Below are 86,580 nucleotides of genomic sequence, written 5' to 3'. Positions count from 1 at the left end.
GCGTCCTTGGGGTTGCCCCACTCCTCGAACTCGCCGACGGTGAGCGGGATGGTCTCGTCGAGCATGGTGGTCACCACATCGACGAAGGGCACGAGGGCGAGCACGCCTGCGAACAGGTCGGGGCGGTCGTTGATCACGGCACCCATGAGCAGCCCGCCGGCGCTGCCCCCCATGGCGACGAGACGATCGGCCGAGGTGCAGCCGGAGGCGATGAGCTCCTCGGCGCAGGCGATGAAGTCGGTGAAGGTGTTGCGCTTGGCCAGGAACTTGCCGTCGTCGTACCAGCGTCTTCCCATCTCGCCGCCCCCGCGGATGTGGGCGATGGCGTAGACGAAGCCCCGGTCGAGCAGCGACAGCCGCAACGACGAGAAGCGGGGCTCCACGCTGATCTCGTAGGAGCCGTAGCCGTAGAGCAGGGTGGGCGCCGGCGTTGTCACGTCGCGGCGGGCGACCAGTGAGATCGGCACCTGCACGCCGTCGGGGGCGGTGGCCCACAGCCGGCGGGTCTCGTACTGGGCGGGGTCGTAGCCGCCGAGCACGGGCTGCTGCTTGCGCAGCACCCGGGTGCGTGCCTGCACGTCGTAGTCGTAGACCGACCGGGGCGTGACGAGCGACTCGTAGCCAAACCGGTAGGTGTCGGTGTCGAACTCGGCGTTGGCGTCGGGGCCGACGGTGTAGACGGGCTCGGGCATCTCGATGACGTGCTGGTCGCCCTCGGCCACCCGCAACACCCGGAGTTGGCGCAGGCCCGCCTCGCGCTCGACGAGCACCACGTGGCGGGCGAACACGTCGACCCCGTCGAGCTTGACCCGCTCGCGATGGGGAACGACGTCGACCCAGTTCTCCTTGCCGGGAGCGTCGACCGGCGCTTCCACCAGCTTGAAGTTCTCGGCGCCGTCCGCGTTGGTGACGATGAGGAAGCGGTCGCCTTGGTGGTCGACGTGGTACTCCACGCCCTGCTCCCGGGGGGCGACGATCCGGAACTCGCCGACGGGTTCGCCCGCGGGCAGCACCCACACCTCGGTGGTGACCTTGCTCTCCAGGGTCAGCACCACGTAGCCCTCGCTGCGGGTGAGGCCGACGTCGAGGAAGAAGCGGTCGTCGTCCTCTTGGAAGACGAGCGTGTCGTCGTCGGCCTTGCTGCCGACCCGGTGGCGCCACAGTTGGAAGGGCCGCATGGCCTCGTCGACCTTGGTGTAGAAGACGTGGGCGTTGTCGGTGGTCCAGGCCAGCCCGTAGTACGTGTCCTCCACCAGGTCAGCGAGGTCGTCGTCGGTGGCCAGGTCGCGGAAGCGCAGGCCGTAGCGCTCGCCGCCGTCGGTGTCGACGGCGTAGGCCAGCAGGTTGTGGTCGGGGCTCACGGCGTCGTTGGCGACGGCCAGGAAGTCGTGCCCCTCGGCCAGTTCGTTCTCGTCGAGCAGCACCTGCTCGGGCCCGTCCTCGGCGCCTCGACGGCGACAGGCGATGGGGTACTGCAGGCCTTCGACCGTGCGGCTGTAGTACCAGTAGTCGCCTTTGCGCACCGGCACCGACAGGTCGGTCTCCTGGATGCGGGCCACGATCTCGTCGAAGAGCTCCTGCTGCAACGGCTCGGTGGAGGCCAGCATCGCCTTGGTGTGGGCGTTCTCCGCCTCCAAATGGGCGAGCACGGCGGGGTCCTCGCGGTCGCGCAGCCAGTACCAATCGTCGGTCCGCTGGTCGCCGTGCGCCTCGATGACGTGCGGCCGCCGTTCTGCTGTGGGCGGCTGGGGCTGCGAGTCGTGCATGACACGTAGCCTGGCATCCCATGCCTGTGTACGCGCTCGGCGACCGAGTTCCCGACATCCACCCCGACGCGTTCGTCCATCCCGATGCCGTGGTCATCGGCGACGTGCGCATCGACTCGGAGGCGACCGTGTGGCCCGGCGCCGTGCTCCGGGGCGACTACGGACGGATAGAGGTCGGCGCCCGCACGTCGGTGCAGGACGGCACCGTGGTGCACGCCACCGCTGAGCTGCCGACCATCATCGGCAGCGACTGCGTCATCGGCCACCTCGTGCATCTCGAGGGCTGCACCATCGAGCCCGGCTCGCTAGTGGGCTCGTCGTCGGTGGTGCTCCACCGGGCTGTGGTGCGCTCGCACGCCTTGGTAGGGGCCAATGCCCTGGTGGCCCCCGACACCGACGTGCCGTCGTTCGCCATGGCACTCGGCATCCCGGCCAAGCTGCGGGAGGCCGTGATGACGGAAGGCTTCACTGCGCAGGCCGTGAAGATCTACGTGGAGAACGGGCGTCGCTACCGCAGCGAACTGCGCCGTATCGACGCATGACCCGGGCCGACACCACCCCGGAGGAATGGCGGCGGCGGGCGGCGGCGGCACCGTCGGGCGTGGTCGACGGCGACCTGCGCTCGGCGTGGGCCGGGCTGGTGGCGCTCGACTCGCCGGTGGCCGCCGAAGCTGCCCGAGTGTGCCGCGAGGTCGTCTGGTCACAGCCCGACGACGTGGCCGGCGTGGTGGCGGGGCCGTCGTTGACGGTGGCCGCGCACGCCGGGCCGCAGCCGTTCTCGGTGCTGGGCGTGGCCGTGGGGTTCCTGGCCCGCCGCTTCGAGACCGACGGCGACGACGCCGACCTCGATGCCGCCGTCGAGCTCCACGACCTCACTGTTGCCTTGGGCGATGCGGTGTGGGTCGGCCCCGAGTCGTGGCGGGTCGGGTGGGGGGCGGCCTTGCTCTACGGCGTCACCGGCGACGAAGCCTTCCTGGCCACCGCCGAGCGGGTGGCCGACGGCATGTGTGAGACCCAGGCGCCCGACGGCTGGTGGGGCAGCGCCGCGGCCACGGCCGAAGCGGCCGAGGTGTTGGCCGAGATCGCCGAGGCCGTCGAGTCGCGGGCGGGCGTGGAGTGACGGCCGAACGGCTTTCGCGCGTGAGGCCGGTGCTGGTGGTCGGGGTCGATGCCGAGCAGGTGGCCGACCGGGTCACCGAGCTACGAGCGAGCGGGCGGCGGGCGTCTGGGTTCGTGGGCGACGACCTGTTGGTGGCCGAAACCATGGCGGCCGAGTTGTTCGCCGGCGAGGCCGACGTCGAGCAGCTTCAGTCGCGTTCGTAGCGCTCCCGCGACAGCATGAAGCGGCTGCCGGTGGGCGTGTGCTCGCACGTCATGCCCGACTCGTCGCTGCGGCAGCGGACGTCGCCCCGCGCCACCACGCCGCCGTAGGGCAGGGGCGGCGCCTTGTCGTCCTCCACGGAGTCGCCCGCGCAGACGAACACCGCGCCGCCGGCGGTGACAGCCATCGAGTTGCCCCAGTCGAGGTCGCAGTCGGCGGGCTTAGCAGGCGGCTGCCACGACTTCTCTCGGATGTCACAGCGCGCCCCCTCGCTGTCGATGGTGCAGAAGATGTTGTCGGACGGCGACTTGAACGAGAAGTCGCCGCTGCCGGTGTCGCCCTGGGCCCGTGCCGGTGCCGCCGTGCTGGTGGTGGCCCCTCCGCCGCCGCTCGACGTGGACGTCGACGTCACCGACGTACTGGTCGCCACCGTCGGGTCGTCGTCGTCACCGGAGCAACCGCCGACCACCAAGGCCGCCAGCAGGAGCAGCAGAACTCGCGTCCGCGTCATGGCGCATACCCTCCCCAACCGGGACAAAGCGGAACCGACTGTGGCACGCTGCGGACATGCCGAGCTTCGCGGGGGTGTCGCACGTCGACCTGACGGTACGCGACGTGCAGGCCAGTGCCGAGTGGTACCGCACGGTGTTCGGGATGCAGACCCTGTTCGAGACCACAGAAGACGTGCGGTCCGCCGTCGTGCTGTTCGACCCCGACAGCAAGGTCGCCATCTGCGTGGGCAGCCACGTCGCCAACCAAGGCGAGCCCTTCGACGAGGCCCGCACTGGCCTTGACCACCTGTCGCTGCGGGTGCGCACGCGGGACGAGCTGGAGGAGTGGGCGGCGCACCTCGATGCCTTGGGCGTGGAGCACTCGCCCATCGCCGATGCCGACTACGGCTCGGTGCTCGTGTTCCGCGACCCCGACAACATCCAACTGGAGCTGTTCGTCAACCCTTGACGAGGAGCTCGGCCACCGTCTCGGCGATGCGCCGGGCCAGCAGGCTGGGCACGGCGTTGCCGATCTGGCGGGCGATGGCCACCTTGCTGCCGCACCACAGGTAGTCATCGGGGAAGGTCTGCAGCCGCGCCGCTTCCAGGTGGGTGATGGGGCGGTGCTCGGCGGGGTGGAGGTAGCGGCCCTTCTCGGGCTTGAAGAACTCGGTGCGGATGGTGACCGACGGATCGTCCCACCACAGCCTGCCCATGACGTCGGTGGTGCCCGTCGGCTTGTTGCGCCAGCACGGCGGCAGCAGGTCGGGACGCTCCCGGGCCAGGTCGAAACGGTTGCCGCCTTCGGGGATGGCCCGATAGCGCTCGGCCGATGTGGGCGTGGGCCGCCGCCCCACGTGGATCTCCGCCGATTTGAACGAGCCCGGCACCAGGCGGCCGAAGAACAGGTCACGGCTAGCAGGCAGGTCGGCACCCAATGGCTCGGCCGGCACCCGGCGCAACGCCTTGCGCACGGGGACCCACTCACGAGGCCGGTGGGTGACCGGCGGCAGCGACGGTTGGCCGATGCGGCTGCCGACGACGATCGTGCGCAGCCGCCGTTGGGGCACGCCGTAGTCGGCGGCGTTCACCACGGCATGGGCCAGGCGGTAGTCGCGCAATGCCCCGCCGGCCACCTCGGCCTCCAGCAGGGAGAACTCGTGCGAGGAGTGGAAGCGGGCCACGTTCTCGATGACGAACACGGCAGGACGGGCCCGGCTCACCACCCGCACGTACTCCCGCCACAGCCGGTTGCGGGGGTCGCGGGGGTTGCGGCTGCCCAGGTTGGAAAAACCCTGGCACGGCGGGCCGCCGATGACCACGTCGGCCTCGGGGATTCGATCTTCCGGGAGGTCGGCGATGTCGCCCCAGAAGACGTGCTCCTCGCCGTAGTTGGCGGCGTAGGTGGCAGCCGCGGGCAACTCCCACTCGACCGCCAGCACCGGTTCGAAGCCCGCCGCCACGAACCCCGCGGTCATGCCTCCGCACCCGGCGAAGAGGTCGATCATGCGCGGCGGCTGCATGGTCGAAGCGTACGGGCCGGTCATGCCACGGTGATGTATCCCGGTACCCGGTGGTGCGGGGTGTCGAGGTACACCTTGGCTTCGGGGGGATTGCCGAACTTGCCGTGGCTCCAGCGGATCTCGACGTGGCCCGCCACCGCCAGCACCTCGTCGGTGGCCCGGTCGCGCACCGACGCCTCCCAGCGCACGACGGGTTGGCCCGCCTCGTCGCCGGAGACGTCGAAGCGCTTGAGGTCGTAGGCCTGGCGCCAGTCCCACGGCGTGGCGATGCGGAGCCGAAGCGTGCCCTGGCTCGACGTGCCCAGCACGAAGTACGGGGCCGATCCGATGCGCAACAGGCGCCACAGCAGCGCCTCCTGTTCGGCTTTGCTGCCGAGGGCGGCCCGCCATCGAGCGGCGCTGGCCCGAGCCACCTCGCACGACCATGCCTTGGCTGTGGGCAGGGCGTCGACCGGCCACTGCCGCTCGGGCAGCACCGCTTTCAGCGTCACCCGGTGGGCAGGCGTGAGGTCGGCCACGAACGGCGGCAGCCCGAGGTCGCCCGGCATGGCGGCCCGAACGGCGGCGTAGACCTCCTGGTAGGCGTCGGGCGCCACCTCGGCGTACCAGTCGCCCCGGTTGGAGCGGGGGCCGCCGCGCAACAGGTCGGTGAACAGGCGGGCGGGCGAGACGTTGTGGAGGATGTCGGAGAGGTACTTGCAACTGACGAGGTAGACGTGGTCGACCCGCAGGTCGGCGGGCACCACCTCGTCGCCCGGCGCCAACTGGTTGCCCTTCCACTCGACGCGTATCGGTGGTCGCCCCCGGAGGCCGTCGGAGGCGCGCAGGAAGGCGCCGCCGTTGGCCCACGCCGCGTAGACGTGCTGGCGGTGGGCGGCGGCCCCGACCGACTCCGCCAGCCGTTCCCACACGTCGTCGGCGACGTTGACGACCTCAGGCGGCCGGGCTTGTACCGCCGCGACGGGGTCGTCGAAGCGCCCGAGCATGCCCAGCCCGGTCACCAGCTCGGTCACCTCCGTGCGGGCCGCGGGCACAGGTTGCTACCGAGGTGTGCTGCCGCGAGCGAAGTCGCAGAGCCGCTCGTGGCATTCCGACGACAACATCTCGAAGGCGGCCCGGTACAACGTGCCTTCCGTGGCCCGCAGCGCCTGCTCGCCCACCGAGCCCTTGGCCGGGAGGTCGGTGGTGAGCAGCACGATGCGGTCGGCGGGGATGTCGCGCTCGCGCAGCACGGCCAGCCGCCCCAGCGCTCGGTAGACGGTCTCGGTGCGCCGCAGCCCGGGCCGCGAACTGCTGTACGCACCGCACACGTCGAAGTACCACCGCGAGCCGTCGGCGGCGACCGCGGCCAGGCTCAGCTCGGCCCCGCCGCCGAGCTTCACGTTCTTGCGGATGGCGGTGAACCCGCACTCCTCCAGCAGGGTCTCCGCCACCTCACGGGCCGCCCGCCCCTCGCGGATCGCCTGCTGTTGGAAGCCCTCGTCGGCACCCGCCTGAACGGTCACCGGCACCCGGGCGCTCGCCGGCGCCACTTCCGCCCGCGCCTCGGCCACCCGTGCCTCGGCCCGCGCCACGTAGTCGGGGTCGGTGTCGTAGCCCACGAAGTGGCGGCCCGCCTGCACGGCCGCCACCGCGGTGGTGCCCGAGCCCATGAACGGGTCGAGCACCAGGTCGCTTTCGAAGGTGTAGAGGTGGATCAGCCGCGACGGCAGCTCCACCGGGAACGGCGCGGGGTGGTTGACCCGGGCCGCACTCTCAGGCGCCAGCTCCCACACGTCGAGCGTGGCTTCCATGAACTCGTCCTTGCTCATGGTGACCACCGACGGCAGGCCCTGCGTCTCCCGTTCCGCCCGGGAGATGGCCCGGTTGAAGCGGTGCTTGCCGGCGATGACCACCCGTTCGGTCACGTCGCGCAGCACCGGGTTGGAGGCGTTCTGGAACGAGCCCCAGGCACACGAGCCGGTAGCCCCCCGGCCCTTCTGCCACACCACTTCCCCTCGCAGCAGCAGGCCCAGGCGGTCCTGCAGGATGGTGGTGACGTCGGCGGCCAGCGACCGGTAGGGCTTGCGTCCCAGGTTGGCCACGTTGACGGCGATGCGTCCCCCTGACTCCAGCTTGCGGACGCACTCGGCGAAGACGTCCTCGAGCATCTTGAGGTAGTCGAGGTAGGAGGCAGGCACCGAACCGGAGCCGAGGGCGGTCTCGTACTCCTTGCCTGCGAAATACGGCGGGGAAGTGACGACCAAGGCCACCGAGCCGTCGGCCACGTCGTCCATGGAGCGGGCGTCTCCGCAGACGATGCGGTCGAGCGAGGCGGGGTCGGGCGGGCTGACGATCTCGGCTTTGGAGACCACGGGCGGCGAGAAGCGCGCGTAGAACCCGCTGGCATCGTGGTTCTCCCGCTTGCTCACCCCGAAGGCGGAGGTGGCAGTCGCTCGGCGTCGCCCGGTCACGAGGATCAGCGTACGCGGGGGGTGTGACAGTTACGCGGGATGCGCGCCCCGCCCAGGCGTCAGTGGGAGACGGGGGAGGTGCTGGGGTGGAGCTTGAGGTAGGCCTCGAGCTCGTCGAGGAACTCGATCAGTTCCGCACCCGAGAACAGGTCGCGGGAGATCGACAACGTCAGCCACTGCTCGACCAGGCGGGCGGCAGGGGTGTCCTGCAGGCCGCCCCAGAGGGTGAACAGCCGGTCCTGCGCTCGGGAGGGGCTGATGTAGGTCTCGCCTCGCAGAGATTCCCGCCAGGCCTCGATCTCGCTGAACGTGTGTTCCATGTCTCCCACTCCAACGCCTGCTTGCCGATCGGTGTTCCCGGGCGGCTGGGACGTCAACCCCAGTGTGGCACTACCCACACCCCATGCATCGGCACGCCCGGTCGGGATGATGAGCCACTTAGGGATTGTTACTATCTACGTAGGAGAAATTCCGCCACCGGGGCCTGCGCCTCACCAGGGAGTTGAATCACCGATGACCACGACGGACCTCGACCTCGGTCGCTACAAGCTCGGCTGGAGCGATGTCGAGGACTACGTGTTCAAGCCCAAGCGCGGGCTCAACATCGACATCGTCAAGGAGATGTCGTGGATGAAGGGCGAGCCCGACTGGATGCGGGAGAAGCGCCTCAAGGCCCTGCGCCACTTCGAGCTGCGGCCCATGCCCAACTGGGGCGGCGACATGTCGGAGATCTTCTTCGACGACATCTACTACTACATCAAGCCCACCGAGAAGCAGGTCAGCTCGTGGGACCAGCTCCCCGACTCGGTCAAGGAGACCTACGAGAAGCTGGGCATTCCCGAGGCCGAGCGGAAGTACCTCGCCGGCGTCACCGCCCAGTACGAGTCCGAGGTCGTCTACCACAAGAACCGTGAGGACCTCGAGGAGCAGGGCGTCATCTTCACCGACATGGACACCGCCCTCCGCGAGCACCCGGAGATCGTGCGGGCCTACTTCGGCAGCGTCATCCCGTCGAACGACAACAAGTTCTCCGCCCTCAACACCGCGGTGTGGTCGGGCGGCTCGTTCATCTACGTGCCCCCGGGCGTGAAGGTGGAGATGCCGCTGCAGGCCTACTTCCGCATCAACGCCGAGAACATGGGCCAGTTCGAGCGGACCCTGATCATCGTCGACCAGGGCGCCCAGGTTCACTACATCGAGGGTTGCTCGGCGCCGGTCTACACCTCCGACTCGCTGCACTCGGCCGTGGTCGAGATCATCGTGAAGGAAGGCGGGCGCTGCACCTACACGACGATCCAGAACTGGTCGAACAACGTCTTCAACCTGGTCACCAAGCGGGCCCGGGTCGAGGCCGAGGGCCACATGGAGTGGATCGACGGCAACATCGGCTCCCGGCTGACGATGAAGTACCCGGCCGTCTACCTCATGGGGCCGAAGGCCTCGGGCGAGGTGCTGTCGGTGGCCTACGCAGGCGCAGGCCAACACCAGGACGCCGGGGCCAAGATGGTCCACGCCGCTCCCGAAACCACCTCCACCATCGTGTCGAAGTCGATCTCCAAGGACGGCGGGCGCACGTCGTACCGCGGCCTGGTCAAGGTCGAGGAGGGCGCCCAGAACTGCAAGAGCTTCGTGCGCTGCGACGCCTTGCTGCTCGACCAGGACAGCCGCTCCGACACCTACCCCTACATGGAGATCGAGTCGAAGGACGCCCAGATCGGCCATGAGGCCACGGTCTCGAAGGTCGGTGACGACCAACTCTTCTACCTGATGTCGCGTGGCCTGTCGGAGCAGCAGGCCATGAGCATGATCGTCAACGGCTTCATCGAGCCGGTGACCCGCACCCTGCCCATGGAGTACGCCGTGGAGTGGAGCCGGCTCATCGAGCTGCAGATGGAGGGTTCGGTCGGCTGACGCAAGGCGTGATCGCGCCCCAGTTTGTCGAGCCGATCGGTCCGTTCCACGAGCCTTCTGCGCACGAAATGTTCGTCCGCCAGTTGACGCGCCAGTAGTGCCACGTGCACACCACCTTGATCCCGGGTCGCTGGTTGTCCCATTCGAGATGGCCGACGCGCCCCCACGGTGGCGATCCGCACACGGCTCGCGCTGCTGTCATCGCCCCCGGCTGGGCACCGGCAGGCGGACGTGCTTCCGGGAGCGCAGCGTCGAGGAGGAACGGAGTGGCCACAAGGGCGGCGCACGCTGCGACCACGACGGCTCGGCGACGGTTCACCGCCCCAGCGTGCGCCGCAGTGCGCGGAGAAGTCCCCGTCGTCGTGCGGAGGTTTAGCGTGCGCCCATGCCGACGACCCTGCGAACCGAGACCGATGCCGGCGTTCGATCGATCGTCCTGACCCGGGCAGCCGAGTACAACACCATCACGCCCGCCCTGCGTGACGAGTTGGCGGCAGCGATCGACGAGGCCGACGCCGACGACGAGGTGCGGGTCATCCTGCTGCGCGCCGAAGGACCGGCCTTCTGCGCCGGCTACGGGCTCGACTGGTCGACCGAGGCCCAGGCGGGCGAGCAGCACTGGGACTCGGTGCGCGACTACCGGATGATCGGGCGCTTCGTCGACACCTACATGAAGCTCTGGTACTGCTCGAAGCCGACCATCGCCGCCGTGCAGGGCTGGTGCATCGCGGGCGGCACCGACATGGTGCTGTGCGCCGACATCGTGATCGCAGGCGAGGGCGCCTCCTTCGGCTACCCGCCGTCGCGGGTGTGGGGCACGCCGACCACGGCCATGTGGGTGTACCGGCTGGGGTTGGAGAAGGCCAAGCGCTACCTGCTCACCGGCGACGAGATCCCCGCCCCCGAGGCTGCGGCGGCCGGGCTGATCCTCGAGACGGTGCCCGACGACCAGTTGCAGGACCACGCCATGGCCTTCGCCCGGCGCATGGCGCAGGTGCCCACCACGCAGCTCGTGATGCTCAAGCTGCTGTGTAACCAGACGGCGGAGAACATGGGCATGGCGTCGAGCCGCATGATCGGCACCTTGTTCGACGGCATCGCCCGCCACACCAAAGAGGGGCTCGATTTCGTGGCCAAGGCGCAGGAAGTCGGGTTTCGCGAAGCGGTGCGCGAACGCGACGATCCTTTTGGAGATTACGGATCGCGTCGGCCGTAGCATGGGGGTCGTGCCCATGCGCCACGACTGCCGGCATTACGAGACGCGGACGTACAAGTCCGGAGACACCGTGCACATGTGCCGGCTCGACTTGGCACCGGAAGCACCGTGGCGCTGCCCGGCGGAATGCCCCAAGTTCGAACGGCGGGGCTTCGACGCCGGATGGACGCAGGGCAGCCTGGCCCGCAAGGCCGCGCCGGCCGACCCTCCCCGGCTCGACGAGCAGACCGCCGCGCTGCTCGACCAGGCCGAGGAGATCATCAACGCCGTCGGCCCCTCCATCCTCGAAGAGGAGCTGCAACGTCGTGAGGCGGCGATGCACCGGCCGCCCATCTGGCGCCGCATCTTCCGCAAGCCCCGGCTCCGCCGCCGACGCCGCGACTGACCCGAAGTTGCGTACGGAACGGCGCGGTTTTCGGCGCGATTCCTACGCAACTTCGGCGGGGGCCGCCGCCGCGGCATTACTCGCCGGTGAAGGTGGGGGGGCGCTTCTCCATGAAGGCGGTGAGGGCTTCCATCAGGTCGTTCGACTGGAGGAGGGCGGCGTTCCACACGCCGACGTAGTCGAGCCCTTCTTCGACCGTGCGTCCCTCGGTGGCGCGCAGCACCTGCTTGGTCCCTTGCACGACCAGCGGTGAGTTGGCGGCGATCTCGGCGGCCATGTCGTACGCCGCCTTGTGCAGCGACTCGGCGTCGGGCAGCACGTCGTTGACCAACCCGATGCGCAGCGCACGGTCGGCGTCAACGTCCTTGCCGGTGTAGGCGAGCTCGGCCACATGTCCTTTGGAAATCACCCGGGGCAGGCGCTGCAGGGTGCCGAGGTCGGCCACGATGGCGATCTTCGTCTCCCGTACCGAGAACTTGGCATCCGCCGAGCACAGCCGGATGTCGGCGGCGGTGATGAGGTCGACCCCGCCGCCGATGCACCACCCGTGCACGGCGGCGATGGTGGGCTTGGGGCAGTCGGCCACTGCGCTGATGGCGCCCTGCAGCCGCTTGACGTTGCCCAGGAACCGCTTGGCGCCTGCGGCCTGCGACCCACCATCGCCTCCCCCGACCACGGCCGAGCCCATGGTCTTGAGGTCGAGGCCCACGGTGAAGGCCGGCCCCTTGGCCGCGATGACCACGGCGCGCACGTCGTCGTCGTCGGACAACTCGTCCATGACCACGGGGAGCTCGTCCCAGAATGCGGGCCCCATGGCGTTGCGTTTGTCGGGGTTGTCGAGCCAAAGCGTGGCGACGTGCGCATCACGCTCGACGGAAAAGACCTCGGCCATAGGCGGATGGTACGGCCTACGTTCTGCTTGTGCGCTATCGGATCGTCGACGTGTTCTCCGACCGCCCGCTGGCCGGCAATGCCCTTTGCGTGGTCCTCGACCCGTGCCCGCCCGAGACCATGCAGGCAATCGCCCGAGAAGTGCACCTGAGCGAGACCACCTTCGTGACCGCCAGGTCCGACGACGGCTACGAGGCGCGCATCTTCACGCCCGCCGGTGAGTTGCCGTTTGCAGGCCACCCCTCGGTAGGCACGGCGTGGACGATGGGCCCTGGCCGGTGGACGCAAGCCACCTCGGGGGCAACCGTGGTGATCGAGGCCGACGAGCACGGCGCCGTCATGTCGCAACCCGACCCCGACTTCGAGGAACTCGACCCCACCCCGGCGATTGTCGCGCTGCGCCTTCCCGATGCCGTGGGCGCCTGGCAGGGCACCGCGGGCGGCACCACCCACCTCTACGTGGCCACCGACAAGGCCATCGACGCAGTGGTGCCCGACATGGCGGCGATCGGCAACGTGGCGGGTGGGGTCGGCGCCTCCACGCTCACCGTCTTCCGTCGCCTCGACGACCGCTCCGTGCACGTGCGGGCCTTCGGTCCTCACATCGGCATCCCCGAGGACCCGGGCACGGGCTCGGCCGCGGGCCCCGTCGGCGTGCTGGCTCGACGCCACTTCGGCACCGATGTCGACATCACCATCCGACAAGGCGACGAGATCGGGAGGCCGTGCCGCATCGAAGTGCATGCGGTCGACGGCGACGTGCGGGTCGGAGGCCGGGTCACCGCATGTGCCGAAGGACGGTTCACCCTTTAGAATCAAGGCCGCGGGGGCCGCGAGCCGGCCCTCGTTCCGCGAGGAGAAGACCCTGAACCGCTTCACCGCCGATACTGCTTCCGCCCTGCCCGGCCCCGACTGGCTGCGGGCGCGACGGGTCGCGGCAGCGCAGCGGTTCGAGGAGCTGGGCCTGCCCAGCCCTTCGGAAGAGGTGTGGCGCTACAGCCGCATCGGCGAGCTCGACCTCGACGAGTTCGCCCCGGTCGACGGGCCGGTGGCGGCGGGCGACATCCCCGATGCGCTGCGCCCGCTGGTCGACGCCGTAGGCGAGCGAGCGGGCCTGTTGGTGTCGGTGAACGGGCGGGTGGTGCATGTCGACGCCCCCACCACCCGGGGCGTGACGCTCGGCCCCCTCGCCGACGACGACGTGCTGGAGCGGGTGGCCACGCCCCGCGATGCCTTCGGCTACCTCAACTCCGGCTTCGTGGCCGACACCGCCTTCGTGCGGGTGGCGGCGGGTGTGGCGGTGCGGGAACCGATCGTGGTGATCCACTGGATCGACGCCGAGGCCGGTGCCGTGTTCCCCCGCACCTTCGTCGAAGCGGGCGAAGCCTCCGAGGTCACGGTGGTCGAACTGGTGGCCTCGGCCGACGTGCGCGCCCTCGTCGTCCCCGTGGTGGAGCTCGACGCCCACCCCGCCGCCAACCTGCGCTACCTCAACGTGCAGCGCCTCGGCACCCGCGTGTGGCAGTTGGGCTACCAGGGCAGCCGGGTCGACCGCGACGCCACGTTGCAGTCGTCGATCGTGGCCCTGGGCGGCGACTACGCCCGGGTGCGGGCCGACTCCAAGCTCGTCGGCATCGGGGCCACCAGCAACCTGCTGGCCGTCTACTTCGGCGACGCCAACCAGATGCACGACTTCCGCACCATGCAGGACCACGACGCCCCCAAGACGACCAGCGACCTGTTGTTCAAGGGCGCCGTCGAGGACACCGCCGAGTCGGTCTACACCGGGCTCATCCGGGTCAAGAAGGGGGCGGCCGGCACTAAGGCGTACCAGACCAACCGCAACCTGGTGTTGTCGGAAGGGGCGGCGGCCAACTCGGTCCCCAACCTGGAGATCGAGGAGAACGACGTCACCTGCAGCCATGCCTCGGCCGTCGGTCCCATCGACGAGGAGCAGCGGTACTACCTCGAAGCCCGCGGCATCCCCACCGACGTGGCCGAGCGCTTGATCGTGCTCGGCTTCTTCGACGACGTGTTGGAGCGGGTGCCCGTGCCGGGCCTGCGGGCGCCGTTGCGCGAGGCCGTCGCGGCGAAGCTCAGGTGACGACAGTGCGCTTGTGCGGCGTGGCCGACGTGGAACCCGGTTCGGCGCGGCGCTTCGACATCGACGGGCACCGCATCGCCTTGGTGCGCATCGGCGACGACTTCTACGCCATCGGCGACCGCTGCAGCCACGCCGATGTGTCGCTGTCGGAAGGTGACGTGCTCGGCGCCGACTACGAGATCGAGTGCTGGAAGCACGGCAGCACGTTCGACCTGCGCACCGGCGAGCCGCAGTCGCTGCCCGCCACCAAGCCGGTGCCGGTCTACGAGGTCGCCGTCGACGGCGACGACGTGAAGGTGGTCCTTCCTTGAGCACACTGCGCATCACCGACCTGCACGCCCGCATCGTCGGCCGCGAGATCCTCCGGGGCATCTCCCTCGAGGTGAACAGCGGCGAGGTCCACGCCGTGATGGGGCCGAACGGCTCGGGCAAGAGCACCCTGTCGCACGTCCTCATGGGCCACCCCGAGTACGAGGTGACGGCGGGCAGCGTGACCATCGACGGCACTGAGCTGCTGGGCTTGCCCACGTGGCAGCGGGCCCAAGCCGGGCTGTTCCTGGCCATGCAGTACCCGGTCGAGGTGCCCGGCGTGAGCCTGCAAGACGCGCTGGAGGAGTCGTTCGCCGCCGCAGGCCGGTCGCGCGACGAGGTGCGCGACCGCGTGCTGGTCGAGGCCGGGCGCATCGGCTTCGACGAGCGCTTCCTCACCCGGCCTCTGAACGTCGACCTGTCGGGCGGCGAGAAGAAGCGCAACGAGACGCTGCAGCTCGGCGTGCTGCGCCCCCGCTTCGCCGTGCTCGACGAGATCGACTCGGGCCTCGACGTCGACGCCCTGCGGGCCGTGAGCCGGCGCATCGAGGCCGCCACCTCCGAGGACGGCCTCGGCGTGCTCGCCATCACCCACTACAACCGCCTGCTCCACGAACTGAAACCCGACGTGGTGCACGTGCTGTCGCGAGGCCGCATCGCCGCCACAGGTGGCCCGGAGTTGGCGTTGGAGCTGGAGACGACGGGCTACGCGGGGTACGTCGAGGCCGACGAGCCGCCTGCCGCCGCCGACCCCTTCACCGACCCGCTGCTGTAACTTTCCTACTGCAGCAGCGATTGAACGGCAGACGCGAATTCACCCAATTCGGGGCATCCGCCAGCGAGTGACCCCCAATTAGTCAGCGACTTCTCAATCAGGCGTACGCGGCCTCGGCCAGGCGTGCGCTGATCGGCGGAGGTGACGAGTGGCTCGAAAAACCTCTCCTTGGGGTGACGCTCAGCTCGAACGTCTTTCCACTCAACGCCGAGTTGAGCTCGAGAGCCCCAGAGGGCCCACACTTCGACTTCTTGAATAGCAGCGACCACGAAAGCGCGCTCGGAATATTTCTCGCATTTCTGAACGAGACGTTGGAGTAACTCTTGACGGTTCCCCATACCTCCAGTCCCGTCGAGTCCGTCCGCATCGACAACGAAAACAACAATGTCCGCCACGGCACCGTAGCGCTTCAGTACCTCGCAGGCACGTCGCTTTAGGTCGTCTATACCTTTCAGGCGAGGGTCCATCACCACTGTTACCGTCGCATGCGGCTTTCCCGCTGTAGAGAGAAGGCGCTGAAGTACGGGCCGCACAATATACTGATCATGCGTATGGTCTTCGCATACTGCTGCCACTCGCAGACTCAACGCCGTTCACCTATTTGCGGCAAATTGCAACCATCCTTCCGCCTGAAGCGCACCCAACGTGGTTTCTTTAACAGCTTCAGATAGACGCGGTATGTCCGAGAGGCGTAGTGGATACGAGCACTTATTCTGAGCGTCCCACCCAATAATTATTGAAGCGGCAGTGGTCGATTTAGAGGCGAAATCAAGCAGCCCTGGCGAATGCGTCGAGGCGATCACTTGCAAATTATCGAAACTGTCTACGGTCTGTTCGAGCATCTTAATGAGTATTGCCAAGCGCGCAGGGTTGATTCCATTCTCGATCTCTTCAATTACTAGCGTCTGTCGTCCCCGGACGCCAAGGGCCGCAAATACAAGTGCTGCGAACCGAAGCGTCCCATCGGAGAGGGAGCGAGCGGTAATCGGTTTCTCGTGACCCTCCTCGGTTAGAGCGAAGATCACTTCGCCCGTCGGGGCTTGTTCTACGGTAATGTCCTCAATCCGGCGTGGGGTCAATTCCGAGAGCCACGCCTTTATCGCATTGAGCCGGTCACCCGGCTCTGCCAGTTCTTCCTCGTTATATAACTCCGGTTCCCAATTTTCATCAGCACGCTGCGCCCGGTCGTTGGTGAGTGAAAGGGCTAGCTGACGTTCCCGTTGCTCCCGGCGCCGTTTCAAATAGACGAGGCGCGCATGTCCAGTTTCAACTTCGCGAAGAAGTTGCCACGCAACTGCGGCAAAGTTCTCGCCATGTTCTCCAAGTTCGGAACGACCTAGCGGCGAATACTGCCGTAACACTTCAGGCCGTAACTCGAGTGGCCGGATGGAGGCAAGTTCTGCCCTTACTGCTTCGGCGACCGCCTCATTGACACGGCTCTCGGCCCTTCGCTGACGGAATTGGGAGAGTATGAACTCATAAGGAGAAAACTCCCGCCGCGGGTTCAGCCCTGGCGTCTCCTTGTGGAAGCGTGCCACGATGGCAGGTGAGTCAATTCTCTGCTCCAGAGGTCCCGTATCGGGATGAGTACTAAAAACGTATGAGCCCGGGTGTCGACGCGACCGTAGTTCCTCCGCTACGACCCGATAGGTCGAAGCATCGACTCGAACGGCGTAAGCGATGTCGTCGCCATCAGCGGTGATCGACACCTTCAGCTCGAACTCTGATGAGTCTGATCCAAACGACGGGATGCCGCTCGCACCTCCCCGAATCCCCGGGACAGTAGGCGCCGTAGGACTCGACGTGGCATGACCTTCGATTGCATCCCGGATTGACTGGCCATCGCCAACAGATTTCAGAAATCGAAACGCGTCGAATAGGTTCGACTTCCCCACGCCGTTTGATCCGAGCACGAGAGTGAGTGGTGAAACCTTCACGCTGGCGTTTCGAAACGTCTTGAAGTTCGTGAGTTCGAGGCTGCGAAGCATGCACCCGTCAGCCTATCGTTCGGCAGTCGGCGCTACCCGGGCACCGCTGAGCGCTGCGGCGCTGACGGTCCTCTGCGCTGGTGCTCGTCAAAATCGGGAGCGGGGTTTTACTTCCGCCCGCGTGGAGGTTCCCCGACGCCTACGGCGACGGGATCGTCGTCGAGGTGGTCGACGTCGTGCTGCTGCTGGTGGTCGTCGTCGGCTTCACCGTCGTGGTGGTCGTGGTCGACGAGGGAGCCTCGCCCGGCGCCTTCTCGTCGAAGGGCACCGGCGCAGTGCGCCCGCCCAGCACGTACACGGCGGTGCCGGTGGACACTGTGTCGTGGAACCAGCCGGATGTGGCCATGGGGATGCGCACGCAGCCGTGCGACGCCGGCCCGGCAGGCACCGAAGGTGCCCCGTGGATGGCGATGCCGCCGTTGAAGTACAGCGGGTTGTAGAGCTTGCCCAGGCGGCTGACCCGCAGCCCCTTGATCTTGCGAGTGACCCGGAACGAGCCGCCAGGGGTCACCGCCGTGGCGCAGTCGCCGTCGACGCAATACCGCTTCCCGTTGCCGGTCGACACCGGCAGGATGCGGAGCAGCGCGCCCCCTTGGTACAGGAACAGGACTTGCCGCTTGAGGTCGACCTCGACCCGGTTGGCGCCGCCGGTGGGCATCATCGGCTCGGGCGCCCCCGCCGTCTGCAAGGCCTTGACCACGTCGTCGGTGGCCCGGCCCGTGCGGGGCAGCCCGTGCACCTTTTGGAAGGCCATCACCGCGAAGGCGGTGGTGGCGTCGAAGGTGCCGTCGATCTTGCCGGTGTCGTACTTGAGGGTGGCCAGCCGCTCTTCGAGCCGCTTGACGTCCTCGCCCTTCGAGCCCTTGCCCAGGCCCGCGGGGATCGGCTTGGCCGTGGTCGTCGTCGTGGTGGGCGCCACCGTGGTGGTGGTCGTGGCCTCGACGGTGGTCGTGGTGGAACTGACGCTCGCCGCCGTCCCCGACCCGTCCGCGTCGGTACACGCGACGGTCCCCGTTGCGACCAGAAAAGCGGCCGCAACGCCCCCAAAGGTGCGCGCCGTCCTGTGCATGGTGTCCTTGGTGGTGGGGAAGTGGCGCATGTTCACGCCGGTTTGACGCATAAGTATGGAACAACGTTCCAGAGAAGACGTAACTTGACCGCTCAGTCAGTTCGGAGGGGGATCGGCAATGCGAGCTTTCAGCTTCCATCTCATGCCGTACCCGGCCTTGCCGCCGGACTACGACGGCCCCGCCTGGGTGACCGTGCCCAACCGCCTGTACGACCCCGCGGTCGGCACCCAGGTGTACAACCGCTACCTCGACGAACTGGTCTATGCCGAGGAACTGGGCTTCGACGGCGTGTGCGTGAACGAGCACCATCAGAACGCCTACGGGATCATGCCCAGCCCCAACCTGATGGCCTCGATCCTGGCCCGTGAGACCACACGGGTGAAGATCGCCGTGGTCGGCAACGCCCTGCCGCTGTACGACCCGCCGACCCGGGTGGCAGAGGAGTTCGCCATGATCGACAACATCAGCGGCGGGCGCCTGATCGCGGGCTTCGTGGTGGGTGGCGGACCCGAGTACTACTCGTTCTCCATCAACCCGGCCCATGCCCGGGAGCGCTTCGCCGAGGCCCACGAGATCGTCATGAAGGCGTGGACCGAGGACGGGCCGTGGGAGTACATCGGCAAGCACTACCGGCTGCGCTTCGGCAACACGTGGCCCAAGCCGGTGCAGCAGCCGCACCCCGAAGTGTGGGTGCCGGGCGCGGGCTCGTTGGAGACCCTCGATTTCGTGGCCCGCCACCGCTACGCCTACATGGGCATCCCGTACTTCCACATCGACGTCTTCGAGCGGCAGTTCCGCTTGTTCCGAGAGGCGTGCGAGCGGGAGGGCTACACCTACGACCCGCTGCAGGCGGGCTGGCTCACACCGATCTACATCGCCGATACCGACGCCGAGGCCCGGGCCCAGTTCGAAGAGCACTGGTGGTACTTCGTGCGCCGCCTGCTGCCGGGCATCGAGATCACCCCGCCCGGCTACACCTCGGTGCGCTCGGTGGAGAACATGCTCAAGGGCATGGGCACGTTCGCCTCTCGCCTGGAGACGTGGGAGCAGGTGGTCGAGGGGCAGTACGCCATCGTGGGCTCGCCCGACACCGTCTACGAGTTGCTGGTCGAGAACATGGGCCGCCTGGGCACGGGGAACCTGCTCGGGCTGTTCCAGTTGGGCACGCTGCCCGCGGATGCGACCCGCCGCAACCTCGAACTGTTCGCCGCCGAGGTGCTGCCTCGACTGCGCCAACGGTTCCCCGAGGGCGAGAAGGTGCTGGCGGCGTGATCGAGACCCACGTCGGCCAGATCGAGCTGCGCCGCATGGGCGCGGGCAGCAACGTCGTCTACCTGCACTCGGCCATGGGGGAGGGCGAGGGGCTGCTGTTGCTCGACGAGCTGGCCTCCACGTTCGAGGTCTTTGCTCCCATGTTCCCCGGCTTCGGGGCATCGGAGGGCATCGAGCAGATCGACGACATGGAGGACGTGGCCTTCCACCTCCTCGACCTCTTCGACCGGTTGCACCTCGAACAGCCCACCGTCGTCGGCTTGTCGTTGGGCGGATGGATCGCGGCGGAACTGGCCGTGCGGTACCCCGAGCGGCTGGGCGGGCTGGTGCTGGTGAACCCGGTGGGCCTCTACATCAAGGGGGCCGAGGTCAAGGACATCTTCGGGCGCAAGCTCGACGAGCTGGCCGACGACTTCTTCGCCGACCAGTCGCACCCCATGGCGCAGATGATGCGGATGCTGCACGACGCCGACCCGGCGTCGTTGCCCTTCGACTTGGTGCGCCCGGTGGTGCAGACGATGGCGGCCACGGCCCGCCTGGGGTGGGACCCGTACCTCCACAACCCCAAGCTGCACAAGCGTTTGTGGCGCATCACGGTGCCCACGCTGGTCGTGCGCGGGGTGCACGACACGTTGGTGCCGCGGGCACATGCCGAGGCCTACGTCGAGGCCATCGACGGCGCCCGCTTGGTGGAGGTGGAGGGCGCCGCCCACCTGTTGGCGCTGGAGAAGCCCGCCGAACTGGCCGCCCTCATCCGCGACTTCGCCCGCTGACGCTGGTTCTGGTCCGTACATCCGGCGCTGGAGCGCCGGATGTACGGACCAGAACGGGTCAGACGGTGCGGACCTCGGGGGCGACGGCGACGTCCTCGGCCACGGCGGCGGCGTCGATGCCCACCTCGGGACGGGGCGGGTCATTGAGGGCGTGCAGGAGGTGGGGCCGAGTCGTCCAGATGAAGGCGAGCACGACGAGCATGGCGGCCGCGAAGGCCACCACCGTTGTGGCCAGCCCGACCCGGTCGGCCAGCGCGCCCTGCAACAGCCCGCCGATGGGGTAGATGCTGCCGAGGCCCATGAAGTACAGGCTGAGGATGCGACCCCGGAACTCGGCGGGCGCCCGTAGCTGCACCACCGTGTTCATGCCCGAGAGGATGCCGATGTAGCTGCCACCGACCACCACCAAGGCGGCGGCGGCCAAGGGCACCGACGGCATCACGCCGTAGACGGCGATGGCTAGCGAGCTCACCACGATGAACCCGGCGATCAGGCGACGCCGCCCGAACCGGTCGGCCAGCGGGGCGATGAGCAAGGCCCCCACCACGGCGCCGATGCCTTGGGCGGTGGTGAGCACCCCGGTGGCCGCGGCGGTGTCCTTGAGGCCGCCGCCCACCAGTTCGTGGGCCTTGGCCGGGATGAGGGCGATGAACGGCGCCAGCAGGAACGCCACCACGGCGATGAGGATGAGCGGCGTGCGGCAACCCGGCTCGGCCCACGCCGCACGTGCGCCGGCGCGTACGCGGGCCACGATGCCGAGGCCGTCGGCGGGCGCCCGCGTGTCGGGCAGGCGAATCAAGAGGAGCGCGGCGATAACGGCGAAGAACGACACCGTGTTGACCGCGAACGCCCACGAGTACGAGGTGGCCGCCACCAGCACGGCGGCCAGGGCGGGGCCGAGGACCCGGCCCAGGTTGTACTGGGCGGAGCCGAGGGCGGCGGCGCCCAACAGGTCGTCCTTGCTCACCAGGTCGGGGATCATGGCCTGGTAGAAGGGCAACACGATCGCCGCGATGCAGCCGTTGGCGAATACCACCGCGGTGACGGCACCGGGCGAGGCCCGGCCGGTGGCCGAGAGCACGGTGAGGAGCGCAGCCAGCAGCGCTTCGACGGCAACGCCGGCGGCCATCCACTTTCGCCGGTCGAGGCGGTCGGCCAGCGCCCCGCCCACGGGCGTGAGCAGGCCGATGGGGAGGAAGGCGGCCACTGCCACCAAGGCGGTCCATCGGGCCTGGCCCGTCTCCTGGGTGACGTAGGCGCCCACGGCCACGGCCTGCATCCACGTGCCGATGCTGGAGAACGCGCTGGCCGACCACAGCAACCGGAAGTCCCGGTGGCGGAACGGTCGCAGCGAGGAGGGCGGCACCCGGACGAGGTTACGGCGCCCCCGAAGTTATGCCGAGGTGGTTTCCGTCTCGTCGAGGCCCTGGGCCAGCGTGTTCCACGACAAGGTGGCGCACTTGATGCGCACCGGGAACTTGACCACGCCTTGCAGCGCTTCCAGGTCGCCCAGCTTCACCTCGGCAGCCTCGGCCGGCTCGGGCTCGGCGGCGCCGTCGCCGTCGAGGCGCTGCTCGTGGATCGACATCATCCCCTTGAAGGCCCGGATCAGCGCCCGGGCCTCCTCGACACTCTTGCCCTTCACCGCGGACGACATCATCGAGGCCGACGACTGGCTGATCGAACAGCCCTGCCCGCCGATCTTGAGGTCGGTGACCGTGCCGTCGGCGACGTCGAGGTAGAGGACGATCTCGTCGCCGCACAGCGGGTTGAACCCCTCGACCCGGTGGGCGGGCGGGGTGGGCAGGTCGCCCCGGTTCCGGGGGCTGCGGTAGTGGTCGAGGATGATCTCGCGGTAGAGGTCTTCCAGTCCGGGCATGCGGCTGACTCCTAGAGGAACAGGTCGGAGGCGGAGTCGAGGGCCTCGGTGAGGGCGTCGACGTCGGACTCGTCGTTGTAGACGTAGAACGAAGCTCGGGCGGTGGCGCCGATGCCCAGCCGTCGCATCAGCGGCTTGGCGCAGTGGTGGCCCGCCCGCACGCACACGCCGCGCTGGTCGAGCACCTGCGAGATGTCGTGCGGGTGGATGCCCTTGAAGCCGAAGCTCAGCACGCCGCCGCGCCCTGCGGGCTCCGACGGGCCGTAGATGACGATGTCGTCGCCGTAACGCCCCTTGAGTGAACGCATGGCGTAGGCGGTCAGCTCGATCTCGTGCTCACGCACCGCCTGCATGCCCAAGGTGTTGAGGTAGTCGACGGCCGCGCCGAGGCCGATGACCTCGGCGATGGGCGGGGTGCCCGCTTCGAACTTCCACGGGATGTCGTTGGGGGTGAACCCGTCGAGGCGCACGTCGCGGATCATGTCGCCGCCGCCCAGGAACGGGGGCATGGCTTCGAGCAGTTCCTCGCGCGCCCACAACACGCCGATGCCGGTGGGGCCGAGCATCTTGTGGCCGGTGAAGGCGAAGAAGTCGGCGCCCAACTCGTGCACGTCGGTGGCCATGTGGGGCACGTACTGGCTGCCGTCCATGCACACCAAGGCGCCGACGGCGTGGGCGGCATCGGCGATGCGCCGCACCGGCGGGATGGTGCCGAGCACGTTCGACAGCGCGGTGATGCTGACCAGCTTCACGCCGTCGACCAGGCGGGCGAGGTCGGTCAGGTCGAGGTTGCCGTCGTCGGCCATGGGCAGGTAGCGCAGCTCGATGCCGCGCTCTTCCTTGAGCATGAGCCAGGGCACCAGGTTGGCGTGGTGCTCGATCTCGCTGAGCAGGACGGCGTCGCCCTCGCGCAGGTTGGCCCGGCCCCACGAGTGCGCCACCAGGTTGATGGCCTCGGTGGCGTTCTTGGTGAAGATGATCTCGCGCTCGTTCGTCGCCCCCACGAAGCGGGCGATCTTGCGGCGATTGCCCTCGTAGGCCTGGGTCGCTTCCTCGGCCATGGTGTAGACGCCGCGGTGCACGTTGGCGTGCGTCGTCTCGTAGTAGCGGTGCATGGCGTCGAGCACCGACGAGGGCTTCTGCGACGAGGCGGCCGAGTCGAGGAAGACGACGCGGTGTCCGTGGACCTGACGGTCGAGGATCGGGAAGTCCTTCTTGACCAGTTCGGTGTCGATCACCGCCATGCGTCGTACCCCTCTTCCTCCAGCTTGCGGGCGAGCTCGGGGCCGCCGCTGTCGACGATGCGGCCGTCGACGAGGATGTGCACCCGGTCGGGAGTCAGCTCGTCGAGGATCCGTTGATAGTGGGTGATGAGCAGCACGCCCAAGTCGGGACGCTCGCTGCGCACCTGCTGCACGCCGCGGGCCACGATGCGCAGGGCGTCGATGTCGAGGCCGGAGTCGGTCTCGTCGAGCACGGCCATGTCGGGTTCGAGGATGGCCATCTGCAGGATCTCGTTGCGCTTTTTCTCGCCGCCCGAGAAGCCCTCGTTGAGGTAGCGGTCGCCGAAGCTGGGGTCCATCTCCAGCTTCTTCATCCACTCCATGATCGCCATGCGGGTCTCGAGCACCGACAGGTCGTCCATGCCCTTGCGGGCGCCCAGCGCTTGGCGCAGGAACTGCACCACAGGCACGCCGGGGATCTCCTCGGGGTACTGGAAGGCGAGGAAAAGGCCTGCCTTGCCCCGCACGTCGGGAGGCCAGTCGGTGATGTCCTCGCCCTTGAACAGGATGCGCCCGGCGGTGACTTCGTAGTCGCCGTTGCCGAGGATGGTGTTGGCCAGGGTCGACTTGCCCGACCCGTTGGGGCCCATGAGCGCGTGCACCTCGCCGGGCAGCACGGTCAGGTCGACGCCCTTGAGGATCTCGGTGCCCTCCACCTGCACGCGGAGGCCGTCGATCTGGAACACAGGCGTCGTCACGAGTTCATTGTATTTCCCCTACGGCCGTAGGAGAAATCTCTGGACGAGAAAGCCGCCCGTGGCCAGCAGCACCAGCGGCAGCAGCGCCAGGTGGACGATCACCCACATGCAGTACAGGGCGGTGCTGATCTCGGCCCCGCCGATGATGACGAAACGAACGGTCTCGTCGAACGGGTGTAGGACGCCGGCCATTGGTCGGCCCACGGTGACCGCCCACAGGCCCAGTTGGTCCCAGGGCAGCAGGTAGCCCGTGAACGACGCCGCCACCAAGCCGGCGAAGAACGCCACGGCCACGACGATGCCGACGCCTCGCTTGCGCACCACCACCGCCGCGGGCACCAGCAACCCCACGGGGACCACGGCGAATGCGGCGAGGCGGTGGGCGGTGCGGAGCGGCTCGGACACGCCGGGCCGGTAGTTGAACGTCAGCCACACCCCGGTGAGAAGGAGCACGGCGAGCAGCATGGCCACCAACGCAAAGGCCACCCGGATGGTGATGTCGACCCCGTCCTCCACCTCCCGCATCCCCGCATCCTTGCCCACCCCGCGTCCCGAGTACATAGCGTGCCGGAGCCGCACGCTATGTACTCGGGACAGGGCAGTAAGGTTCCGCGGCAGTGGCGGATCCGTGGACGTTCGCAGGGGAGAGCGCACCGCTGGGGCAGCCCGGCGGCACGGTCACGTTGGTGGAGGGCTCGGCCTTCGCCATCTCCGGCCGCTCGGGCGACATCGTGCCCGGCTCGCCGCAAGGGCTGTTCTTCCGCGACACCCGCTTCCTGTCGCAACTGGAACTGCGCATCAACGGCCAGCCGCCCGAGCCCCTGGCCGCAGAGACGCCCGAACCGTTCTCGGCCGTCTTCGTGTCGCGCACCCGCCCTCGCCCGGGGCAAGCCGACAGCACGCTGATGGTCTTCCGCTACCGCTACATCGGCCGGGGCATGCGCGAGGACGTCGTGCTGCGCAACTTCGGCGACGAGCCCGCCTTCTGCCTTGTCGAGCTCGTCGTGCAGGCCGACTTCGCCGGGCTGTTCGAGGTCAAGGAAGGCAGGCCCCAAGCCGTCGGCGCCCGCACCACCGAACTGGCCGACGGGCAGTTCGTCTTCGCCCACCGCTACGGCTCCTCGCGCCGGGGGGCGCGGGTGCAGTTCAGCCAGCCCGCGCAACTGAGCGGCGACCTCGCGGTGTTCGAGATCATCGTCCCGCCCAAGGGCCAGTGGTCGACGTGCGTCCAGCTCACCCCGTCGATCGACGGCGAAGAGATCGAGCCCCGCTACCGCTGCGGCGAACCGGTGGAACGGGCCACCCCCGTCGAGCGCTTGGCCAAGTGGCGCCGCCAGATCCCGTTGGTCGACACCGACCACGACGGCCTGCGCACCGTCACCGCCCGCAGCGCCGAGGACCTCGGCGCCCTGCGCATCTTCGACCCCGACTACCCCGAGCGCGCCGTGATCGCCGCAGGCGCGCCGTGGTTCATGACGCTCTTCGGGCGCGACTCGCTCATCACGTCGTGGATGGCGCTGCTCGTCGATCCCGAGCTCGCCCTCGGCGTGCTGCAGACGCTCGCCCGTTTCCAGGGCGAAGACGTCGACCCCCGCAACGACGAAGAGCCCGGCCGCATCCTCCACGAGATGCGCTTCGGCGACGCCGCCTCGCTGTCGTTGGGCGGCGGCCGCGTCTACTACGGCACCGCGGATGCCACGCCGCTGTTCGTCATGCTGCTGGGCGAGCTGCGGCGCTGGGGCTTGGCCGCCGAGGTGGTCGACCAACTGCTGCCGCACGCCGATCGGGCCATGGCCTGGATCGAGGAGTTCGGCGACCGCGACGGCGACGGGTACGTCGAGTACCAGCGGGCCACCGACCGCGGCCTGGTCAACCAAGGGTGGAAGGACTCCTGGGACGGCGTGCGCTTCGCCAACGGCGACCTGGCTCGCACCCCGCTCGCCCTGTGCGAGGTGCAGGGCTACGTGTACGGCGCCTACCTGGCCCGGGCCCACTTCGCCGCCGAGGCAGGCGACCCCGCCACGGCCGAGCGCTTCCGCACCAAGGCGGCGGAGTTGAAGCGGGCCTTCAACCGCGACTTCTGGTTGGAGGACAAGGGCTGGTTCGCCCTCGGGCTCGACGCCGACAAGCGGCCCGTCGACTCGTTGGCGTCGAACATGGGCCACTGCCTCTGGACGGGCATCGTCGACGAGGACAAGGCACCGATGGTGGCCGAGCGCTTGCTGAGCCGCGACATGTTCAGCGGGTGGGGCATCCGCACGCTCGGGGCGTCGATGCACGGCTACAACCCGATCAGTTACCACTGCGGGTCGGTGTGGCCCCACGACAACGCCATCATCGCCTCGGGCCTCATGCGTTACGGCTTCGTGGAAGAGGCCCAGCGCGTCATCACCGCCATGCTCGATGCCGCGCTGAGCCAAGGCGGTCGGCTGCCCGAGTTGTTCAGCGGCCTCGACCGCGACGAGTTCCCCTCGGTCGTCAGCTATCCGACCTCGTGCTCCCCGCAAGCGTGGGCGGCCGCCTCGCCGTTGCTGTTCCTGCGCACGCTGCTGCGCCTCGACCCGTGGGTGCCCCACGGCAAGGTGTGGCTGTCGCCCGTCCTGCCCGAGGGCATCGAGTACCTGCGCGTCGACCGCATCCCGCTGGCCGGCCGGCGCGTGACCGTCGAAGTCTCCGACACGAATGTGAAGGTGGAAGGCTTGCCTCCTGAACTCGAACTCATCTCCGTGCCCCGCGACCCCATGACCGCGGCATGAGCGCCACCGACGTCGCCTGGGACCTCTCCGACCTGCTCGACGGAGGCGGCGAGGACGCCGTCGACCGCTTCCTCGACGAAGCCGACGCCCGCGCCGAGGCCATGGCCTCGCAGCGCGGCGCCCTTGCGGGCATGGACGCCGAGGCCTTCGTGGCCTTCGTCGACGACTTGGCCGCGGTGCACGAGTTGCTGGAGCGGGCGGGCTCGTACGCCTACCTGCGCTTCGCCGCCGACACCACCGATCCGGCCAACGGCGCCCGCATGCAGCACGTGCAGGAACGGGGCACGGCGGTGACGACCAAGCTCATCTTCTTCGACATCGAGTGGGCGGCGCTGTCCGACGAACAGGCCGGCGCGTTGCTGGAGTCGCCGGGGCTTGAGTTCGCCCGCCACCACTTGGAGAACGCCCGCCGCTACCGCGAGCACCTGCTGTCGGAGCCCGAGGAGCGAGTGCTCAGCGAGAAGTCGGTCAGCGGGGCCAGCGCCTGGGCCCGCTTGTTCGGCGAGCTTCTCTCGTCGCTGGAGATCCCCGTCGACGGCGAGGTAATCGGCCTCGAAGAAGCGCTGAGCCGGCTGACGTCGAACGACCGCTCGGTGCGCAAGGCGGCCGCCGAGGGCGTGACCGCCGGGCTGGCACCGGGCCTGCGCACCCGGGCCTTCATCTTCAACACGCTGCTGCTCGACAAGGCCGTCGACGACCGCCTGCGCCACTACGGCCACTGGTTGGCGTCGCGGAACCTGGCCAACGAAGCGTCCGACGAGTCGGTCGAGGCGCTGGTGTCGTCGGTGCGCAACCGCTACGACCTGCCCCAGCGCTGGTACCGGTTGAAGGCCCGCTTGCTCGGGCTCGACCGGCTGGCCGACTACGACCGTTCCGCGTCGGTGGTGGGCGAGGACGAGCGGGTGGAGTGGGACGACGCCCGCCGCATCGTGCTCGATTCGTATGCCTCGTTCTCGCCTGAGTTGGCGTCGGTGGCGAGCGACTTTTTCGACCGCCGGTGGATCGACGCCCCGCCCCGCCCGGGCAAGCAGCCCGGTGCGTTCTGCATGTACACGGTGCCGTCGGTGCATCCCTACGTGCTGTTGAACTACACGGCCCGGCGCTCCGACGTCCTGGTGCTGGCCCACGAGTTGGGCCACGGGCTGCACGCCTACCTGTCGCGGCCGCAGGGGGTGTTCCACCAGGGCACCCCGCTGACGCTGGCCGAGACGGCGTCGGTCTTCGGCGAGACGGTGACGTTCGGCCGCCTGCTGGAAGCGGCGTCGACGCCGGAGTCGCGGCTGGGGCTGTTGGCCCAGAGCATCGAAGGCGCCATCGCCACGGTGTTCCGCCAGACGGCCATGAACCGCTTCGAGCACTTGGCCCACAACGCCCGGCGCACCGAGGGTGAGCTGTCGGTGGAGCGCATCGGCGAGCTGTGGGCGGACAGCCAGCGCGAGCTGTTCGGCGACGCCGTGGAGGTGACCGAGGGCTACAAGTCGTGGTGGTCGTACATCCCGCACTTCGTCAACACGCCCGGCTACGTCTACGCCTATTCCTACGGGCAGTTGCTGGCGCTGTCGGTCTACCGCCAGTACGAGGAGCAGGGGTCCGACTTCGTGCCCCGATACCTCCACCTGCTGTCGAGCGGCGGGTCGATGGCGCCCGAGGACCTCGGCAAGATCGTGGGCTGCGACCTGGCCGACCCCGGTTTCTGGGACGGTGGACTGGCGATTATCGAGCAGCAGGTCGACGCGGCGGAGACGGCGGCCTTCGAAGCTGGGAGGCTGTAGGCATGCCCGACGACGACTGGGAGTTGGAGAACAACCCGAACTCGCCCGCAGGCGAGGTCGAGGGGTTCGGGCGCTTCGCCACCGGTGTCAACCGTCGGCGCCGCCGAGGGCAAGGCGGCCTGGCCCGGGTGGTGGCCATCGTCATCGTCCTGGCCTTGGTCGTGCCCGTCGTCCTCGGCATGGTCGTGGCGCTCGTCGGCTAGGGCTACGGCGAGTCGCGCAGGCCTTCCTTCCATGTGCGGAAGGACTGGTCCTCGAACGGGAACTCCCGCACGTTGCCGAGGTCGTCGGCGTGGAAGGCGTAGTAGTGGGTGTCGTCGCCCTTGGGCGGTCCGGTGCGCCACAGCAGCCACGAGCCGATGCGGCGGCGGTAGAGCGCATCGGGCGGCAGCCGGTCGGGCCGTTCGTCCCAGTCGGTCGCCAGGATGACCCCGTCGCGCACCGGCGTGGCGGGCAGGTCGGCGGTGTTCACCAACCTCGCTCGACCCACGCTTGCAGGTGGGGGCGCTCGGTGCCGATGGTGGTGTCGTCGCCGTGGCCCGGCATCACGACGGTGTCGGGCGCCAGGGTGAACAGGCGGCGGTCGATGGAGGCGATGATCTGGTCGAAGTCGCCGCCGGGGAACTTGGTGGCGCCGGGGCCGCCAGGGAACAACGTGTCGCCGCTGAGCAGCACGGGCGAGCCTTCCAGCAGGAAGCACATCGAGCCCGGGGTGTGGCCCGGCGTGGCGATGGTGCGCAGGCGCAGGCGGCCCACTTCGATGACGGTGTCGTCCTCCAGCACGAAGTCGTAGGAGGGCAGCATCTCGCTGTCGGCCCCGGTGACGCCCACCTCGTAGCCCGCGTCGCGCACGGCGGGCACGGCCTGGATGTGGTCCCAGTGCCCGTGGGTTTCCAGCACCCGACGCACCCCGAGGCGCCGGCACAGTTCGAGCAGCTTCTCGTGCTCGTTGGCCGCGTCGATCAGCACCGCGTCGCCCGTCTGCTTGCAGCGGACCACGAAGACGTTGTTGTCGACCGGCCCTACGACGAGCTTGTGGATCTCCGCCTGCGTGTCCGCGAAATGCATCTTGACCGCCCGGTCTAGTAAAACTGGCTTCGCCGCTGTCGCCCGATTCAAAGGGGAACCTAGCCGTGAACTTCGCCTTCAGCGAGGAGCAGGAAGAGCTTCGCCGCTCCGTCCGCCGCTTCCTCGACGACAAGTCTCCGAGCACCGAAGTCCGCCGTCTCATGGAGACCACCGAGGGCTACGACCCCGCTGTGTGGGACCAGATGGCCAACCAGCTCGGCCTGCAGGGCCTGGCCATCCCCGAGGAGTACGGCGGCTCGGGCTACGGCTACGTCGAACTGACCGTCATCCTCGAGGAGATGGGCCGGGCGCTGCTGGCCGCCCCGTACTTCTCGACGGTGGCGCTGGCCGCCAACGCCCTGCTGGCGTCGGGCGACGCCGCCGCCAAGAAGGAGTTCCTGCCGGGCATCGCCTCGGGCGAGACCATCGCCACCGTGGCCATCACCGAGGACAACGGCCGGTGGGACGAGGGCGGCATCACCCTGGCGGCGACCAAGTCGGGCGACGGCTGGACGCTGGAGGGCACAAAGTCGTTCGTGCTCGACGGCCACATCGCCTCGCTGGTCCTGGTCGCAGCCCGTGCCGGTGACGGCATCAGCCTGTTCGCCGTGGACGGCTCGGCGTCGGGGCTCACCCGCACTGCGCTGTCGACCATGGACCAGACCCGCAAGCAGGCCCGGCTGGAGTTCGCCGGCGTGCCCGCTCGGCTGGTGGGCAGCGAGGGCGACGGCTCCCGCGTGCTGACCAAGACGCTTGACCTGGCTGCCATCGCCTTGGCGGCCGAGCAGGTCGGTGGGGCGCAGAAGTGCCTGGAGATGGCCGTGCAGTACGCCAAGGACCGGGTGCAGTTCGGCCGGCCCATCGGCTCGTTCCAGGCCATCAAGCACAAGTGCGCCGACATGCTGCTCGAGGTCGAGTCGGCCAAGTCGGCGGCGTACTACGCAGGCTGGGCGGCGTCCGAGGACAACGACGAGGTGCCCGTGGTGGCCTCGCTGGCCAAGGCCTACTGCTCCGATGCGTACTTCCACGCTGCGGCCGAGAACATCCAGATCCACGGCGGCATCGGCTTCACCTGGGAGCACGACGCCCACCTGTACTTCAAGCGGGCCAAGTCGTCCGAGCTGCTCTTCGGCGACCCCTCGTACCACCGCGAGCTCCTCGCCCAGCGCATCGGCCTCTAACCGCTGTCCCGAGTACATAGCCGGCGGAAATCGCCGGCTATGTACTCGCGACGAACGGGGGTTGCCGTGAACGGCGCAGTGCGGAGGGGTCGCCGGCGAAGCGTCGTCGGTGGTGCTGTCGTGGCACTTCCCTCGGCATCGGCTCTTGTGTTCGACATGTCCGACGAGGCGGTCGACCTCCTGGGCGTCGGCGGCCTCGTCGCGTTGCTGGCTTTCTGCGTGGCGTGCCAGATCGGTGCCGGAATGACGGCCCGTCGAGCCGACTCCCGCATCTTCACAGCGGTTGCCGGAACGACGCTCGGTTGTCTTGGCGGCGCCTCTGTCGTGCTGGCGATCGCCGCCGCCGTCGGGGCGGCGCAGTTCCTGCCTGATCTCGACGTATCGGCGGGTGTGATCGTCGGCGGGCTGGGCTTGCTCTGGCTCGTCGGAGCCGCGTCCGGCGTGATCGTCGCCGTGGTGGCCTGGGCATCGAGACGCCTCGGCTGAGGCGATCGGCTCAGCGGGTGGCGCGATAGGTGACGCCGGGGAGGCCGTCGAAGCCTCGGGCGTCGGCCGTCACGACGATCCGCCGCCGGGCCAGTGCGGTGGCGGCGATCACGAGGTCGTGGGCACCTCGCGGCCGGCCCGCTCGCCGCACGTGGGCAAGCAACTCGCTATGGCGACGGGCGACGTTGAGGTCGTAGTCCTCGATCGGCAGCGTGTCGATGATGGCGTCGACGAGCTTCTGCCTCGCCGCCCGGCGCTTCCCCTCGGCCAACTCCACTCCGACCAGCAGCTCGGCAACGGTGATGGCGGCGATGGCGACGTCGTCGTCATCGGCCACGATCCGGGCGAGTGCCGCGCCCTGCCGTTCGGCATCGACGAGCACCGACGTGTCGAGGATCAGGCCGGCCAGGACCGCTCCTCGACGACGAGCGAATCGCGCATCTCGGTGAGCTCCTTGAGCCACGCCTTGTCGGGCTTGTGTGTGGCGAGCAGGGTTTTCAGCGCTTTGCCGTCCACCGTGGCGACGGGCTCAAGCCTCGCCACCGGTCGGCCCCCGCGGATGACGACGAACGATTGGTGCCGGTGCTCGACGGCGTCGAGCACATCGGAGAACCCCCGTGCCGCTTCCGTGGCCGAGATCTCCTTCATGCGATCAGATTATCAGAGAACGCGGGTCACGACCCGGCGCTTTCCTCGCGTTCGATCTCGGCCACCTGGGCCAGGCGGGCCACGTGGCGGTCGCCTTCGAACGGGGTGGCCAGGAAGGCGTCGACCACGGCCAGCGCCACCGTCTCGCCCAACACCCGCCCTCCCAGCGACAGGACGTTGGCGTCGTTGTGCTGACGGGCCAGGCGGGCCATGAGCTCGTCCTGGCACAGCGCCGCCCGCGCCCCGTGCACCTTGTTGGCGGCGATCTGCTCACCTTGGCCGCTGCCGCCCAGCACGATGGCGAAGTCGGCCTCGCCTCGCACCGCCGCCCGGGCCGCCGCCGCGCAGAACGCCGGGTAGTCGACCGGCGCCTCGCTGTCGGTGCCGAGGTCGGTGACCTCGTGGCCGCTGGCCTGCAGGTGGGCGATGACCGCCGTCTTCATGCGGAATCCGGCGTGGTCGGAGGCAATGGCGATCCGCATGGGCGGCGAGGGTAGCCTCGGGCTCGCCATGGCCGTCGTCTGGATCGCCCTCGCCGTCGGGATCGTCTTCGCCATCGCCGCGGTGGTGATCGGCCGAGAGGCCCGCCGCCTCGACGCCGTTCCGCCCCGCCCCGTCTTCGACCTCGACGAAGCGGTCGAGTGGGTGGCGGAGCACCTGCCGTTCGAGGTCAGCGCCGTGCTCAGCCACGACGACGTGCGCCGCATCATCGACTGGAACCTCGAGTTCTTCCGCATCAAGTCGACCTCGGGCAACGGCCACGCCGTGCCCTCGGGCAGCCCCGTGGTGGTGGGCGGCGCCGAGACCGTCGACTACGTGCTGCGCAAGGCGGCCACGGTGGGCCAGGACTACACGGCGCCGCAGGTGCACGCCGTGCTCGACGCCCAGATGAGCTACCTCGAAGCCATCGGCGCCATCGGCCCCGAGGTGCCTCCGGACCAGGCGTGAACACCGCCTCGTAAATGTTCGAATTACGAACGGGGCCGTTGTACCATCGCCGGTACCAGAGAAAGGAGGTGGTCCAACTGAGTTCGTCTGATAGTTGCGGGACCCTGGAGGTGGCTGGCCGCTAGGCGGCAAGCTGGACCACCTGGTGAGTCCAAGCCAGGCACCGCTCGAACCGCCCAGTCGGAACCGGTCCCATCCGACGCAGCACGGCAGATCGAGACCTTTCAGCACAATCTTGGCGAAGGGGCGCTTCGGCGCCCCTTCGTCGCGTCCGCGTACAGTTCCAGCCATGTCTCGACCCATTCGCTTCGAGCACTTCCGCTGGCTGGGCGACAAGCGCAGCACGGTCGTGCACGACCTCGACAACATCACCGACGACTGCGCCCTCGACGACCTGTTGGCGTCGGAGCAGTTCGCCACCTTCGGCCCCGACGTCCTGGTGGAGGCCCGCAACCGCAACTACAAGCCCTGCCGCCACTGCGTCAACGAGGTCGAGCTCAGCGCGTGAAGGCCATCGACCTGCACGTCCACCTGGCCACGCACGAGTGGCTGAACGCCTCCCTCGGCCCCATGCGGGAGGCCACCGAGCGCCACTTCCGCATGGTCATCGAGGAACGCACGGTCGACGAGATGGCCGACGAGTTCCGGGCCGACGACGTGCTCGCCGTGCTGTTGGCATGGGACGCCGAGACGGCGACGGGCCTGCCGCCGGTCACCAACGACTTCGTGGCCGACTGCGTGCGCCGCCACCCCGACGCCTTCGTGGGCTTCGCCTCGGTCGACCCGTGGAAGGGCCGCAAGGCCATCGACGAAGCCCGCCGGGCCGTGGAGGAGCTGGGCCTGAAGGGCCTCAAGTTCCACCCCGGCTGCCAGCGCTTCGCCCCCAACGACACCCGCTTCTACCCCCTCTACGAGACGGCGGTGTCGCTCGGCATACCCGCCTTGTTCCACACCGGCACGACCGGGCTCGGTGCGGGCATGCCCGGCGGCGGCGGGATCAAGCTCGGCTACTGCCGGCCGATCCTGCTCGACGACGTGGCCGCCGACTTCCCCGACCTGCAGATCATCGCCGCGCATCCCTCGTGGCCCTGGCAGGACGAGATGCTGGCCGTGGCCCAGCACAAGGCCAACGTGTGGCTGGAGCTGTCGGGGTGGTCGCCTCGCAAGTGGTCGCCGGAGCTGACGAAGGCGGTGCTCGGCCCGATGCAGGACCGGGCCCTCTACGGCAGCGACTACCCGTTCATCCGCTTCACCAAGTGGCTCGACGCCTTCGCCACATACGACCCGCCCGCCGAGGTGCAGGAGAAGCTGCTGGTGGGTAACGCGCGCCGGTTGCTCGGCCTCTGACCGGTACCGTGGGGAGCGCTGTGGAAACCGAGATCCAATCCGGGGGGCTGCGCCTGCGTGGCTACCTGGCCTCGCCCCCTCCGACGTCGGGCGGACCTGGCCACTTCCAGCACGGCCTGGTGCTGTGCCACGGGTTTCCGCCGGGCACCAAGGGCGCTCGCACAGCGGGGCAGACCTATCCGCAGCTGGCCGAACGGCTGGCCGCCGATGCCGGGTGGGCGGTGCTGACGTTCAACTTCCGGGGCGCCGGCGGGTCGCCCGGCGACTTCTCCCTGGGCGGGTGGCTGGAGGACGTGCGAGCCGCTATCGACCACTTGCCGACGGTGGCCGACGTCGACGGCGTGTGGCTTGCCGGCTTCTCCACCGGCGGCTCGCTGGCGCTGTGCGCGGCAGGCGAGGACGAACGGGTCAAGGGCGTGGCCGCCTTCGCTGCTCCGGCCGACTTCGACGACTGGGCCAGCGACCACAAGAAGTTCCTCGAGCACTCCCGAGAGATCGGGGTCGTCGGCAGCAAGGGCTTTCCCGCCGACGTAGAGGCGTGGGGCCGAGAGCTGCGGGAGATCCGCCCGCTCAACCTCATCGGCAAGATCCCGCCCCGCCCTGTGCTGTTGGTGCACGGGGGCGACGACGAGACGGTGCCGCTGATGGACGCCCGCGCTCTGGCCGACGCCGCCGACGGCGAGGTCGAACTACGGGTGGTGACGGGTGCCGGGCACCGGTTGCGCCACGACCCCCGGGCCGTCGCCGTGCTGCTCGGCTGGCTCGACCGCCAGCACCTCTAGCGCGCCGTCGAGTGCGGCCCGCAGCGCTCGCGCCGCGGGCTCCGGTTCTGCTGCCTCGGTCAACCAGCGCACCACCACCACGTGGCGAGCACCCGCTTCGACCACCGCGCTCACCGTCTCAGGGGTGACACCGCCGGTCACGTAGAACGGGCGGGTGGCGTTGTGCGCTGCGTATGTCACGTACTCCAGGCCAGTGCCCGGGCGCCCCGGCTTGGTGGGCGTCGGCGTCACCGGCCCGGCGGAGATGTAGTCGACGGGTTCGCCTGCGGCGTCGTCGAGTTCGGCGGGTGCGTGCGTCGACAGCCCCACGATGGCGTCGGGGCCGAGGAGGCGGCGGGCCAGCGAGGGCGGCGCGTCGTCCTGGCCCACGTGCACCCCGTCGGCCTCGACCTCCAGCGCCAGGTCGGGGCGGTCGTTGAGGATGAACGGCACGCCGTGGTCTCGGCACACGTCGCGCACGACGCGGGCCCGATCGAGGAGCGGCCGGGCGTCGAGGTGCTTGTCGCGCAACTGCACCAGGTCGACGCCGCCCCGGATGCACGCGGCCACGAACTGCGCCAGGTCGGGCCGGTCGGGGGTGCAGAGGTACAGCCGCCGCTCAGCCACCGGCCACCGCCCGCACCAACTCCAACCGGTCCCCTTCGGCCAACGCCGTCGTCGCCAACTCCGCCCGCTTCACCGGCTCTCCGTTGCGCTCGACCAACACCCACTTGCCGCCGAGCCCCATCGACGCCAGCAGGTCGGCGACGGTGGCGTCGTCGGGGAGCTTGACGGCCGAGCCGTTGGCGATGACCTCCACGGCGCCGATGCTAGAAGGACGCCGAGAAGATCGATTCGAGGGCGTCCGCCCCGGGTCTCATCCCTTGGCTGCTGCCTTCTTGGCCTGCTTGTACTCCCGCACCTTGGCCAACGTCTCCGGCCCGGTGATGTCGGCTACCGACATGTGCGTGCCGGGCTTGCCGAACTCGCCCGCCGCTTCCTGCCAGCCCTCGGGCTGCACCGCCAGTTGCTTGGCCAAGAGGGCGATGAAGATGCGGGCCTTCTGCTCGCCGAAACCCGGCAGCGCCTTGATGTTGCGGAACAGTTCGTCGCCCGACTTGGCCGACTTCCACACCCGGGCCGCTTTGCCGCCGTACTCGTCGACCACGATGCGACACAGCTCTTGCACCCGCTTGGCGTTGGCACCAGGGAAGCGGTGCAGCGCCGGTGTCTGCGAGAAGACCTCGACCAGCCGGTCGGGGTCGATGGCGGCGATCTCGGCGGCATCGAGTCGCCCGCCCAACCGCTCCTTGAGGCGCAGCGGGGCGGCGAAGGCCCACTCCAACGGGACCTGCTGGTCGAGGACCATGCCGATCAACAGGGCCAGCGGGTCCTTGGAGAGCAGCTTGTCGGCGGCCGGGTCACCGGAGAGGGCGAGCGTCGAAGGCATCGCTGGGCATTATCCCAGGGCGAAGAACAGCCGGCCTTCGCAGGTCGTGGCGCCCTCGACCGAGGCTCGCGCCTGGCACCAGCCGCCGCGGGCGCTGAGGCGCTCGATGTCGACCTGCAAACGCAACTCGTCGCCGGGCCGGACGATGCGCCGGAACCGCACCTTCTCGACCCCGCCGAACAGCGGCAGTTTCCCGGCGTAGCGCTCGTCGGACAGCACGGCGATGGCCCCTGCCTGAGCCAACGCCTCCAACTGGATCACGCCAGGGAACACGGGGTTGCCGGGGAAGTGCCCGGCCAAGAACGCCTCTTCGCCCGTGACCCGGTAGCGCGCCGTCACCGACTCGGCGGGCACCACGGCATCGACGGCGTCGACAAAGCGGAACGGCGGGCGGTGCGGCAACAACGAGACGTAGTCCATGTCTCAGGCCGGCTTGGCCAGGTTGAGGCGGCGGGCGACGTCCTTGCGCAGGGCCGCCCGCTCCGCCCGCGTCCCGTGCTGGTCGAGTTCCTCTTGGAGGGCGTCGAGCAGGGTGCGCTGGAAGTTGTAGCTGATGAGCTCGGAGGCAGCCTGCAGGGTGAGGCGGAAGGCCGCCACCAACCGGTCGGCCTCCACCTTGCTCGGCATGCCCGCGGCGAGCATCGGCTCGCGCACGTAGCGCAGAAAGAGTTCGACGGCGCCTTGGGCCACCGCGTCGGCCGCCTCCAACTGCACGCGGGCCACCCGCATGAACTCCTCCATGGGCACCCCGCTGCCCACCAGGCTGAGGAGCATCTTCACCGCCCGCACGTCGGCCGGGGTGTAGCGCCGTTCCTCGCCCGTTCGGTACGGCCGGAGCACGCCCGACCCCTCCAGCGAGCGCAGCATGGCCGGTGGCACCCGGGTGCGCTCCGCCAGTTCGCTGAGCGTGAGCGTCTCGTTCTCGGAAGCCAGCACGGCCGCGGCAATGGGCTGGGGGGTGGCCGCGGCGCCGTTGTCGAGCATCGAGGCGATGGCCCGCAGCGAATGGCCCCGTGTCTTCAGGTCGCGGATGAGCTTGAGCCGGTCGAGGTGTGTGTCGTCGTAGTAGGCGACGCGGCCTGTGTGGCGGGGCGGCGGTACGAGTCCCTTGGACTGGTACGACCTGAGCACTTCCACGCTGATCCCTGCTGCGGAGGCCAGCTCGTCGACTCGGTACTCGATCATTGCTACCGAATAGTAATACGGATTTCTCGAACCGTTCGAGATTTCTGTGTAACTATTGAGGGGAGCGATTGGTCGGAGTCTCCGATCACCAGCTGGGAAAGGTCGCATCGTATGGCTGTGGGGATCCTCTTCCCCGGACAAGGCGCGCAGGCTTCGGACATGGGCGCCCCCTGGCGAGCCCATCCGGCTTGGGACGCAGTGGTCGGCCGAGCTGAAGACGTGGTGGGCGCCTCGCTGGAGTCGCTGCTCGTGGGCCCCGCGCCCGCACGAACCCGTGAGGCACAGCTGAGCGTCCTACTGGCGTCGCTGTTGGCGTGGGAGGTCGTGCGCCCCGAGGTCGACGAGGTCGCCTGCTTCGCCGGCCATTCGCTGGGCCAGGTCACTGCGTTGATCGCCGCCGGTGCGCTTTCCTTCGAAGACGGCATCCGCTTCGCCCTCCAGCGGGCCGACGCCACCCAGGCCGCTGCCGACGCCCGCCCCGGCCGGATGGCGGCCCTGCTGGGCGCCACCGACGAGCAGGTCGCCATCGCATGCGCCGCCGCCCCCGACGCCTGCTGGACGGCCAACGACAACGCCCCCGGGCAAGTGGTGATCGCAGGCACGCCCGCCGGCCTCGAGCTGGCCGTCGAAGCGGCCCGGGCCGCAGGTGTGCGCAAGGTGCTGCCCCTCAACGTGGGCGGTGCTTTCCACACCCCGCTCATGGACGACGCCCGCGAGGCGCTTGTGCCGGTGCTGGTCGCCCTCTCGTTCGCCTCCGGCACCGCGCCTGTGGTGTCCAACGGCGACGCCACCCCGTATGCGGACGGCGAGGGTTGGCGCAGCCGCCTCGCCGACCACTTGGTGCAGCCGGTCCGCTGGCGCGCCTGCCTGGAGACGATCGCCGCACTCGGCGTCGCCTCACTGATCGAAGTGGGCCCCGGTGCGGCCCTGGCCGGCATGGCCAAGCGCACCGTGCCCGATGTTCCTGTTCGCAATGTCTCGACGCCCGAGACCATGGAGGTTGGACGATGACTGTTCTGCTCGCACCTGGTGAGGAGCTCCTGGTTCCTGAGCGTGTGATTGTGGCCCCGGCCCTTGGTGTCTTCCAGCCGTTGGCCCCCGAAGTGGTGACCACCGAAGGCGAGATCGTGGAAGCGGGCCAGTCGATCGGGACGGTGACGGTCGGCGGCGAACCCGTCCACATCAGGTCGCCCTTCCGTGGGTTCCTGATGGGGATGCTGGCTGTGTCGGGGGAGCGGGTGCGCGAAAGCCAGCCCGTCGCCTGGCTCCGCACCCTGTGACGGCAGCGCGCGCCGTTGTCACCGGGCTGGGGAGTGCGGTGCCCGAGGGGCGATTGACCAACGCCGACCTCGAAGCCCGCGTCGACACCAACGACCAGTGGATCGTGGACCGGACCGGCATCAGGGAACGGCGGGTCGCCGGGCCTGACGACAGCACCGCCTCGCTGGCCGCTGCCGCCGGCGCGGCGGCTGTCAAGGACGCCGGCCTCACGCCCGACGACATAGGCCTGCTGGTGCTGGCAACCACAACGCCCGACCAGAAGCTGCCTGCCACGTCGTCGGCCGTGCAGGACCTGCTGGGCCTCCGGTGCGGCGCCTTCGACCTTACGGCCGCGTGCTCGGGCTGGGTCTACGGCCTCGGGGTGGCTGCCTCGCTGGTCGAGACGGGACGCGCTGACAACGTGCTCGTGGTCGGAGCCGAGGTGCTCTCGCGCATCGTCGACCCCGCCGACCGGGGGACCTCGATCCTCTTCGGTGACGGGGCGGGCGCGGGTGTCGTCGCTCGCCGCGAGGGCGAAGCGGGCCTGCTCTCGTGGGATACCGGGTGCGACGGCTCCTTGGCCTCGATCCTCGAAGTGCCACTCGGCGAACAGCACATGCACATGGACGGCCCCGAAGTTTTCCGCCGGGCCGTGCGTGCCCTGGTGGACTCGGCCAACAAGGCGCTCGCCCAAGCCGGCGTGACGGCCGCCGACATCGACGTGTTCGTGCCCCACCAGGCCAACACCCGGATCATCTCGGCCGCCGCCGACCGCCTGGGCATCCCCATGGACCGCGCCGTGTTGAACATCGAGCGCTACGGCAACACCTCGGCGGCGTCGATCCCCCTGGCCTTGGCCGAAGCGGACCTCGCCGACGGCGACCTCGTCCTGTTGAGCGGCTTTGGCGCAGGCATGACGTGGGCCAGTGCCGTGTTGCGGTGGAGGGCGTCGTGAGCGAGCGCCGCGTCGCCTTCGTCACCGGCGCCTCGCGCGGCATCGGCCGCGCCTGTGCGGTGGCCCTGGCCCAGCAAGGCCACGACGTCGCCGTGGGCTGGTCGCACGACGACGAGGGCGCGGCCAAGACCGTCGCCGCCGTCGAGGAAGCGGGCGGGCGCGGCCTGCCCGTGCAGCTCGACGTCAGCCGCCCCGGGTCGGTCGACGCCGCCTTCGGGTCCGTCGAGCTGTCGCTCGGCAAGGTCACCGTCCTCGTCAACAACGCGGGGGTGACGCGCGACGGCTTGCTGCTCCGCATGACCGACGAGCAGTGGAGCGAAGTGCTCCGTACCAATCTCGACGGCGCCTTCTACGCCGTCCGCCGGGCCACGCCCGGGATGATGAAGGCCCGCTACGGCCGGATCGTGAACGTGGGGTCGGTTGTCGGCTCCACGGGCTCGGCCGGGCAGGTCAACTACGCAGCCGCCAAGGCCGGCCTCATCGGCCTGACGCGGTCCGTCGCCCGCGAGCTCGCCTCGCGTGGCGTCACCTGCAACCTGGTGGCGCCCGGGCCGATCGCAACCGCCATGCTCGACGCGCTATCCCCCCAGCGCATCGAGCAACTGGCCGCTGAGGTCGTGCTCGGGCGCCTCGGAACGCCGGAGGAAGTGGCGGCTGTCGTCGCCTTCCTCTGCTCCGAGGCATCTGGCTACGTGACCGGAGCCGTCGTCCCCGTGGACGGCGGCCTCGGCATGGGCCACTGAGTTTCGCAACACCGTTCGCAACACCGTTCGCAACGTTCGTAACAAGGAGAAGCAACATGAACCGTGAAGACATCCTCTCGACCCTGCGTGACGTGGCCGTCGAGGTACTCGGCGTGGAAGCCGACGCCGTGACCGAGCAGGCCAGCTTCAAGGACGACCTCGACGCCGACAGCCTCGACCTGGTCGAGGTCGTCATGGCGCTGGAGGAGAAGCTCGACATCGCCATCCCCGAAGAAGAGCTGGCCGACATCAAGACCGTGGGCCAAGCCATCGACGTGGTCGTGTCGAAGGTGGCGGCGCGGGCGTGACGTCGCATCGCGTCGCCGTCACCGGCCTGGGCGTGAAGACGCCCGCAGGCAACGACCTCGACACCTTCTGGGCGTCGCTGCTGCGGGGCGTTTCCACCGCCGCGCCGATCAGCCGGTTCGACGGCTCCGAGCTGCCGGTCGGCTTCGCGTGCGAGGTGAAGGACTTCGACCCGGTTGCCTACCTCGGGCCGAAAGAGTCGCGCCGCGCCGATCGCGCCGCGCAACTCGGCTTCGCTGCGGCCGTCGACGCTATGGCGGACGCGGGCGCCATCGACGTGGACCCATCGCGCTGCGGCGTGGTGGCAGGCACGGGCGTCGGCGGCCTCAGCACCCAGGAGGAAGAGGAGAAGGTCATGTTCGAGCGGGGTCCGACCCGCGTGAGCCCCTTCCTCGTCCCCATGATGATGGCCAACGCCACCGCGGCGTTGGTCGGCATGAAGCACGGGTGGACCGGCCCGAACATCTGCATCGCCACCGCCTGCGCGGCGGGCACCCACGCGTTGGGTGAAGGGTTCCGCATGGTGCGCGACGGCTCGGCCGACGTGGTGCTGGCGGGCGGCAGCGAAGCGGCCATCACCCCGGTGGCGCTGGCTGCGTTCGCCCGCATGGGCGCGCTGAGCACGCGGCGCGATGCCCCGGAGCTGGCGTCGCGCCCGTTCGACGCGGCCCGTGACGGCTTCGTGATGGGCGAGGGCGCGGCGTTCCTCGTCCTCGAGCGGTGGGACGCTGCGGTGGCCCGGGGCGCCCGCATCTACGGCGAGGTCCTCGGCTATGGGCGGAACTCCGACGCCTACCACATCACCGCGCCGGCCCCCGGTGGTGGCGGCGCGGTGGCGTGCATGGAGCTGGCATTGGCCGACGCGGGCCTGCAGCCCGCGGACATCGGGCACGTGAACGCCCACGGCACCTCGACGCCCCTCAACGACGCGGCCGAGGCCGAGGCCATGCTCAAGGTGTTCGGCGGCACGCCGCCGCCGGTGACGTCGACCAAGGGCGTGACCGGGCACCTCATCGGCGCCGCAGGCGCCACCGAGGCCGTGGCGTCGCTGCTCGCCATCGGCAACGGCCTGGTGCCGCCCACGGCCAACCACGAGCAGACCGACCCCGACATCAGCCTCGACGTGGTGGTCGGTTCGCCGCGCCAGGTGGGCGCCAAGCCCGTCATCTCCAACTCGTTCGGCTTCGGCGGCCACAACGCCTCGATCATCGTGGGGCCTGCGTCCTGAGCCGTCTGCTTGCCGTCGCAGCCTGCCGCCAAGGTGCGGCCGAGGCCGACATTCGAGAGTTCGACGGGCGCACGGTCGGTTGGTTCCGCCTCGACGGCGGCGCCCACCGCGGCGCCATCGGGACGGTCGAAGGCGAGACCATCGAGCGCTTGGTGCGCACGGCGGTCGATGTCGGCGTGCCCATCGTGGGGGTGCTGGCTACCAGTGGTGCCGACGTCACCGAGGGGGTGGCGTCGCTTCATGCCTGGGGGCGCGTGGCCCGGGCGCTGTCGCAGGCGTCGGGCTCAGTGCCCATCGTGCTGGCCGTGGTGGGCCCGTGCGTATCGGGGCCCGCGTTGCTGCTGGGCATGGCCGACATCGTGGTGATGACGGCGGAGGCGACTGCCTACGTCAGCGGCCCGGCCGTGGTCGAGCAATTGACCGGGGTGCGGGTTACCCATTCGGTCCTCGGCGGCGCGGCCGTGCACGCGGCGCGCAGCGGCGTGGCCTCGTTGGTGGCCGACGACGAAGAAGCGGCCTTGCACGCGGTCGCCGACGTGCTCGCCTACCTGCCGTCCAACTACATGGAAGAACCGCCGCTGCATTGGACCGACGACGCAGCTGACCGGACCTCCGACGTGGCCGCTCGCACCGTGCCCGAGTCCGCCACGTCGTCGTACGACGTGCGGGTGGTGGTGCGCGACGTGGTCGACGAGGGGTCGGTGTTCGAGGTGCGGGCGCTGCACGCGGGCAACGTCGTCACCGCCTTTGCCACGGTGGAGGGACGGCCGGTCGGGGTCATCGCCAACCAGCCGTGCCAGTTGGCGGGCACCCTCGACATCGAGGCGTCGAAGAAGGCCGCTCGCTTCGTGCAGCTGTGCGACTCGTTCAACCTGCCGCTGCTCACCTTCGTCGACACGCCGGGGTTCCAGCCGGGCAAGGACATCGAGTGGCGGGGGATGATCCGCCACGGGGCCGAACTGGTGCACGCGTACGCGGCGGCGACGGTGCCGCGCATCTGCGTAGTGCTGCGCAAGGCCTACGGCGGTGCGTTCATCGTCATGGACTCCAAGGGCATGGGCAACGACGCCTGCTTCGCCTGGCCCAAGGCCGAACTCGCCGTCATGGGTGCGCCCGGTGCTGTGCAGATCCTGCACGGCAAGCGGCTGACCGAACCGGCCGAGCGGGCCAAGCTGGAGGCCGACTACGCGGCCCGCTACTGCTCGCCCGACATGGCGGCCAAGCGGGGCTACGTCGACGAGGTCATCCCGCCGGAGGAGACGCGGCGGGCGGTGGTCGGCGCCCTGCGCGCCTTGAAGAACAAGCGTGAGCGGCTGCCGCAACGGCGCCACTCAAACAGCCCGCTCTAGGAGGCGACATGTTGCTCGACGGCAAGCGAGTGCTGGTGACCGGTGTGCTCACGGATTCTTCGATCGCCTTCTCGGTGGCGCGGCTGGCCCAGGAGCAGGGGGCCGAGGTGCTGCTGACCTCGTTCGGACGGGCCATGTCGCTGACGCGGCGTGCGTCCCGTCGGTTGCCGACGGAGGCCGACGTGCTCGAGGTCGACGTCACCAACCCCGAGCACCTGGGCGGGCTCACGGCCGAATTGGAGCAGCGGTGGGGGCGGGTCGACGGGGTGCTCCACGCCATTGGGTTCGCGCCGGAATCGTGCCTTGGTGGCGACTTCCTCAAGGCGCAGTGGGAGGACGTGTCGACGGCGTTGCACGTGTCGGCCTACTCGTTGAAGTCGTTGACCGAGGCGTGCCTGCCGCTGCTCAAGGCGGCGGGCGGCGGCTCGGTCGTCGGGCTCGACTTCGACGCCACCGTGGCGTGGCCCATCTACGACTGGATGGGCGTGGCCAAGGCGGCGCTGGAGTCGACGTCGCGGTACTTGGCTCGCGACCTCGGCCCGCTCAACGTGCGGGTCAACCTGGTGGCGGCCGGGCCGTTGCGCACTGTGGCCGCCCGCGGCATCCCCGGGTTCTCGCAGATGGAGGACCTATGGCAGACCCGGGCGCCGCTGGGGTGGGACGTCGCCGACACCGAACCCGCCGCCAAGGCGTGCATCGCCCTGCTGTCGGACTGGTTCCCCGCCACCACCGGCGAGCTGGTGCACGTCGACGGCGGCTTCCACGCCACCGGCGCCTAACCCCCGCCGCCCCCCACTGCAAAGTGTGCGGGGTTGGGGATCACAACGATCCCGACATCCGCACACTTCGCGGGGTGGACGGGGTTCTTCGCAGTTCGGTGTTGAGCATGGTGACGATCGTTTCCGGCCGGCGGCGGATGTCGTCGAGCGTGACGCGGCGCATGCCCCAGCCCCGGTCGCGGATGGCGTTGTCGCGGGCGCGATCCCGGTAAAAAGCCTCGCGTCCACCGTGGGCGTCGAAACCGTCGACCTCCACGGCGAAGCGGGCCTCGGGCCAGGCGAAGTCGACCGTCGCCACCTCCCCGTGGGCGAGCGCGATGCGGTGTTGGCGCTTCGGCCTCGGCAGGCCGGCGAGGCGCACGAGGCGGAGGAACGCCACCTCCGCCGCACTGCCGGCGGCGCGCTCGCCCTCGCGCTGGACGAGCAGCGTGCGCAGCTTCCGCACGCCCTTGCGCCCCTGGCGGCTGCCCTCCTCCAGGAACCGGCGCAACTTCGAATGCGTGGTGAGCCCTTTGCGGATGGCGCTCTCAAGGGCAACCTCGACCACCCGCCACGACCGGTCGCGGCACAGGTCGAGGATGGTGCGCTCCACGACGGTGACGGGTTGGCCGTTGTGCACGGTCACGTCGCGCGGGTCGAGGCGCCGCGTGCGGTGGACGATGACGCCTGTCGGCACCGGCCCACATGTGATCGGCACCAGTATCTCGAGCGGGGCCGAACGGAAGCCGTCGAGGCCCCACAGCACGGCCGCCGCCCGGTGCGACGCCACCGCTCTCGGTCCCGCCGCCAGGGTGGCGCCCCGGAGCTGCTGCCACCAGGTGGGCGGCGCCGAGCCGGTCAGGTAGACGCCCCGCTGCAGCCGTTGCCAGGTGCAGTTGGCGACCCGTCGCTTCGGGACCATGGCACTGGCGTGGATGTCGGATCTTGCGAGGAGGCCGGCCTGCGATGCGCCGACCACGCTCAGATTGCGGTCGATGTTCCCCATGCCCCCCATTCAACCGACGGGGTGTGACAGTAAAACCTCCGAAGTGTGCGGGGGTCGGGGAGATCGGGGTTGAGGTCGTAGCGGGCGATGGCGTCGGCCACGTCTTCGGCCTTGCCCTCGCCGGTGTCGGCCAGCGCCTTGAGCACGGCCACGATCAGGTGTTCGGCGTCGGTCTCGAAATGGCGGCGCAGGGCGGCGCGGGTGTCGGAGCGGCCGTAGCCGTCGGTGCCCAGCACGCTGAAGTGGTGGGGCACCCAGCGGGCGACCTGGTCGGGCACCATCTTCATGAAGTCGGTGACGGCGACCACCGGGCCGTCCGCACCGCTCAACGTCTCGGTCACGAACGGCACCCGTGCGGGCTCGCCGGGGTGCAGCCGGTTCCACCGCTCCGTCGACAGCGCCTCCTCGCGCAACTGCTTGTAGTTGGTGACGCTGTAAAGCGACACGGCCACGTCGTGGTCCTCGGCCAAGCGCCGCTGCGCCTCTGTGGCCGCTCCGTAGGCGGTGCCGCTGAACAGGACGGTGGCCCGCCGCGACGGCCCGTCGGGCGCGGGTGAGAACCGGTAGATGCCGCGGATGATGCCGTCCTCGGTGCCCTCAGCCATGGGCGGCATCTCGTAGTTCTCGTTGTAGAGGGTCAGGTAGTAGAAGACGTCCTGGGGTGTGTCGCCGTACATGCGGGCCATGCCGTCTCGCACGATGACCGCCACCTCGTAGGCGAAGGCGGGGTCGTAGGCGGCGATGTTGGGCACCGTCGACGCCAGCACCAGCGAGTGGCCGTCTTCGTGCTGCAACCCTTCGCCGTTCAACGTGGTGCGGCCCGCGGTGGCGCCCAGCAGGAAGCCGCGGCCCCGCATGTCGCCGAAGGCCCAGATGAGGTCGCCCACCCGCTGGAACCCGAACATCGAATAGAAGATGTAGAACGGGATCATCGGCTCGGACCACGTGGCGTATGCCGTGCCCGCGGCGGTGAACGACGCCATGGAACCGGCTTCGGTGATGCCCTCTTCGAGGATCTGGCCCTGCTGGCTCTCGGCGTAGCTCAACAACAGGTTGGCATCGACGGGCTCGTAGCGCTGGCCCCCCGACGCGTAGATCTTCACTTCCTTGAACAGGGCGTCGAGGCCGAAGGTGCGCCCCTCGTCGGGGATGATCGGCACCACGCGACGGCCGATCGACTCGTCGCGCAACAGGTTGCGCAGCAGGCGGGCGAAGCCCATGGTCGTCGACACCGCCTGGCCCTTGGAGCCGACCAGCAACTCCCCGAAGACGGGCTCGGCGGGGGCGGGCAGCGCCTTGGCCCGGTACGTGCGCCGGGGTATCGACCCGTCAAGGGCGCGGCGGCGGTCGACGAGGTACCGGTACTCCACCGAGTCCTCCGCGGGCCGGAAGTACGGCGGCATGTCGGTGTCGAGCGCCTCGTCGGGGATCTCGTCCTGCAGGTACAGCCGGTCGCGCAACAACTGCAGCTGCGCCTTGTTGAGCTTCTTGATCTGGTGGGTGGCGTTGCGGGCCTCGACCTCAGGGCCGAGCGTCCAGCCCTTGACGGTCTTGGCCAGGATGACGGTCGGCGCCCCTGTGTGCTCGACGGCGGCCAGGTAGGCGGCGTAGAGCTTGCGGTAGTCGTGGCCGCCACGGGGCAGGTTGCGCAGGTCGTCGTCGCTCAGGTGGTCGACCATCTTGCGCAGGCGCGGGTCGGGGCCGAAGAAGTGCTCCCGGATGTAGGCGCCGGTTTCCACTGCGTACTTCTGGAACTCGCCGTCGACCGTGGTGTTCATCTTGTTGAGCAGCACCCCGTTGACGTCGCGGGCCAACAACTCGTCCCACTTCGAGCCCCACACGACCTTGACCACGTTCCAACCTGCGCCCCGGAAGACCGTCTCGAGCTCTTGGATGATCTTGCCGTTGCCGCGCACCGGGCCGTCGAGGCGCTGCAGGTTGCAGTTCACCACGAAGATCAGGTTGTCGAGCCCCTCGCGGGCGGCCAGCGACAGGGCGCCCAACGACTCGGGTTCGTCGGTCTCGCCGTCGCCGACGAAGCACCACACCTTCGACTTCGAGGTGTCGGCGATGCGGCGGTTGTGGAGGTAGCGGTTGAACCGGGCCTGGTAGATGGCGTTGATGGGGCCGAGGCCCATCGACACCGTGGGGAACTCCCAGAATTCCGGCATGAGCCGGGGGTGGGGGTACGACGACAGGCCCTTGCCGCCCAGCTCCATGCGGAAGTTGTCGAGCTGCTCCTCGGAGATGCGGCCTTCCAGGAAGGCCCGGGCGTAGATGCCGGGGGCAGCGTGGCCCTGGTAGTAGATCTGGTCGCCGGGGAGGCCGTCGTCCTTGCCCTTGAAGAAGTGGTTGAACCCGACCTCGTAGAGCGAGGCCGACGACGCGTAGGTGGCCAGGTGGCCGCCGATGCCTTCCGAGCGGGTGTTGGCCCGGGTGACCATCACCGCGGCGTTCCAACGGATGAAGGCGCGGATGCGGCGCTCGATGTGCTCGTCGCCCGGGAACCACGGCTCGTCCTCGGGGGGGATGGAGTTGATGTAGGGGGTGGAGACGGTGGCGGGGAAGCCGACTTGCTGCTCGCGCGCCCGTTCCAGCAGCTTCATGAGGATGAAGCGGGCCCGGCCCTTCCCTTGGGCGTCGACGATGGCGTCGAACGAGTCGACCCACTCGCGGGTGACCTCCGGGTCGATGTCGGGAAGCTGATGAGCAAAACCGTCAAAGATCACGTGCTCCATCCTCGCGCTCACGAGCGGCCAAGCTGAACGCCTTGTCCACCACCGTCTATACCGATGGCGCCTGCCTGGGGAACCCTGGCCCTGGCGGCTGGGCGTGGGCCGTCCCCGACGGGCCGTATGCCGCCGGTCCCGACCCGGCCACGACCAACCAGCGCATGGAGATCAAGGCGGCGCTGGAGGCCGTGCTGGCGCTCGACGGGCCCCTCGTAGTGGTCAGCGATTCCACCTACGTCGTGAACTGCTTCCGCGACCGGTGGTGGGAGGGATGGCTGAAGCGGGGGTGGCTCAACTCGCAGAAGAAGCCGGTCGCCAACCGCGACCTGTGGGAGCCGCTGATCGAGGCGGTGCAGGCCGACCCCACTCGGGTGCGGTTCCGGTGGGTGAAGGGGCACTCGGCTGACCGCTACAACGACCTGGTCGACCGCTTGGCGGTGGAAGCAGCCCGCACGCAGCAGCCTTCGGCGGGCTCCGGCACGCCCGCCGTGCTGCCCGCGCCCGACGCACCCGCCCGCGGGCCAGGCGTGCCCGAAGGCCACAAGCTCGTGGTGGGCGGCCAACGGGTCGACCTGGCCGACGATGCCCAACGTCGGCTGCACGAGATCGTGGCGGCCAAGGCCGCGCTGCACGCCGACCTGGTGGTGCTGACCGGCCTGCGCCACGGCGCCGAGATGGCGGGCGCCGAAGCCGCGGTGGCCGCGGGCGTGCCGTTCGTGGCCGTGCTGCCCTACCCCTCGCCTGAGAGCGTCTGGCCGTGGGCGTCGCAGGAGCGCTTCCGTTCGCTGCTGGCGTTGTCGGCCGATCGAGTCGTGCTCCAGGAGAAGTCGCCCACCACCAAGCAACAGGCGGGCGCCGCACTGTCGCGGCGCGACGCATGGCTGGCCCGGCATGCGAACGAGGCGGTGTTGGTGTGGGACGGCGACGACGACTTCACCGGCAAGCTGGTGCGGTCGTTCCGCGACCACCTCGGCGAAGAAGACGTGTGGGTGCTCAGCCCGGCAGGTGCTTGACCAACAGCCCGCACGTGCGGCCGTCGTCAGTCACGGCGCGCTCGGTGGGGCGGTAGCCGAGCCGTTCGTAGAGGGCGCGGGCCTGCGGGTTGGCGTCCTCCACGCCGAGCACCACCTGCGTGCACCCTTCGGCGGCCAGTAACTGTTCGGCCCAGGCGATGAGGCGGCTGCCGACCCCTCGCCCTTGGGCGTGCGGCTCGACCGCCAGCGAGCGCAGGTAGCCGGCGTCGGGGTAGCGGTCGAGCTCCACCGTCACCTGTCCCACCGGCACGCCTTCTTCTTCCACTGCGAGTGTCACCGTCGTGCCCATCGCCCCCGAGGTTAGGGTCGGGCACGTGCGAGTCGGCGTCGACACCGGAGGCACCTTCACCGACGTGGTGACGGAGGACGGCCACATCCGCAAGGTGCCGTCCACGCCGGCCGACCCGGCGGCGGCGGTGGCCGCAGGCATCGAAGGGTTGGCGGTCGACGTGCTGGCGCATGGCACCACCGTGGCCACCAACGCCTTGTTGGAACGGCGGGGCGCGGTGGTGGCGCTGGTGACCAACGAGGGCTTCGCCGACGTCATCGAGATCGGCCGTCAGGACCGACCCTCGCTCTACGACATCTGGGCCGACCGTCCGGCGCCGTTGGTGCCGCGATCGCTGCGGTTCGAGGTGGCGGGCCGCCTCGACGCTGCCGGCGCAGAACTGGTGGCGCTCGGTCCCGTCCCCGAGATCCCCGACGACGTCGACGTGGTGGCCGTGTGCCTGTTGCACGCCGACCTGAACCCCGACCACGAGCGGGCGGTGGCCGCTGCGCTCGATGCCGACGTGGTGTTGTCGTCGGACGTCTCCCCCGAGTTCCGTGAGTACGAGCGCACGGTGACGACGGTGGTCGACGCCTATTTGCGGCCCGCCTGCCGTTCGTACCTGTTGGGCCTGCGGTCGTTGGCTGCCGAGGTCTTGGTCATGACCTCGGCGGGGGGCTTGGTCGGCGTGGAACAGGCGGCAGGCCGTCCGGCGTCGTTGCTGTTGTCGGGCCCTGCGGGCGGCGTGCGAGCGGCGGCTGCGGCCGCGGGGGCGGCGGGCTTCCCCGACGCCGTGACCTTCGACATGGGCGGCACGTCGACCGACGTGTGCCTGGTGCTCGACGGCAAGCCCGCACCCGCAGCTCAGCGCTCGGTGGCCGGGTTCCCCATCCGCCTGCCGTCGCTCGACGTGCACACCATCGGGGCGGGCGGCGGCAGCATCGCCCGCATCGACGCCGGCGGCGCCTTGGCGGTGGGGCCGCAGAGCGCGGGCGCCGTCCCCGGTCCTGCGTGCTACGGCCGGGGCGGCGTCGAGGCCACCGTGACCGACGCCGACCTGGTGGCCGGGCGCATCCCCTCGCGGCATGCGTTCCCGGGCTTGGGCGCCCTCGACGTGGAGGCGGCGCGCGCGGCGTTGAGCGGCGCCGGGGTGACGGCCGAGGGAGTGATCTCGGTGGTCGACGCGGCCATGGTGCAGGCGGTACGCGTGGTGTCGGTCGAGCGCGGCGTCGACCCCCGTTCGCTGGCGCTGGTGGCCTTTGGTGGCGCCGGCCCACTGCATGCGTGCGCGGTGGCCGACGCGCTCGGCATGCCGGTGGTGATCGTGCCGCCGCGGGCCGGCGTGCTCTCGGCGGTCGGCATGGTGGGCGGTCCCCGGCAGGCCGACGTGGTGCGATCGTGGCCGGTGCCGGGCGATCACAGCGGGTTGCCGCAAGCCCGGTTCGACCTGGCCCGGGTGGCGGCGAGGCGGTTGATGGGCTTGCCCGACGACACGCCTGCCCGGGTGGCGCTGGCGGCGGGCACGGGCGTGGCCGGCGTGGTGCTGCCCGACGGCACCCATGTGGAGGTCGAGCTGGCCGTCGACTGCCGTTACGCGGGCCAGAGCCACGAGCTGACCGTGCCGACGGTGGGGGAGTTCGAGGACGAGCACCGCCGGCGCAACGGCTTCGTGCGGCAGGGTGCGGCAATCGAGGTGGTGGCGCTGCGGGCGTCGGCCCGGGTGGCGTCCCCCGTCGACATCGACAAGCTGGGGCCGCCCGAGGGCATGGCCAGGCGCGGCGCAGTGGGGCCGACGGTGCTGGCCGAGCCCGACTGCACCGTCTGGCTGCCCGAGGGATGGACGGCCGAGGTGGGAGGAGGTGGCTCGTGGATCCTGCGTCGCTCCAAGTCCTGATCTCGCAGTTGACCGGCGTGGCCGAGGAGATGGGCGCCGTGCTGCGCCGGGCCGCCTTCAGTCCCAACATCAAGGAGCGGGCCGACTGCTCCGCCGCGCTGTTCACCGCCGAGGGGGAACTGTTGGTGCAGGCCGAGCACATCCCCGTGCACCTCGGCTCCATGCCTGCCTCGGTGCGCGCCGCGCTCGATGCGGGCTACGACCTGCAACCGGGCGACCAGCTTGTGCTCAACGACCCGTTCGCGGGCGGTACTCACCTGAACGACATCACGTTGGTGGCGCCGTGCTTCGTGGACGGGCGGCTGGTCGGATGGGCGGCCAACCGCGCGCACCACGCCGACGTGGGCGGCATGGTGCCGGGATCGATCCCGCCCGATGCCACCGAGATCCAGCAGGAGGGCTTCCGCATTCCGCCGGTGTTGTGGAGCCCGACGGTGGCGGCGCTGTTGGAAGCCAACTCCCGCACGCCTGAGGAACGACGGGGCGACATCGCCGCGCAGGTGGGCGCCAACGTGGTGGGCGTGGCCCGCTTGGCCGAGTTCGCCGACGCGCCGCTTGACGAGGTGTGCGAGTACGGCGAGCGACGCATGCGGGCGGCGTTGGCCGCGTTCCCTGATGGGGAGTGGACGTTCGAAGACGTGCTCGACTCGCCGCCGGCGGTGATCCGCTTGCGGCTGGTCGTGTCGGGCGACGAGGTGATCTTCGACTTCACGGGCACCGACCCGCAGCAGCGGGGCAACGTCAACGCCGTCGAAGCGGTCACGGTGTCGTCGGTCGCCTTCGCCCTGCGATGCGTGACCGACCCGACCATCCCGGCCAACGGTGGCGCGCTGCGGCCGGTGCGAGTGGTGGCGCCCGAAGGAACGGTTGTGGCCGCCACGTTCCCCGTGGCGGTGGGCGCGGGCAACGTTGAGGTGAGCCAGCGGGTGGCCGACGTCTGCTTCGGTGCGCTGGCCCAAGCGGTGCCCGACCGGGTGCCTGCGGCGAGCCAGGGCACGATGAACAACCTGCTGATGGGCGGCGACGGTTGGGTGTACTACGAGACCATCGGCGGCGGGCAGGGAGCACGGCCCGGGCGCGACGGCCAGTCGGCCGTCCAGACGGGCATGACCAACACGCAGAACACGCCGATCGAGGCGCTGGAACGGGCGTTCCCGTTGCGGGTGCGCCGCTACCGGGTACGACCCGGCAGCGGCGGGGACGGGCAGCACCGAGGCGGCGACGGCATCGAGCGCGACGTGGAGGTGCTGGAGCCGACCACGGTCTCGCTGGTGACCGAGCGCCGCATCAGCGCGCCGTGGGGGTTGGCAGGCGGCGAGCCGGGCTCACCGGGCGAGAACCTGCTGCTGCCCGGCGGCGACGTAATGCATGCGCAGCGGCTGCCCGACAAGTGCACCGTTCGTCTCCAGGCGGGTGATGTCTTGCGAATGCTCACCCCCGGCGGTGGTGGTTTGGGAAGGAGTCCGTAACTATTTGAATATGCGTTCACCTTGTCGACAGGCAGTTCCGCAATGCCATGAGGGTGCTCTCAGTCCGGCAAGAATTCCAGACTCAATCCAGAGTTGGGTCCGCGGGGCATGCCGATCGCGGTGTCCTCGCCTGGATGAATCCTGAGGTCTTCAAGTACGGCTGCGGCACTGAGCACATCACCTTCCTCGACCTTCACGAGGGGATCGGAGCGAGGATTGTCGACAACCTTGCCTCGTCGAACTCGAACGGTGTTATCCCCCTCTTCCTGCGCTCGACGACAGATAGCCCTCATGTAGTAGCGGTTGAATTCGCCCTCACTGAGCGTCTCGGCTGCCGTCCGCGGGGTAGTCGACCGCCGCCCATTGCTCGCTGTGGTTGCCGGGGATCCAGAGATCTCCTGGTACTGGCTCAAGTTGTAGAGAGGACGCGAGCTGCTCGGGTTCCCATCCGATTGACCACCCTCGCCGGTGCACTTTGTCAACCTTCTATTGACTACCCACCGCTGGTCAACGTATAGTTGACGACTATGAAGGCCGAGCAACGAGACTTCGCCCACGTCGTCGACACGCTGCTGATGAACGTCCGAGACCTTCTCGACTCTCCGAACGCCCGCGACCGCGTGCGGGCCGTTCACCATCTGGCCGTGGGAGTGGACGGTCTCCAGCGCCTCGTCCTGCTCGAAGCCCAAGAGTCGGGCATGACGTGGGCGGAGATCGGCAGCCTCTACGGCGTCTCCCGGCAGGCGGCTCATCGGCGGTTCTCTGACGAGACCGTCGTTTCCCCCGATTTCTTCGACTGGCTCCTAGAAGAGTTGGGCGAGGAAGGCGAGGTCGTACCGGCGCTGGCCGAGGCGGCCAAGCGCAGTCGTCGGGCAACGGCTACGCGGTAGGTGCCTCGGTTCGAGCGGCTCACGCCTGAGCATCCGATCGAGTCCTTCTCGTCCGGCAACGCTGATCTCGACATCTGGCTGCGAGAGGCGGGCGTAACTGCTGACCGCGCCGGGACCACTCGCGTCTACGTCTGGCTCGATGACGACCAAGTCATCGGTTACTTCGGCATCCTCCCCCACGCCGTCCGTCGCGACGACCTCCCGTCCTCGGTCGGTCGTGGCGCGCCGGAGGTGATCCCCGGCTTCCTGCTCGCTCGCCTCGCGCTGTCGGAGCACCTGCACGGACGCGGCCACGGCGGTGACCTGCTCGTTGGCGCACTCGACACGACGCTCGCAGCTATCCGAAGAGGCGGTGGGAGGGTGATCGTCGTTGACGCGATAGACCAACGTGCCCACGACTTCTACGTGCATTTCGGCTTTCGTCCGACTCCGGCAAACCCCAGCCGCCTCGTGATGAAGGCCAGCACCGCAGCTGCCTCCCTCTCCGTCGACTGGCCGTGAGGCAGTGACCGTGGTTCCGGTGCAGTCGGTGAGCAAGTGGACCAACAGGCTTACGACTCCCAACCTAGGCACTGGATCGTGCCTATTCGTTGCCGGTGCTGCGGCGGGGGAGCGGAGGCGCCGGGTGGGTGGCGGGCGCGATCGATGTCGATGATCGTCGAAACCTGACCTCACAGAACAGGCCGCGCAAGAGTTCACTCGGTGTTCGCGGCACGCCGGCATTGCGGTCAGATCGCCCTTCTACGGTCGTCCCGTTCCTTCGAGCACGAGGTGGCCGATGACCCTTCTCGACGACCGGCACGAGCCCAACGACCTTTCCGACTTGGTGCACGCAGCAGTGAGCAGGCGCTCGCTGCTGACCGGCGGCGTCGCCGCTGCCGTCGGCGCCTTTCTCCTCCACGGCAACACAGCGGGTCCGCTCCGGGCGTTGGGGGCGGCACCGGCCGCGGCGGCCCACGCGCACCGGACCACGCGCTTCGGCTTCACCCCCATCGAGGCGTCCACTGCCGATGCCGTCGCCGTGCCGCCGGAGTACGAGTACCAGGTCCTCTACCGCTGGGGAGACCCCGTTCGAGGTGAGGGGCCGAAGTTCCGGTTCGACGCCTCGAACAGCGCCGACGAACAGGCCCAGCAGGCAGGCATGGGCCACGACGGGATGCACTTCTTCCCCCTGGCGCCCACGGCCCGAGGCCGTGAGCGGGGCCTGCTGGTGATGAACCACGAGTTTGCCGAGAGCTTCCTGCTCTTCGCCGACGGCGACTCGAGCTCGACCCCCGAGCGAGTCCGGAAGTCGCAGAACGCCCACGGCGTCTCCGTCGTCGAGGTCGAAAACGTCGACGGCCGATGGGAAGTGGTGGCGAGCGGCTTCAGTCGGCGCATCACCGCGAACACGCCGATGGCGCTCGCAGGCCCGGCCGCCCGCCATCCCCTGATGAGGACCAACGGCGACGCCGCGGGCACCCGCGTGCTCGGCACCGTCAACAACTGCGCCTCCGGCCAGACGCCGTGGGGCACGTACCTCACGTGCGAAGAGAACTTCAACGGCTACTTCGGGACTGCCACACCCGCAACCGTCACGACCGACATGGCCGCCTACGGCATCACGCCCGACGGCAACGGCCTCGGCTGGTGGCGCCAGGACCGCCGCTTCGACGTGGCCGCCGAGCCCAACGAGCCCAATCGGTTCGGCTGGATAGTGGAGATCGACCCCTTCCGCAAGAACGCCGTCCCGACCAAGCGGACCGCGCTCGGGCGCTTCAAGCACGAGAACGCCTTCGTGAGCGAGACGGCCGACGGGCGGGTGGTCGTCTACAGCGGCGACGACGAGCGCGGGCAGTTCGTCTACAAGTTCGTCGGTGCTCGTCCGTGGCGCGACGTGGTGGCGGAGGGCGAGAGCCCGCTCGACGACGGGACGCTCTACGTGGCCCGCTTCGACGACGACGCCACCGCAGGCGACGGGCGCGGGGTGGGCACGTGGCTGCCGCTGGTACACGGCAACGGTCCGCTGGTGGCACCCGCCTTCCCCGACCAGGCGAGCGTCCTCGTCCGCGCCCGTCAGGCAGCCGCCGCCCTGGGCGCCACCAGGATGGACCGGCCCGAGTGGATCACCGCCGACCCCTCGACCGGCGACGTCTACTGCACCATGACGAACAACAGCCGGCGGGGCACGACGGCGCAGCCGGTCGACGAGGCCAACCCCCGGCCCCGCAACCCGTGGGGCCACATCATCCGCTGGACAGAGACGGGCGGTGACCACGGCGCCACCACGTTTGCCTGGGACCTGTTCGTGCTGGCAGGTGACCCGGCCAACCCTGCGCACGGCACCACCGGCGACCTCGACGCCTTCGGTTCGCCCGACGGCTTGGGTTTCGACCGCTTCGGTCGGCTGTGGATCCAGACGGACGGGGCGCAGCCGGTGGCGTGCAACAACCAGATGCTCGTGGCCGACCCCGCCACCAAGGAGGTGCGCCGCTTCCTGGTCGGCCCCAAGGGGTGCGAGATCACCGGGCTCGCCTTCACGCCCGACAACCGCACGCTCTTCGTCAACGTCCAGCACCCTGGCGAAGCGGGCACGGCCACCGAGCCCAGGGCACAGAGCAACTGGCCCGACTTCCGGCCCGACGGGCGTCCTCGTGACGCCACCGTCGTCATCCGCCGTCGCGACGGCGGCGTCGTCGGGTCGTAGGTCGAAGCGATGCCGTCACTCGGAGGGCCTGAGCTGCTGATCGTGCTCCTCGTCGTGTTGCTGCTCTTCGGCGGCTCCCGGCTGCCGAAGCTGGCCCGCTCGCTCGGCCAGGCGCAACGTGAGTTCCGCCAGGGCACCGACGAGCCCACCTGAGTCGCCTGAGATTCGCCCGTCGTTCACTTCGTCGCTGCTCCCGCGTCAGGCTCGCTCCGTACCGTCGCAGCGATGGGCGAGGCGCAGCCGCACGTGACCTTGGAAGCCGCTCGCCGGCTCCTGCTCGCCGAGGTGGGGCGCATCGACGCCGTCCTCGACGAGCTGCGGGCGGGCCTTGCTCCAGCCGCCACCCTGGAGGAGGCGGTGGCCGAACTGCTGCGCCGGGAAGTGCGCACCTGGAGGCCCTCCGAAGTCGTCGACGCCCTGCGCCGCGACGGCCTGGACCTGCCTGCCCGTGCCCATCAGCGCGTTCGCAGCGTGTTGGCCCGCCTGGTCGTTACCGGTGACGCGGTGCGGGTCTCGAACGGCCACTACGAGGCCCCCCAAGAGTTCCCGGCCGGTTCACCACGCGTTCAGGGCTTGGCCTCTGGGGCGTCAGAGGGGCTTCCTACGGTCACCTCGACACCGAATATCCCAGGAGGGTGAGTCATTTGCGATACATCAAGCACCGTCGTTCGGCCGTCGTGCCGGCCGTGGCCGTGGCCCTGTTGCTGGTCACCGCGGCATGCGGCAGCGACACCGACGACGACGCCACCGGCGTCCCTGCGGCGTCCACCGGCGACACGGCCGGCCTGACTTCGCTCAAAGGCACGATCCGCATGGACGGCTCGTCGACGGTCGCACCGGTCATGAAGGTGGCGGCCGAGGACTTCCAGACGGCGACCAAGAACGGCGTGGCCGTCACCGTCGGCGTGTCCGGCACCGGCGGCGGCTTCGAGAAGTTCTGCCGGGGCGAGACCGACATCTCCAACGCGTCACGGAAGATCAAGGCAGGAACCGCCGACAAGCCCGGCGAGAAGGAAGCCTGCACCACGGGCGGCGTGCAGTACGCCGAGCTCCAGGTGGCCAACGACGCCCTGTCGGTGATCGTCAACCCCGACAACACCTGGGCCAAGTGCCTCACCGTCGACCACCTGAAGAAGGTGTGGCGTGCCGATGCCCCGGTCGGCAACTGGAAGGACGTCGACCCGTCGTTCCCCGACAAGCCCATCAAGCGCTTCGGGGCGGGCACCGACTCCGGCACGTTCGACTATTTCACCGAGGCGGTCAACGGCAAGAGCGGCGTCATCACCAAGGACTACAACCCGTCGGAGGACGACAACGTCACCATCACGGGCGTGTCGGGCGACGACGGTGCCGTCGGGTTCCTGGGCCTGTCGTACGCCCTCGAGAACAAGGGCAAGGTGACGGCCGTCCAGATCGACGGAGGCAAGGGCTGCGTCACCCCCGAGGCCAAGACCGTGCAGGACGGCACCTACGCCCCGCTCGGCCGGCCGCTGTTCGTCTACGTGTCCACCAAGGCGGCGATCCGTCCCGAGGTGAAGGCGTTCGTGAACTACTACTTCGACAACGTCGACACCATCACCAAGGAGGCGTTGTTCGTCGCCCTCACGGCCGAGCAGAAGCAGAAGGCCCTCGACGCCGCCAAGGCAGCCGGGATCTGATGCAGTGACCAGCGCCGCATCGACGGCGGCGACCGCAGCGGTGCCCGTGGTGACGCTTCGTCCCACGGGCGCCCTGCGTCGGCGGCAACGGTTCGAGCGGCTGGTGAAGGCCGTCCTGTTGGCGAGCGCCCTGGTGTCGGTGGCCACCACCGTCCTGATCGTCTTCTCGCTCCTGCAGCCGACGGTCGAGTTCTTCCAGGAGGTGTCGTTCGGCGAGTTTTTCGGCGGCACCGACTGGTCGCCGAACTTCGAACCTGCGTCCTTCGGCGTGTGGCCCATCATCGGGGGCACGCTGGTTGTCACCGGCATCGCCCTGCTGGTCGCCGTGCCGTGCGGGCTCGGCGCTGCCTTCTACCTCAGCGAGTACGCCCGCCCGCGAGCCCGCCGGGTGCTCAAGCCGGTACTGGAGCTCCTCGCCGGCATCCCCACCGTGGTGTTCGGCTTCTTCGCACTGACCTTCGTCAACCCCGAGCTGGTGGCCAAGCTGTGGCCGATCGGCGACGTCAGCACCTTCTCCGCCCTCGGCGCCGGCCTGGTCATGGGCGTGATGATCCTGCCGATCATGACGTCGCTGTCGGAGGACGCCATGTCGGCCGTGCCGCAGTCGCTGCGCCAGGCAGGCGTCGCCTTGGGCGCCACCCGCCGGGAGGTCTGCACCAAGGTGGTGTTCCCGGCCGCCCTGTCGGGGATCGTGGCCGCCACCGTGCTCGCCGTGTCGCGTGCCATCGGCGAGACGATGATCGCCCTCCTGGCCGCCGGGAACCGCCCGAACCTGTCGGCCAACCCGGGCGAGGACATGCAGACGATGACCGCCTTCATCGGCAGCACGGCGCTGGGCGACATCGCCACCCAGACCATCCAGTACAAGACGATCTTCGCGGTGGGCGCCCTCCTGTTCGCGGTCACCTTCGTCCTGAACATCGTCAGCATCCGCGTCGTGCGCCGCTTCCGACAGGCCTACGAGTGACCGCGCCCGTGGCCTCGCTGGCCAGCACCGTCGACGCCCGACGACGGCTGCGCGACATCGTGTTCCGCGGCCTGCTCTACGCGGCCCTGGGCATCGCCCTCGGCACCCTGTTGGTGCTGCTGGTCGACACCGTCAACCAGGGCAGGCCCAAGATCGGCATGGACCTCTACCGCAACTTCCCCTCGGCCCGCCCGGCCCGGGCGGGCATCCAGTCGGCCGTCTACGGCTCGCTGTGGGTCGTCGGCATCACTGCCCTGCTGTCGCTCCCGCTCGGGGTCGGTACTGCCGTCTACCTGGAGGAGTACGCCCGGCAGGGCCGTTGGTACAACCGCCTGATCGAGCTGAACATCCAGAACCTCGCGGCAGTGCCGTCGATCGTCTACGGCATCCTCGGGCTGGCCTTCATCGCACGGGGCCCGCTGGGATGGGGGCCCACCATTCGGACCGCGGCGCTGACCCTCACCCTCGTGGTGCTCCCCACCGTGATCATCTCGTCGCGCGAGGCGCTGCGGGCGGTGCCCCCGTCGTTGCGCCAGGGCGCGCTGGCCCTGGGCGCCACCCGGTGGCAGGCGATCTGGCGGCAGGTCCTCCCCGGCGCGGCGCCGGGGATCGCCACCGGCAGCATCCTGGCGGTCTCCCGGGCGCTGGGCGAGTCGGCCCCGTTGCTGTTGCTGGGCGGGCTCGCCTTCATCTCGTTCAACCCCCCGGCGGGCCTCGGCGCCCTCGACTCCGCGTACACGGTGCTGCCCATCCAGGTGTTCCAGTACGCCACCGACGCCCGCCAGGAGTTCCACATGATCGCGGCGGCCACGATCGTCGTTTTGCTGGCGATGCTCCTGTTCCTCAACGGGCTCGCCATCTTCATCCGCAACAAGTACCAACGGAAATGGTGATCGCCGTGGAAGGAGACAACCGCATGCAGGTTGCCGAGCACTCTCTGCCGGACATACGCCTGGTGACCAGCGGCGACGCCGGCCCGCAGTCCGACGACGACCACCCCGTTGTCATGGAGGCGACGGGGCTGCACGTCCACTACGGGCCGTTCCGAGCCGTGCGCGACGTCGACCTCGCCATCCGGCGCAGCGAGATCACCGCGCTCATCGGGCCGTCGGGGTGCGGCAAGTCGACGGTCCTGCGCTGCTTCAACCGCATGAACGACCTCATCGAGATCGCCCGGGTGGAAGGTCGCCTGACTTACCACGGCATCGACGTCTACGGCGCCGACGCCGACGCCGGTGAGGTCCGCCGCCGCATCGGCATGGTGTTCCAGAAGCCCAACCCGTTCCCCAAGTCGATCTACGAGAACGTGGCCTTCGGTCCCCGCGTGAACGGGCTGCGATCCAAGCAAGCGCTCGATGAGATCGTGGAGCGGTCGTTGCGCGGCGCGGCGTTGTGGGACGAGGTCAAGGACCGCCTCAAGGCCTCGGCCCTGGGCCTGTCCGGCGGCCAGCAGCAACGCCTTTGCATCGCCAGGGCCATCGCCATCGAGCCCGAGGTGCTGCTCATGGACGAGCCGTGCTCCGCCCTCGACCCCGTCGCCACCGCGCACATCGAGGACCTCATGCACGACATCAAGGCGCAGTACACCATCGTCATCGTCACCCACAACATGCAGCAGGCGGCCCGGGTCAGCGACCGCACGGCCTTCTTCACCACCGAGGTCAGCGAGCAGGGGGACCGGCGCACCGGCGTGCTCGTGGAGTTCGGCCGGACCGAGCGCATCTTCTCCAAGCCCGACGACGAGCGCACCGAGCGCTACATCACCGGCCGCTTCGGCTGAGGCCCTGCCTCACGGGGTCGAGGACCGTTCGAGAACGTAGCCGAGCCCTCGGACGGTGCGAATGGTCGTCGACGACCGGCCCGCCAGCGCGTCGCGGAGGCGCTTCATCTGCACCTCGAGCGTGTTGGAGTCGACCATCGAGTCCGGGCCCCACACCCGGGAGACAAGGGTCCGGCGGGGCAGCACCTGGCCCGCGTTGACCAGGAGCAGCTCGAGGATGCGGAACTGCTTCAGCGGCAGGTCCACCACCTCTCCGGCGACCACGACACGATGCCGCTCGCGGTCGAGCACCACGTCGCCGGCCGAGATCGTCTCGTGGTCCTCGTCCGCCACCTCGGGTTGGCACCGACGGAGCAGCGCCCGCACCCGGGCCACCAACTCACGGACCCGTTCGGGGCGGCTCAGGGCGTCGTCGGCGATGCCGAGCAGGTCCACCACCGCAACGTCGTCGGCGCACAGGGCCACAACGGCGGCGCCCGAGACCCGGCGCACCTCGCGGAGCGCCGCGGAAGGCTCGTGGAGCCCGGCGATGTCGATCACCGCCACCACCGGCGAGAGCCGCCGCATCTCGGCGACGAGGTCGTCATCGGGGGCAATCGTGGCGGTCACGACGGCGTGGCGGTGCAGTTCCGTGATCAGTCGCTCGCACAACTCCGCGGCGCCGACGACGACGACGTCCACCCTTGCCATGCTGCGGACCGTACGGTCCGCGGTTGAACGTCGGGGTGCGGCAAGGCGACGCTTGGGCGAACAGTGGTGGCGATCACCGAAAGTTCGGCTTCGGTTCAACCGCTGGTCGCCGGTAGGCCTTTTTCGAGCCGTACGGTTCCGTCGATGGCACAGGTCGGCACACGGGTGCTGGTGGTCGAGGACGAGGAGTCGTTCGTGGAGGCGCTCACACTCGGGCTCAAGCGCGAAGGCTTCGATGTGGTCGTCGCCCGCGACGGCGTGCAGGCGCTCACGCTGTTCGATGCGGCGCGACCCGACCTCGTCTTGCTCGACCTCATGCTCCCGGGCGTCTCGGGGATCGACGTGTGCCGCGAGATCCGGACCCGGTCGAACGTCCCCGTCGTCATGGTGACCGCCAAGGACACCGAGCTCGACACCGTGGTGGGGCTTGAAGTTGGCGCCGACGACTACGTGACGAAGCCGTACCGCATGCGCGAGCTGGTGGCCCGCATGCGCGCCGTGCTCCGGCGCACCCCGGTGGGGCCCGCGGTCGACAGCGACATCGAGGTGCTGGAGGCCGACGGCATCCGACTCGACCTGGGGCGTCACGAGCTGACCGTGCACGGCATCGTCACGCCGCTTCCCCGGAAGGAGTTCGAAGTCCTCGAACTGTTGCTGCTGCATGCCGGAAGGGTCATGACCCGGGAGAGCCTTCTCGACCGGGTCTGGGGCGCCGACTACGTGGGGGACACCAAGACGCTCGACGTCCACATCAAGCGCATCCGGGCCAAGATCGAGGACGACCCGGCGCACCCGACGAGGATCACCACGATCCGAGGGGTGGGCTATCGGTTCGAGGACGACCACGCCGGCGGGCGCGGAGCGATGCGGTGAGCGGGACCCGCAGGGCGTTCCACGAGGAGCTGGCCGAGGTGCAGGGCGATGTCGTCCGCCTCGGCGCCATGGCCACCGAAGCGGTGCAGGCGGGCACGGACGCCCTCCTGGACGCCGACCTGTCGGCGGTCGAGCGCGTGGTCCTCAACGACGGCCACCTCGACGCTCTGACGCATGGCATCGAGGCCAGGTGCTACCAGTTGCTGGCCCGTCAGCAACCGATGGCCGTGGACATGCGCACGCTCGTCACCGTGCTCCGTGTCATCCACGAGCTCGAGCGCGCCGGCGACCTCATGGTCAACGTGGCCAAGACTGCCCGACGCCTGTTCCCGGCCACGCTCGATCCCAAGGTCCGGGGAATCGTCCATCGCATGCGCGAGCAGGCCGCCTGCCAGCTCTACCTGGCAGTGTCCGCCTTCGCCGACCGCGATCCCCGCCAGGCCGCCGTGCTGGCCGAGATGGACGACGACATGGACGAGCTGCAGAAAGAGCTGTTCCGTGTCATCTTCGGCTCGCAGGTCGACGACGACGCCGCCGTGCAGCGGGCTGTGCAGATCGCCTTGGTCGGTCGCTACTTCGAGCGCATCGCCGACCACGCCGTCAACACGGGCGAGCGCGTCGCCTACATGGTCACCGGCTCGTTCCGCGACGTGGAGAATCCCGGATCTCTGAACGCCCGGTGAACGGGAGGGTGACACTCCCAGGTTTTCCGCCTCCTGGGGACGAGCGACCCGAACGCAGGCTTTGCCGTCCTTTCCTCCGTCGGACGGACTTCGTACGCCGAGCGGTCAGCACGGCCGGGGAACGTGAGGGCATGTTCATGGTGACGTGCATCGCCTGCGTGCTGCTGGTCGTGGCTGTCGGCTTGGCCACCGTCGACGCAGGATGACCGCGGCGGCGAACTGGATAGCGAACATTTGGTCAGGTCCAGGTCGATGCGGGCTCAAATCAGTGCTCGGCCAAGGACTCGTCCGGCCAGGCCAAATCGGCGAGGTGTCCTGGCTTGAGACGTGGGCTCCGGTGCAGTCGTTCGCCGGGTGAGACATTGTTTGCGCCCTGGTAGTGCGAGCAAGGCACAGCCGGCCGATGGCGCGAGGGCGCTTGTCTCACGTTGTCATTTCACGGTACATTCACCCCGGGGAGAACCGGAAGGGAACGCCGAACGTGACGATGCCGACGGGGGAGCGGGGCCGAGGGCTCCTCCCGTGAGCCTCCGCGTCGAGGACGACCATGGAGTGCGTCGTCTGGTGCTCGACCGTCCCGACAGCCTCAACGCCTTCGATTCGGCGCTCTACGAGGCGGTCACCGAGGCCTTCGTGGAGGCGGCATCCGAGCCCGCGATCGCCGTTGTGGTGCTTACCGGCTCCGGGCGCGCCTTCTCGTCGGGAGCCGACATCGGTGAGCTCACCGGGGCAGTTGCGCCTGACGTCGTAGCCGACTCGTTCAGTCGCTTCGTCGATGCGCTCACCGACTTCCCGAAGCCGCTGCTGTGTGCTGTGAACGGCCTCGCTGTCGGCGTCGGAGCCACCTTGCTGGCACATGCCGACCTTGTCTTCATGTCGGCCACGGCGCGGTTGTGCTGCCCGTTTACTTCGCTTGGGTTGGTGCCGGAAGCGGGCAGCTCCTTTCTCTATCCCTGGCTAGTCGGTCCGCAAGAGGCGGCGTGGGCGATGCTCAGCGGGGAGTGGCTCGACGCCGCCGACTGCCTCCGCATCGGGCTGGCATGGAAGGTCGTCGACCCCGAGGATCTTGACGAGGTCGTGGGCGCCCACGCGCGACGGCTGGCGAGTCAACCGGTTGAAGCGCTGGTGGCCACCAAACGACTGCTGCGCGCATCGGTGGCGGACTTGGCGCGGGCCGCCACGGCACGAGAGACCACGGCACTTCGACCGTTGTTGAACAAGCTGCACGAGACAAGGAGCTGCGTGTGAAGCGGGTTGGAGTCGTCGGGTGTGGCCTCATGGGCGCCGGCATCGCGGAGGTTGCGGCACGGGCCGGCCTCGACGTGGTCGTTCGCGAGGTGGACGCGGCCGGGTGCGAAGCAGGAGAGCGTCGCATCGCGGCCTCGCTGGCTCGTGCTGTTGCGTCCGGGAAGCTGGACCCGGCCGACGAGAAGGCAGCCCTCGCCAACATCCGCTTCACCACCCAGTACTCGGAGATGGCCGACCGCCAGGTCGTGGTCGAAGCCGTGGTCGAGGAGGAACGGGCCAAGGCCGAGGTGTTCGCCTCCCTCGACGAGGCCGTCAAGGACCCGGAGGCGGTGTTGGCGACGAACACGTCGTCGATTCCCGTGATGAAACTGGCGATGGCGACGAAGCGCCCTGAGGCTGTCATCGGCATCCACTTCTTCAACCCGGTTCCGGTGCTCCCCCTCGTGGAGCTCGTGCCGTCATTGCTCACGAGCGACACCACTGTCGAGCGAGCCGAGCTGCTGGCGGTGGACCTGCTCGGCAAGCGCGTGATCCGTTCGCAGGATCGCGCCGGGTTCGTCGTCAACGCCCTGCTCGTCCCGTACCTGCTGTCCGCCATTCGCATGCTCGAATCCGGCTTCGCCAGCGCCGCCGACATCGATGCAGGCATGGTCCTGGGGTGTGCGCACCCGATGGGCCCGCTCGCGCTCACGGACCTCATCGGCCTCGATACGACGACGGCGGTGGCGAACTCGCTCTTCGAGGAGTTCAAGGAGCCGCTCTTCGCACCGCCGCCACTGCTGTCTCGCATGGTGGATGCGGGCTTGCTCGGACGAAAGACCGGGCGCGGGTTCTACGAGTACGAGCGGTGACGGACTACGCGCCACCCCTTCGCGACATCGAGGCGGTGCTCGACGGCGTCGGTGCTGACGAGGTGCTCGCCCCCGCTTCACTCGACCGGGGCACCGTGTCGGAGTTGCTGGCCGAGTTCGGCCGCGTTGCCGCCAAGGTGATCGCGCCGATCGATGCCGTGGGCGACCGAGTCGGCAGCCGCCTCGATCCGACCACGGGCGCGGTGACCACGCCGCCAGGGTTCGCCGAGGCCTATCGCGCAGTCGTCCACGGCGGGTGGAACGCACCGGCAGCGGAGGTCGAGCACGGCGGCGGAGGGCTCCCGGCCGTCGTCGCCATGGCCGTTCAGGAGATGTTGACGTCGGCGAGCATGGCCCTGTCCTTGTGCCCCATGCTCACCCAGGGTGCGGTCGAGTTGCTGGCAGCGTCCGGCGACGAACGACAACGGCGGCTGTTCCTACCCCGCCTTGTCACCGGCGAGTGGACGGGCACGATGAACCTCACGGAGCCTGATGCCGGCTCCGACGTCGGCGCCGTGCGCGCCCGTGCCGAGCAGGATGCCGACGGGCGTTGGCGCGTCAGCGGCACAAAGGTCTTCATCACCTGGGGCGAGCACGACCTGGCCGAGAACATCGTGCACCTGGTGCTGGCGCGCACGCCCGGAGCGCCCCCCGGGACCAAGGGGTTGTCGCTGTTCCTCGTCCCCAAGTTCGACGTTGCCCCCGACGGGTCGCTCGGCGCGCGCAACAGCGTGCGCTGCCTGAAACTCGAGGAGAAGCTGGGCATCCACGCCAGCCCGACGTGCGTCCTCGAGTTCACCGACGCCGTCGGTGAACTCGTCGGTGATGTGTGCGACGGCATGCGCGGGATGTTCGTGATGATGAACGCCGCTCGTCGGGCCGTCGGCGTCGAAGGCCTGGCTGTGGCCGAGCGGGCTCTGCAGCAGAGCGAGGCCTATGCGGCCGAACGGCGACAGGGCCGGGCGCCGGGTGCACCGCCAGGGTCGTCGTCGCCCATTGCCCAGCACCCCGATGTCGCCCGCATGCTGCTCACCATGCGCTCTTCCGTGGCCGGCATGCGCCACCTGCTGTACTTCACGGCCAAGGCTGCCGACGATGCCCGATACGCCGGCGAGGTAACGGCTCGCGAGCGCGCCCTTGCGCGACTCGACCTCCTCACGCCGGTCGCCAAGGCCTGGGCCACCGATACCGGCGTGGCGATGGCATCGCTCGCCATCCAGGTGCACGGCGGGCTCGGGTACATCGAAGAGAGCGGCGTTCCGCAGCGGCTCCGCGACAGCCGTATCGCCCCGATCTACGAAGGGACGAACGGCATCCAAGCCGTCGACTTGGTCACCCGCAAGGTGCGCCGCGACAAGGGTGCCACCTTGGCGCTGGTGGTCGATGAAGCGTGGCGGGACGTCGCCACCGCCCCCGCCGAGCTCCGTCTTGCCGCCGATCTGGTCAGCGAAGCACTCCGTACCCTCGAGCGAGCAACCGACTGGATCGTCGCCCGCTCGCACGACGAGGTGGACGAGGTGTTGGCGGGCGCGACCGCCTACCTGGAGTTGTGCGGCATCGTCCTGTCGGGCTGGCTCCTCCTCCGGTCGGCGCACACGCCTGAGGCGGTCCGGATGTGCACGTTCTACGCCACGGAGGTTGTCGCCCGGGCAGTCGGCCTGCTCGTGCCGATCACCGCAGGGGCGGTTCGACTGCAGCCAGTCGGCGGCTAAACCACGCCTCCGTTCGTTTCTCCCACGCGTCGACCATCGCCGAGGGGAAGGCCATGAAGCCGTGCGGCATGTCGGGGGCGACAAAGAGGTCGACCTCGCATCCCGCCGCGGCCAGGCGCGTCGCCATCAGCAGGGTGTCGTCGAGCAGGTGGTCGGCGGAACCGACGCTCAGGAGCGCGGGAGGAAGTTCGCGCAGGTCGGCGTACACCGGCGAAATCGTCGGATGGCGCCGCTCCTCGTCGGTGCAGCCGGGAAGAAAGGCGTCCGCGTAGAAAGCGATCTCTTCGGGATCGAGCAGGTCGATGGCGTCGCCGGAACGGGCGCCTCGCGCCGACGGCGACCGGCCCCAGTCGAACAGGCCGAACACGAGGTTGGCGCCGAGCACACGGTCGACCGCATCGAGCTCGTCGCGGATCGCCATGAGGACGACCGCCGCCATGTAGGCACCCGCCGACTCGCCCCCGACGAGCAACGCATCGGTACCCCACTCGGAATCGCAGTGGTCGAGCAGCCAGGCGGCGACACTGACACCGTCGTCGGGGCCGGCCGGCCACGGGTGCTCGGGCGCCAAGCGGTAGTCGACCGACACCACCACGAGGCCGTGCGTCTGCGCCAGTGTGCGATTGGCCACGTCGCTCATTCGGGCGCCGCCGGAAACCATGCCCCCGCCGTGGAAGTGCACGTACACCGCCTTCGCCGGCCCGTCAGGGGTGGCGATGCGACAAGGGACACCCTCGATCTCGCGGTCGGCCACGCCTGGCGTGTCGTCGGGCATGAAGGCCGCCATGCGGGCGCGCTGCTCCGCCACCCGAGCCTCGGGCGACAGGCCGGGAGGGATCGGGGGGGCGGCGCCGAGTGCGCCGCGGAGCATGGCACCCACCGCCACCCGCGCCTCGTCGCGTACCGCCTCCAGCTCGTCGGGCCACAGCCGAAGAGTCATGTGCGGGACTCCCACAAGGCGACCTCGTCCGCAGCCGGGTCGAGCACCACCTCGGTTGTCTCTCCGAAGTCCATCACGGGGCGCTTGTCGGGTTCGTACACCGGCCACGACGGCAGCGCCGAGTGGTTCGGATCTCCCGTGGCCGCGAACGCCACCCACGCCCCGTGCATCTCGTCCGCCAGCCGCTGCGGTGGGTTGGGACCGGCCAACATGACGGCGCGCGGCTGGTCCAGGTTGCCCCACGTGAAGGGGAGGTCGAGGGCGTGGGCGGCGCCGATACGACCTTCGAAGGCTCGGGAGGGCCAGGAAAGCCGGTAGGCGAAGACGCGAGCGTGGTCGGCCTGGGCGTTCGCCAGCCGCACCGCGGGCACGTGGAACATGCGGTCGCTCTCGACCGCGGCCATGAGCTCCGCAGGCCCTGCATCCGGTCGGTTCCGACGGTAGAGGTCCAAGGCCTCGTCGGCCCGGTCGCCGAAGGCCAGTTGGTACGTCGGCGCGACCACGTCGAGGCCCATCTCGGCCAAGGCCACCAGCATCGGCTCCAACGCGTAGAAGAGCTGGAACTCGTCTTTGGTGTGGCCGACCACGATGTCGACGCCGGCTGCCGCTCCGTCGGTGATGGCCGTCATCGAGCGCCGGGGGATGAAGTCGCGTCCGACGAGGGGCTGGAAGGGCAGGCGGCTGAGGACGATCTCGGGGCCCCACCGCTCCACGTCGTTCTCCGTGACGATCTCCTCCGCCAGTGCAGCCTGCACCTCCAGCACCCGCTCGCTCGTCAACGATTGGAGGCCGTCGATGTCGCCGACCTCGACGCCTGCACGGCCGCAAAACGCCACGGCCACGCGTTCGGCGTACTCGGCGGGGATGCCATGGCCGGCCGCCCCACTTTGGAGGATGGCCCGGCGAAACAGGCCGCGTGTGGACGGGGCACCGAGCAGAAGGCCGATGCTCATGCCGCCTGCGGACTGTCCGGCGATCGTCACGTTGCCGGGGTCACCGCCGAAGGCGGCGATGTTCTCCTGCACCCATCGGAGGGCGGCCACTTGGTCGAGCAGGCCCCAGTTCCCGGCGCCTTCGCCTTCGGTGAAAAGGAACCCGGCTGCACCGACGCGGTAGTTGAACGTGACGCAGACGACGCCGTCGCGGGCGAACGTGGCGCCGTCGTACCACGGTTCGCTCCCGGCACCGATGGTGAACGCGCCGCCGTGCACCCAGACGAGGACCGGGAGCCCCGCTCTTCCGGCGTCTGGCGTCCACACGTTGAGGTTCAGGGCGTCGTCGCCCGCGCCCACCGTCGGGCAGAACAGCTCCCCCAGCACGCCCTCGAGCTTCGTCTGCGGGACGACCGCCCCGAAGGCCGAAGCATCGCGGACGCCGTCCCACTGCTCGGGCGGCGCCGGGGGGCGGAAGCGCGACGTGCCGACAGGCGGTGCCGCGTAGGGGATGCCGCGGAAAGCCACGACATCGCCTTCCCTTACGCCGCGGACACGCCCTGACGTCGTGGTGAGCACAACATCCATCAGTACGTGCCTCCCAGCTTCCGGTGGTCCCACGAGGTGATGTTCTCGACGTCGATCACCACGGCCACCCGCTTCGCCGCCGCGTATTCCAGCTGCGGGAGCACGGATTCGTCGTAGGGGGCGGTGTAGCGCTCGTACACGCTCCGCCCCACAGCGAGGACCGTGTCGCGGTCGTCGACGACGCGGGCGGCACCGGACAGCTCGACGCCACGAAGCTCGTCGTACTGTTCCCCGTCCTCGACCAGGCACGTGATGCGGGGGTCGCGCTGCAGGTTGGCGATCTTCTGCGACCGACCGTACGTCCAGAACGCGGGCTTGTCGTCGACGAAGCCGTACCACATGGCCACGAGGTGGATGCGGCCGTCGCCCCGCATGGTCGCCACGTTCATCACGTGGCGTTCGGAGAGGAACGAGTCGATCTCCTCGTCCGACATGCGCACTGCGTCGCGGCGGCTCACGGGTTCACCACCAGGCGGCCGACCACCGCTCGCTCCGAGAACGAGCGAAGGGCCTTGGCGATCTCGTCGAGCGGGTACGGCGTCGGCGGCGGAGGGCGCAGGGCGCCCGAGGCGACGAGCGAGATCAGCTCGAGCATGAGGGCACGGTCGCCGTCGGGGTCGCCGCGCATGAAGTCGCCCCAATCGACGCCGATGACCGACCGGTTGCGGAGCAGCACGCGGTTGGCGGGCAGGGACGGGATGTCGCCGGAAGCAAAGCCGACGACGTGGTAGCGGCCGAACGGGCGCAGGACGCGCAGCGCTGTCGATGCCAGCGTGCCGCCGACGGGATCGACCACGATGTCGACGCCGTCGCCCCCGTCGCCCCGGAGTCCCGCCACGGCGTCGGCGTCGCGGCTGTCGAGGAGCTCGACGGCACCTGCGTGGCGCGCCGCGGCGAGCTTCTCCTCGCTCGACGCGGCGGCGACGACCTCTGCGCCCTGGTAGCGGGCGACGTCGATCATGGCCAGCCCGACGCTGCCGCCCGCTCCGAGCACCAGCACGCGCTCGCCCGGCTCGACGGTGTCGCGTCGCATCAGTCCGTACAGCGCCGTGCAGTAGCTCTCGACCATGGAGGCGGCCACGTCGAAGTCGATTTCGTCGGGAAGGGGCAGGAGCTGGGACGCCTCCGCCACAGCGGCCGTCGACCATGCGCCCTGGACGCGGCCGAGCACGCGCCGCCCCACCAGTTCCGGCCCGACGCCCTCGCCGACTGCGGCGACGACGCCGGCGGCGATGGTCCCGGGATGGAACGGCAGCGGCGGCTTCACCTGGTACAGCCCCTGTACGAAGAGTGATTCCACGAAGCTGATCCCGGCGGCGCGAACGGCAACGACAGCCTGGCCGGGCCGGGGATCGGGTTCCTCGCGCTCGACAATCTCAAGCTCGTCGACGGGGCCGAGCCTCCGGCAGATGACAGTCCTCACCTGATCTCCTCTGCTTGCTGTGCGACGCAGCGTCCACCCTTTGTCTTACGTTGTCAATAGTTCTGACCCAAACAGAAAACCTGGTGAAGAGTCCATTGACACGGGTGGTGGCCGGCCATACGCTAAGCACAGAAAGACAACGTTGTCAGAGCAACACACGGCTGGGGGAGCGGGCATTCGGCCCGACGGTCGGTCTCGGTGTGCGGGACGCCCGGGAGTTGCAGACGACGACCACCGACCTCCAGACACAGGACCGACGATGGCGAGATCTCCCCGGACGCAGCTGGTTGCACCCCCAGTCGTGGGCGCGCCACCGCAGTGAGCGCCGGCCTCTTGTACGCGATCCGGGCGCAGCGGGAACCGCTGGCCTTCGCGGGGGTCACCCTCCTCACGCTGTTCCTCGGCGGGGCCGTCCTGGTCGACGACTTCAGCGTGCCCCTCGCCGTTGTGGTGCTGGGCGTGATCGTCGGGCTCACGTACGGGCTGCTCGCCGTCGGGCTCGTCCTTGTCCACCGCACGAGCGGCGTCCTCAACTTCGCTCACGCCGAGGTCGGCACCCTCGCCGCCTCGTTTTTCGGAATCTGGGTGGTCGGCGGGAACCTCGGCGGGTTGGGCATTCCGTACTGGTTGATGTTCCCCGTGGCCATGGCCGTGGGGGCGGCGGCGAACATGAGCGTCGAGGTCATTGCCGTGCGCCGGCTCCGCAAGGTGCCTCGGGTGATGAGCTTGGTCATGACCCTCGGCGCGGCCGAGTTCTTCCTGCTGGTGTCGAGCGCGGTGAACACGAAGATCCGCAACGGAGCGCTCTACCCGCGCCCGCCGTGGTTTCCGGCCTTCACCGTGGGCACGCTCCGGGTGACGCCCGAGTACACGGCAATGCTCGTGCTCACGCCTCTTGTCGTCGTTGCGCTGGCGTTGTTCCTGAGCCGCACCCGCTTCGGGGTCGCCCTTCGCGCCTCTGCCGAGAACCGCGATGCGGCACTGCTGGACGCCATCCCCGCCAACCGGATGTCGTCGGTGGCGTGGGGCCTCGCCGGTGCGGCCTCCGCCTTGGTGGCAGTGCTCCAGTTCCCCGAAAAGGGCTTCATGATCGGAGGAGCCTCCCTCGGCCCGGCCCTGCTCGTTCGTGCGCTCCTCCCGGCGATCGTGGCCCGCCTGCGAAGCCTGCCGGTGGCGTTGGCCTTCGGCGTGGTCGTCGGCATCATCGACCAAGTCGGGCGGTTCAACACGGACGGAAGCGGTCCCACCGAGGTCATCCTCTTCGTCATCCTCCTGGTCGTGCTCGTCCTGCAGAGCCGCGACAGCGGCCGAGCTCGCCGCGCTGAGGACTGGGCGACGGCCCGGCCGTGGCCCGCGCTCCCGGCGGCGTGGCGTCGGATTCCTGCGGTCCGCGCGGTGACGCCCGCGTCGATGGGCCTGGCGACGGCGCTCTTTCTTGCTGTGGCCCTCAGCTCGAACCAGGCGGCCTTCGCCTTCACCCTCGTCGTGGCATTCACCATCGTGGGCCTGTCGATCTACGTGATCACCGGCATGGGCGGGGAGCTTTCGCTCGGGCAGTTCGCGGTGGCCGCCGTGGGGGCCGTGGTCTCGGTGCACTTTGTGAACGAGGTCTTCCGCAGCTTTCCTGTGGGCTTCCTGGTGGGCGGCCTTGCGGGCTCATTGGTGTGCGTGCTGATCGGTATCCCGGCCCTGCGCATCCGCGGGCTCATGCTCGGCGTGACCACCCTGAGCTTTGCCGTCGCCATCCAGGCATGGGTGATGCCTCAGCCTTGGGCGGTCGGGCTCGGGCTGGACCCGGCGCAGCTCGTCTTCATCGACGAACGGGTGCCGACGGCGCGCGGGTACTTCGTGTTCACGCTCCCGTTCCTGGCCGGGGCGCTGTGGCTCGTGCGGAACCTCAACCGCGGCGGCTACGCCCGGGCGCTCCGCGGCCTGCGCGACAACGAGGACGGGGCACGCGCCTTTGCCGTGCCGTCCACCCGTCGAAAGCTGGAGGCCTTCGCGTTCGCCGGGTTCCTGGCCGGGCTCGGTGGCGCGGTCTACGCCCATGCCCTGCCGCGCCTCAACCCGGACACCTTCGCCGCTTCGCGGAGCATCACCGCGGTCGCCATCGCCCTCATCGGGGGACTGGCGATCATGGTCGGCCCGCTGCTGGGGGCGCTGTACCTCACCGCATTGCCTGCGCTGGTGGACCTCGACGCCGTGGGCCTCGCGGTGTCGACGTTCGGCTGGATGATCCTGCTCCTGTACTTCCCGGGAGGATTGGCACAAGCGGTAAAGCCGCTGCGCGACCGCCTCCTCGGACGGCTGGCCGGACCGGTCCCGCTGGAAGCACCGGCACCGGAGACCGATGCCGTCACGCAGATCAGTTCCGCGGCCGCCGGCATCCCGGCACGCGCGCAGGTCGCCCCCCGCGCGGTTGCGACCGACATCGTCCCGCTGCTGGAGACCAAAGCCCTGTCGAAATCGTTCGGCGGCATCCATGCCGTCGACCAAGTGTCGATCACCGTCCGCGCCGGACAGACGGTCGGGATCATCGGCGCCAACGGGGCAGGGAAGACGACGCTTTTCGAGCTCATCGGGGGGTTCACGCCCGCCGACGCTGGGACTGTGCTGTTCGGCGGCGTCGACGTCACGAAGGCGGCCCCGGAGCAACGGGCCGCGCTCGGGCTCGTTCGCTCCTTCCAAGACGCTCGGCTGTTCCCCACCCTCACGGTGAGGGAGACCCTCCGCCTGGCCTGCGAGCGGATTGCCCCGACGGGGCTGCTGTCGACGCTGACCTCCTGGCCTTCTGCCGTCGAGGCGGAGGAACGCAAGGCGCTCCGTGCCGACGAGCTCATCGACACGATGGGCCTCGGCGCCTACGCGGACAAGGCCGTTGGCGAGCTGTCCACCGGCACCCGTCGAATCGCTGACCTGGCCTCCATCATCGCCCTCCGCCCCCGACTTGTGTTGCTCGACGAGCCGTCCTCCGGTGTCGCGCAGCGGGAGACGGAGGCGCTCGGGGGGCTGCTGAGCCGCCTCAAGTCGATGCTCGACACCACGTTCGTGGTGATCGAGCACGACATGCCGTTGTTGCTCGGCATCAGCGACGAGATCGTCGCCATGGAGACCGGTCGTGTGATCGCCGCCGGTGAGCCGCAGGCTGTCATCCAGGATCCCGCCGTCGTCGCCAGCTACCTCGGCACCGACCGCCGCGCCGTGGAGCGATCGGGCGCCGTCCTCGAGGAGAGGCCCTCGGCGTCCAACGGTGGGCCTACGCCACGGCCGAAGCGCACGCGAGTGGCTGCTGTCCCGAGGAGTGAGACGTGATCGAACGACAACGCCGACGGCTGGGGTTCACCGCCGCTTTCCTCGCCAGCGTCGGCGCCCTCGCGCTGCCGTGGAGCGCATCTGGCGCCAGCCCCGTCACCGTTGCGTGGTGGCATCGGGCTGTCGTCGACACCGGCCTCCCCGTGCCGTTGGTGACAGTCCCGCCCGAATCGCGGAGGCCGACGCTGGCCGTCCCCGAGGGGGGCTTGTACGTGGAGAACGATGCAACGGGCGCTCGCGCCATGTCGGCTTTGCGGTTCGAAGCCGCTTCCGGCGCCGCCACCCTGACGCTCCCTGTCGCCGACTCGGTCGCTCCGCCCCAGTCCCGCGTCGTGGCCTGTCCGTTGCGCAGCGGGTGGGATTCCGGTGCCAACGCATCGTGGACCACGCGCCCGGCTGTCGCCTGCGAAAAGCCCGTCGACGGCACGGTAAGCACGGACCAAGTCGTCTTTGCCATACCCGACATCGGAGCGTTCGCCACGCTCGAAGGCGACGCAGTGGAGATCGCCGTGTTGCCGGTGGAAGGCGACACCGCCGTGTTCGCTATCGCCTTCGAGCGTCCTGACGAGCAGGCATTGGTCGCGGGCACGCCGACGACGACGTCGACGTCGACTACCACGACCCTGCTGTTCCCCGGTCCGACGGTGGTCGGCGGCGACGGCGACCTGTCGGCGACCCTCGGGCCGACTGGTGCCGCTGACGGCGCTGCGCCGTCGGGGCCGAGCGGGACCCCCCTGGCGCCGACGTCGTATCGATCGGCGGGGCCGCGGCGCATCGTCGGCATCGGGACGGACGGCGTGGGCCGGGCGGTCGTTGCGGCTGGTATCGGCACCGCGGCACTCGGTGCCTGGTTGCTGTCCGGAGGCGTGCCCCGCCTCCGGCGACGGATCTACGAAGAGGAGGCAACGCCATGAGGACAAAGCAGCGTGCTCTTTCATTGGTCGTGGCGCTGCTGAGCCTGGCCACGCTCATCGGCGTCACGTCGGCGATCCGCAACGACGAGTTGTCGGGCGTTGCCGCGGGAGGCATCGGCGACGGCGGGGAGCTCGGTTTCGGAGGCGACGGCGCGGTGGGGCCCGACGGGATCGGCGAACCCGGCGCCCCCGGGGTGGACGGAAGCGGTCCTGGGGCGGTGGGCCCAGGCGCGAGGACCGGGGGCACCAGCACGAACGGCCCCGGCGGGACACAGCGTGGCGGCCCCCAGGGACCCGGTGGCGCCACATCGGAGACCGGCCCGATCCGCGTGGCTTACACGTACGTGAACCTCGCGGGCCTCGGCGCCTCCGTCGGCGGCGTGGACCCGACCACAGACTCGACAAAGATGGACCGGGAGTTCAAGGCGCTCTTCGACGACCTCAACGCCAAGGGCGGCATCGGGGGACGCCGCATCGAGTACCGAGGGTTCGAGTTCAGCTTCGCCGAGTTCATGAGCGAGGACAGCCAGGTCCGCCGCTGCAGCCAGATCGCTCAGGACTTCAAGGCCCACTACGTGCTCGACACCTACGTGTACGGGCCGGGCGGGCAGGAGTGCTTCGCCCGCAACCGGGTGCCGATCATCACCTTGTCTTCGACGTTGGCGGAGGAGACGCTCCTCAAGGCGCGGCCGTACGTGACGACCACGTTCCCGACGATCGACAGCCAGTTCAGGGCGCTGGCGCCCAAGCTCAAGGAGGTCGGGTACCTCGCAGGGGCGAAGGTCGGGGTCTTCCTCGACCAGACGCCTCGGGTGGACGGGCCCTACCGCAACATCCTCGAACCCTCGCTGCGGGCTGCGGGCACGCCGGTTGCCGCGGTGGCACGCGCCGGAATAAACGACCAGGACGGCATTAGGAACGCGGAATCGACGTTCGCCTCGGCCGGCGTCACCCATGTGATCTTCATCGGCAACTACCTCCAGTTCGCCTCGTTCACACAGCAGGCGCAGACGCAGGAGTCGACCTATCGCTACGCGGTGAACGACTACTACACCCTGGCAGCGACGGCCACGACAGGTCAGACGATGCACGACACCCAGCTCAAGGGCATGGTGGCGGTGTCGGTGTGCAACGACCCCGACGGTTGCATCGTCGAGGACAACACGAGGAACCCGGCCAACCGGTCGCCGTACACGGACCGCAACCGCCTGGCACCCGGCCTTCGGCGGTGCCTCGACACGATGACCCGGCTCCGGGGAGCGGACTACTACAACCCCAACAACCAGAGCACCGGCACGAAGACCGCCTGCGAGCACTTCTTCCTGTGGACCGACGCAATCGCGGCGGGGGGCGGCGCCGACCTGGCCAGGTTCGCGGCGGGCGTACGTTCCCTCCGAGCCTGGCAGGCCCCACGCGTGTTCGGCACCGACTTCGCCGACGGGCGCCACACGGGCGCCAGCCACTACGCCGTCGGCAAGTTCGACACACTCTGCCGGTGCATGGTGCGGGCCACGCCGTGGACCAGGCCGGCATGAGCCGGGTTCGGTGGAGCGCAGCGCTGCTGGCGTGCGCGTGGTTGACGGCCTGTTCGACGTCGAACCTCGACTTCGTCGCCGACAACCGGGTCAAGTTCTTAGAGCCGGCGCACGAAGCGGCGGTGACGCTGCCTGTCGAGATCTCGTGGGAGGCCGAGGACTTCGACGGGATGTTCGGCGTCTTCGTCGACCGCGCGCCGATTCGCCCGGGTCAGGACCTGCGATCGCTCGTTCCCCACGACGACGAGCTTTGTCGACGCCGGCCCGACTGCCCCGATGCAGCGTGGCTGGCCACCAAGCGCGTGTACGTCACCGAGAGCACGAGCGTCCGCATCGAGGAACTGGCCGACCGTCGCGCCGGCAATCGACAGGCCGACCGTCACGAGGTCGTCATCGTGCTACTTGATCACGAGGGACGTCGGGTGGGCGAGGCGGCGTTTGTGCGTGAGTTCACCGTGGAGCGTGAAGACTGATGGGAACCCGGCAGACAACTCGGGAGACCGACGACGCCGTCGAGGCGGTGGAGTCGGCACGGGCCGAGCTGCAGGTCAAAGGACGGGCGGCCGTCGGCGTCACCGGCGACAGCGAGGCACCGCCGCTGCGACGAGCGCTCGCCGAGTCGGGCGTGGGCTGGTACCCGATGGTCTCGCTCGGCCTCTTGCTCACGGTCGACCAGTTCCAGAGTAATTCGGTGGTCGTGCTGGGCCCGGAGATCACCGCGTCGCTCGGCATGCCCCGCAGCGCTCTCGCCGGCATCGTGCTCGTCAAGACGCTCGTGCTGACCCTGGCCACGCTGCCCGTCGCCTCGCTTGTGCAGCGCCACCCGCGAAGGGCTGCCATCTGCATCGTGACCGCTTTTGCCTGGAGCGTGATGACGCTCGGCACCGGCTTCGTCGTCACCCTCTGGGGACTGTTCCTCGTCATGGTCCTCGACGGAGCCAGTTCGGCGTCCGTCCAGGCGGTGCACGAGCCGTTGCTCCTCGACAGCTATCCGCCACCCATCCGTGTGCGGGTAATGGCCTTCTACCGCGGGGCTCAGGCGGCAGGCCAGGTCGCGGCCCCCCTCCTCATCGGGCTGTGCACGGCGATCCTGGGCTGGACGTGGCGCGGGGTGTTCGTCGCCCAAGGCGTTGTCTGCATCCTCGTGGCCTTGTTCGCGACGCGGCTGCGCGACCCGGGCTTCGGCCGGTTCGACACGGAGCGGGTGCGCGACGTGGTGCGGGGCAAAGGGGCGGCGCGCGCCGAGGTCGACGACTCCCAGGTGAAGCTCGGCTTCTTCGAGATCGCCCAGCGTGTGCTGCTCATCCCGACGGTGCGCAAGATCCTGGTGGCCAACGCCGTGCTCGGCATGCTCATCGTGCCGTTCGTCACCTACCTGGCGTTCTTCCTCCAGGAGGAGTGGGGGATGGGCCCCGGCAGCCGGTCGGTCTTCTCCGCGGCCACGTCGCTCTGTGGCGTGGTGGCGCTGGCCGCCTTCGGCAAGCGCGACGAGATGCTGTTCCGTCAGGATCCCGGGCGACTGGTGCGACTGGCGGGAACCCTCCTGGGCATCGGCATCACCACCCTTGCGGTAGCGATCTTCACGCCCGTCTTCGCCGTGATGGTCGTGCTGTTCGCAGTTGCGCTGGCCATGACCTCGGTCATCCTGCCGATCCTGCACATGGCGATGTTCTCCGTCGTGCCCGCCCACATGCGACCGCACCTCGCCGCACTGGCGGGCATTGCGCTGGCGGGTGTCGGCGGCACGATGGGCATCTTGTTGCTCAGCGGCGTCGACCGCCGGTACGGCTCGGCGGGCGCGATCCTCTCGCTGGCCGTGCCCGGCATCGCGGCGGGCCTGGTGCTGCACCGGGCGGCGCGCACCGTCAACGACGACCTCGACCGGATGGTCGGCGAGATCATCGAAGAGGAGGAGATCCGCGCCCTGGTGCAGTCGGGGACCACGTTGCCGATGCTCGCCTGCCGGCACATCGACTTTGCCTATGACCAAGTACAGGTGCTGTTCGACGTCTCGTTCACGGTCGACGAGGGCGAGATGGTGGCGCTGCTCGGCACCAACGGCGCGGGGAAGTCGACCTTGCTCCGTGTCATCTCCGGGCTGGGCCTCCCGAGTCGCGGCTCGGTGCGTTACCTCGGCGCCGACATCACCTTCCTCGACCCGCAGCGCCGCGTCTCGCTCGGCCTGAAGCAGATCGCGGGGGGACGGGCGACGTTCCCCGGCCTCACCGTGGTGGAGAACCTCCGGGCCGCGGGCTACTCGCTCGGTCGCGACCGCAAAGCAATCGACGCGGGAATCGACGTGGTGTTCGAGGCGTTCCCCCGCCTGGCCGAACGGCGCAACCAACCGGCGGCGCAGATGTCGGGCGGCGAGAACCAGATGATCGCGTTGGGGAAAGCGTTCATGGTGCGGCCCCGTCTGCTCCTGATCGACGAGTTGTCGCTGGGCCTGGCCCCCAAGGTCGTGGGCGAGCTGCTGGAGATGGTTCGGCAGATCAACGCCCAGGGCACGGCGATCGTGCTCGTGGAGCAGAGCGTGAACATCGCGCTGTCGCTCGTCGACCACGCCTACTTCATGGAGAAGGGCTCGGTTCGCTTCGACGGCGACGCCAAGGAGCTGTTGGGTCGCGACGACCTGCTCCGTTCGGTGTTCCTCCAAGGCGCCTCCGCAGGCCTGCCGAGCTGAACAGCAATTGACGGTGGAAAGGCAGTCGACACACGAGCCGGTGTCCGTCGGGCTCGTCGGCGCGGGACCGTGGGCGACGATGGTGCACGCACCCACCCTGGCCGCGGGACCGCACACCCGGCTGGCTGCGGTGTGGGCGCGTCGGCCCGAGGCGGGCGAGGCGCTGGCCACGCAGCACGGTGCGGTGGCGGCTCGTTCGCTGGACGAGCTGTTCGGCCTCTGCGAAGCGGTGGTCATCGCCGTGGCCCCCGAGGCGCAACCCGACATCGCCGTGCAGGCCGCCCGCCGGGGCAAGCACCTCTTGGTCGAAAAGCCTCTTGCCACGTCCGTCGACGACGCCCGACGGGTGGTGGACGCCGTGGGTGAAGCCGGCGTCCAGTCGCTGGTCGCGCTGACGTGGCGGTACGCAGCGGGGGTGCGCGCCTTTCTCGAACAAGCCCGCCTCTTCGACGCCGCGGGCGGACGAGCGTGGTTGCTGTCGGGTGCGCTGCTCGACGGCCCGTTCGCGGCATCGCCGTGGCGCCAGGCCAAGGGGGCGCTGCTCGACGTGGGCCCTCATGCCCTCGACCTGATCGACGTCGCCCTCGGCCCGGTTGTCGACGTGGCCGCTCGGGCATCGGCCGGTGGCTGGGTCGGCCTGACGCTCGGCCATGAGGGCGGTGCCGTCTCGCAGGTGTCGTTGTCTTCGAGCACCGGGATCGACGGCGCTGCTGCGGGGGTGGCCCTCTACGGTCGTGAAGGCGAGTTGGAGGTCGACCTCGTCAAGGCCGCCGGTCCCGACACCTTCCCCCGGATGGCTGCCGAGCTGCACGATGCGGTACGCACCGGCAAGCCCCACCCGTGTGGCGTGCTGCGGGGCCTCCACCTGCAGGAACTGATCGCCAAGGCCGAGGCACAGCTCTCGTAGGCGGGGGCGCTTACGGCGTGCGGTGGTGGGTCAGCGACTGCCGGCTCCTACTGCGGCGGTAAGCCCGCGGCCACGCGGGACGAGCTCGGTCGGCAGCGCGATGCGGCGAGGAGGACCCCCGCGGTTGCCGTCGATGCGGTCGAACAGCAACTCGGCGGCGCGACCTGCCATGTCGCTCGGCTGGTGGGTGATCACGGTGAAGGGGACGGGAAGCATGTCGGCGAGTTCGAAGTCGTCGAACCCGACGAGCCCCGCCTCCACGCCACGCGACCAGAGAGCATGCACAACGCCCACCGTCATGCGGTTGTTCGACGTGAAGAACGCCGTAGGCGGGTCGGGCAGGTCGAGCAATTCGTAGGTGGCAGCTTCGGCGGCCTCGGGGTCGTGCGGTCCGAGGCGCATCAGGCCCTCGTCTACGGGGAGCCCCGCGGCCTCGAGGGCGCGACGGTAGCCGGCGAGGCGCTCGCGGGCGGTGTAGATGGCGGGCCGGTCGCCCACCATGGCGATGCGCCGGTGCCCCTCGGCGATGAGGTGGGCGACGCCCTGTTCGGCGCCCTTGCGGTTCTCGATCACGACGGTGTCGGCTTTGATGCCGACCGGCGGGCGGTCGAGGAAGACGATGGGCGTGCCCATGGCGATCTCGGCCTCGAGGTAACGATGGCTGCCCGGGGCAGGGACGACGAGCAGCCCGTCGACCCGGCGTTGGAACAGCGACGCCACCAGTTCCTGCTCTCGTTCGGGTGACTCGTCGCTGCTTCCGATCACGACCATGAAGTGCCGGGGCCCCGCCACCGTCTCCACCGCTCGGGCGATGGCGGAGTAGAAGGGGTTGGCGATGTCGCCGATCACCAGGCCGATGCTGGCCGAGGTCTGGCCTGAGCGCAGGCCACGGGCGATGTCGTTGCGCCGGAAGCCCAACGCGGCGATCGCCTCGTTGACGCGCGCCATGGTGCCGGCGCTCACACCCTGCTCGCCGTTGATCACGCGCGACACGGTCTTGAGGCTCACTCCCGCGGCCCGTGCGACATCAGGCATCGTCGGTCGCCGGTTCAAAGATCCTCCTGCGTGCATGTGGCCCCCCACGCGCAAGACGGTAGTGCCCACGTCGCGAAAGTCATAGGACGCAGGGGGATGACAACGTTGTCTACCTGTCGCTACGATCATGGCATGAAGCAATTCCGGCTCAACAGGCTCGTCAACCCCGTGTCCGGTCGGTGCCTCGATGTCGCCGTCGACCACGGTTTCTTCGGGGAGCCGTCGTTCCTGACCGGCATCGAGGACATGGGGGCGGCGGTGCGCACGCTGGTCGACGCCGCGCCCGACGCCATCCAACTCACGCCGGGGCAGGCGCCTCTCTTGCAGGGCCTGCCAGGGAAGGACAAGCCCGCGCTCGTGCTGCGCACGGATGTCGCCAACGTCTACGGGAGCCCGCTCGACGACCACCTCTTCTCGCTCGTGTACCCCGACGCGGTGGAGATCGCCGTCCGACTCGACGCCGTCTGCGTCGTCGTGAACCTGTTCCAGCTGCCCGGCCGCCCCGACGTGCGCCAAGCGTGCATCGAGAACATCATGCACCTGCGTGCCGAGTGCGATCGCTACGCCATGCCACTGATGATCGAGCCCCTCGTCATGCAGGACAACAGCAAGGCGGGCGGCTACATGGTCGACGGAGACACCACCAAGGTGGTGGCGCTGGTGCGCCAGGCGCGCGAGCTCGGTGCGGACCTCGTGAAAGCCGACCCGACCGACGATGTCGAGGACTACCACCGGGTGGTCGAGGCGGCGGGCGTGCCCGTGCTCGTCCGTGGTGGCGGGAAGGTGGACGACGCCACCCTGCTGCGACGCACGGAAGCAGTGCTGGCCCAAGGCGCGGCGGGCATCGTCTACGGGCGCAACATCATCCAGCACCCCCGCCCGGCTTCGATCACCCGTGCCCTCATGGCCGTCCTCCACGAGAACGTCTCAGCCGACAAGGCGCTCGAGTTGTTGGAGGACGTGCGGTGACGCAGGTGGTCAACATCGGCATCGTCGGGGGTGGGTTGATGGGAAAGGAGCTGGCGGCCGCCATCGGCCGTTGGGACGCCCTGGAGGACCACCCGGTGAGGCCGCGGCTGACGCACGTCTGCGACACCAACCCCGCCGCACTCGACTGGTTCGACAAGGTCGACAGCGTCGTGGTGAAGACGACCGACTACCGCGACCTGTTGAAGGACGACGGGGTCGACGTTCTCTACATCGCCGTCCCTCATCACCTGCACGAGGAGATCTACGTCGAGGCAATCACCGCAGGCAAGGACGTGCTGGGTGAAAAGCCGTTCGGCATCGACCTGGATGCCGCTGCCCGAATCGTCGCCGTTGCCGAGGCGAACCCCGACGTCTTCGTGCGCTGCTCCAGTGAGATGCCGTTCTTCCCTGCCGCCCAGAAGGCGTTCGACCTCGTCCGCTCGGGCGCCCTCGGCCGCATCGTCGACGCGGGCTGCGGCTTCCTCCATTCGAGTGACTACGACCTCGACAAGCCGATCAACTGGAAGCGCCAGGCGCAGCACTGCGGGGAGATCGGCGTCATGGGCGATCTGGGCATGCACACGCTTCACCTGCCGCTGCGGCTGGGGTGGTTGCCCGAACACGTCTACGGCGTGCTCCAGCACCTCGTCGACGAGCGGCCCCGCTCCAAGGGCGCCGTCGAACGGGTGCCGTGTGACACCTTCGAGAACGCCACCCTCGTGTGCACCGTCGACGACGAGGCTCACGGCCGGTTCCCGTTGACGCTCGAACAGAAGCGCATCGCACCGGGGGAGAAGAACTCGTTCTACTTCAGGGTGCGAGGACTGGACGGGTGCGTGGAGTTCTCCACGCGGTATCCCAAGACGCTTTGGCGGCTGAAGGTCGACGAGGGTGAGCAGGTGTGGCAACAAGTCGAGATGGGCAGCCAGTCCGCCTTCCCGACGGTGACCGGTGGCATCTTCGAGTTCGGGTTCTCCGATGCGATCCTCCAGATGTGGGCTGCCTTCCTCGCCGAACGGGCCGGGCAGCTGGGCGACCGCTTCGGGTGCGTGACGCCGGCAGAAGCGCTCGACAGCCACCGGGTCTTCGCGGCGGCACTGCGCTCCCACGAGACGCACGCCGCGTGTCCTCCGCTCGACAGCCCCGCCCGCTGACAACGTTGTCTTATGGTGGTACGGTGACGGTTCTATGAACGTCATCAGCCTCGATGGTCGCTGGAAGCTGACGTGGAGCGACGGCCCGCGCACCATGGGCCACGCGGTGGGTGACGAGGTCGACGAACACGGTTTTCTGGAGGCGTCCGTCCCCGGCGAGATCCATCGTGATCTCGAACGCGCGGGCCTCTTGGAGCCGCCCGAGCTGGGGTTGAACGCGCTGGCGGGCCGGTGGGTGGAAGAGTGCCGCTTCTTCTACCGGCGAACCTTCGAGCTCGACCCCGGCTCGGTCGCGTCCGAACGGGCCTGGCTCGTGTTCGACCGCCTCGACCTGCACGCCACGGTGTACGTGAACGGCGAGCCGGTCGGGACACATGCGAACGCGTTTCGGCGTTGCCGGATCGACGTAGCTGGCCGTTTACGTCCCGGCCGCAACGTGGTAGCTGTCGACATCCACAGTGGCCTGCTCGCCGTCGGCGACCTGCCGTCCGAGCCGTACGTCATCGTTCCGAGCACGGACGCGAGGCTCTCGAAGCGCCACTGGCTGCGAAAGCCGCAGTACCAGTTCGGGTGGGACTGGTCGACCCGGTTGGTGAACGTCGGGATCAGCGGGTCCGTCCGCCTCGAACTCGCCGCCGGCGACGACGAGGTACGCGTCGACGACGTGGCCGTGGTGGCGCACCTCGGAGAAGACCTGCGATCGGGTGTCGTGCGGGTCAGTGCGCACGTCGAGGGCCTTGTCGCCGACCCGGTGAGCGCCACGCTCTCGGTGCGCGTCGCCGAGCTCGGGGTGTCGGAGACGGTACCGGTCACGGTGGGGGCGGGCCTGTCGCGCCACACGGCCGAGGTGCAGGTCGAAGCCCCGGAACTGTGGTGGCCGCGCGGCCACGGCGCGCAGCGCTTGTACGACGTCGACATCGAGGTCGTCGTCCACGGCCAGGTCGTGGCGACCGAGCGGCGCCGCGTCGGGTTCCGTCGCGCCGTCGTGGCCCAGGACCCCCACCCCGAGGGCGGGCGGTACTTCCGCATCGAGGTGAACGGAAGGCCGGTGTTCGCCAAGGGCGGCAACTGGGTGCCACCGGACCTCGTGCCGTCGCTCGTCGACAACGCCCGCTACGACGCCTTGATCGACCGCGCCGTGGAGGCCAACTTCAACTTCCTGCGCGTGTGGGGCGGCGGCGACTACGAGCGCGACCACTTCTACGACCGCTGCGACCGCGAGGGCATCCTCGTGTGGCAGGAGATGACGTTCGCCTGCTCGTGGTATCCCGGCGACGACGAGGGGTTCGTCGCGGAGTGCGTAGCCGAGGCGACGGAGCAGGTCCGTCGGTTGGCGTCGCACCCGAGCTTGGTGGTGTGGTGCGGCAACAACGAGGTCGAGTGGACGACGTGGATGCTCACCGAGGCCCGGCTGGACGAGGCGCCCGACCATCGGCTCTACCACGAGGTGCTCGCCGGCATCGTCGCCGACGAGGACGGCACCCGCTTCTACGTGCCGTCGTCTCCGTTCTCACCCGACGGCGAGCCCCCCTTTTCCGACACGAGTGGCGACCAGCACCCATGGTCGGTGGGCTTCGCCAACCCCGACTTCCGCGACTACCGCTCGATGGTGTGCCGTTTCCCCGACGAAGGCGGCGTCCTGGGCCCGCCGTCGCTGCCCACGCTGGAATCGGCGCTGCCCGAAGCCCAGCGGTACGTGGGTTCTCCTGCATGGGTTGCCCACGACAACTCCATCGCCCTGTTGACAGAGATGCCCGGCTTCGACGCCGACGTGCCTCGCCGTTCACCGCGGCATCCGCTGGCCGACGACTTCCTCTTCTTCTGGACGGGCCTCGATCCGCGCGAACTGTCGCTATCGGAGTTCGTCTACCGCGCCGGACTTCTGCAAGGCGAAGCGCTGCGCGAGTACTGCGAGCGTTTCCGGTCCCGGATGTTCGAGTCGGCGGCCTCGGTGCTCTGGGGGTTCAACGACGCGTGGCCTACCACGCGGGGCTGGGCGATCGTCGACTACTACCTCCGTCGGACGCCGGCCTTCCATGCCGTCCGCCGGGCGCTCCAACCCGTGCATGTTGTCGTCGCGGCCACCGACGGCGATGTCGTCGTGCACGGAGTCAACGACACCACCGACCCCGTCGAAGGCACGCTGCGCTACGGCGTGTTCGGGCTCAAAGGCGGGTACCCGGTCGACCTGGGCGACGAGGTGACGTTGGAGCCCAACAGCGCGACCGTCCTGGGCCGCTTCCCCCGTTCCGAATGGACCGACCCCACCGGGAGCCTCGCCTTCGCCGTGCTCGAGCGCGACGGCGAGCTCGTGGCTCGCAACCGGTTGGTGCTCCCGGTCTTCCACGAGCTCGCCTGGGCATCGTCCGACCTGACCGTGACGTGTGCCGACGGCCAAGCGGTCTTCGAGAGCGAGACGTTCGTGTGGGGTGTCTGCCTCGACCTCGACGGCGAAGTGCCGCTCGCCGACAACTTCTTCGACGTGTACCCGGGCATCCCCCACGCCATCGCCTGGGACGCCGCGACTCCGCCGAAGGTGCTCCACATCGGAAACCTCTGAACGAAGGGGAATGCAGTTGACCACGAACCTCAAGTTCGACGGCGGCGTGCTGGCCGGCGACGTGTTCACGCCCACCGAAGAGTTGTTGGAGCACGCTGCGCGCGCGGCGACCGGCCTCGCCGGCCTGGGCGTCGGCCCCGGTGACGCCGTGGCGCTGCTCATGCGCAACGACCTGCCGTTCGTCGAGGCGTCGTTCGCGGCCGCGCAACTGGGGGCCGCCCCGGTTCCGGTCAACTGGCATGGCACGGCTGACGAGGTCGGCTACATCCTGGCCGACAGCAAGGCCAAGGTCCTCGTGGTCCATGCCGACCTCCTCGCCCCTCTGCGGACTGCCGTGCCCGAGGGCGTGGCCGTGATCGGTGTACCAACGCCGGCCGCGGTCGCCAAGCGCTACGACATCGCCGCGCTGTGCGAACTGCCCGCCGACGTGCCGTCGTGGAGCGACTGGTTGCAAGGGTTCGACCCGTGGGACAGGGAACTCGAGGGTGCGCCGCTCTCGATGATCTACACCTCGGGCACGACCGGCCGTCCCAAGGGTGTACGCCGCCTGCCCGAGGGCCTCGACCCCGAGTTGCAAGCCGTGTACCACGAAGAGCTCAAGCGCTTCCTCGGCTTGGAGCCGGGCATGCGCACCGTGGTCACCGGACCGATGTACCACACGGCACCGAACAACCACGCCCTGATCGCTGCCCAGCTTGGCGGCTTCGTCGTGCTGCAACCGCGGTTCGACGCCGAGGAGCTGCTCGAGCTCGTCGAGCTTCACCGCATCAGCCACTTGCACATGGTGCCCACGATGTTCGTGCGGTTGCTGAAGCTCGACGACGCCGTGCGCGCCCGCTACGACGTGTCGTCGATCCGCCACGTCGTACACGCCGCGG

Annotated in this window: 89 protein-coding genes and 1 pseudogene (1 of these 90 cut by a window edge); 57 read left to right on the top strand and 33 right to left on the bottom strand. The window is 69.4% G+C overall.

Annotated features, from left to right (window positions below; translation table 11 throughout):
* Nucleotides 1-1,766 (bottom strand): S9 family peptidase (locus tag VM938_05925; GenBank protein HVF74568.1); only part of this gene is annotated, 1,766 nt, incomplete at its 3' end.
* Nucleotides 1,767-1,786: 20 nt separating this feature from the next.
* Between VM938_05925 and VM938_05920 the strand changes: the two genes are divergently transcribed.
* The 3 genes from VM938_05920 to VM938_05910 are packed head-to-tail and all read left to right on the top strand — an operon-like array spanning nt 1,787 to nt 3,089.
* Nucleotides 1,787-2,308 (top strand): gamma carbonic anhydrase family protein, encoded by a 522-nt coding sequence (locus tag VM938_05920; GenBank protein ID HVF74567.1) that lies wholly within the window; start codon nt 1,787-1,789, stop codon nt 2,306-2,308.
* Nucleotides 2,305-2,886, top strand: a complete 582-nt coding sequence (locus VM938_05915) for a hypothetical protein (protein HVF74566.1) — start codon at nt 2,305-2,307, stop codon at nt 2,884-2,886. Before VM938_05920 ends, VM938_05915 begins: the two co-directional genes overlap by 4 nt.
* 29 nt (nt 2,887-2,915) lie before the next feature.
* Entirely contained in the window at nt 2,916-3,089 is a 174-nt protein-coding gene (locus VM938_05910) for a hypothetical protein (GenBank protein HVF74565.1), read from the top strand.
* Here VM938_05910 and VM938_05905 read toward each other — a convergent pair.
* Nucleotides 3,074-3,598, bottom strand: a complete 525-nt coding sequence (locus VM938_05905; GenBank protein ID HVF74564.1) for a DUF6636 domain-containing protein — start codon at nt 3,596-3,598, stop codon at nt 3,074-3,076. The two genes, VM938_05910 and VM938_05905, sit on opposite strands and share 16 nt — an antisense overlap.
* A 56-nt stretch (nt 3,599-3,654) precedes the next feature.
* Between VM938_05905 and VM938_05900 the strand changes: the two genes are divergently transcribed.
* Entirely contained in the window at nt 3,655-4,047 is a 393-nt protein-coding gene (locus tag VM938_05900; protein HVF74563.1) for a VOC family protein, read from the top strand.
* Here VM938_05900 and VM938_05895 read toward each other — a convergent pair.
* Genes VM938_05895 through VM938_05880 form a run of 4 tightly spaced genes read right to left on the bottom strand, consistent with a single transcriptional unit; the run spans nt 4,037 to nt 7,874 of the window.
* Nucleotides 4,037-5,125 (bottom strand): DNA cytosine methyltransferase, encoded by a 1,089-nt coding sequence (locus VM938_05895; protein HVF74562.1) that lies wholly within the window; start codon nt 5,123-5,125, stop codon nt 4,037-4,039. The two genes, VM938_05900 and VM938_05895, sit on opposite strands and share 11 nt — an antisense overlap.
* Complete coding sequence (locus VM938_05890) at nt 5,122-6,135, bottom strand: hypothetical protein (GenBank protein ID HVF74561.1); 1,014 nt, start codon at nt 6,133-6,135, stop codon at nt 5,122-5,124. Before VM938_05890 ends, VM938_05895 begins: the two co-directional genes overlap by 4 nt.
* 6 nt (nt 6,136-6,141) lie before the next feature.
* Nucleotides 6,142-7,554 carry a site-specific DNA-methyltransferase gene (locus tag VM938_05885; GenBank protein HVF74560.1) on the bottom strand — a complete coding sequence of 471 codons (1,413 nt, stop codon included), beginning with the start codon at nt 7,552-7,554 and terminating at the stop codon, nt 6,142-6,144.
* A 59-nt stretch (nt 7,555-7,613) separates the two neighbouring features.
* Entirely contained in the window at nt 7,614-7,874 is a 261-nt protein-coding gene (locus VM938_05880; protein HVF74559.1) for a hypothetical protein, read from the bottom strand.
* Between the two features lie 193 nt (nt 7,875-8,067).
* Between VM938_05880 and sufB the strand changes: the two genes are divergently transcribed.
* From sufB to VM938_05865, 3 genes are all read left to right on the top strand, one after another.
* Entirely contained in the window at nt 8,068-9,465 is a 1,398-nt protein-coding gene (gene sufB, locus VM938_05875; GenBank protein HVF74558.1) for a Fe-S cluster assembly protein SufB, read from the top strand.
* Between the two features lie 385 nt (nt 9,466-9,850).
* Nucleotides 9,851-10,681 (top strand): crotonase/enoyl-CoA hydratase family protein, encoded by an 831-nt coding sequence (locus VM938_05870; GenBank protein HVF74557.1) that lies wholly within the window; start codon nt 9,851-9,853, stop codon nt 10,679-10,681.
* A 10-nt stretch (nt 10,682-10,691) separates the two neighbouring features.
* Complete coding sequence (locus VM938_05865) at nt 10,692-11,066, top strand: hypothetical protein (GenBank protein HVF74556.1); 375 nt, start codon at nt 10,692-10,694, stop codon at nt 11,064-11,066.
* A gap of 76 nt (nt 11,067-11,142) precedes the next feature.
* On the opposite strand, the gene VM938_05860 is transcribed toward VM938_05865, so the two are convergent.
* Nucleotides 11,143-11,958, bottom strand: a complete 816-nt coding sequence (locus tag VM938_05860; protein HVF74555.1) for a crotonase/enoyl-CoA hydratase family protein — start codon at nt 11,956-11,958, stop codon at nt 11,143-11,145.
* Between the two features lie 29 nt (nt 11,959-11,987).
* Here VM938_05860 and VM938_05855 point away from each other — a divergent pair, with 29 nt between their 5' ends.
* From VM938_05855 to sufC (VM938_05840), 4 genes are read left to right on the top strand one after another with little or no spacing between them, the layout of a single operon-like run.
* A complete protein-coding gene (locus VM938_05855) occupies nt 11,988-12,770 on the top strand; it encodes a PhzF family phenazine biosynthesis protein (GenBank protein ID HVF74554.1) in 783 nt (260 codons plus the stop codon).
* The gene (sufD, locus tag VM938_05850) at nt 12,745-14,061 is read left to right on the top strand and encodes a Fe-S cluster assembly protein SufD (protein HVF74553.1); all 1,317 of its coding nucleotides are present in this window, start codon (nt 12,745-12,747) and stop codon (nt 14,059-14,061) included. The genes VM938_05855 and sufD overlap by 26 nt, the downstream gene beginning before the upstream one ends.
* A complete protein-coding gene (locus tag VM938_05845; GenBank protein ID HVF74552.1) occupies nt 14,058-14,372 on the top strand; it encodes a non-heme iron oxygenase ferredoxin subunit in 315 nt (104 codons plus the stop codon). Before sufD ends, VM938_05845 begins: the two co-directional genes overlap by 4 nt.
* Nucleotides 14,369-15,145 (top strand): Fe-S cluster assembly ATPase SufC, encoded by a 777-nt coding sequence (gene sufC / locus VM938_05840; GenBank protein HVF74551.1) that lies wholly within the window; start codon nt 14,369-14,371, stop codon nt 15,143-15,145. The genes VM938_05845 and sufC (VM938_05840) overlap by 4 nt, the downstream gene beginning before the upstream one ends.
* 593 nt (nt 15,146-15,738) lie before the next feature.
* Here the strand turns inward: sufC (VM938_05840) and VM938_05835 are convergent.
* Together VM938_05835 and VM938_05830 are read right to left on the bottom strand one after the other, a co-directional pair.
* Nucleotides 15,739-17,133, bottom strand: coding sequence for an AAA family ATPase (locus VM938_05835; GenBank protein ID HVF74550.1), 1,395 nt, complete (start codon nt 17,131-17,133; stop codon nt 15,739-15,741).
* 139 nt (nt 17,134-17,272) lie between these two features.
* The gene (locus tag VM938_05830; GenBank protein ID HVF74549.1) at nt 17,273-18,232 is read right to left on the bottom strand and encodes a L,D-transpeptidase family protein; all 960 of its coding nucleotides are present in this window, start codon (nt 18,230-18,232) and stop codon (nt 17,273-17,275) included.
* An 88-nt stretch (nt 18,233-18,320) separates the two neighbouring features.
* Between VM938_05830 and VM938_05825 the strand changes: the two genes are divergently transcribed.
* Nucleotides 18,321-19,475, top strand: a complete 1,155-nt coding sequence (locus tag VM938_05825; protein ID HVF74548.1) for an LLM class flavin-dependent oxidoreductase — start codon at nt 18,321-18,323, stop codon at nt 19,473-19,475.
* Entirely contained in the window at nt 19,472-20,248 is a 777-nt protein-coding gene (locus VM938_05820) for an alpha/beta hydrolase (GenBank protein HVF74547.1), read from the top strand. Before VM938_05825 ends, VM938_05820 begins: the two co-directional genes overlap by 4 nt.
* Before the next feature lie 58 nt (nt 20,249-20,306).
* On the opposite strand, the gene VM938_05815 is transcribed toward VM938_05820, so the two are convergent.
* The 5 genes from VM938_05815 to VM938_05795 are packed head-to-tail and all read right to left on the bottom strand — an operon-like array spanning nt 20,307 to nt 24,633.
* On the bottom strand, nt 20,307-21,614 hold the full coding sequence (locus VM938_05815) for an MFS transporter (GenBank protein ID HVF74546.1): 1,308 nt from the start codon (nt 21,612-21,614) through the stop codon (nt 20,307-20,309).
* Nucleotides 21,615-21,641: 27 nt separating this feature from the next.
* Nucleotides 21,642-22,127 (bottom strand): SUF system NifU family Fe-S cluster assembly protein, encoded by a 486-nt coding sequence (locus VM938_05810; protein ID HVF74545.1) that lies wholly within the window; start codon nt 22,125-22,127, stop codon nt 21,642-21,644.
* Between the two features lie 11 nt (nt 22,128-22,138).
* On the bottom strand, nt 22,139-23,371 hold the full coding sequence (locus VM938_05805) for a cysteine desulfurase (GenBank protein ID HVF74544.1): 1,233 nt from the start codon (nt 23,369-23,371) through the stop codon (nt 22,139-22,141).
* Nucleotides 23,362-24,108, bottom strand: a complete 747-nt coding sequence (sufC, locus tag VM938_05800; protein HVF74543.1) for a Fe-S cluster assembly ATPase SufC — start codon at nt 24,106-24,108, stop codon at nt 23,362-23,364. The genes VM938_05805 and sufC (VM938_05800) overlap by 10 nt, the downstream gene beginning before the upstream one ends.
* A gap of 18 nt (nt 24,109-24,126) precedes the next feature.
* On the bottom strand, nt 24,127-24,633 hold the full coding sequence (locus tag VM938_05795; GenBank protein HVF74542.1) for a cytochrome b N-terminal domain-containing protein: 507 nt from the start codon (nt 24,631-24,633) through the stop codon (nt 24,127-24,129).
* A gap of 92 nt (nt 24,634-24,725) precedes the next feature.
* Between VM938_05795 and VM938_05790 the strand changes: the two genes are divergently transcribed.
* The 3 genes from VM938_05790 to VM938_05780 are packed head-to-tail and all read left to right on the top strand — an operon-like array spanning nt 24,726 to nt 28,839.
* Complete coding sequence (locus VM938_05790) at nt 24,726-26,864, top strand: glycogen debranching N-terminal domain-containing protein (protein ID HVF74541.1); 2,139 nt, start codon at nt 24,726-24,728, stop codon at nt 26,862-26,864.
* Entirely contained in the window at nt 26,861-28,636 is a 1,776-nt protein-coding gene (locus VM938_05785) for a M3 family oligoendopeptidase (protein HVF74540.1), read from the top strand. Before VM938_05790 ends, VM938_05785 begins: the two co-directional genes overlap by 4 nt.
* A 2-nt stretch (nt 28,637-28,638) precedes the next feature.
* Complete coding sequence (locus VM938_05780) at nt 28,639-28,839, top strand: hypothetical protein (GenBank protein HVF74539.1); 201 nt, start codon at nt 28,639-28,641, stop codon at nt 28,837-28,839.
* A gap of 2 nt (nt 28,840-28,841) precedes the next feature.
* On the opposite strand, the gene VM938_05775 is transcribed toward VM938_05780, so the two are convergent.
* Both VM938_05775 and VM938_05770 read right to left on the bottom strand, forming a co-directional pair.
* The gene (locus VM938_05775) at nt 28,842-29,108 is read right to left on the bottom strand and encodes a hypothetical protein (GenBank protein ID HVF74538.1); all 267 of its coding nucleotides are present in this window, start codon (nt 29,106-29,108) and stop codon (nt 28,842-28,844) included.
* On the bottom strand, nt 29,105-29,704 hold the full coding sequence (locus VM938_05770; protein HVF74537.1) for an MBL fold metallo-hydrolase: 600 nt from the start codon (nt 29,702-29,704) through the stop codon (nt 29,105-29,107). The genes VM938_05775 and VM938_05770 overlap by 4 nt, the downstream gene beginning before the upstream one ends.
* A 65-nt stretch (nt 29,705-29,769) precedes the next feature.
* Here VM938_05770 and VM938_05765 point away from each other — a divergent pair, with 65 nt between their 5' ends.
* Nucleotides 29,770-30,885, top strand: a complete 1,116-nt coding sequence (locus tag VM938_05765) for an acyl-CoA dehydrogenase family protein (GenBank protein HVF74536.1) — start codon at nt 29,770-29,772, stop codon at nt 30,883-30,885.
* Between the two features lie 120 nt (nt 30,886-31,005).
* Nucleotides 31,006-31,371 carry a hypothetical protein gene (locus VM938_05760; GenBank protein HVF74535.1) on the top strand — a complete coding sequence of 122 codons (366 nt, stop codon included), beginning with the start codon at nt 31,006-31,008 and terminating at the stop codon, nt 31,369-31,371.
* A 10-nt stretch (nt 31,372-31,381) separates the two neighbouring features.
* Here VM938_05760 and VM938_05755 read toward each other — a convergent pair whose 3' ends face one another.
* The 3 genes from VM938_05755 to rpiB are packed head-to-tail and all read right to left on the bottom strand — an operon-like array spanning nt 31,382 to nt 32,501.
* Nucleotides 31,382-31,834: a PIN domain-containing protein gene (locus VM938_05755; GenBank protein HVF74534.1), complete on the bottom strand. Its 453-nt coding sequence runs from the start codon at nt 31,832-31,834 to the stop codon at nt 31,382-31,384.
* Nucleotides 31,768-32,019, bottom strand: a complete 252-nt coding sequence (locus VM938_05750) for a type II toxin-antitoxin system Phd/YefM family antitoxin (protein ID HVF74533.1) — start codon at nt 32,017-32,019, stop codon at nt 31,768-31,770. The genes VM938_05755 and VM938_05750 overlap by 67 nt, the downstream gene beginning before the upstream one ends.
* 26 nt (nt 32,020-32,045) lie before the next feature.
* Complete coding sequence (gene rpiB, locus VM938_05745; protein ID HVF74532.1) at nt 32,046-32,501, bottom strand: ribose 5-phosphate isomerase B; 456 nt, start codon at nt 32,499-32,501, stop codon at nt 32,046-32,048.
* A 28-nt stretch (nt 32,502-32,529) separates the two neighbouring features.
* Here rpiB and VM938_05740 point away from each other — a divergent pair, with 28 nt between their 5' ends.
* The 4 genes from VM938_05740 to VM938_05725 all read left to right on the top strand — a co-directional run bounded on the left by VM938_05740 (nt 32,530) and on the right by VM938_05725 (nt 35,096).
* Nucleotides 32,530-32,967 carry a hypothetical protein gene (locus tag VM938_05740; protein HVF74531.1) on the top strand — a complete coding sequence of 146 codons (438 nt, stop codon included), beginning with the start codon at nt 32,530-32,532 and terminating at the stop codon, nt 32,965-32,967.
* 289 nt (nt 32,968-33,256) lie between these two features.
* A complete protein-coding gene (locus VM938_05735; protein HVF74530.1) occupies nt 33,257-33,475 on the top strand; it encodes a hypothetical protein in 219 nt (72 codons plus the stop codon).
* Nucleotides 33,472-34,314, top strand: a complete 843-nt coding sequence (locus VM938_05730; protein HVF74529.1) for an amidohydrolase family protein — start codon at nt 33,472-33,474, stop codon at nt 34,312-34,314. The genes VM938_05735 and VM938_05730 overlap by 4 nt, the downstream gene beginning before the upstream one ends.
* Before the next feature lie 20 nt (nt 34,315-34,334).
* The gene (locus VM938_05725; protein HVF74528.1) at nt 34,335-35,096 is read left to right on the top strand and encodes an alpha/beta fold hydrolase; all 762 of its coding nucleotides are present in this window, start codon (nt 34,335-34,337) and stop codon (nt 35,094-35,096) included.
* Here the strand turns inward: VM938_05725 and thiE are convergent.
* Genes thiE through VM938_05700 form a run of 5 tightly spaced genes read right to left on the bottom strand, consistent with a single transcriptional unit; the run spans nt 35,004 to nt 37,710 of the window.
* Nucleotides 35,004-35,702, bottom strand: a complete 699-nt coding sequence (gene thiE, locus VM938_05720; GenBank protein ID HVF74527.1) for a thiamine phosphate synthase — start codon at nt 35,700-35,702, stop codon at nt 35,004-35,006. The two genes, VM938_05725 and thiE, sit on opposite strands and share 93 nt — an antisense overlap.
* Nucleotides 35,695-35,895, bottom strand: coding sequence for a sulfur carrier protein ThiS (gene thiS, locus VM938_05715; GenBank protein HVF74526.1), 201 nt, complete (start codon nt 35,893-35,895; stop codon nt 35,695-35,697). The genes thiE and thiS overlap by 8 nt, the downstream gene beginning before the upstream one ends.
* A gap of 57 nt (nt 35,896-35,952) precedes the next feature.
* Complete coding sequence (locus VM938_05710) at nt 35,953-36,525, bottom strand: HhH-GPD-type base excision DNA repair protein (GenBank protein HVF74525.1); 573 nt, start codon at nt 36,523-36,525, stop codon at nt 35,953-35,955.
* 9 nt (nt 36,526-36,534) lie between these two features.
* The gene (fabZ, locus tag VM938_05705; protein ID HVF74524.1) at nt 36,535-36,945 is read right to left on the bottom strand and encodes a 3-hydroxyacyl-ACP dehydratase FabZ; all 411 of its coding nucleotides are present in this window, start codon (nt 36,943-36,945) and stop codon (nt 36,535-36,537) included.
* Nucleotides 36,946-36,948: 3 nt separating this feature from the next.
* On the bottom strand, nt 36,949-37,710 hold the full coding sequence (locus VM938_05700; GenBank protein ID HVF74523.1) for a MerR family transcriptional regulator: 762 nt from the start codon (nt 37,708-37,710) through the stop codon (nt 36,949-36,951).
* A gap of 111 nt (nt 37,711-37,821) precedes the next feature.
* Here VM938_05700 and VM938_05695 point away from each other — a divergent pair, with 111 nt between their 5' ends.
* The 8 genes from VM938_05695 to fabI are packed head-to-tail and all read left to right on the top strand — an operon-like array spanning nt 37,822 to nt 44,330.
* Complete coding sequence (locus tag VM938_05695; GenBank protein HVF74522.1) at nt 37,822-38,721, top strand: ACP S-malonyltransferase; 900 nt, start codon at nt 37,822-37,824, stop codon at nt 38,719-38,721.
* Nucleotides 38,718-38,990: a hypothetical protein gene (locus VM938_05690; GenBank protein HVF74521.1), complete on the top strand. Its 273-nt coding sequence runs from the start codon at nt 38,718-38,720 to the stop codon at nt 38,988-38,990. Before VM938_05695 ends, VM938_05690 begins: the two co-directional genes overlap by 4 nt.
* Nucleotides 38,987-39,925, top strand: a complete 939-nt coding sequence (locus VM938_05685; GenBank protein HVF74520.1) for a beta-ketoacyl-ACP synthase III — start codon at nt 38,987-38,989, stop codon at nt 39,923-39,925. The genes VM938_05690 and VM938_05685 overlap by 4 nt, the downstream gene beginning before the upstream one ends.
* Nucleotides 39,922-40,668 (top strand): 3-oxoacyl-[acyl-carrier-protein] reductase, encoded by a 747-nt coding sequence (gene fabG / locus VM938_05680; GenBank protein HVF74519.1) that lies wholly within the window; start codon nt 39,922-39,924, stop codon nt 40,666-40,668. The genes VM938_05685 and fabG overlap by 4 nt, the downstream gene beginning before the upstream one ends.
* A 56-nt stretch (nt 40,669-40,724) precedes the next feature.
* The gene (gene acpP / locus VM938_05675; GenBank protein ID HVF74518.1) at nt 40,725-40,976 is read left to right on the top strand and encodes an acyl carrier protein; all 252 of its coding nucleotides are present in this window, start codon (nt 40,725-40,727) and stop codon (nt 40,974-40,976) included.
* The gene (gene fabF / locus VM938_05670; GenBank protein HVF74517.1) at nt 40,973-42,202 is read left to right on the top strand and encodes a beta-ketoacyl-ACP synthase II; all 1,230 of its coding nucleotides are present in this window, start codon (nt 40,973-40,975) and stop codon (nt 42,200-42,202) included. Before acpP ends, fabF begins: the two co-directional genes overlap by 4 nt.
* Nucleotides 42,199-43,551: a carboxyl transferase domain-containing protein gene (locus tag VM938_05665; GenBank protein ID HVF74516.1), complete on the top strand. Its 1,353-nt coding sequence runs from the start codon at nt 42,199-42,201 to the stop codon at nt 43,549-43,551. Before fabF ends, VM938_05665 begins: the two co-directional genes overlap by 4 nt.
* Nucleotides 43,552-43,562: 11 nt before the next feature.
* The gene (fabI, locus tag VM938_05660) at nt 43,563-44,330 is read left to right on the top strand and encodes an enoyl-ACP reductase FabI (protein ID HVF74515.1); all 768 of its coding nucleotides are present in this window, start codon (nt 43,563-43,565) and stop codon (nt 44,328-44,330) included.
* A gap of 40 nt (nt 44,331-44,370) precedes the next feature.
* On the opposite strand, the gene VM938_05655 is transcribed toward fabI, so the two are convergent.
* Together VM938_05655 and aceE are read right to left on the bottom strand one after the other, a co-directional pair.
* Nucleotides 44,371-45,315, bottom strand: a complete 945-nt coding sequence (locus VM938_05655; GenBank protein ID HVF74514.1) for a DUF559 domain-containing protein — start codon at nt 45,313-45,315, stop codon at nt 44,371-44,373.
* A 47-nt stretch (nt 45,316-45,362) separates the two neighbouring features.
* A pseudogene (gene aceE / locus VM938_05650) lies at nt 45,363-48,044 on the bottom strand (pyruvate dehydrogenase (acetyl-transferring), homodimeric type).
* A 41-nt stretch (nt 48,045-48,085) separates the two neighbouring features.
* On the opposite strand from aceE, the gene VM938_05645 reads away from it, so the two are divergent.
* Nucleotides 48,086-49,060 (top strand): ribonuclease H, encoded by a 975-nt coding sequence (locus VM938_05645; protein HVF74513.1) that lies wholly within the window; start codon nt 48,086-48,088, stop codon nt 49,058-49,060.
* On the opposite strand, the gene VM938_05640 is transcribed toward VM938_05645, so the two are convergent.
* On the bottom strand, nt 49,041-49,370 hold the full coding sequence (locus tag VM938_05640; protein ID HVF74512.1) for a GNAT family N-acetyltransferase: 330 nt from the start codon (nt 49,368-49,370) through the stop codon (nt 49,041-49,043). The two genes, VM938_05645 and VM938_05640, sit on opposite strands and share 20 nt — an antisense overlap.
* A 25-nt stretch (nt 49,371-49,395) precedes the next feature.
* On the opposite strand from VM938_05640, the gene VM938_05635 reads away from it, so the two are divergent.
* From VM938_05635 to pstB, 11 genes are all read left to right on the top strand, one after another.
* Nucleotides 49,396-51,243, top strand: coding sequence for a hydantoinase/oxoprolinase family protein (locus VM938_05635; GenBank protein HVF74511.1), 1,848 nt, complete (start codon nt 49,396-49,398; stop codon nt 51,241-51,243).
* Nucleotides 51,216-52,712 carry a hydantoinase B/oxoprolinase family protein gene (locus VM938_05630; protein ID HVF74510.1) on the top strand — a complete coding sequence of 499 codons (1,497 nt, stop codon included), beginning with the start codon at nt 51,216-51,218 and terminating at the stop codon, nt 52,710-52,712. Before VM938_05635 ends, VM938_05630 begins: the two co-directional genes overlap by 28 nt.
* 527 nt (nt 52,713-53,239) lie before the next feature.
* Nucleotides 53,240-53,602 (top strand): hypothetical protein, encoded by a 363-nt coding sequence (locus VM938_05625; GenBank protein ID HVF74509.1) that lies wholly within the window; start codon nt 53,240-53,242, stop codon nt 53,600-53,602.
* The gene (locus VM938_05620; GenBank protein ID HVF74508.1) at nt 53,603-54,103 is read left to right on the top strand and encodes a hypothetical protein; all 501 of its coding nucleotides are present in this window, start codon (nt 53,603-53,605) and stop codon (nt 54,101-54,103) included.
* A gap of 277 nt (nt 54,104-54,380) precedes the next feature.
* Entirely contained in the window at nt 54,381-56,288 is a 1,908-nt protein-coding gene (locus VM938_05615; protein HVF74507.1) for a PhoX family phosphatase, read from the top strand.
* Between the two features lie 9 nt (nt 56,289-56,297).
* Nucleotides 56,298-56,441 (top strand): twin-arginine translocase TatA/TatE family subunit, encoded by a 144-nt coding sequence (gene tatA, locus VM938_05610; GenBank protein ID HVF74506.1) that lies wholly within the window; start codon nt 56,298-56,300, stop codon nt 56,439-56,441.
* A gap of 72 nt (nt 56,442-56,513) precedes the next feature.
* A complete protein-coding gene (locus VM938_05605; GenBank protein ID HVF74505.1) occupies nt 56,514-56,927 on the top strand; it encodes a hypothetical protein in 414 nt (137 codons plus the stop codon).
* Between the two features lie 5 nt (nt 56,928-56,932).
* Nucleotides 56,933-57,946 carry a PstS family phosphate ABC transporter substrate-binding protein gene (locus tag VM938_05600; protein HVF74504.1) on the top strand — a complete coding sequence of 338 codons (1,014 nt, stop codon included), beginning with the start codon at nt 56,933-56,935 and terminating at the stop codon, nt 57,944-57,946.
* A 4-nt stretch (nt 57,947-57,950) separates the two neighbouring features.
* Entirely contained in the window at nt 57,951-58,913 is a 963-nt protein-coding gene (gene pstC / locus VM938_05595; protein HVF74503.1) for a phosphate ABC transporter permease subunit PstC, read from the top strand.
* On the top strand, nt 58,910-59,806 hold the full coding sequence (gene pstA / locus VM938_05590; protein HVF74502.1) for a phosphate ABC transporter permease PstA: 897 nt from the start codon (nt 58,910-58,912) through the stop codon (nt 59,804-59,806). Before pstC ends, pstA begins: the two co-directional genes overlap by 4 nt.
* Nucleotides 59,803-60,693 (top strand): phosphate ABC transporter ATP-binding protein PstB, encoded by an 891-nt coding sequence (gene pstB / locus VM938_05585; GenBank protein ID HVF74501.1) that lies wholly within the window; start codon nt 59,803-59,805, stop codon nt 60,691-60,693. Before pstA ends, pstB begins: the two co-directional genes overlap by 4 nt.
* 9 nt (nt 60,694-60,702) lie before the next feature.
* Here pstB and VM938_05580 read toward each other — a convergent pair whose 3' ends face one another.
* On the bottom strand, nt 60,703-61,383 hold the full coding sequence (locus tag VM938_05580; protein HVF74500.1) for a response regulator transcription factor: 681 nt from the start codon (nt 61,381-61,383) through the stop codon (nt 60,703-60,705).
* A 144-nt stretch (nt 61,384-61,527) separates the two neighbouring features.
* Between VM938_05580 and VM938_05575 the strand changes: the two genes are divergently transcribed.
* The 5 genes from VM938_05575 to VM938_05555 all read left to right on the top strand — a co-directional run bounded on the left by VM938_05575 (nt 61,528) and on the right by VM938_05555 (nt 66,750).
* Complete coding sequence (locus tag VM938_05575; protein ID HVF74499.1) at nt 61,528-62,256, top strand: response regulator transcription factor; 729 nt, start codon at nt 61,528-61,530, stop codon at nt 62,254-62,256.
* Nucleotides 62,253-62,939, top strand: a complete 687-nt coding sequence (phoU, locus tag VM938_05570; GenBank protein HVF74498.1) for a phosphate signaling complex protein PhoU — start codon at nt 62,253-62,255, stop codon at nt 62,937-62,939. The genes VM938_05575 and phoU overlap by 4 nt, the downstream gene beginning before the upstream one ends.
* Nucleotides 62,940-63,461: 522 nt before the next feature.
* Nucleotides 63,462-64,187, top strand: a complete 726-nt coding sequence (locus tag VM938_05565; GenBank protein ID HVF74497.1) for an enoyl-CoA hydratase-related protein — start codon at nt 63,462-63,464, stop codon at nt 64,185-64,187.
* The gene (locus tag VM938_05560) at nt 64,184-65,038 is read left to right on the top strand and encodes a 3-hydroxybutyryl-CoA dehydrogenase (GenBank protein ID HVF74496.1); all 855 of its coding nucleotides are present in this window, start codon (nt 64,184-64,186) and stop codon (nt 65,036-65,038) included. The genes VM938_05565 and VM938_05560 overlap by 4 nt, the downstream gene beginning before the upstream one ends.
* A complete protein-coding gene (locus VM938_05555; GenBank protein ID HVF74495.1) occupies nt 65,035-66,750 on the top strand; it encodes an acyl-CoA dehydrogenase in 1,716 nt (571 codons plus the stop codon). Before VM938_05560 ends, VM938_05555 begins: the two co-directional genes overlap by 4 nt.
* Here the strand turns inward: VM938_05555 and VM938_05550 are convergent.
* The 4 genes from VM938_05550 to VM938_05535 are packed head-to-tail and all read right to left on the bottom strand — an operon-like array spanning nt 66,710 to nt 70,633.
* Nucleotides 66,710-67,690 carry an alpha/beta hydrolase gene (locus VM938_05550; protein ID HVF74494.1) on the bottom strand — a complete coding sequence of 327 codons (981 nt, stop codon included), beginning with the start codon at nt 67,688-67,690 and terminating at the stop codon, nt 66,710-66,712. The two genes, VM938_05555 and VM938_05550, sit on opposite strands and share 41 nt — an antisense overlap.
* Entirely contained in the window at nt 67,687-69,210 is a 1,524-nt protein-coding gene (locus VM938_05545) for a carboxylesterase/lipase family protein (protein ID HVF74493.1), read from the bottom strand. The genes VM938_05550 and VM938_05545 overlap by 4 nt, the downstream gene beginning before the upstream one ends.
* Nucleotides 69,210-69,668 carry a TIGR03618 family F420-dependent PPOX class oxidoreductase gene (locus VM938_05540; protein ID HVF74492.1) on the bottom strand — a complete coding sequence of 153 codons (459 nt, stop codon included), beginning with the start codon at nt 69,666-69,668 and terminating at the stop codon, nt 69,210-69,212. The genes VM938_05545 and VM938_05540 overlap by 1 nt, the downstream gene beginning before the upstream one ends.
* Entirely contained in the window at nt 69,665-70,633 is a 969-nt protein-coding gene (locus tag VM938_05535) for an NADPH:quinone oxidoreductase family protein (GenBank protein ID HVF74491.1), read from the bottom strand. Before VM938_05535 ends, VM938_05540 begins: the two co-directional genes overlap by 4 nt.
* A 318-nt stretch (nt 70,634-70,951) precedes the next feature.
* On the opposite strand from VM938_05535, the gene VM938_05530 reads away from it, so the two are divergent.
* Genes VM938_05530 through VM938_05505 form a run of 6 tightly spaced genes read left to right on the top strand, consistent with a single transcriptional unit; the run spans nt 70,952 to nt 79,984 of the window.
* The gene (locus VM938_05530) at nt 70,952-73,945 is read left to right on the top strand and encodes a branched-chain amino acid ABC transporter permease/ATP-binding protein (protein HVF74490.1); all 2,994 of its coding nucleotides are present in this window, start codon (nt 70,952-70,954) and stop codon (nt 73,943-73,945) included.
* On the top strand, nt 73,942-74,859 hold the full coding sequence (locus tag VM938_05525; protein ID HVF74489.1) for a hypothetical protein: 918 nt from the start codon (nt 73,942-73,944) through the stop codon (nt 74,857-74,859). The genes VM938_05530 and VM938_05525 overlap by 4 nt, the downstream gene beginning before the upstream one ends.
* Nucleotides 74,856-76,394 carry an ABC transporter substrate-binding protein gene (locus VM938_05520; protein ID HVF74488.1) on the top strand — a complete coding sequence of 513 codons (1,539 nt, stop codon included), beginning with the start codon at nt 74,856-74,858 and terminating at the stop codon, nt 76,392-76,394. Before VM938_05525 ends, VM938_05520 begins: the two co-directional genes overlap by 4 nt.
* A complete protein-coding gene (locus tag VM938_05515) occupies nt 76,391-76,867 on the top strand; it encodes a hypothetical protein (protein HVF74487.1) in 477 nt (158 codons plus the stop codon). Before VM938_05520 ends, VM938_05515 begins: the two co-directional genes overlap by 4 nt.
* Complete coding sequence (locus tag VM938_05510; GenBank protein HVF74486.1) at nt 76,867-79,077, top strand: MFS transporter; 2,211 nt, start codon at nt 76,867-76,869, stop codon at nt 79,075-79,077. The genes VM938_05515 and VM938_05510 overlap by 1 nt, the downstream gene beginning before the upstream one ends.
* Nucleotides 79,078-79,117: 40 nt before the next feature.
* Entirely contained in the window at nt 79,118-79,984 is an 867-nt protein-coding gene (locus tag VM938_05505; protein HVF74485.1) for a Gfo/Idh/MocA family oxidoreductase, read from the top strand.
* Nucleotides 79,985-80,014: 30 nt separating this feature from the next.
* Here VM938_05505 and VM938_05500 read toward each other — a convergent pair whose 3' ends face one another.
* On the bottom strand, nt 80,015-81,019 hold the full coding sequence (locus VM938_05500) for a LacI family DNA-binding transcriptional regulator (protein ID HVF74484.1): 1,005 nt from the start codon (nt 81,017-81,019) through the stop codon (nt 80,015-80,017).
* A 132-nt stretch (nt 81,020-81,151) separates the two neighbouring features.
* Here VM938_05500 and VM938_05495 point away from each other — a divergent pair, with 132 nt between their 5' ends.
* The 4 genes in view from VM938_05495 to VM938_05480 are tightly spaced (at most 34 nt apart) and all read left to right on the top strand, a layout consistent with a single transcriptional unit that may run on beyond the window.
* Nucleotides 81,152-81,988 (top strand): hypothetical protein, encoded by an 837-nt coding sequence (locus tag VM938_05495; GenBank protein ID HVF74483.1) that lies wholly within the window; start codon nt 81,152-81,154, stop codon nt 81,986-81,988.
* A complete protein-coding gene (locus VM938_05490) occupies nt 81,985-83,142 on the top strand; it encodes a Gfo/Idh/MocA family oxidoreductase (GenBank protein HVF74482.1) in 1,158 nt (385 codons plus the stop codon). The genes VM938_05495 and VM938_05490 overlap by 4 nt, the downstream gene beginning before the upstream one ends.
* A 34-nt stretch (nt 83,143-83,176) precedes the next feature.
* On the top strand, nt 83,177-85,702 hold the full coding sequence (locus VM938_05485; protein HVF74481.1) for a hypothetical protein: 2,526 nt from the start codon (nt 83,177-83,179) through the stop codon (nt 85,700-85,702).
* Nucleotides 85,703-85,718: 16 nt separating this feature from the next.
* Nucleotides 85,719-86,580, top strand: the 5' portion of a protein-coding gene (locus VM938_05480; GenBank protein HVF74480.1) for an acyl-CoA synthetase. Its footprint extends 689 nt past the window's final position; only the first 862 of its 1,551 coding nucleotides appear in the window; the start codon lies at nt 85,719-85,721; the stop codon falls past the right edge of the window.

The sequence above is a fragment of the Acidimicrobiales bacterium genome, from assembly GCA_035536915.1.
Taxonomy (GTDB): Bacteria; Actinomycetota; Acidimicrobiia; order Acidimicrobiales; family JAHWLA01; genus JAHWLA01.
Note: the sequence above shows the minus strand (reverse complement) of the source record. Positions and strands in the feature narration are given on the sequence as shown.

Coding starts and splice junctions, on each gene's coding strand:
- VM938_05920 (HVF74567.1), top strand. CDS start 1,787: ATGCCTGTGTACGCGCTCGGCGACCGAGTTCCCGACATCCACCCCGAC.
- VM938_05915 (HVF74566.1), top strand. CDS start 2,305: ATGACCCGGGCCGACACCACCCCGGAGGAATGGCGGCGGCGGGCGGCG.
- VM938_05905 (HVF74564.1), bottom strand. CDS start 3,598: ATGACGCGGACGCGAGTTCTGCTGCTCCTGCTGGCGGCCTTGGTGGTC.
- VM938_05900 (HVF74563.1), top strand. CDS start 3,655: ATGCCGAGCTTCGCGGGGGTGTCGCACGTCGACCTGACGGTACGCGAC.
- VM938_05895 (HVF74562.1), bottom strand. CDS start 5,125: ATGACCGGCCCGTACGCTTCGACCATGCAGCCGCCGCGCATGATCGAC.
- VM938_05880 (HVF74559.1), bottom strand. CDS start 7,874: ATGGAACACACGTTCAGCGAGATCGAGGCCTGGCGGGAATCTCTGCGA.
- sufB (HVF74558.1), top strand. CDS start 8,068: ATGACCACGACGGACCTCGACCTCGGTCGCTACAAGCTCGGCTGGAGC.
- VM938_05870 (HVF74557.1), top strand. CDS start 9,851: ATGCCGACGACCCTGCGAACCGAGACCGATGCCGGCGTTCGATCGATC.
- VM938_05860 (HVF74555.1), bottom strand. CDS start 11,958: ATGGCCGAGGTCTTTTCCGTCGAGCGTGATGCGCACGTCGCCACGCTT.
- VM938_05835 (HVF74550.1), bottom strand. CDS start 17,133: ATGCTTCGCAGCCTCGAACTCACGAACTTCAAGACGTTTCGAAACGCC.
- VM938_05830 (HVF74549.1), bottom strand. CDS start 18,232: ATGCGCCACTTCCCCACCACCAAGGACACCATGCACAGGACGGCGCGC.
- VM938_05825 (HVF74548.1), top strand. CDS start 18,321: ATGCGAGCTTTCAGCTTCCATCTCATGCCGTACCCGGCCTTGCCGCCG.
- VM938_05810 (HVF74545.1), bottom strand. CDS start 22,127: ATGCCCGGACTGGAAGACCTCTACCGCGAGATCATCCTCGACCACTAC.
- VM938_05805 (HVF74544.1), bottom strand. CDS start 23,371: ATGGCGGTGATCGACACCGAACTGGTCAAGAAGGACTTCCCGATCCTC.
- VM938_05795 (HVF74542.1), bottom strand. CDS start 24,633: ATGCGGGAGGTGGAGGACGGGGTCGACATCACCATCCGGGTGGCCTTT.
- VM938_05785 (HVF74540.1), top strand. CDS start 26,861: ATGAGCGCCACCGACGTCGCCTGGGACCTCTCCGACCTGCTCGACGGA.
- VM938_05780 (HVF74539.1), top strand. CDS start 28,639: ATGCCCGACGACGACTGGGAGTTGGAGAACAACCCGAACTCGCCCGCA.
- VM938_05770 (HVF74537.1), bottom strand. CDS start 29,704: ATGCATTTCGCGGACACGCAGGCGGAGATCCACAAGCTCGTCGTAGGG.
- VM938_05750 (HVF74533.1), bottom strand. CDS start 32,019: ATGAAGGAGATCTCGGCCACGGAAGCGGCACGGGGGTTCTCCGATGTG.
- rpiB (HVF74532.1), bottom strand. CDS start 32,501: ATGCGGATCGCCATTGCCTCCGACCACGCCGGATTCCGCATGAAGACG.
- VM938_05740 (HVF74531.1), top strand. CDS start 32,530: ATGGCCGTCGTCTGGATCGCCCTCGCCGTCGGGATCGTCTTCGCCATC.
- VM938_05735 (HVF74530.1), top strand. CDS start 33,257: ATGTCTCGACCCATTCGCTTCGAGCACTTCCGCTGGCTGGGCGACAAG.
- VM938_05710 (HVF74525.1), bottom strand. CDS start 36,525: ATGCCTTCGACGCTCGCCCTCTCCGGTGACCCGGCCGCCGACAAGCTG.
- fabZ (HVF74524.1), bottom strand. CDS start 36,945: ATGGACTACGTCTCGTTGTTGCCGCACCGCCCGCCGTTCCGCTTTGTC.
- VM938_05700 (HVF74523.1), bottom strand. CDS start 37,710: ATGATCGAGTACCGAGTCGACGAGCTGGCCTCCGCAGCAGGGATCAGC.
- VM938_05695 (HVF74522.1), top strand. CDS start 37,822: ATGGCTGTGGGGATCCTCTTCCCCGGACAAGGCGCGCAGGCTTCGGAC.
- VM938_05690 (HVF74521.1), top strand. CDS start 38,718: ATGACTGTTCTGCTCGCACCTGGTGAGGAGCTCCTGGTTCCTGAGCGT.
- acpP (HVF74518.1), top strand. CDS start 40,725: ATGAACCGTGAAGACATCCTCTCGACCCTGCGTGACGTGGCCGTCGAG.
- VM938_05655 (HVF74514.1), bottom strand. CDS start 45,315: ATGGGGAACATCGACCGCAATCTGAGCGTGGTCGGCGCATCGCAGGCC.
- VM938_05640 (HVF74512.1), bottom strand. CDS start 49,370: ATGGGCACGACGGTGACACTCGCAGTGGAAGAAGAAGGCGTGCCGGTG.
- VM938_05625 (HVF74509.1), top strand. CDS start 53,240: ATGAAGGCCGAGCAACGAGACTTCGCCCACGTCGTCGACACGCTGCTG.
- VM938_05615 (HVF74507.1), top strand. CDS start 54,381: ATGACCCTTCTCGACGACCGGCACGAGCCCAACGACCTTTCCGACTTG.
- tatA (HVF74506.1), top strand. CDS start 56,298: ATGCCGTCACTCGGAGGGCCTGAGCTGCTGATCGTGCTCCTCGTCGTG.
- VM938_05605 (HVF74505.1), top strand. CDS start 56,514: ATGGGCGAGGCGCAGCCGCACGTGACCTTGGAAGCCGCTCGCCGGCTC.
- VM938_05580 (HVF74500.1), bottom strand. CDS start 61,383: ATGGCAAGGGTGGACGTCGTCGTCGTCGGCGCCGCGGAGTTGTGCGAG.
- VM938_05575 (HVF74499.1), top strand. CDS start 61,528: ATGGCACAGGTCGGCACACGGGTGCTGGTGGTCGAGGACGAGGAGTCG.
- VM938_05550 (HVF74494.1), bottom strand. CDS start 67,690: ATGACTCTTCGGCTGTGGCCCGACGAGCTGGAGGCGGTACGCGACGAG.
- VM938_05545 (HVF74493.1), bottom strand. CDS start 69,210: ATGGATGTTGTGCTCACCACGACGTCAGGGCGTGTCCGCGGCGTAAGG.
- VM938_05520 (HVF74488.1), top strand. CDS start 74,856: ATGAGGACAAAGCAGCGTGCTCTTTCATTGGTCGTGGCGCTGCTGAGC.
- VM938_05515 (HVF74487.1), top strand. CDS start 76,391: ATGAGCCGGGTTCGGTGGAGCGCAGCGCTGCTGGCGTGCGCGTGGTTG.
- VM938_05510 (HVF74486.1), top strand. CDS start 76,867: ATGGGAACCCGGCAGACAACTCGGGAGACCGACGACGCCGTCGAGGCG.
- VM938_05500 (HVF74484.1), bottom strand. CDS start 81,019: ATGCCTGATGTCGCACGGGCCGCGGGAGTGAGCCTCAAGACCGTGTCG.
- VM938_05495 (HVF74483.1), top strand. CDS start 81,152: ATGAAGCAATTCCGGCTCAACAGGCTCGTCAACCCCGTGTCCGGTCGG.
- VM938_05485 (HVF74481.1), top strand. CDS start 83,177: ATGAACGTCATCAGCCTCGATGGTCGCTGGAAGCTGACGTGGAGCGAC.